The sequence below is a fragment of the Luteibacter sp. SG786 genome (assembly GCF_011759605.1).
GTDB lineage: Bacteria > Pseudomonadota > Gammaproteobacteria > Xanthomonadales > Rhodanobacteraceae > Luteibacter.
The window spans coordinates 1-115,343 of sequence record NZ_JAAOYX010000001.1; the positions used below are offsets into that span (position 1 = coordinate 1).

At 65.6% G+C, this 115,343-nt stretch carries 97 protein-coding genes, 1 rRNA gene and 1 pseudogene (1 of these 99 running past the window's edge); 69 read left to right on the plus strand and 30 right to left on the minus strand.

Annotated elements, in window-relative coordinates; genetic code table 11:
* Positions 1-182 precede the first annotated feature (182 nt).
* The 5 genes from rrf to glpK all read left to right on the plus strand — a co-directional run bounded on the left by rrf (position 183) and on the right by glpK (position 5,498).
* Positions 183-297: ribosomal RNA gene (gene rrf, locus FHS47_RS00010) — 5S ribosomal RNA — on the plus strand.
* A gap of 412 nt (positions 298-709) precedes the next feature.
* Positions 710-1,480, plus strand: coding sequence for a DeoR family transcriptional regulator (locus tag FHS47_RS00015; RefSeq protein ID WP_208381705.1), 771 nt, complete (start codon positions 710-712; stop codon positions 1,478-1,480).
* A 228-nt stretch (positions 1,481-1,708) separates the two neighbouring features.
* Positions 1,709-3,196: a glycerol-3-phosphate dehydrogenase gene (gene glpD, locus FHS47_RS00020; RefSeq protein WP_167021752.1), complete on the plus strand. Its 1,488-nt coding sequence runs from the start codon at positions 1,709-1,711 to the stop codon at positions 3,194-3,196.
* 69 nt (positions 3,197-3,265) lie between these two features.
* Positions 3,266-3,970 (plus strand): MIP/aquaporin family protein, encoded by a 705-nt coding sequence (locus FHS47_RS00025; RefSeq protein WP_167021753.1) that lies wholly within the window; start codon positions 3,266-3,268, stop codon positions 3,968-3,970.
* Between the two features lie 16 nt (positions 3,971-3,986).
* Positions 3,987-5,498 carry a glycerol kinase GlpK gene (glpK, locus tag FHS47_RS00030; protein WP_343203508.1) on the plus strand — a complete coding sequence of 504 codons (1,512 nt, stop codon included), beginning with the start codon at positions 3,987-3,989 and terminating at the stop codon, positions 5,496-5,498.
* A 161-nt stretch (positions 5,499-5,659) separates the two neighbouring features.
* On the opposite strand, the gene FHS47_RS00035 is transcribed toward glpK, so the two are convergent.
* Positions 5,660-6,595, minus strand: coding sequence for a carbohydrate kinase family protein (locus FHS47_RS00035; protein WP_167021755.1), 936 nt, complete (start codon positions 6,593-6,595; stop codon positions 5,660-5,662).
* Between the two features lie 268 nt (positions 6,596-6,863).
* On the opposite strand from FHS47_RS00035, the gene FHS47_RS00040 reads away from it, so the two are divergent.
* From FHS47_RS00040 to FHS47_RS00125, 19 genes and pseudogenes are all read left to right on the plus strand, one after another.
* Positions 6,864-7,910 (plus strand): rod shape-determining protein, encoded by a 1,047-nt coding sequence (locus FHS47_RS00040; RefSeq protein WP_072322142.1) that lies wholly within the window; start codon positions 6,864-6,866, stop codon positions 7,908-7,910.
* A 50-nt stretch (positions 7,911-7,960) separates the two neighbouring features.
* A complete protein-coding gene (gene mreC, locus FHS47_RS00045) occupies positions 7,961-8,947 on the plus strand; it encodes a rod shape-determining protein MreC (RefSeq protein ID WP_167021756.1) in 987 nt (328 codons plus the stop codon).
* The gene (mreD, locus tag FHS47_RS00050; RefSeq protein WP_167021757.1) at positions 8,944-9,435 is read left to right on the plus strand and encodes a rod shape-determining protein MreD; all 492 of its coding nucleotides are present in this window, start codon (positions 8,944-8,946) and stop codon (positions 9,433-9,435) included. Before mreC ends, mreD begins: the two co-directional genes overlap by 4 nt.
* Positions 9,432-11,432, plus strand: a complete 2,001-nt coding sequence (gene mrdA / locus FHS47_RS00055) for a penicillin-binding protein 2 (RefSeq protein WP_167021758.1) — start codon at positions 9,432-9,434, stop codon at positions 11,430-11,432. Before mreD ends, mrdA begins: the two co-directional genes overlap by 4 nt.
* The gene (gene rodA, locus FHS47_RS00060) at positions 11,429-12,544 is read left to right on the plus strand and encodes a rod shape-determining protein RodA (RefSeq protein WP_167021759.1); all 1,116 of its coding nucleotides are present in this window, start codon (positions 11,429-11,431) and stop codon (positions 12,542-12,544) included. Before mrdA ends, rodA begins: the two co-directional genes overlap by 4 nt.
* 179 nt (positions 12,545-12,723) lie before the next feature.
* Positions 12,724-13,755 (plus strand): lytic murein transglycosylase B, encoded by a 1,032-nt coding sequence (mltB, locus tag FHS47_RS00065; protein WP_167021760.1) that lies wholly within the window; start codon positions 12,724-12,726, stop codon positions 13,753-13,755.
* Positions 13,756-13,877: 122 nt separating this feature from the next.
* Positions 13,878-14,630: pseudogene (locus tag FHS47_RS19640) on the plus strand (septal ring lytic transglycosylase RlpA family protein); the annotation flags it as partial.
* A 171-nt stretch (positions 14,631-14,801) separates the two neighbouring features.
* Complete coding sequence (locus FHS47_RS19645) at positions 14,802-15,203, plus strand: SPOR domain-containing protein (RefSeq protein WP_247741284.1); 402 nt, start codon at positions 14,802-14,804, stop codon at positions 15,201-15,203.
* A gap of 38 nt (positions 15,204-15,241) precedes the next feature.
* Positions 15,242-16,465: a D-alanyl-D-alanine carboxypeptidase family protein gene (locus FHS47_RS00075; RefSeq protein ID WP_167021761.1), complete on the plus strand. Its 1,224-nt coding sequence runs from the start codon at positions 15,242-15,244 to the stop codon at positions 16,463-16,465.
* Between the two features lie 13 nt (positions 16,466-16,478).
* The gene (locus FHS47_RS00080; RefSeq protein WP_167021762.1) at positions 16,479-16,769 is read left to right on the plus strand and encodes a DUF493 family protein; all 291 of its coding nucleotides are present in this window, start codon (positions 16,479-16,481) and stop codon (positions 16,767-16,769) included.
* A 232-nt stretch (positions 16,770-17,001) separates the two neighbouring features.
* Positions 17,002-17,670: a lipoyl(octanoyl) transferase LipB gene (lipB, locus tag FHS47_RS00085; RefSeq protein ID WP_167021763.1), complete on the plus strand. Its 669-nt coding sequence runs from the start codon at positions 17,002-17,004 to the stop codon at positions 17,668-17,670.
* A gap of 12 nt (positions 17,671-17,682) precedes the next feature.
* Positions 17,683-18,681 (plus strand): lipoyl synthase, encoded by a 999-nt coding sequence (gene lipA, locus FHS47_RS00090; protein WP_167021764.1) that lies wholly within the window; start codon positions 17,683-17,685, stop codon positions 18,679-18,681.
* A gap of 28 nt (positions 18,682-18,709) precedes the next feature.
* Positions 18,710-21,034, plus strand: coding sequence for a carboxy terminal-processing peptidase (locus tag FHS47_RS00095; RefSeq protein WP_167021765.1), 2,325 nt, complete (start codon positions 18,710-18,712; stop codon positions 21,032-21,034).
* A 243-nt stretch (positions 21,035-21,277) separates the two neighbouring features.
* Positions 21,278-22,156 carry a mechanosensitive ion channel domain-containing protein gene (locus tag FHS47_RS00100; RefSeq protein WP_167021766.1) on the plus strand — a complete coding sequence of 293 codons (879 nt, stop codon included), beginning with the start codon at positions 21,278-21,280 and terminating at the stop codon, positions 22,154-22,156.
* A 441-nt stretch (positions 22,157-22,597) separates the two neighbouring features.
* Positions 22,598-24,295, plus strand: a complete 1,698-nt coding sequence (aceF, locus tag FHS47_RS00105) for a dihydrolipoyllysine-residue acetyltransferase (protein WP_167021767.1) — start codon at positions 22,598-22,600, stop codon at positions 24,293-24,295.
* Between the two features lie 15 nt (positions 24,296-24,310).
* On the plus strand, positions 24,311-26,122 hold the full coding sequence (lpdA, locus tag FHS47_RS00110; RefSeq protein WP_167021768.1) for a dihydrolipoyl dehydrogenase: 1,812 nt from the start codon (positions 24,311-24,313) through the stop codon (positions 26,120-26,122).
* A 65-nt stretch (positions 26,123-26,187) separates the two neighbouring features.
* Positions 26,188-26,646, plus strand: a complete 459-nt coding sequence (locus FHS47_RS00115) for a transposase (protein WP_167021769.1) — start codon at positions 26,188-26,190, stop codon at positions 26,644-26,646.
* Between the two features lie 149 nt (positions 26,647-26,795).
* Complete coding sequence (locus FHS47_RS00120) at positions 26,796-28,127, plus strand: amino acid permease (RefSeq protein WP_167021770.1); 1,332 nt, start codon at positions 26,796-26,798, stop codon at positions 28,125-28,127.
* Between the two features lie 166 nt (positions 28,128-28,293).
* Positions 28,294-30,483 carry a beta-agarase gene (locus FHS47_RS00125; protein ID WP_167021771.1) on the plus strand — a complete coding sequence of 730 codons (2,190 nt, stop codon included), beginning with the start codon at positions 28,294-28,296 and terminating at the stop codon, positions 30,481-30,483.
* Here FHS47_RS00125 and FHS47_RS00130 read toward each other — a convergent pair.
* The 4 genes from FHS47_RS00130 to FHS47_RS00145 all read right to left on the minus strand — a co-directional run bounded on the left by FHS47_RS00130 (position 30,466) and on the right by FHS47_RS00145 (position 32,557).
* Positions 30,466-30,648, minus strand: a complete 183-nt coding sequence (locus FHS47_RS00130; protein ID WP_167021772.1) for a DUF2061 domain-containing protein — start codon at positions 30,646-30,648, stop codon at positions 30,466-30,468. The genes FHS47_RS00125 and FHS47_RS00130 overlap by 18 nt on opposite strands.
* An 88-nt stretch (positions 30,649-30,736) precedes the next feature.
* Positions 30,737-31,147, minus strand: a complete 411-nt coding sequence (locus FHS47_RS00135) for a hypothetical protein (RefSeq protein ID WP_167021773.1) — start codon at positions 31,145-31,147, stop codon at positions 30,737-30,739.
* A 10-nt stretch (positions 31,148-31,157) separates the two neighbouring features.
* Positions 31,158-31,625, minus strand: a complete 468-nt coding sequence (locus FHS47_RS00140) for an Mpo1-like protein (protein WP_167021774.1) — start codon at positions 31,623-31,625, stop codon at positions 31,158-31,160.
* A 35-nt stretch (positions 31,626-31,660) separates the two neighbouring features.
* On the minus strand, positions 31,661-32,557 hold the full coding sequence (locus FHS47_RS00145) for a phosphoribosylaminoimidazolesuccinocarboxamide synthase (RefSeq protein WP_167021775.1): 897 nt from the start codon (positions 32,555-32,557) through the stop codon (positions 31,661-31,663).
* Positions 32,558-32,751: 194 nt separating this feature from the next.
* On the opposite strand from FHS47_RS00145, the gene FHS47_RS00150 reads away from it, so the two are divergent.
* The 10 genes from FHS47_RS00150 to FHS47_RS00195 all read left to right on the plus strand — a co-directional run bounded on the left by FHS47_RS00150 (position 32,752) and on the right by FHS47_RS00195 (position 42,971).
* The gene (locus tag FHS47_RS00150; RefSeq protein WP_167021776.1) at positions 32,752-33,063 is read left to right on the plus strand and encodes a c-type cytochrome; all 312 of its coding nucleotides are present in this window, start codon (positions 32,752-32,754) and stop codon (positions 33,061-33,063) included.
* On the plus strand, positions 33,060-33,866 hold the full coding sequence (gene djlA / locus FHS47_RS00155) for a co-chaperone DjlA (protein WP_167021777.1): 807 nt from the start codon (positions 33,060-33,062) through the stop codon (positions 33,864-33,866). The genes FHS47_RS00150 and djlA overlap by 4 nt, the downstream gene beginning before the upstream one ends.
* A 224-nt stretch (positions 33,867-34,090) precedes the next feature.
* On the plus strand, positions 34,091-34,762 hold the full coding sequence (gene rpe, locus FHS47_RS00160; RefSeq protein ID WP_167021778.1) for a ribulose-phosphate 3-epimerase: 672 nt from the start codon (positions 34,091-34,093) through the stop codon (positions 34,760-34,762).
* Between the two features lie 196 nt (positions 34,763-34,958).
* Complete coding sequence (locus FHS47_RS00165; RefSeq protein WP_167021779.1) at positions 34,959-35,705, plus strand: SEL1-like repeat protein; 747 nt, start codon at positions 34,959-34,961, stop codon at positions 35,703-35,705.
* A gap of 96 nt (positions 35,706-35,801) precedes the next feature.
* Positions 35,802-36,569 (plus strand): sel1 repeat family protein, encoded by a 768-nt coding sequence (locus FHS47_RS00170; protein WP_167021780.1) that lies wholly within the window; start codon positions 35,802-35,804, stop codon positions 36,567-36,569.
* Positions 36,570-37,157: 588 nt separating this feature from the next.
* Entirely contained in the window at positions 37,158-37,847 is a 690-nt protein-coding gene (gene pdsR / locus FHS47_RS00175; protein ID WP_167021781.1) for a proteobacterial dedicated sortase system response regulator, read from the plus strand.
* A gap of 84 nt (positions 37,848-37,931) precedes the next feature.
* A complete protein-coding gene (locus tag FHS47_RS00180; protein WP_167021782.1) occupies positions 37,932-39,929 on the plus strand; it encodes an ATP-binding protein in 1,998 nt (665 codons plus the stop codon).
* 145 nt (positions 39,930-40,074) lie between these two features.
* Positions 40,075-41,550: an anthranilate synthase component I gene (trpE, locus tag FHS47_RS00185; protein WP_167021783.1), complete on the plus strand. Its 1,476-nt coding sequence runs from the start codon at positions 40,075-40,077 to the stop codon at positions 41,548-41,550.
* A 180-nt stretch (positions 41,551-41,730) separates the two neighbouring features.
* Complete coding sequence (locus FHS47_RS00190; RefSeq protein WP_167021784.1) at positions 41,731-42,390, plus strand: hypothetical protein; 660 nt, start codon at positions 41,731-41,733, stop codon at positions 42,388-42,390.
* 86 nt (positions 42,391-42,476) lie between these two features.
* Positions 42,477-42,971: a DUF4019 domain-containing protein gene (locus FHS47_RS00195; protein WP_167021785.1), complete on the plus strand. Its 495-nt coding sequence runs from the start codon at positions 42,477-42,479 to the stop codon at positions 42,969-42,971.
* 20 nt (positions 42,972-42,991) lie between these two features.
* Here the strand turns inward: FHS47_RS00195 and FHS47_RS00200 are convergent, their stop codons facing one another.
* From FHS47_RS00200 to FHS47_RS00220, 5 genes are all read right to left on the minus strand, one after another.
* Positions 42,992-44,023 carry an alpha/beta hydrolase gene (locus tag FHS47_RS00200; RefSeq protein WP_167021786.1) on the minus strand — a complete coding sequence of 344 codons (1,032 nt, stop codon included), beginning with the start codon at positions 44,021-44,023 and terminating at the stop codon, positions 42,992-42,994.
* A gap of 19 nt (positions 44,024-44,042) precedes the next feature.
* The gene (locus FHS47_RS00205) at positions 44,043-45,416 is read right to left on the minus strand and encodes a leucyl aminopeptidase family protein (RefSeq protein WP_167021787.1); all 1,374 of its coding nucleotides are present in this window, start codon (positions 45,414-45,416) and stop codon (positions 44,043-44,045) included.
* Positions 45,417-45,485: 69 nt separating this feature from the next.
* Complete coding sequence (locus FHS47_RS00210) at positions 45,486-46,184, minus strand: HAD family hydrolase (RefSeq protein ID WP_167021788.1); 699 nt, start codon at positions 46,182-46,184, stop codon at positions 45,486-45,488.
* A gap of 3 nt (positions 46,185-46,187) precedes the next feature.
* The gene (locus FHS47_RS00215) at positions 46,188-47,672 is read right to left on the minus strand and encodes a substrate-binding domain-containing protein (RefSeq protein ID WP_167021789.1); all 1,485 of its coding nucleotides are present in this window, start codon (positions 47,670-47,672) and stop codon (positions 46,188-46,190) included.
* A 317-nt stretch (positions 47,673-47,989) separates the two neighbouring features.
* Positions 47,990-49,246, minus strand: a complete 1,257-nt coding sequence (locus FHS47_RS00220; RefSeq protein ID WP_247741288.1) for a Do family serine endopeptidase — start codon at positions 49,244-49,246, stop codon at positions 47,990-47,992.
* A 489-nt stretch (positions 49,247-49,735) separates the two neighbouring features.
* On the opposite strand from FHS47_RS00220, the gene FHS47_RS00225 reads away from it, so the two are divergent.
* The 5 genes from FHS47_RS00225 to FHS47_RS00245 all read left to right on the plus strand — a co-directional run bounded on the left by FHS47_RS00225 (position 49,736) and on the right by FHS47_RS00245 (position 56,167).
* Positions 49,736-51,883 carry an adenosylcobalamin-dependent ribonucleoside-diphosphate reductase gene (locus tag FHS47_RS00225; protein ID WP_167021791.1) on the plus strand — a complete coding sequence of 716 codons (2,148 nt, stop codon included), beginning with the start codon at positions 49,736-49,738 and terminating at the stop codon, positions 51,881-51,883.
* A 22-nt stretch (positions 51,884-51,905) separates the two neighbouring features.
* On the plus strand, positions 51,906-52,826 hold the full coding sequence (locus FHS47_RS00230) for a histone H1-like repetitive region-containing protein (RefSeq protein ID WP_208381707.1): 921 nt from the start codon (positions 51,906-51,908) through the stop codon (positions 52,824-52,826).
* A 57-nt stretch (positions 52,827-52,883) separates the two neighbouring features.
* Positions 52,884-53,654 (plus strand): NrdJb, encoded by a 771-nt coding sequence (locus tag FHS47_RS00235; RefSeq protein WP_167021792.1) that lies wholly within the window; start codon positions 52,884-52,886, stop codon positions 53,652-53,654.
* Positions 53,655-54,175: 521 nt separating this feature from the next.
* Entirely contained in the window at positions 54,176-55,015 is an 840-nt protein-coding gene (locus tag FHS47_RS00240) for a serine/threonine-protein kinase (protein ID WP_167021793.1), read from the plus strand.
* Positions 55,016-55,036: 21 nt separating this feature from the next.
* Positions 55,037-56,167, plus strand: a complete 1,131-nt coding sequence (locus FHS47_RS00245; RefSeq protein ID WP_167021794.1) for a hypothetical protein — start codon at positions 55,037-55,039, stop codon at positions 56,165-56,167.
* Positions 56,168-56,696: 529 nt separating this feature from the next.
* Here the strand turns inward: FHS47_RS00245 and FHS47_RS00250 are convergent.
* The 3 genes from FHS47_RS00250 to FHS47_RS19975 all read right to left on the minus strand — a co-directional run bounded on the left by FHS47_RS00250 (position 56,697) and on the right by FHS47_RS19975 (position 60,030).
* The gene (locus tag FHS47_RS00250; protein ID WP_208381708.1) at positions 56,697-57,848 is read right to left on the minus strand and encodes a hypothetical protein; all 1,152 of its coding nucleotides are present in this window, start codon (positions 57,846-57,848) and stop codon (positions 56,697-56,699) included.
* A 73-nt stretch (positions 57,849-57,921) separates the two neighbouring features.
* A complete protein-coding gene (locus FHS47_RS00255) occupies positions 57,922-58,866 on the minus strand; it encodes a DUF2971 domain-containing protein (RefSeq protein ID WP_167021795.1) in 945 nt (314 codons plus the stop codon).
* A 240-nt stretch (positions 58,867-59,106) separates the two neighbouring features.
* Positions 59,107-60,030 carry an HNH endonuclease gene (locus FHS47_RS19975; protein WP_167021796.1) on the minus strand — a complete coding sequence of 308 codons (924 nt, stop codon included), beginning with the start codon at positions 60,028-60,030 and terminating at the stop codon, positions 59,107-59,109.
* A gap of 177 nt (positions 60,031-60,207) precedes the next feature.
* Between FHS47_RS19975 and FHS47_RS19520 the strand changes: the two genes are divergently transcribed.
* Together FHS47_RS19520 and FHS47_RS00265 are read left to right on the plus strand one after the other, a co-directional pair.
* Positions 60,208-60,435, plus strand: a complete 228-nt coding sequence (locus tag FHS47_RS19520) for a hypothetical protein (RefSeq protein ID WP_208381709.1) — start codon at positions 60,208-60,210, stop codon at positions 60,433-60,435.
* A complete protein-coding gene (locus FHS47_RS00265; protein ID WP_208381710.1) occupies positions 60,411-60,821 on the plus strand; it encodes an SOS response-associated peptidase family protein in 411 nt (136 codons plus the stop codon). Before FHS47_RS19520 ends, FHS47_RS00265 begins: the two co-directional genes overlap by 25 nt.
* 20 nt (positions 60,822-60,841) lie before the next feature.
* Here FHS47_RS00265 and FHS47_RS00270 read toward each other — a convergent pair whose 3' ends face one another.
* Positions 60,842-61,495 carry a hypothetical protein gene (locus tag FHS47_RS00270; RefSeq protein WP_167021797.1) on the minus strand — a complete coding sequence of 218 codons (654 nt, stop codon included), beginning with the start codon at positions 61,493-61,495 and terminating at the stop codon, positions 60,842-60,844.
* Between the two features lie 112 nt (positions 61,496-61,607).
* Complete coding sequence (gene bamE, locus FHS47_RS00275) at positions 61,608-61,916, minus strand: outer membrane protein assembly factor BamE (protein ID WP_167021798.1); 309 nt, start codon at positions 61,914-61,916, stop codon at positions 61,608-61,610.
* Between the two features lie 356 nt (positions 61,917-62,272).
* Between bamE and yjjJ the strand changes: the two genes are divergently transcribed.
* The 4 genes from yjjJ (at position 62,273) to FHS47_RS00290 (ending at position 69,756) form a co-directional block, all read left to right on the plus strand.
* Positions 62,273-63,643 carry a type II toxin-antitoxin system HipA family toxin YjjJ gene (gene yjjJ, locus FHS47_RS00280; RefSeq protein WP_167021799.1) on the plus strand — a complete coding sequence of 457 codons (1,371 nt, stop codon included), beginning with the start codon at positions 62,273-62,275 and terminating at the stop codon, positions 63,641-63,643.
* Between the two features lie 133 nt (positions 63,644-63,776).
* Positions 63,777-63,911 (plus strand): hypothetical protein, encoded by a 135-nt coding sequence (locus FHS47_RS19865; RefSeq protein ID WP_282097514.1) that lies wholly within the window; start codon positions 63,777-63,779, stop codon positions 63,909-63,911.
* Positions 63,908-64,180 (plus strand): hypothetical protein, encoded by a 273-nt coding sequence (locus tag FHS47_RS00285; protein ID WP_167021800.1) that lies wholly within the window; start codon positions 63,908-63,910, stop codon positions 64,178-64,180. The genes FHS47_RS19865 and FHS47_RS00285 overlap by 4 nt, the downstream gene beginning before the upstream one ends.
* Before the next feature lie 143 nt (positions 64,181-64,323).
* Positions 64,324-69,756 (plus strand): autotransporter domain-containing protein, encoded by a 5,433-nt coding sequence (locus tag FHS47_RS00290; RefSeq protein ID WP_167021801.1) that lies wholly within the window; start codon positions 64,324-64,326, stop codon positions 69,754-69,756.
* 149 nt (positions 69,757-69,905) lie between these two features.
* Here FHS47_RS00290 and FHS47_RS00295 read toward each other — a convergent pair whose 3' ends face one another.
* Positions 69,906-70,721 carry a restriction endonuclease gene (locus FHS47_RS00295; protein WP_167021802.1) on the minus strand — a complete coding sequence of 272 codons (816 nt, stop codon included), beginning with the start codon at positions 70,719-70,721 and terminating at the stop codon, positions 69,906-69,908.
* A gap of 348 nt (positions 70,722-71,069) precedes the next feature.
* On the opposite strand from FHS47_RS00295, the gene FHS47_RS00300 reads away from it, so the two are divergent.
* The 3 genes from FHS47_RS00300 (at position 71,070) to FHS47_RS00310 (ending at position 78,579) form a co-directional block, all read left to right on the plus strand.
* Positions 71,070-72,269, plus strand: a complete 1,200-nt coding sequence (locus tag FHS47_RS00300) for a hypothetical protein (RefSeq protein ID WP_167021803.1) — start codon at positions 71,070-71,072, stop codon at positions 72,267-72,269.
* A gap of 6 nt (positions 72,270-72,275) precedes the next feature.
* Positions 72,276-73,130, plus strand: a complete 855-nt coding sequence (locus FHS47_RS00305) for a PhzF family phenazine biosynthesis protein (protein ID WP_167021804.1) — start codon at positions 72,276-72,278, stop codon at positions 73,128-73,130.
* A 259-nt stretch (positions 73,131-73,389) separates the two neighbouring features.
* Positions 73,390-78,579: an autotransporter-associated beta strand repeat-containing protein gene (locus FHS47_RS00310; protein ID WP_167021805.1), complete on the plus strand. Its 5,190-nt coding sequence runs from the start codon at positions 73,390-73,392 to the stop codon at positions 78,577-78,579.
* 815 nt (positions 78,580-79,394) lie between these two features.
* Here FHS47_RS00310 and cycA read toward each other — a convergent pair.
* Together cycA and FHS47_RS00320 are read right to left on the minus strand one after the other, a co-directional pair.
* Positions 79,395-80,768: a D-serine/D-alanine/glycine transporter gene (gene cycA / locus FHS47_RS00315; protein WP_167021806.1), complete on the minus strand. Its 1,374-nt coding sequence runs from the start codon at positions 80,766-80,768 to the stop codon at positions 79,395-79,397.
* An 85-nt stretch (positions 80,769-80,853) separates the two neighbouring features.
* A complete protein-coding gene (locus FHS47_RS00320) occupies positions 80,854-82,236 on the minus strand; it encodes a hypothetical protein (protein WP_167021807.1) in 1,383 nt (460 codons plus the stop codon).
* 181 nt (positions 82,237-82,417) lie between these two features.
* On the opposite strand from FHS47_RS00320, the gene FHS47_RS00325 reads away from it, so the two are divergent.
* Positions 82,418-82,801: a nuclear transport factor 2 family protein gene (locus FHS47_RS00325; protein WP_167021808.1), complete on the plus strand. Its 384-nt coding sequence runs from the start codon at positions 82,418-82,420 to the stop codon at positions 82,799-82,801.
* Positions 82,802-82,810: 9 nt separating this feature from the next.
* On the opposite strand, the gene FHS47_RS00330 is transcribed toward FHS47_RS00325, so the two are convergent.
* A complete protein-coding gene (locus tag FHS47_RS00330; protein ID WP_167021809.1) occupies positions 82,811-83,164 on the minus strand; it encodes a response regulator in 354 nt (117 codons plus the stop codon).
* A 137-nt stretch (positions 83,165-83,301) separates the two neighbouring features.
* Between FHS47_RS00330 and FHS47_RS00335 the strand changes: the two genes are divergently transcribed.
* Genes FHS47_RS00335 through FHS47_RS00360 form a run of 6 tightly spaced genes read left to right on the plus strand, consistent with a single transcriptional unit; the run spans position 83,302 to position 88,697 of the window.
* Positions 83,302-84,156 carry an STAS domain-containing protein gene (locus FHS47_RS00335; protein WP_167021810.1) on the plus strand — a complete coding sequence of 285 codons (855 nt, stop codon included), beginning with the start codon at positions 83,302-83,304 and terminating at the stop codon, positions 84,154-84,156.
* Between the two features lie 4 nt (positions 84,157-84,160).
* Positions 84,161-84,523, plus strand: coding sequence for an STAS domain-containing protein (locus FHS47_RS00340; RefSeq protein WP_167021811.1), 363 nt, complete (start codon positions 84,161-84,163; stop codon positions 84,521-84,523).
* The gene (locus FHS47_RS00345; RefSeq protein WP_167021812.1) at positions 84,520-84,924 is read left to right on the plus strand and encodes an anti-sigma regulatory factor; all 405 of its coding nucleotides are present in this window, start codon (positions 84,520-84,522) and stop codon (positions 84,922-84,924) included. The genes FHS47_RS00340 and FHS47_RS00345 overlap by 4 nt, the downstream gene beginning before the upstream one ends.
* Positions 84,915-85,928 carry an ATP-binding protein gene (locus tag FHS47_RS00350; protein WP_167021813.1) on the plus strand — a complete coding sequence of 338 codons (1,014 nt, stop codon included), beginning with the start codon at positions 84,915-84,917 and terminating at the stop codon, positions 85,926-85,928. The genes FHS47_RS00345 and FHS47_RS00350 overlap by 10 nt, the downstream gene beginning before the upstream one ends.
* Positions 85,925-86,776, plus strand: a complete 852-nt coding sequence (locus FHS47_RS00355; protein WP_167021814.1) for an ATP-binding protein — start codon at positions 85,925-85,927, stop codon at positions 86,774-86,776. Before FHS47_RS00350 ends, FHS47_RS00355 begins: the two co-directional genes overlap by 4 nt.
* The gene (locus FHS47_RS00360) at positions 86,763-88,697 is read left to right on the plus strand and encodes a response regulator (RefSeq protein WP_167021815.1); all 1,935 of its coding nucleotides are present in this window, start codon (positions 86,763-86,765) and stop codon (positions 88,695-88,697) included. Before FHS47_RS00355 ends, FHS47_RS00360 begins: the two co-directional genes overlap by 14 nt.
* A gap of 21 nt (positions 88,698-88,718) precedes the next feature.
* Here the strand turns inward: FHS47_RS00360 and FHS47_RS00365 are convergent, their stop codons facing one another.
* Positions 88,719-89,729 (minus strand): zinc-binding alcohol dehydrogenase family protein, encoded by a 1,011-nt coding sequence (locus tag FHS47_RS00365; RefSeq protein ID WP_167021816.1) that lies wholly within the window; start codon positions 89,727-89,729, stop codon positions 88,719-88,721.
* Positions 89,730-89,969: 240 nt separating this feature from the next.
* Between FHS47_RS00365 and FHS47_RS00370 the strand changes: the two genes are divergently transcribed.
* From FHS47_RS00370 to FHS47_RS00380, 3 genes are all read left to right on the plus strand, one after another.
* Entirely contained in the window at positions 89,970-91,208 is a 1,239-nt protein-coding gene (locus FHS47_RS00370; protein WP_167021817.1) for a tetratricopeptide repeat protein, read from the plus strand.
* Positions 91,209-91,437: 229 nt separating this feature from the next.
* The gene (locus tag FHS47_RS00375) at positions 91,438-94,071 is read left to right on the plus strand and encodes a M1 family metallopeptidase (protein ID WP_167021818.1); all 2,634 of its coding nucleotides are present in this window, start codon (positions 91,438-91,440) and stop codon (positions 94,069-94,071) included.
* Entirely contained in the window at positions 94,071-94,793 is a 723-nt protein-coding gene (locus tag FHS47_RS00380) for a glutaminyl-peptide cyclotransferase (protein WP_208381711.1), read from the plus strand. Before FHS47_RS00375 ends, FHS47_RS00380 begins: the two co-directional genes overlap by 1 nt.
* A gap of 180 nt (positions 94,794-94,973) precedes the next feature.
* Here the strand turns inward: FHS47_RS00380 and FHS47_RS00385 are convergent, their stop codons facing one another.
* Positions 94,974-95,828 carry a PfkB family carbohydrate kinase gene (locus tag FHS47_RS00385; protein WP_167021819.1) on the minus strand — a complete coding sequence of 285 codons (855 nt, stop codon included), beginning with the start codon at positions 95,826-95,828 and terminating at the stop codon, positions 94,974-94,976.
* 3 nt (positions 95,829-95,831) lie between these two features.
* Complete coding sequence (locus FHS47_RS00390) at positions 95,832-97,136, minus strand: nucleoside transporter C-terminal domain-containing protein (RefSeq protein WP_167021820.1); 1,305 nt, start codon at positions 97,134-97,136, stop codon at positions 95,832-95,834.
* A 264-nt stretch (positions 97,137-97,400) separates the two neighbouring features.
* Here FHS47_RS00390 and FHS47_RS00395 point away from each other — a divergent pair, with 264 nt between their 5' ends.
* A complete protein-coding gene (locus FHS47_RS00395; RefSeq protein ID WP_167021821.1) occupies positions 97,401-98,030 on the plus strand; it encodes a homoserine/threonine efflux transporter in 630 nt (209 codons plus the stop codon).
* A 7-nt stretch (positions 98,031-98,037) separates the two neighbouring features.
* On the opposite strand, the gene FHS47_RS00400 is transcribed toward FHS47_RS00395, so the two are convergent.
* The 3 genes from FHS47_RS00400 to FHS47_RS00410 form a co-directional block, all read right to left on the minus strand.
* Positions 98,038-98,499 carry a MarR family winged helix-turn-helix transcriptional regulator gene (locus tag FHS47_RS00400; protein ID WP_167021822.1) on the minus strand — a complete coding sequence of 154 codons (462 nt, stop codon included), beginning with the start codon at positions 98,497-98,499 and terminating at the stop codon, positions 98,038-98,040.
* A gap of 2 nt (positions 98,500-98,501) precedes the next feature.
* Complete coding sequence (locus tag FHS47_RS00405) at positions 98,502-99,260, minus strand: AraC family transcriptional regulator (protein WP_167021823.1); 759 nt, start codon at positions 99,258-99,260, stop codon at positions 98,502-98,504.
* 109 nt (positions 99,261-99,369) lie between these two features.
* Entirely contained in the window at positions 99,370-101,025 is a 1,656-nt protein-coding gene (locus FHS47_RS00410) for an alpha-amylase family protein (RefSeq protein WP_167021824.1), read from the minus strand.
* Between the two features lie 111 nt (positions 101,026-101,136).
* Between FHS47_RS00410 and FHS47_RS00415 the strand changes: the two genes are divergently transcribed.
* On the plus strand, positions 101,137-102,708 hold the full coding sequence (locus tag FHS47_RS00415) for an alpha-amylase family glycosyl hydrolase (protein WP_167021825.1): 1,572 nt from the start codon (positions 101,137-101,139) through the stop codon (positions 102,706-102,708).
* 8 nt (positions 102,709-102,716) lie between these two features.
* Here FHS47_RS00415 and FHS47_RS00420 read toward each other — a convergent pair whose 3' ends face one another.
* The 3 genes from FHS47_RS00420 to FHS47_RS00430 all read right to left on the minus strand — a co-directional run bounded on the left by FHS47_RS00420 (position 102,717) and on the right by FHS47_RS00430 (position 104,204).
* Positions 102,717-102,911, minus strand: a complete 195-nt coding sequence (locus FHS47_RS00420) for a hypothetical protein (RefSeq protein ID WP_167021826.1) — start codon at positions 102,909-102,911, stop codon at positions 102,717-102,719.
* 65 nt (positions 102,912-102,976) lie between these two features.
* On the minus strand, positions 102,977-103,891 hold the full coding sequence (locus FHS47_RS00425) for a hypothetical protein (RefSeq protein WP_167021827.1): 915 nt from the start codon (positions 103,889-103,891) through the stop codon (positions 102,977-102,979).
* Between the two features lie 43 nt (positions 103,892-103,934).
* Positions 103,935-104,204, minus strand: coding sequence for a hypothetical protein (locus tag FHS47_RS00430; protein ID WP_167021828.1), 270 nt, complete (start codon positions 104,202-104,204; stop codon positions 103,935-103,937).
* Between the two features lie 104 nt (positions 104,205-104,308).
* Between FHS47_RS00430 and wrbA the strand changes: the two genes are divergently transcribed.
* A complete protein-coding gene (wrbA, locus tag FHS47_RS00435; RefSeq protein WP_167021829.1) occupies positions 104,309-104,908 on the plus strand; it encodes an NAD(P)H:quinone oxidoreductase in 600 nt (199 codons plus the stop codon).
* Here the strand turns inward: wrbA and FHS47_RS00440 are convergent.
* A complete protein-coding gene (locus FHS47_RS00440) occupies positions 104,905-105,468 on the minus strand; it encodes an AraC family transcriptional regulator (RefSeq protein ID WP_167021830.1) in 564 nt (187 codons plus the stop codon). The genes wrbA and FHS47_RS00440 overlap by 4 nt on opposite strands.
* Positions 105,469-105,720: 252 nt before the next feature.
* Between FHS47_RS00440 and FHS47_RS00445 the strand changes: the two genes are divergently transcribed.
* The 6 genes from FHS47_RS00445 to FHS47_RS00470 all read left to right on the plus strand — a co-directional run bounded on the left by FHS47_RS00445 (position 105,721) and on the right by FHS47_RS00470 (position 111,142).
* Positions 105,721-107,661: an ATP-binding protein gene (locus FHS47_RS00445; protein WP_167021831.1), complete on the plus strand. Its 1,941-nt coding sequence runs from the start codon at positions 105,721-105,723 to the stop codon at positions 107,659-107,661.
* Positions 107,658-108,296 carry a response regulator transcription factor gene (locus FHS47_RS00450; RefSeq protein WP_167021832.1) on the plus strand — a complete coding sequence of 213 codons (639 nt, stop codon included), beginning with the start codon at positions 107,658-107,660 and terminating at the stop codon, positions 108,294-108,296. The genes FHS47_RS00445 and FHS47_RS00450 overlap by 4 nt, the downstream gene beginning before the upstream one ends.
* A 109-nt stretch (positions 108,297-108,405) precedes the next feature.
* Positions 108,406-108,777 carry a response regulator gene (locus tag FHS47_RS00455; protein WP_167021833.1) on the plus strand — a complete coding sequence of 124 codons (372 nt, stop codon included), beginning with the start codon at positions 108,406-108,408 and terminating at the stop codon, positions 108,775-108,777.
* Between the two features lie 47 nt (positions 108,778-108,824).
* Positions 108,825-109,598: a YdcF family protein gene (locus tag FHS47_RS00460; RefSeq protein WP_167021834.1), complete on the plus strand. Its 774-nt coding sequence runs from the start codon at positions 108,825-108,827 to the stop codon at positions 109,596-109,598.
* Between the two features lie 60 nt (positions 109,599-109,658).
* Positions 109,659-110,165 (plus strand): hypothetical protein, encoded by a 507-nt coding sequence (locus FHS47_RS00465; RefSeq protein ID WP_167021835.1) that lies wholly within the window; start codon positions 109,659-109,661, stop codon positions 110,163-110,165.
* A 98-nt stretch (positions 110,166-110,263) separates the two neighbouring features.
* On the plus strand, positions 110,264-111,142 hold the full coding sequence (locus FHS47_RS00470; protein WP_167021836.1) for an EamA family transporter: 879 nt from the start codon (positions 110,264-110,266) through the stop codon (positions 111,140-111,142).
* Between the two features lie 60 nt (positions 111,143-111,202).
* Here the strand turns inward: FHS47_RS00470 and FHS47_RS00475 are convergent, their stop codons facing one another.
* Positions 111,203-114,106, minus strand: coding sequence for an autotransporter outer membrane beta-barrel domain-containing protein (locus tag FHS47_RS00475; protein ID WP_167021837.1), 2,904 nt, complete (start codon positions 114,104-114,106; stop codon positions 111,203-111,205).
* A 247-nt stretch (positions 114,107-114,353) separates the two neighbouring features.
* Between FHS47_RS00475 and FHS47_RS00480 the strand changes: the two genes are divergently transcribed.
* Both FHS47_RS00480 and FHS47_RS00485 read left to right on the plus strand, forming a co-directional pair.
* A complete protein-coding gene (locus FHS47_RS00480) occupies positions 114,354-114,596 on the plus strand; it encodes a hypothetical protein (RefSeq protein ID WP_167021838.1) in 243 nt (80 codons plus the stop codon).
* 181 nt (positions 114,597-114,777) lie between these two features.
* Positions 114,778-115,343 carry the 5' portion of a CocE/NonD family hydrolase gene (locus FHS47_RS00485; RefSeq protein WP_167021839.1) on the plus strand. Its footprint extends 1,342 nt past the window's final position, so 566 of the gene's 1,908 nt are visible here — the first part of the coding sequence; it begins with the start codon at positions 114,778-114,780; its stop codon lies off the right edge, out of view.

Here is a 115,343-nt window from a genome sequence, read left to right on the forward strand (position 1 = left end):
AGGCGCGGTGTGGAAGTGCAGCAATGCATTGAGCTTACGCGTACTAATGAGCCGTGAGGCTTGACCATATAACCCCAAGACGCTTCACCGTCTTAATCCTTGTCTTCCGGTTACCCCCGGACGCTTGTCACTCGTTTACACCCTCTGTGGAGCCGGCGCACCTGCGCTGCTCCCACCCCTTCCCTGGCGGCTATAGCGGCGTGGTCCCACCTGATCCCATCCCGAACTCAGAAGTGAAACGCGCATGCGCCGATGGTAGTGTGGCTCAAGCCATGCAAGAGTAGGTCACCGCCAGGGGCTTTATCCTAAAAACCCGGTCTCTCAGAGGCCGGGTTTTTTCTTTGCTGTCGTGCCCACAGGGCACGCACAGCAACAGGTCACCGCCAGGGGCTTTATCCTAGAAGGCCTTCCCTCACCGGGAAGGCCTTCGTCTTTTACGGCGTTGCTGTCGTGCCCACAGGGCACGCACTGCAACAGGTCACCGCCAGGGGCTTTATCCTAAAAACCCGGGCTCTCACGAGGCCGGGTTTTTCTTTGCCTGTGGGAGCCGGCTTTGCCGGCGATCCCGCGGCAGCGGGCAACCTCGCCGCGAGCACCCATCGCCGCTGAAGCGGCTCCCACACAAAGCGCGCTACACATGGCGCGACTGCGGCATGACACTCTTGCGGCAACAGGTCATCATGTCCGCGTACGGCGAAACGGGAAACCCATGGATCCACGACTCAACCGACGGCAGGAAGAACTGATTGCCATCGTTCAGCGCGAGGGCTTCGCCGGCGTGGACGAGCTGGCCAGCCATTTCGATGTGGCGCCGCAGACGATCCGCCGCGATCTGAACCTGCTGGCCGACGCCGGACTGATCCGGCGCTACCACGGCGGCGTCAGCGCGCAGTCCAGCGTGGAAAACGTCGCCTATGCCGCAAGGCAGTCCCTGCAGGCCGCGGAAAAAAATCGCATCGCGGCATCCATCGCCAGGGAGATTCCCGATGGCTCCTCGCTCTTCATCAACCTCGGCACCACCAACGAAGGTGTCGGCCGTGCGCTGCTGGACCATCGCGACCTCAGGGTCATCACCAACAACCTCAACATCGCCATCCTGCTGAGCGACAACCCCACCTTCGAGGTGATTGTTGCCGGTGGCCTCGTGCGCGGCCGGGATCACGGGGTGACGGGTGAGGCCACGATCGAGCTGATCCGTCAGTTCAAGGTGGACTTCGGCATCATCGGCATCTCGGGCATCGAGCTCGACGGCACCTTGCTCGATTTCGACTTCCACGAGGTGCGCGTCGCGCAGGCGATCATCGAGCACTCGCGGCAGGTTTTCCTCGGTGCCGATCACAGCAAGATCGGCAGGAATGCGATGGTGCGACTTGGTGATTTCTCCCATGTCGACGCCTGGTTCACCGATCGGCCGCCTCCCGATGCGCTCCTTCCCATCCTCGAGGCGGCGGGAACGCAGGTGCACGTGGCCGGGAGCTGACCGGCGACACGGTGCGCCCGGCGATAGCCCCAGCCGTTTTACGCTGCACTGCGGCGTGCGATGTTCGGTAATGTTCGAATATGCTCGATTAGGCTCGATAGTGGCTGATCGACGTCGTAAGAATGTTCGTTTTCGTTGGAAACGCGTTCTTAACGACTGAAAACGAACATGGCGGGCGTGCGGGTCACTTGGTGGTCGCGCCTCGCCTCCTGCAGAACGGAGCACTCGATGGTCGAGCAGGTCGATGTACTGGTGGTCGGCGGCGGCGTGAACGGCGTCGGCATCGCTCGCGATGCCGTGGGCCGCGGGCTGAGCGTCTGGCTGTGCGAGCGTGACGACCTCGCCTCCCATACGTCCAGCGCCGCCACCAAGCTGATCCATGGCGGCCTGCGTTACCTGGAGCAGTTCGAATTCGCACTGGTCGGCAAGGCGCTCGCAGAGCGCGAAGTGCTGCTGCGCGCGGCCCCGCACATCATCTGGCCGCTACGCTTCGTGCTGCCGCATCAGCCCCACCTGCGCCCGGCATGGATGATCCGCATCGGCCTGTTCCTGTACGACCACCTGGGTCGCGGTCGCCGTACGCTTCCCGGTTCGCGCAGGGTCCGTTTCGGTAAACACGTGACTGGGGCGCCGTTGCGCGACGAGTTCGCCGTCGGTTTCGTCTACTCGGACGCCTGGGTGCAGGATGCGCGCCTCGTGGTGCTGAATGCGATGGATGCCGCGCGCCGCGGTGCGCGCATCGAAACCCATACCACCTGCGTCAGCGCCCGTCGCGACGGTGACGGCTGGACTGCGGAACTGGCTGCACGTGACGGAACACGGCACTTCGTGCGGGCACGCGCGCTGGTGAATGCGGCGGGTCCATGGGCCGCGAGCTTCCTGGATGAGGTAGTGCATCTCAAGCACAAGCACACCCTGCGCCTCATCAAGGGCAGCCACATCGTGGTTCCGAAGATCTTCGAGCACCGCTACGCGTACATCTTCCAGCAACCCGATCGCCGCATCGTTTTCGCCATTCCCTACGAACGCGACTTCACGCTGATCGGCACCACGGACATCGAGTATCACGACGACCCTTCGCATCCCCGCATCGACGCAGACGAAAGCAGCTATCTGTGCGACGCCGTCAATCGTTACTTCAAGAAGCAGCTGACCCCGTCCGACGTCGTATGGAGCTACAGCGGTGTGCGTCCGCTGTTGCAGGACGAAGCCGGAAGCGCCTCGGAAGTGACGCGCGACTACCTGCTCGACATCGACCAAGACGGTGCGCCGTTGCTCAACGTCTTCGGCGGCAAGCTCACCACCTACCGCAAGCTTTCGGAAGAAGCGCTCGACCGACTTGCCCCCCTGCTCGGAAACGACAAGCCGGCCTGGACCGCAGATGCACCGCCGCTGCCTGGCGGTGGCGAACGCGACACGGACGAACTGCTGGCCGACATACGGTCGACCCGTCCGTGGCTGCCGGAGAAACTCGCCTGGCGTCTCGTGCACAGCTACGGCACCCGCGCGCGCGACCTGCTCGGCGAGGCCCGCGGGCTGGACGCCTTGGGCGAGAACTTCGGTTCCGATCTCTACCAGGCCGAAGTCGACTACCTCGTGCGTCACGAGTGGGCCACGGAGGCCGAGGACATCCTCTGGCGCCGCACCAAGGTCGGTTTGCGCGTCACGCCGCCGGACGTGGAGCGCCTGTCCGCTTATCTCGCGGGAAAGCGCTGACGCGCGAGCCTGCTTGTCCACCAAGCGCGGTCGCACTCCTGACCTGCCGCGCGATGAAGGAGTATTGGCATGTCGGTGTACCTGAGTGAATTTCTCGGAACGATGGTGATGATCCTCCTGGGCGACGGCGTGGTAGCCGGCGTCCTGCTGAAGGGTTCCAAGGCGGAGAATGCGGGTTGGGGCGTGATCACGTGGGCCTGGGGGCTTGCGGTGCTCATGGGCATCTTCGTTGCCGCGAAGAGCGGCGCGCACATGAATCCCGCGATCACGCTGGCCATGGCTTCCATCGGCAAGCTCTCCTGGTCGCTCGTTCCCGGTTACATCGCGGCGCAGATGGCCGGTGCCTTCACCGGCGCCGTGCTGGTGTACCTGGCCTACCTGGCGCACTGGCGCGGCACCGACGATCCGGCCAAGAAGCTCGGCATCTTTTGCACCATTCCCGCCATTCGGTCGATTCCGGCCAACCTGATCACCGAGGTGATAGGCACGTTCGTTCTGGTGTATTGCGTACTCGCCATCGGCAGCAACGATCTTTCCAAGGGACTCGCACCCATCGCTGTCGCACTGCTCGTGGTGGTGATTGGCATGTGCCTCGGCGGCCCGACGGGTTATGCCATCAACCCGGCGCGCGACTTCGCACCGCGTGTCGCGCACGCACTGCTTCCCATTCCTGGCAAGGGCGGTTCCGACTTCGCCTATGCGCCCGTGCCCATCGTCGGTTCGATCATCGGCGCCTTGCTCGCCGCCTTCGCCTACACCGCTCTCGCGGCCTGATTCGAGAGGACCTATCGTGACCAAGAAGACCTACATCCTTGCCATCGACCAGGGCACGACCAGCTCGCGCACGATGCTGTTCGACCATGACGGCAACATCGCCGGCACCGCGCAGCGCGAGTTTCCCCAGATCTTTCCGCAGCCCGGCTGGGTGGAACACAACCCGCGCGAGATCATGACCAGCGTGCTGTCGACCATGACGGAAGTGATCAGCAGTTCGCAGATCGATCCGGCCTGCATCGAAGGCATCGGCATCACCAACCAGCGCGAAACTGCCGTGGTCTGGGACCGGCATACGGGCCAGCCTATCTACAACGCCATCGTGTGGCAGTCGCGGCAAACCGCCGACATCTGCGAGCGGCTGAAGGCGGAAGGCCATGAAGCCATGGTTCGGGAAAAGACGGGCCTGCTCATCGACGCCTATTTCGCAGGCACGAAGGTGCGCTGGATTCTCGACCATGTGGACGGCGCGCAAGCCCGGGCCGAAGCGGGCGACCTGTTGTTCGGCACCGTCGACACATGGCTGATCTGGAATCTCACCGGCGGCAGGGTGCATGTGACGGACTACACCAATGCCTCCCGCACGCTTATGTACGACATCCACAAGCGCGAGTGGGACGACGAACTGCTGAAAATGTTGAACGTGCCGCGCGCCATGCTGCCGGAGGTGAAGTCCTCGAGCGAGGTGTACGGCACCACGCTGGCGAAGCATTTCTTTGGCCGGGAAGTTCCCATCGCGGGCATCGCCGGCGATCAGCAGGCCGCACTGTTCGGCCAGGCCTGTTTCGAGGAAGGGCTGGCCAAGAACACGTACGGCACTGGTTGCTTCATGCTGATGAACACGGGCGAAAAGGCCGTGCGTTCGAAGAACGGGCTGCTGACCACCATCGCCTGGGGCGTCGACGGCAAGGTGGAATACGCACTGGAAGGCAGCATCTTCGTGGCGGGTTCGGTGATCCAGTGGTTGCGCGACGGTCTGCGCATGCTCGGCAAGGCATCCGATTCGCAGGAGTACGCGGAGCGGGCGAAGGACAACGACGGTGTGTATTTCGTACCTGCCTTCGTCGGCCTCGGTGCGCCGTACTGGCAAAGCGACGTGCGCGGTGCCGTGTTCGGCCTGTCGCGAGGCACCACGAAAGAGCAGTTCATCCGCGCGGCGCTGGAATCGATGGCCTACCAGACACGCGACGTCCTAGAAGCAATGCAAGTCGATTCGGGCATTCAGCTGAAAGAGCTGCGCGCAGACGGCGGCGCCATCGCCAACGACTTCATGGCGCAGTTCCAGGCCGACATCCTCGACGTGACGCTGCTGCGACCAAAGGTGCAGGAAACCACGGCGCAGGGCGCGGCGTATCTCGCCGGCCTTGCCGTCGGGTTCTGGAAGGACAAGCAGGACATCGCAAGCCGCTGGGCCATCGACCGCGAGTTCAAGCCGGCAATGACGAAAGAGCGTCGCGACGAACTCTACGACGGCTGGAAGCGGGCGGTGAACGCCACGATGGCCTTCAAACCTGCCAAGTCAGGGTAACGGACTGACTGTGGGAGCCGCTTCAGCGGCGATCCCGCGGCAGCGGGCAAGCTCGCCGCGAGCATCCTTCGCCACTGAAGCGCTCCCACACAAAGCGCACAACAAAAGAGGGGCGGCGCATCGCTGCGCCGCCCCTTCTTTCAAGCGCAACGGTGGTGTGATCAGCCCAGCGCGTAACCGAACTGATCCTGGAACTCCGCGGCGAACTGATCGTACGTGAAGTACTGGTTCTGCGTGCCCGGATGCTCGACCTTCAATGCGCCCATCAGCGAGGCCATGCGACCGATGGTGGGCCAGTCGTAGCCTTTCATGATGCCGAAGATGAGACCGGCACGGTATGCGTCGCCGCAGCCGGTGGGGTCCACCACCTGGCGTTCGCGTGCAGGCGGAATCTCCGTCGTCTGGCCGTCCACATGGATGAGCGAACCGCGCGGGCCCTGCGTGACGATGTAGGCAGTGACCTTCGAAGCGATCTCTGAGGCACTCCATCCCGTGCGCTGCTGCAACAGCTGCGACTCGTAGTCGTTGACGATGACGTAGGTTGCCTTCGTGATCATCGAGCGGAATTCCTCGCCGTTGAACAACGGCATGGCCTGGCCCGGATCGAAGATGAAGGGCACGCCGCGCGCGGCGAACTCGTCCACGTGCTGGAGCATGGCCTCGCGGCCGTCCGGCGCCACGATGCCGAACGTGCAATGCGCGATGTCACGCACGTGATTTTCCTGGGCGCTGGACATCGCACCGGGATGGAAAGCAGTGATCTGGTTGTTGTCCAGGTCGGTGGTGATGAAGCACTGCGGGGTGAACTGGTCGTCGAACTGGCGGACGCCGTCGAGGCGGATGCCGTACTTCTCCAGGTGCGCGCGGTACGGCGCGAAATCCTGGCCCACCGTGGCCACCGGCATGGGCTCGCCACCCAGCAACTTGAGGTTGTACGCAATATTCCCCGCGCAGCCGCCGAACTCGCGACGCATGGCCGGCACCAAGAACGACACGTTCAGGATATGCACCTGGTCCGGAATGATGTGGTTCTTGAACTGGTCCTGGAACACCATGATGGTGTCATAGGCGAGCGATCCGCAGATTACGGCAGTCATGCGTTGGGTGGCCCTGGAGTGGATTGGCACGACCGGCGAGGTCGCGAGAAACGCCGCCCGCATGGGGGCCGGCAAACCTGACGATCCTACCGAAAAATGGCCCTGAAGGCGACCTCCCCGGGGTACCCGATCCCGCCCCGCAAGGGCGGATTCCGCTCGCATCATCCGGACTTACAAGGCTTTCTTAACGACTGCGCCCTTGCGTGGGGAAGGGCGCCAATCTAGACTCGCACGCTTACTTTTTCCCGCTATGGGCGCCCGCCGCATCATGTTTAAGAAGTTCCGCGGACTCTTTTCGAACGACATCTCCATCGATCTCGGCACGGCGAATACGCTCATTTATGTGCGGGGGCAGGGCATTGTCCTGAACGAACCCTCGGTGGTGGCGATCCGCCAGGACCGCGGTCCGGGCGGCCCCCGTGCCGTGGCGGCGGTGGGCGGCGACGCCAAGCGCATGCTGGGCCGTACCCCGGGCAACATCGCCACCGTGCGTCCCATGAAGGACGGCGTCATCGCCGACTTCACCATGACCGAAGCGATGCTGCAGCACTTCATCAAGCAGGTGCACCGGTCGCGCATGCTGCGCCCGAGCCCGCGCGTGCTCGTTTGCGTGCCGTGCGGCTCCACCCAGGTGGAACGCCGCGCCATCAAGGAATCGGCCGAAGGCGCCGGTGCCCGCGACGTCTTCCTCATCGAAGAGCCCATGGCCGCCGCGATCGGCGCCGGTATCCCGGTGCACGAGGCCCGCGGCTCCATGGTGCTGGACATCGGTGGCGGCACCTCCGAGGTGGCGGTCATCTCGCTCAACGGCATCGTCTACTCGCAGTCCGTGCGCGTGGGCGGCGACCGCTTCGACGAGGCCATCATCAACTACGTGCGCCGCAACCACGGCACGCTGATCGGCGAGTCCACCGCCGAGCGGATCAAGCTCGAAATCGGGTGCGCCTTCCCGCAGAGCGAGGTGCGCGAAATCGAGATTTCCGGCCGCAACCTCGCCGAGGGCGTGCCGCGCATGTTCACCATCAACTCCAACGAGGTGCTGGAAGCCCTGCACGAGCCGCTCTCCGGCATCGTGGCGGCGGTGAAGGCCGCGCTGGAGCAGACGCCTCCGGAGCTCTGCTCCGACGTGGCCGAGCGCGGCATCGTGCTCACCGGCGGCGGCGCGTTGCTGCGCGACCTGGATCGTCTCATCTCCGAGGAAACCGGCCTGCACGTGCAGGTGGCCGACGACCCGCTCACCTGCGTGGCGCGCGGCGGCGGCAAGGCCCTGGAGATGATCGACCAGCACGGCAGCGACTTCTTCGCGTTCGAATGATGAGGGCGCGCACGGGCTGGATGTCCGAGCGCACGGGGACCTCCTGACCCATGGCCCTCAATCGCGACGACCAGTCGCCCCTGTTCGCGGCCGGTGTGGTGGGCACGCTCCGCCTCATCGTCTACCTCGCGCTCGCCTGCGTGCTGATGGTGCTCGACCATCGCGGCGGCTGGCTGCCCGGCGTGCGCTATGGCTTGTCCCTCGTGGTCGAGCCGGTCTATCGCATCGCGGGGCTCCCGTCGCAGGGCTTCCATGCGGCGACGGTGGCCTTCGCCGATCGCCAGCGCCTCACCGACCAGAACCAGCGCCTGCGCGAAGACCTGCTGCTGGCTAACGCCAAGCTCAATCGCATGGCGTCGGTCGCGGAACAGAACCAGCGCCTGAAGGAACTGCTCGACACCCAGCACAGCCTGTCGCTCAACGTGCAGCTCGCGCGTCTCATCGGCGTGGACCTCGGCAGCTTCCGCCACCGCATCGTCCTGAACGTGGGCGCGCGCGACAAGGTGCATCCCGGGCAGGTAGTGATCGATGCGCGGGGCGTCATGGGCCAGATCGTGGAGGTACTGCCTACCACGTCGGTGGCCATGCTCATCACCGACCCGAACCATGCCATCCCCGTGACGATCGAACGAACCGGCCTGCGCACCATCGCCTACGGCTCGCGCGCGGGCGACATGCTCACGCTGCCCAACATCCCCGTCTCGGCCGACGTGCAGGTGGGCGACAAGCTGGTCACGTCCGGTCTGGGCGGACGCTTCCCACCCGGTTTCCCGGTCGGCGAGATACGCGACGTGGCACAGACGCCGTCCGGCACCTTCCTCTCGGCACAGGCGCGGCCCGCGGCGGACCTCGATCGCAGTGAGGATGTGCTCCTGCTGCACGACCTGGCCGAAAATGCCGGCCCGCCGGAGCCGGCACAGGAAGCGGGCCCGCCCGCCAGCCTGGCGCCGGACCCCAACGCGCCGCCTGCGGCTGCGCCAGCACCGGCACCGGCGCGCGCGTCCACCGCCGCGGCACCGGCGGGAGGGGCGCCATGAACAAGACCCGCGTTCGCCAGTTGTGGTTTGCCGCCACGCTGCTCATCTCGCTGTTCCTCATGCTCATTCCGCTGCCGGCGCCGCTCACCCCGCTGAAGCCGTACTGGCCCGCGCTGGTGCTGCTTTACTGGTGCCTGCAGTCGGGCGATCGGGTCACGCTGGGGCTGGCCTTCTGCCTCGGCGTGGCCGCGGATCTCTTCGACGGTGTGCTACTCGGCGAACAGGCGCTGCGCCTCACCGCCATGGTGTTCATCGCGCTGCGGTTCCGGTCGCGCCTGCGCTTCTTCCCCATGTGGCAGCAGTCGCTGGCGGTGCTGGGCCTGCTCGTGAACGACCGCATCCTGCTCATGCTGGTGCGCGTGTTCAGCGGCGATCCCTTGCCGCCGCCCGAGTACTGGATCTCGCCGCTGGTGGGCGCTGCGCTATGGCCGTTCCTGTTCCTCATCCTTGACGACCTGCGCGCGCGCCTGCGCATCCACGAGGCATGAGCCGGCGGCGCGCCTCGATCAAGGAGGTCCGCGGCGAGGTGGCGCTGTTCCGCCGCCGCGCCATGACGGGCTTCGCGCTGATCCTGCTGGGACTGGCAGGCGTATGCGTGCGCTATGTGTATCTCCAGGTACTGCATCACGACGAGTTCGTGGTGCGCTCCGACCAGAATCGCGTGAAGCCGCGGGCGATCCCGCCGGCGCGCGGGCTCATCTACGATCGCAACGGCGTGCTGCTCGCCGACAACGTGCCGGCGTTCCGGCTCGAAGTGACGCCCGAGCAGGTGGCCGACATGGACCGCATGCTGGCAGAGCTCGGCGAGGTGGTGCCGCTCTCCGACGAGGACATTGCCAGCTTCCGGAAACAGGTGAAGCAGAGCCGCCGCTTCGAAGGTGTGCCGCTGAAGCTGAAACTCAACGAGGACGAGATCGGCCGCTTCGCGGTGAACCGCTGGCGGTTCCCCGGCGTGGACGTGGTGCCTTACCTCACCCGCCGCTATCCCATGGGCGCGCAGATGGCCCACGTTATCGGTTACGTCAGCCGTATCGACGCCGAAGACCTCGAGGGCATGGACGAGGAGGAAGAGGCCAGCTACAAGGGCACCACGCACATCGGCCGCATCGGTATCGAGCGCTACTACGAGAAACTGCTGCACGGCGAGCCCGGTTACGAGCTGGTCGAAGTGAACGCCGACGGCCGCACGCAGGCCGTGCTCGACACGACACCCCCCACGCCCGGCAAGAACATCTACCTCAGCATCGACGTGCGTCTGCAGAAGGCGGCGGAGGAAGCGATGAACGGCCGCGCCGGCGCCGCCATCGCCATCGATCCGCGCAACGGCCAGGTGCTGGCCTTTGCCAGCGAGCCGAGCTTCGATCCGAACCTCTTCGTCAACGGCATCAGTTCGGCCGATTACAAGGCGCTGACCACAGCGCCGGACAAGCCGCTGTACAACCGCGCACTGCGCGGCGTCTATCCGCCCGGTTCCACGGTGAAACCGTTCCTTGCCCTCGGCGGGCTTGCGCTGGGTATTCGTCGGCCCAGCGACACCGTGCTTTCCACGGGCGAATTCTGCATTCCTGGGCAATCGCGCTGCTACCGCGACGACAAGCGCGGGGGCGACGGCACGGTGAACCTCCAGCGCGCCATCGAGAAATCGACCAATACGTATTTCTACCGCCTCGCGCTCGACATGGGCATCGACCGCCTTTCCGCCTGGATGTCCCGTTTCGGCTTCGGCCAGAAGACCGGCATCGACCTGGTCGGCGAAGTGGAAGGTATCCTGCCGTCGCGGGAATGGAAGGCGACCCGCAGCAAGAACGGCTGGTACCCCGGAGAAACGATCATCGCCGGCATCGGGCAGGGCTATTGGGCCGTGACCCCGCTGCAACTCGCGCATGCCACCGCCACCTTCGCCGGCCGCGGCATCCCGTACAAGCCGCATTTCCTCCTGGACACGCAAGACGGCGTGGACAGCCCGCGTGTGCGGCAGTCCTTCCCCCCGACCGGCCCCTCGCTCGTCAAGAAGGCGGCGGACTGGGAAGCGGTGGACCAAGGCATGATCGCGGTGATCAACGGCGAGGGCACGGGCAAGGGGCTGGGCAAGGGCTTCCCTTATGTCATCGCTGGCAAGAGCGGCACCGCGGAACGTTTCTCCCGCACCACCAACGCGTACAACGAGAACAAGAACACCGCCTATCTCGCTTCCCGTCACCGCGCGCTCTTCATCGCCTACACGCCCGCCGAAGACCCGCGCATCGCGGTGGCGGTGGTGCTCGAAGCCGGTGCATGGGGCGCGAAGGATTCCGGCCCCATCGCCCGCAAGATCCTCGACCAGTGGGTGGTGGACGAAGGCGGAGCGAGGCCGGAAGACCCGTCGCCCGCCGATATCGTGACCTCGGACGCGCTGCCGGAGGCGGCACCCTCGGGCGAGAACCCGGCGCAGGGCGCGCAACCGGCATCGCCGGACGACGACAGCGGCGAGGAGCAGGCCCAATGATCCAGAACCTCACCGCGCGGATGCGCCGCTTCGGCCTGCGGCTCCTCAGCCGGCCGCGTCTCGACCTGCCGCTGCTGCTGGCGCTGGTTATCCTCGCCTGCGCGGGCCTGGCCACGCTCTACAGCGCAGGCGGCGGCAATTACTCGCTGGTGGGCGGGCAGGCCGCGCGCTTCGCGCTCGGCGGCGTGCTGTTGCTGGTCATCTCACGCATCCCGCCGCCGGTACTGCGGTCGTGGACGCCGTGGCTCTACATGGGCAGCACGGCGCTGCTGGTGGTGGTGGCGGTGCTGGGCGAGGGCAGGGGCGCCTACCGCTGGCTCGACCTCGGCGTCATGCGTTTCCAGCCGTCCGAGCTGCTCAAACTGACCATGCCGATGATGGTGGCCTGGTACCTGCACCCCCGCCAGTTGCCGCCCAGCTGGAAAGACATCGTGGTGGTGGGGCTTCTGATCGCGGTGCCGGCGGGCCTCATCGCCGAACAGCCCGACCTGGGCACGGCCCTGCTCGTGGCGGGCGCCGGTGCGTTCGCGCTGTTCCTCTCCGGCATGGCCTGGTGGCGCATCGGCCTCCTCGTCGGCGGCGCGGCGGCGGCCGTTCCCGTGGCCTGGCAGTTCCTCCACGAATACCAGCGCAACCGCGTGCGCACCATGCTCGACCCGGAATCCGACCCGCTGGGCAATGGCTGGCACATCATCCAGTCGAAGATCGCGGTGGGTTCGGGCGGCGTGTTCGGCAAGGGATGGCAGCACGGCACGCAGTCGCGCCTCGACTTCCTGCCCGAGCACACCACCGACTTCATTTTCGCGGTGTTTTCGGAAGAATTCGGCCTGGTGGGCGTCATCGCCATCATGCTGCTCTATGCCTTCATCATCGGCCGCTGCCTGTGGATCGCGATGAATGCGCGCGACACCTATTCGCGCCTGTTGGCCGGCGCCATCGGCATGAGCTTCTTCGTCTACGTGGCCGTGAACGGCGGCATGGTGGCCGGCATCCTGCCCGTGGTGGGCGTGCCCATGCCGCTGGTGAGCTACGGCGGCACCTCCGCCGTATCGCTGCTCACCGGCTTCGGCGTGCTGATGTCGATCCACGCGAACCGCAAACTGCACGACTAGATGTGCAGTGGCTTTCTGTGGGAGCCGCTTCAGCGGCGATGGGTGCTTGCGACATGCTGGCCCGCTGCCGCGGGTTCGCCGGCATAGCCGGCTCCCACAGGTCTTTCCGAGTTTCCGCGGCCTGAACGTGTTGCAACGTCGCCCGAGACACGCCAGAAACGCGTGTTACGCTTCGGCCCATGGATGAAGTTCTCTCCGCGCGCCGCGCACGACCCGCACGCCGTTTTCCGCGCCTCACAGGCGCGTTGATCGCCTTCCCCCTCCTGTTCGCCTCCGCCGCTCAAGCCGGTACCCATCCGGGCCAGGAGCAACTGGTGCGCGAAGTGGCGAAGGACACGGGCAAGAGCAAGGCCTCGCTGAATGCGCTGCTCGACGGCGCGAAGAAGCAGCAGGCGATCCTCGACGCGATCAGCCGGCCTGCCGAGGGCAAGCCGTGGCGCGATTACCGGCCCATCTTCCTCACCGAGCAGCGGATCGCCGCCGGCGCCGATTTCTACCGCCAGCACCGCGCGCTTCTCGACGACATCGGCCGCAAGTACGGCGTGCCGCCCGAGTACATCGTGGCCATCGTGGGCGTGGAAACCTTCTACGGCCGCAATACGGGCAAATGGAAGGTGCTGGACGCGCTGACCACGCTGGCTTTCTACTACCCGAAGCGCGCGCCGTTTTTCCGCGAGCAGCTGAAGGTGCTGCTGGAGCTTCCCTCGAACCACCTCGGCGGCCCGCTCGATACGCTCACGGGTTCGTACGCGGGCGCACAGGGCTGGGGCCAGTTCATGCCCTCGTCCATCCGTGATTGGGGCGTGGATTACGACCACGACGGCCGCATCGACATGAAGGGCTCGATGGGCGACATCTTCGCGAGCGTGGCGAATTATTTTGCGCAGCACGGTTGGGAAACCGGCGGCCCCGTCGCCGCGCGTGCCCAGCCCGATGCGCGCGCCGTGGCACCGAACGTGCCCAAGGACTGGCGCCCGGTCGCCCCGGTGGAATCCTTCGTGGCCCAGGGCTTCGCCCCCTTGCAGCACCTGAATCCGGGACGCGACGCGCAGCTGGTGCGGCTCGACGGCCCTGCCGGCGACGAATACTGGTTCGTGTTCCAGAACTTCTACGTCATCACCACCTATAACCGCAGCCCGATGTACGCCATGGCGGTGGACCAGCTCGCGCAGGAAATCCGCGCACGCGTGAAGGGGCCGGGCGCGCGATGAAGCAGGGCACCGTGGGGGCGGTGACGACGACAAATGCCCTGTGGGAGCCGGCTGTGCCGGCGACCCCGCGGCAGCGGGCCAGCATGTCGCAAGTACCCATCGCCGCTGAAGCGGCTCCCACAATGGGGCGCGTCGCGCAAATCCTCCTCATGGTTCTGGTCGCCATGACCCTCACGGCCTGCGGCGGCTCGAAGAACTCCCGCCCTTCGTCGCGGGGCGGCGGCTCGGTGTCCTCGCCGCGCGGGGGCTACGACGACATCCGCAAAGGGCAGTCCAGCCGCTACCGCAGCCGCAGCGACAGCGTGCCCACCAACATTCCCGACGTCAGCAAGTTGCCCGAGCCGGTGCCGAAGGTGGAGCCGCGCTCGCTCTACGGCAACAAGTCGCCGTATTCGGTGCTGGGGCAGACCTATCGGGTGCTGCCCAGCCCGCACGGCTATGTCGAGCGCGGCATCGCGTCGTTCTACGGCAACAAGTTCCATGGCTACAAGACCTCCAGCCTGGAGGACTACGACATGTACCAGTTCTCCGCGGCGCACAAGACCTTGCCGCTGCCGAGCTACGCACGCGTCACCAACCTGGAAAACGGCAAGAGCGTCATCGTCCGTATCAACGACCGCGGGCCGTTCCACGAAAACCGCATCATCGATCTCTCCTTCGCCGCCGCGGTGAAGATCGGCGTCTGGCCGAAGGGCACGGGCCTCGTGGAAGTGCGCGCCATCGATCCCGGCGATCCCGGCAGCGAACGCAGTGCGCCCTACGTGAACACGGCGCCGAAGCCCGCCCCTGTGACCGCGCCCCGGCCTCCTGCGGCCTCGGCTGTGGGAGCCGCTTCAGCGGCTATGGGTAGTCGCGACAACATTGCCCGCTGCCGCGGGACCACCGCTGAAGCGGCTCCCACAGGAAGCGACTGCGGCACATCGGTCAGTGCCTCCGTGAGGCCCCGTTCGGTGGCGACGCCCGCGGCTGCCGTGGGCGCCATGGGCGCGGCGGCCGTGCCCGCGGGCGATGCTGCCGACGACTACGGCGACGGCAGCGTGGCAGGCATGACCGATGCCACCCCGGCCGAGGCCCTGCCGCCTGCGGCAGGCAGCACGGCGCGGGCCGCGGGCGCGACCACGCGGATTGTCGCCGCGACGCCCCCGGGCACCGGCGCGGCACCCGCGGCCGCGGCGGTGCCTGCGGGTAGCATCACGCCCCCGGTGCCCGGCAAACCCAGCATCTACCTTCAGGTGGGCGCCTTCTCCGACGTGGCGAATGCCCAGCGGGTGGCCGACCAATTGAACCGCGCGGGCCTTGGGCCTGTCAGTGTCGTCGAGACCCAGATCGGCGGCCGCAACGTGCGCCGCGTGCGCGTGGGGCCCCTCTCCGACGTGGACACCGCCGACCGCGTTACCGACCAGATCGCAGGCATGGGCCTGCCCAGGCCGCAGGTCGCGGTAGACTGACCTCCTTTTTTTCTTGCTTTGACTGGACCGCTGACACGATGAAGCTCTTGCCCCGCTCCCTGTTCGCTTTCGCCGCCGCCGCGCTTGTCGCCGGCGTGACCGTGGCGCAGCAGACGCCGCCCCGTCCCTCTGTGCCGCGCCCCGTGGTCCCCGAGGCGCCGGTGCCGCCGCCGCCGGACGTGGAGGGCAAGAGCTGGGTCCTTATGGACTACAACACCGGGCAGATCATCGCCTCGAAAGACCCGGACATGCAGGTGGAGCCGGCCTCCATCACGAAAGTGATGACCGACTACGTGGTGTCCGCCGAGATCGGCAACGGCAAGATCCACATGACCGATCCGGTCACCATCAGCGAGAACGCGTGGCGCGGCGGCGGTGCGGGCACCGACGGTTCCACCAGCTTCCTGAAGCTCAACAGCCAGGTGCCGCTGAAGGATCTGCTGTACGGCATGATCATCCAGTCGGGTAACGACGCCGCCATCGCGCTGGCCGAGCACACCGCCGGTTCCGAGCCCGCGTTCGCCAACCTGATGAACGCGTACGCGAAGCAGCTGGGCATGACCCACTCGAACTTCCAGAACGCGTCCGGGTACCCCATCGCCAACCACTACACCACGGCTCGCGACATCGCGATCCTCTCGCGTGCGCTCATCCACGACTTCCCCGAGGATTACGCCATCTCCGCGGTGAAGGAGTTCGAGTGGAACGGCATCAAGCAGCACAACCGCAATCTGCTGCTGTGGCGCGACAACACGGTGGACGGTATCAAGACCGGCCATACCGCCGCTGCCGGCTACTGCCTGGCTGCCTCGGCGAAGCAGGGCGACGCGCGCATGATCGCCATCGTGATGGGCGCGAGCAGCGAGAAGGGCCGCGCCGATGCCGCGCTGGCGCTGCTCAACTACGGCTTCCGTTTCTACGAGTCGCACAAGCTGTACGAGGCCAACAAGCCTCTGGCCACGCCGAAGCTCTGGAAGGGCGCCGAGAACACCATTCCGCTGGGTCTCACCGAAGACGCCATGGTGTCGGTCAAGCGCGGCGACTACGACAAGCTCAAGGCCAACCTCGACATTCCCGCCACCCTGATCGCCCCCTTCAAGAAGGGCCAGCAGGTGGGCACGCTGCGCGTCACGCTCGACGGACAGCCGGTGCTGACGAAGCCGCTGGTGGCACTGGCCGATGCGCCCGAGGGCGGGTTCTTCTCGCGCCTGTGGGACACCATCATGCTGTGGTTCCACAGCGACGACGGCGACAAGAAGTAAGAGGGCATTCGTTATGCGCGAGATAGATTTCAGCCAGGCGCAGAAGGAAGGGAAGGGATTCCAGTTCCCAGGCGAGTTCGAGATCACCGCGATCGGCAACGCCAACGCGGGCCTGGACAAGCAGGTGCCCGCGCTGCTCCTGGCCATCGGCGTTGAGGTTCTCCACGAAACGCTGTCGACCAAGCTCACGCCCGCCGGCAACTACCAGTCCGTGACCGTCACCTTCGTGGCGGTTACCCGCGAGAAGTACCTGGAAGCCCACAGCACGCTGCGGGCGGACGAGAACATTCGGTTCACTATGTGAGTGAGTCGGCCGCGCAGCGGCCTGTAAGGCGGCCGCGAAGCGACCTGTGAACCGTAAGAAGAGTGCTCTTACGCACTGGCCGCGCAGCGGCCGCTGACGGTTCACAGGCCGCTTCGCGGCCGACTCGCAGGCGCGATGCGCCGACTCACACAACCGAACCCTTGCATCCCCGGGCCCCCACCCGCAAATTGCCAGAATCCGCCCGCTCAGGCCCTACCCCTTATCCCCGCCCATGACCCTCCCCCTCAACGTCCGCCGGCTGGGGCGCGTCCCCTACGAATCCACCTGGAAGGCCATGAGCGCCTTCACCGACAACCGCACCGACGACACCGTCGACGAGTTGTGGCTGCTGGAGCACGATCCGGTGTTCACGCTGGGCCAGGCGGGCCTGGAGGAACACGTGCTGTTCGCGGGCGACATTCCGGTGGTGCGGGTGGATCGCGGTGGTCAGGTGACCTATCACGGCCCCGGCCAGATCGTGGCCTACCCGATGATCGACCTGCGCCGCACCGGTGTCGGCGTGCGCGAGCTGGTCCACCGCATCGAGCAGGCCATCATCGACACCCTGGGCGAATGGAACATCGGGGCCGACCGCCGTGAGGGCGCCCCCGGCGTCTACGTGGCGGAGGCCAAGGTTGCCGCGCTGGGCCTGCGCATCCGCCGCGGCTGCAGCTTCCACGGCCTGGCCTTCAACGTCGACATGGACCTGGAGCCCTACCACCGCATCAATCCCTGCGGGTACAAGGGTTTGGAAGTCACCCAGGTGGTAGACTTAGGCGGTCCGTCGCGGTTGGCGGACGTGGAAGACGTCCTGGTACAGGAATTCTGCAAGCAGTTCGGCTTCCACGCCGTGCCCGCCGATCCCATCCTCCCCGAACTCCCCGCGCGCCTTGCGGTCTGAGGCTGTAGCCCCATGAGCCAGACTTCCGCTTCCCCCTCCCGCAGCATCCCCATCGCCGTGGTCGACAAGCCCGGCGAGAAGATGCTCGGCAACGACAAGATCGGCCTCAATCGCGCCGGTTTCGACGCATCGCAGCCCGCGCTGCGCAAGCCGGGCTGGATCCGCGTGCGCCTGCCGCAGGGCAACGCCGTGCAGCAGCTGAAGGCGCGCCTGCGCGAGAACTCGCTGGTCACGGTGTGCGAGGAAGCCTCCTGCCCGAACATCCACGAGTGCTTCTCCAAGGGCACGGCCACCTTCATGATCCTCGGCGAGGTCTGCACCCGCCGCTGCTCCTTCTGCGATGTGGCCCACGGCCGCCCGCTGCCGCCCGATCCGCTTGAACCGGCCCGTCTGGCCGAGACCATCCGCGACATGCGCCTGCGCTATGTGGTGATCACCTCGGTCGACCGCGACGACCTTCGCGACGGCGGTGCCGAGCATTTCGCCTCGTGCATCCGCGCGGTGCGCCACGCCAGCCCCGACATCCGCATCGAGATCCTCACGCCGGATTTCCGCGGCAAGGGCCGCATGGAGCGTGCGCTGGACGTCCTGAAGGACTTCCCGCCCGACGTCTTCAACCACAACCTGGAAACGGTGCCGCACCTCTACCGCGAGGTTCGTCCCGGTGCCGACTACCAGTGGTCGCTCGACCTCCTGAAGAACTTCAAGGCCCAGCACCCCACCGTGCCCACCAAGTCCGGCATCATGCTGGGCCTGGGGGAAACGATGGAGCAGGTCCTGGAAACCATGCGCGATCTACGCGCCCATGACGTCGACATGATCACCATCGGCCAGTACCTGCAGCCGACGGCGCACCACCACCCGGTGGTCCGTTACTGGACGCCGGACGAGTTCGAAGCCCTGCGTGTCGCCGGCGAAGAGATGGGTTTCTCCCATGTCGCCTCCGGTCCGCTGGTGCGATCCTCCTACCATGCCGACCTGATGGCTCACGCCGCCGGTGTCGTCGAATAAACGCCAAGCACACCGAGGCCCCGACTACATGACTCTCCGCCCCGCGATCGCCCTCCTGCTGGCCTTGTCGGCCGCGGGCGTCCAGGCACAGGCCGCTGCTCCGCAGAAGCCCGACACGACCGCGCCGGCGACGCAGTCCGCCCCGCAGCCGAAGGACGCCTCCGAGGCCGCCACCTCGCCGCAGCCGCAGCGGAAGGAGTCCAGCCTGCCGTTGAAGCCCACGGCGGCGGAGACGCAGGCGGCGCAGTTGTCGGCCCGCTTCCTCACGCGGTTCCACTACCAGGCCCAGCCGCTCGACGACGCCATGTCGGCCAAGATCTACAAGGCCTATATCGAGTCGCTCGACAGTGAGAAAGTCTTCTTCACCCAGGAAGACCTCGCGAAGTTCGAACCCCTGAAAACGCAGTTCGACGACGCCATCTGGAACCAGGACCTCTCCGGTCCGTTCTCGGTGTTCAACCTTTACATCACGCGCGCCGTCGAACGCATGGAGTACGCGCGCAGCCTGCTGAAGAAGGGCTTCGACTTCAGCGGCAACGAGAGCTTCAACTTCGATCGCAAGAAGGCCGCGGCGCCGAAGAACCAGGCCGAGTTGGACGACGTGTGGCGCAAGCGCACGATGAACGACTGGCTGCGCCTCAAGCTGGCCGGCAAGAACGACGACGACATTCGCAAGACGCTCGACAAGCGCTACGCCACGTATATCTCGCGCGTGCGCCAGCTCGACGACGAGGACGCCACGCAGGCCTTCATGACCGCGTACGCGAACTCCACCGATCCGCACACCGACTACCTCGGCCCCCGCGCTGCCGATGCGTTCGACATCGCCATGCGGCTGTCGCTGGAAGGCATTGGCGCGGTGCTGCAGGCGCGCGACGACTACACCACCATCCGCGAACTCGTCCCCGGCGGTCCGGCCATCAAGTCCGGCAAGATGAAGCCGGGCGATCGCATCGTGGCCATCGGTCAGGGCGAAACCGGCCCCATGGTCGACGTGGTCGGCTGGCGCCAGGACGACGTGGTGAAGCTGATCCGCGGCAAGAAAGACACCACCGTTCGCATCGAGATCCTCCCGGCCGATGCCGGCGTGGACGGCAAGCATGAAATCGTCACCCTTGTCCGCAAGAAGGTCACGATGGAAGAGCAGGCCGCGAAGTCGAAAGTCATCGACGTGAAGGACGGTGACATCACCCGCAAGATCGGTGTGATCGAACTGCCCACCTTCTACCAGGACTTCGGCGCGCGCCGTAACGGCGACGCCAACTTCAAGAGCGCCACGCGCGACGTGTCCAAGCTTCTCACCGAGCTGAAGGCGCAGAAGGTGGAAGGCGTGATCATGGACCTGCGCAACAACGGCGGCGGTTCGCTCAACGAAGCCACCGAACTTACCGGCCTCTTCATCGACACCGGCCCGGTGGTGCAGGTGCGCGACGCGCGCGGCCAGGTCGAGGCACAGGGCGACGACGCGCCGGGCATGGCCTGGGACGGCCCCATGGCCGTGCTGGTGAACCGCGGTTCGGCGTCCGCGTCGGAGATCTTCGCGGCGGCCATCCAGGATTACGGCCGCGGCATCATCATCGGCGAGCCCACGTTCGGAAAAGGCACCGTGCAGAACCTGGTCGACCTCGACCGCTTCGGCAAGGCCACCACCGGCGAAGACGCCAAGTACGGCGAGCTCAAGATGACCATCGCCGAGTTCATCCGCATCAACGGCGACAGCACGCAGCTGCGTGGCGTCACGCCCGACGTGCAGTTCCCGCAGAACGGCGACGCGAAGGAATTCGGCGAATCCACGTACGACAACGCGCTGCCGTGGCGGCACATCGATCCGGCCGATTACAAGCCGGTGGCCGACCTCAAGCCGATCGTCGGGCCGCTCAACCAGAAGCACCAGGCGCGCGTCGCGAATTCGCCGGCGTGGAAGCTGATGCTCGACGAACTGGCCCAGTACCAGAAGCTGCGCGACAAGACTGACATCTCGCTCAACTTCGCGGCCCGCCAGGCCGAGCGCAAACAGTACGAAGCCATGCAGGCCGACTTCCGCAACCGCCGCAAGGCGATCTTCGGTGGCGACGGCAGCCCCGCGGAGTTGGGCGATACCGGAGACACCGCCGACGACGGCCTGAACCCGAACGAGCGCAGCATCAAGTCGGAAATCAAGCAGGAAGCCGAGGCGAAGAAGGCCAAGGACACGCCGTTGGACGAAGCCGCGCACATCGTGGGCGACGAGGTCGCGATGATCAAGGCGGATCCGAAGCTGGCTGCGGAAGTGCTCCCCTACGGCGGCCGCAAGATCGACGCCCCGCAGACGGCACAAGTGCCCGCGAAGCCGACAGGCGACAGCACGCCGTAAGCCGATTCCCAGTGGGAGCTGGCTGGCGTGAGTTCTGTGGGAGCCGGCTATGCCGGCGATCCCGCGGCAGCGGGCAACCTTGTCGCCAGCACCCATCGCCGCTGAAGCGGCTCCCACACAGAGCGCGACCCCTGTGGGAGCCGGCTTCGCCGGCGATCCCGCGGCAGCGGGCATAGACAGCGGTTTTGCGCGACTCCTGCTAGCCTCGATGCGTTTTTCACAGCGCAACAAAGGCAGGGACACATGATCGACTTCCTCGACCGCCTCGGCATCGACCACGCCATGCGCGCGCTGGTCTTCACCTACGCCATCCGCATCGGCCTGGCGATCCTCCTGCTGGTGATCGGGTTCTGGATCGCGGCCCGGCTCGCCAACTTCGGTCGCCGCGCCCTGGAGCGCGCTCGTGTCGACGTCACCCTCGCGCTGTTCCTGCGCAACCTCATCTATGGTGTTCTGCTGGCGCTGCTCTTCATCCAGGTGCTGGGCACCATGGGCGTGCCCACGGCGTCCTTCATCGCCGCCATCGGTGCCGCCGGACTGGCCATCGGTCTTGCGCTGAACAGCTCGCTGTCCAACCTTGCGTGGGGCGTGCTGCTGATCCTGTTCCGTCCGTTCCGCGTGGGCGACTTCGTGACGGTGGGCGGTATCGACGGCACGGTGGAGAGCGTGAACCTCATGCACACGTACCTCATCACGCCCGACAACCGCCAGGCCGTGGTGCCGAATGCCAAGGTGGGCGGCGATGCCATCATCAACTACAACGTGCGCGGCACGCGCCGGTTCGAACTGAAGGTGGGCATCGGCTACGGCGACGACATCGGCAAGGCGATGCAGGTGGTGCAGGAGTTGTTCGCCGAGGATGCGCGCATCCTCAAGGACCCCGCGCCGGGCGTTTGGACCGAAGGCCTGGGCGATTCCAGCGTGAACCTGGTGATCCGCGGCTGGACCTCCGTGCCGGACCTGTGGGAAGCACAGACGACGCTGCTCCGCCGGATCAAGGAACGCTTCGCCGAGGAAGGGATCACCATCCCGTATCCGCAGAGCGAGATCCGTCTGGTGGGGCCTGCGTCCGGCCAGGAAGGAAAGACGTCGTCGCCGCAGGCGTCGTCGAACGACGCCTAGATCCGGCGCCTCCTCTGAAGCATTTCCTTTTCGCAAGCGGGCTCTGTGTGGGAGCCGCTTCAGCGGCGATTGGGTGCTCGTGGCAAGCGTGCCCGCTGCCGCGGGATCGCCGGCACAGCCGGCTCCCACAGAGAGCAGCCCGGCTCTCTGTGACTCCTACGCAGAGCGGCCTGGCTTTCTGTGGGAGCCGCTTCAGCGGCGATGGGTGCTCGCGACAAGGCTGCCCGCTGCCGCGGGATCGCCGGGCACAGCCGGCTCCCACAGGCTCACGACCTCCACGCAGACGGGAAATCCGCCCCAAACGACCGTTTTAATCGTGGAAAACGGGTCCGGGCGCGCTCCTGAGGGATTACAATCGTCCGGTTGCGCCGCAGCACGGGCGCCCATCTTCCCCCGCCAGCGGGTTCGTCCGCCCGCAAGCGCCTGTTTCTAGGAGGTTCCATGGCCGACGTCAAAGAAGCCCGCATTCCCGATATCGGTGGCAAACCGGTGCCGATCATCGAAATCATGGTCAAGGCAGGTGACCGCGTCGAGAAGGACCAGAGCCTCCTCACGCTCGAATCCGACAAGGCCACGATGGAAGTGCCGGCGCCTTTCGCTGGCGTCATCAAGGAATTGAAGGTGAAGGTCGGCGACGAAGTCGACGAGGGCGCGGTCATCGCGCTGATCGAGGCCGAGGGCGATGCCCCCGCTGCCGCGCCGAAGGCTGAAGCTACCGCCGCCGCGGCTCCCGCGCCGGCTCCTGCACCCGCACCGGCCCCCGCGGCCGCCAAGGCGCCGTCCGCGTCGAAGTCGTCCGGGCCGGTGGACGTGAAGGTGCCGGACATCGGCGGCAAGCCGGTGCCGATCATCGAGATCATGGTGAAGGCCGGCGATCGCGTCGAGAAGGACCAGAGCCTGATGACGCTCGAGTCCGACAAGGCCACCATGGACATTCCCGCGCCCGCCGCGGGCACGATCAAGGAACTCAAGGTCAAGGTGGGCGACGAGGTCAACGACGGCCACGTCATCGCCATCCTGGATAGCGAGGGCGGCGAATCCGCCGCAGCTGCCGCAGCCGATGCGCAGCCCGCGCCGTCCACCAACAAACCCGGCATTGCCGAGGCCCCCGCGCCGGCCCCGCAGCGCGAAGCGGCAGCGGCTCCCGTCGCCGACGCCCCCGTGGGCGGCGCGCCGCGCACGCCGCCGGTGTCTTTCGACGCCAGTGTCATCATGCCGGCCAATGCACCGTACGCCAGCCCGGCCGTGCGCGCCTTCGCGCGCGAGCTCGGCGTCGACGTGGCGCAGGTGAAAGGCAGCGGCCGTGGCGGCCGCATCCAGCGCGAAGACGTCAGCAACTACGTGAAGCAGGTGATGACCTCGGGCGTGGCACCGTCTGCCGGTGGCGCAGTGGCCGCGGGCGGCGGGCTCAGCCTGCTGCCATGGCCGAAGGTGGACTTCTCCAAGTTCGGCGAGGTGGAAGAGAAACCGCTCGGACGCATTCCGAAGATTTCCGCGGCCAACCTTGCGCGCAACTGGGCGATGATTCCCCACGTCACGCAGTTCGAGGACGCCGACATCACCGAGCTGGAAGCCTTCCGCAAGAAGCTCGGCGAAGAGAACAAGGACCTCAAGATCACCCCGCTGGTATTCCAGATCAAGGCGGTGGTCGCGGCGCTCAAGAAGTTCCCCACCTTCAACGCGTCGCTCGACGCGTCGGGTGAGAAGCTCACGCTGAAGAAGTATTTCCACATCGGCATCGCCGTGGACACGCCGGACGGCCTTGTCGTGCCGGTCATTCGCGACGCCGACAAGAAGGGCCTGCTCGAACTCGCGGCCGAACTGGGCGAGATCTCGAAGAAGGCGCGCGACAAGAAGCTCACCGCCAACGACATGCAGGGCGGCTGCTTCTCCATTTCCTCGCTCGGCGGCATCGGCGGTACGGCGTTCACGCCGATCATCAACGCACCGGAAGTGGCCATCCTCGGCGTGTCGAAGGCGCAGATGAAGCCCGTCTGGAACGGCAAGGAATTCGCGCCGCGCCTCATGCTGCCGCTGTCCCTGTCGTACGACCACCGCGTGATCGACGGTGCCCTGGCCGCGCGCTTCGCCGTGTACCTCGCCACCCAGCTCGGCGACATCCGTCGCCTCTTGCTCTGACGGAGGCCGGCACGCATGGCTAACACGATCGAACTCAAGGTTCCCGATCTCGGCGGTTCGCACGACGTGCCCGTCATCGAGATCCTGGTGAAGGTCGGCGACACCGTCGCCAAGGACCAGAGCCTCATCACGCTGGAATCCGACAAGGCCACCATGGACGTGCCCGCCTCGCAGGGCGGCAAGATCGTCGAACTGAAGGTCAAGGTCGGCGATGAGGTCAACGACGGTACCGTCATCGCCCTCGTCGAAGCCGAGGGTGGCGCGGAAGCGCCGGCCGCGGAGAAAGTGGTCGGGCAGTCCGTAACGAAGGACGCGCCCCCGCCGGCACCGCCCTCGCCCGCGCCCGCACCGCCGAAGCAGGCGGCCGCCGCTTCGGCTCCCGCGCCCACGGCGGCCGGCGACTCCGGCCGCAAGGCCGACATCGAATGCGAGCTGGTCGTCCTAGGCTCCGGCCCGGGCGGCTATACCGCGGCGTTCCGCGGCGCGGACATCGGGCTGGACACCGTGCTGGTCGAGCGTTTCGAATCGCTCGGCGGCGTGTGCCTCAACGTGGGCTGCATTCCGTCGAAGGCGCTGCTGCACGCGGCCGCCGTCATCGACGAAGCGGCCGCCATGGAAGCCCACGGCATCGCGTTCGGCAAGCCGAAGATCGACCTCGACAAGCTCCGCACCTTCAAGGAGAAGGTGGTCGGCAAGCTCACCGGTGGCCTCGCGCAGATGGCGAAGGCACGCAAGGTGCGTACCGTCACCGGCGTCGGCAGCTTCATTTCGCCGAACGAAATGGAAGTCCAGACGGCCGAGGGCACCAAGCTCATCCGTTTCCGCAATGCGATTATCGCGGCGGGCTCGCAGCCGGTGAAGTTGCCTTCGTTCCCGTGGGACGACGAGCGCATCATCACGTCCACCGGCGCGCTCGAACTGCGCGACGTGCCGAAGAAGCTGCTCGTCGTGGGCGGTGGCATCATCGGCCTGGAAATGGCCACGGTGTATGCCGGCCTGGGTTCCGAGGTGACGGTGGTCGAACTCGCCGATCAGCTCATCCCGGGTGCCGATGCCGACCTCATCAAGCCGCTGCAGGCACGCATCGCCAAGCGCTACAAGGGTATCCACCTGAAGACGAAGGTGGTGGAAGCCAAGGCCACGAAGAAGGGCATCGAAGTCACCTTCGACGGCGAGAGCATTCCCGAAACGACCGTGTACGACCGCGTGCTGGTATCCGTTGGCCGCGTGCCGAACGGTGGCAAGGTCGGTGCCGAGAAGGCAGGCGTCGAGGTCAGCGATCGCGGGTTCATTCCGGTCGACCGCCAGATGCGCACGAACGTGAAGCACATCTTCGCCATCGGCGACCTCGTCGGCCAGCCGATGCTGGCGCACAAGGCCACGCACGAAGCCAAGGTGGCGGCGGAAGCCGCGGCGGGGCAGAAGAGCTTCTTCGACGCGCGCGTGATTCCGTCGGTGGCGTACACCGACCCGGAAATCGCCTGGGTGGGCGTGACCGAGCGCGAGGCGAAGGAAAAGGGCCTGAAGATCGGCGTGGGCAAGTTCCCTTGGGCGGCCTCCGGCCGCGCCATCGGCATCGACCGCACGGAAGGCTTCACCAAGCTCCTGTTCGACGAGGAAACCCACCGCATCGTGGGCGCCGGCATCGTCGGCCCGCACGCGGGCGACCTCATCTCCGAACTGGCCCTGGCCATCGAGATGGGCGCAGAAGCCGGCGACATCGGCCGCACCGTCCACCCCCACCCGACGCTGGGCGAATCCGTGGGCATGGCCGCCGAGGTGTACGAAGGCACCATCACGGATCTTTACATTCCGAAGAAGAAATAAGCACCTACGCGGACGCTGCCGTATGACTGGCAGCGTCCGCGGCTCCGTCGTCTCATCCTTACTGGATGGCCTCGCCGGAACACTCCAACCGATTACGCGCCGGTCGCGTCTCCGAAGCGGGACGCATCTACTTCGTGACAACGGTTACGTGGAACCGGACACCGCTTTTTCGCGACGTGCGCCATGCGCGCACCGCATCGCGCTTATGCCATCGGACCGCCACCTGGCGAGACGCCCGATGTTTGGCATGGGTTCTTATGCCGGACCATTGGCACGGCCTCATCGAACTCGGCGACGAGGACCTCCACCGTGCGGTCGGCCGATTCAAGGCGGCCGTATCGCGTGCCATCAAGCGTGAAACGCGGCGCGAGTCTCCCGTCTGGCAGCGCACGTTTCACGACAGGGCGCTTCGCTACGACGACGACATCAAGGCAGCAGCTCGCTATCTCGTCGCGAACCCCCTCCGGGCGGGTCTCGTGAGCCAGATTGGCCAATACCCATACTGGAACGCGGTCTGGCTGTAGCGAGTGCGTTAACTGTAGGAGCCGCTATAGCGGCGAGGGCATCTTGCAGCAGTGTCGCGAGGTTCCCTCGCCGCTATAGCGGCTCCTACAGGCGAGAGGTCGCTCTGGTCCTTCTCGCCCTATGGCCCCGCTTATGGCATCGTCGCCGGATGCCAGCCCCTCAGCCAGCCCACTACTTCCGTCGCCTTGGCGTCTGGGATGCCGCGATGATCGTCATCGGCGGTGTCATCGGCGCGGGTATCTTCCGCACGCCTGCCACCGTTGCGCAGCTCACCAGTTCCGGCACCGAGGTCATCGTGCTCTGGACGCTCGGCGGCCTGCTCACACTCGCCGGGGTGCTCTGTTACGCCGAACTCGGCGCGCGGAGACCTCAGGCTGGCGGCACCTATGTCTACCTGCGGGAAGCCTTCGGGCAACTGCCGGCGTTCCTTTTCGGCTGGACCATGGCGCTCATCAATTACCCCGGCAGCGTCGCCGCGGTCGCCACCACGTTCGCCGACTATGCGTGTCGTGCCGCCGGCCTGTCGGCCGAATGGGTGAAGCCCGTTGCGGTAGGGGCGATCAGCTTCATCGTCACCGTGAACCTCTTCGGCATCCGCGCCGGTGCCTGGGTACAGAACACCTTCACCGTTCTGAAGCTCGGCGCCGTCGCGCTGCTGATCGTGGTGGGCCTGTTCCTGGCGCGCGGCCATCTCGGCCTTGCGTTTGCCGCCGATCCGACGCACGACGTGCCGGTGGGCACGATCGTCGGGGCGCTGCTTCCCGCGCTGTTCGCCTACGGCGGGTTCCACTACCTCAACGATCTGGCCGGCGAAGTGCGCGAACCGCAGCGCACGCTGCCCCGTGCACTGGGCCTCGGCATGGTCAGCGTCGTGATCTGCTACGTGCTGGTGAACGTCGCCTACATGGCGGGCCTCGGCCATGCCGGGCTCGCGGCCAGCACAGCCCCTGCAGCCGACCTCATGCGCCGCGTCTTCGGGGAATCCGGCGCCACGATCATCGCCGTGGGCATCGCGTGTTCCACCTTCGGCTATTGCAGCATCGCCATTGCAGGCGGTGCGCGTGTGCTGCAGGTGATGAGCGCGGACGGCATGTTCTTCCGGCCCATCGCGCGCATCGAACCGCGCACGGGCGCACCGCAGTTCGCGCTGGTGGCGCTGGGCGGGTGGGCGATCGTGCTGATCCTGTCGGGCAGCTTCAATGCGCTGCTGAACTACACGACGGTGGGCGAGTGGTTGTCGCATGCCTTCGGCATCGCCACGATCTTCTGGTATCGCAAGAAGCTCACGTCGGAACCTTCGCCCTACCTTGTGCCCGGTTACCCCTGGCTTCCGCTGGTCTTCACCACGACGGTGCTGTGCGTGATCGCGGCCACGGCCATCGACACGCCTGGTGATGCAGGCATGAGCTTGGTCATCATCGCGCTCGGTGTGCCGGTTTATTATCTGTGGCGACGGCGTTCCGCCGTCACGAGGCGCTGAAGATATCGGCTGGAGCCGCCTCCTGTGGGAGCCGCTTCAGCGGCGATAGGGTGCTTGCGGCAAGCGTGCCCGCTGCCGCGGGATCGCCGGCATAGCCGGCTCCCACAACTCGCCTGCATGGGAAGCTCCCACAACTCATTCATCTCCACCGTGGCAGATTTGTGCAATGCGCGTATTGATTGCCATCGCTCTTGGCGGCCTCGCCCTCACCGCTCACTGCGCCACGGTGTCGCCCGTCCATCCCGGGGAAGCGGTGCGCATCGCTGCCACCGATGCCACGTTCGATCCCACCGTGCGCAAAGGCGCCGATGGCGAGGAACTGGTGGCGGTGACCTTCAAGCCGGCACCAAGGCCCTCGCTCTTGCTGGCGCCGAAGCAAGGGGCGTGGAGCTGGCCGGCCAGTGGAACGATGCGCCTGCGCGTGCAGAACGGCATGCCCTGGCCCGTGACGCTGGTCGTCGACGTGGCCTCCGGAGCGAAGCACCTCACCGCCACGGTCGGCCTTCCTCCCGGCCCGCCGATGACGCTTTCGCTACCGCTGCACGCGACATCGCCCCGCGCATTCGGGATGCAAGTGGGTCCGCCGATGCCTTTTGCCGGGCCTGACGGAAGCAAAGCGGGGGGCGGTGCTGCGCTCGCCGCTATAGCGGCTCCTACAGGGGAGGCGGGGCTTCGGCTCGTGGCGACCACTGTGGATGGCACCATCGATGCGGGAGCGGTCACGGCCGTGACGTTGTCCATGCCTGGACCCGGCGCGCCGCAGACGATCCTGCTCGGCCGGCTCGACGATGTGGGCGGCGACGGCGACCTGCGTGCCGCCTATACCGGCATTGTCGATCGCTATGGCCAGTACACGCGGGCTACCTGGCCGGAGAAGATCGCCGACGATGCTTCGCTGAAGGCTCGGGCCAACGAGGCGCCGGCGGCGACGAAGCCGACGAATTTCGACCGCTTCGGCGGCCGTACCGATCTTCCCGCCATGCAGGCCACCGGCTGGTTCCACACGCAGAAGCAGGGCGACCGGTGGTGGCTCGTGTCGCCGGAGGGGCACGCGTTTTTCTCGCTCGGCGTGAACGCAGTGAACTTTACCGACGGACGTACCTACGTGCAGGGGCGGGAATTCATGTTTGCCGACCCGGCTGCTGCGAACGGGAGGTTCGGCGGTGTGGGCGACAGCCGCAGCGACCAGGGGTCGCAGCGCGACAACGGGATGAACCACGGTCGCTGGTGGGACGTCTACGCGAACAACGTCGCGCGCTCGCTCGGCGACGGCGACGTGCGCGCCGCGTGGCGCAAGCGCACCATCGACCGCCTGAAGGCCTGGCGCTTCAACACGCTCGGCAACTGGAGCGATCCCGCTTTCTCTGGGGGAGCTTCCGACGAATCCCGCATCGCCTATACCGTCCCGATCCTGATCGCAGGCGACTTCAACTCGGTGAGCACCGGCTTCGACTATTGGGGCCGCATGCCCGATCCCTTCGATCCACGCTTCGCCGCCGCCACGCAGGCAGCCGTCGCGAAGGCGACCGCAGGCGTACGCGACGACCCGTGGCTCCTCGGCTACTTCGCCGACAACGAACTCGCCTGGGCGGGCCAGGGACCGCAGGGACGCTGGGCGCTCGCTACCGGAACCCTCGCGCAAGGACCCGCCAGCCCCGCCAAGCGAGCTTTCCTGGCATACCTTAAGAAAACCCATGGCGACATCGCGGCGTTCGCCAAGGCATGGGGCGTGCCCGTAACACGCTGGGACGCGGTGGCGGCAGAAGGCTTCAGGGCGCCCCCGCCCGACGAAGCCCATCCCGCGATCGCCGCCGACTACATCGCTTTCCTGAAGCTATACGCGGCGCAGTACTTCCGCACGGTGGCCGAAACGCTGAAGAAGGCCGATCCCCACCACCTGTTCCTCGGCGGCCGTCTGGCCGTCCGAACGCCCGAGGTGGAAGAAGCGAGCGCAACCTATGCGGACGTCACCAGCATCAACACGTATACCGACGTGCCCGAGCATGGCTTCGATGTGGCTGCTTTCCGCAAACTCGACAAACCCGTGCTGATCACGGAATTCCACTTCGGTTCGGCGGACAGGGGGCCGTTCGGCAGCGGTGTCGCGGCCGTCGCCAACGAGGAAGAACGCGGCAAGGCTTACGCCCGTTTCGTCGACGCTGCGGCGGCCTCGGGTGTGGTCGTGGGCACGCACTGGTTCCAGTACGTGGACCAGCCGGTCACGGGGCGCGTCCTCGACGGCGAAAACGCGCACATCGGGCTGGTCGGCATCACCGACATCCCGTTCAAAGGCTTCACGCGCGCGGTGACCGAAACCAACGCACGCATCGGCGGTGGATCAGGCGGCGGGCGTTAGCGGAATGCCGCGATGCCCGCCCCGCGTGAGATCGCGGCCAAAGGCGAAGGCGATGGGCTCGGCGATGCCGAAGAACGTACTGAGTGCCACGTTCTGGTTCACCGCGTAGCTCATGGAAAACGCGATGCTGAAATGCGTGGCCGCGAATTTGATCTGTCGAGCCATGGCTGACTCCCAATAAGAATGAATCTCATTATGGGGACGGGCGGGCCCAAGTCCAACTGATGTTGCGAATGGCGCCGATAGGGCGCCCCTATCGCCGGATGGCGGTTCCCACCACCATGGCCACCACCATCACGAGCGCCACCGCCATGCAGGCGCTGGTCGGCTTCACCCGGCGGGCGTCCACGCGCGGCACCATCCACCAGACCAGCCATGCGCCCAACAGCATGTCCACCACCAGCGACGCGCGCATCCAGGGCAGGGTGAAGATGGATGCGCCCGGCGCGCGGCCATGCTGCGCGGCGATGACCAGACCGCCTGTGAGCACGGCCGCCAGTGCCCAGAGCAGGCTGGCCAGGTAGGCCCGGTTGAACACCACCGGGGTTTTCTCCAGCCAGCGCAGCGACAGCCAGACGATCAGGGCGGGAACGACCGCGATGGCGCTGGAGTAGATCACCCACCAGATGCCGGCGGAGAACAGGGTCAGGAGGGACTGGGTCACGGTGTGTCCGTCAGTACGACACGCCGAAGCGGCCGAGTGCCTTGCTCATCAGCCACGCCGGACCGATCAGCAGGTACTGGAGATCGGTGAAGAAGGATGGACGCCGGCCTTCGATCTTGTGGCCCACGAACTGGCCGATCCAGGCCAGCACGAACACGCCGATCGCCAGCTTCGTGAGGCCGGTGATGCCGATGCCGCGGTAGAGCATGTCGGTGAACAGCGCCAGCGCGACGAAGGCGCCGGCCATGGCCAGTCCGATCACGCGGGAAAGCCGGAAGTAGTAGAAGCAGAAGGCCAGGAACATGGCGAACACGGCCCAGAAACCTGGTTTGCCGAGCCATTGCGGTACGGGGAGCAGCCAGACGAAGGCCACCACCGTCCAGGTGATCGCCGGCACACAGATCCAGTGGATCAGCTGGTTGGTCGGGTTCTGGTGGTCGCGGCTGTAGTTGCCGAACCACGTTGCTGCGTCACGCATGGCTGTCCCCTCCGTGCTGCCTCGATGCGACTAGCTTAGTCCAGGCGGATGCCGGCGAGCTTGTCGAGGGCCTCGGCGTATTTCGCGGCGGTACCGTCGATGACTTCCTTCGGAACCTTCGGTGCCGGCGGCGTCTTGTTCCAGCCGACGCGTTCCAGGTAGTCGCGCACGAACTGCTTGTCATAGCTGGGCGGGCTGATGCCCACGGCGTATTCGTCGGCCGGCCAGAAGCGCGAGGAGTCGGGGGTGAGCATCTCGTCCATGATGTGCAGCACGCCGTTCTCGTCGGTGCCGAACTCGAACTTGGTGTCCGCCACGATGATGCCCCGCTCGGCGGCATAGGCCGCGGCGAAGGTGTAGATATCCAGCGTGGCCTTCCGCACGGCCCCGGCCAGCTCTTCGCCCACCGCCGCCACGACGGCGTCGAAGCTCACATTCTCGTCGTGGTCGCCCACGGCGGCCTTCGTCGACGGTGTGAAGATGGGTTCGGGCAGTTTCTCCGCCTGGCGCAGGCCCGGCGGGAGCGTGATGCCGCAGAGCGCTCCCGTGGCCTGGTAATCCTTCCAGCCGGACCCGATGAGGTAGCCGCGCGCGATGGCCTCCACCGGCACGGGCTTCAGGCGCTTCGTCACCACGGCACGCTTCGCGTACAGCGCGGGATCCACGCCCTTCGGGAGCACCGAGGCCACGTCGTCGCCGGTGAGGTGGTTGGGGATGATGTGCGCCGTCTTCGCGAACCAGAAGTTCGAGATCTGGGTGAGCATCTCGCCCTTGCCCGGAATCGGGTCCGGCAACACCACGTCGAAGGCCGAGAGCCGGTCGGTCGCCACCATCAGGAGGCGGTTGCCGGGCAGGGCGTAGACGTCGCGCACCTTGCCGCGATGGATGAGTTCCAGGCCGGGCAGGTCGGATTGCGAGAGGGTGGTGGGCACAGTGGGCTCCGATGAGGACGGCGATCCTGTCATTGTAACTGTGGGAGCCGGCTGTGCCGGCGATCCCGCGGCAGCGGGCCAGCTTGGCCCATGCACCCATCGCCACTGAAGCGGCTCCCACAGTGAAGCTCGCATAGATAGTCCGTGCCACCGGGCCTGCTAGAATCCCGGGTTACCGCCCCCATAGCCTTGCCATGCGAACCTTTTCGACCGCGGCGCTAGCCCTGGCCCTGTCCGCCCCTGTCCTCGCCGCGCCGCCCGACAAGCCGGCACGCCTCGGCCTGTGCGCCGCCTGTCACGGCGAAGACGGCGTCGGCAGAATTCCCGGCGCCCCCAACCTGGCGGGGCAAAAGCTCGACTACTTGCGCGAGGCCCTGCGCCAGTACCGCGACGGCCGCCGCGACATTCCCGTGATGCGCGCCGCGACCGGCCCCCTCACCGATGCGGAACTCGACCGGCTCGCCGAGTGGTATTCCGCCCTCCCGCCTTCCAAGGCCGCTCAATGAATTTCACCGGCACGCTCATCGGCGCCGTCCTCGGCATGTGGATTACCCACAACCTCCTCGGCGCCATCGTCGGCGGCGCGCTCGGCTTCATGTTCGACGCCAGTCGTCAGCAGCAGCGGCGGCGCACCCCGGCCCAGGGTGGCTATATCGCCCCGCTGTTTGCCCTGATCGGCGCAGTCGCGAAGGCCGACGGCCGCGTCTCCGAGGCCGAGATCGCCATCGCCGAGCGGCTGATGGCGCGCATGGGGCTCGACCAGGACGACCGCCGCACCGCTATCGACGCCTTCAACGAGGGCAAGCAGCCCGAATTCAATGCCACCGCGGTGATCGACGAGCTGCGCCATTGGGTCGGCCACCGCCGCGACCACGCGTTCCCGGTGATCGACGTGGTGATCGAAACGGTGCTGGCGGAAGGCAATCCCTCGCCGGAAAAGATGGCCCTGCTCCGTCAGCTGGCCTTCGCCCTGCGCGTCAGCGACATGGAACTCATGGCGCTCATGGCGATGAAGGGCTACGCCTGGAACGCGAGCGCCGGCGGGCGCGCCTACGGCGGACGGGCCAACGGCGGCGGTTATGTGCCCCCGCAACGGAGCACTCAGGGCCCCGACCCCTACGCAGTCCTCGGCATCCAGCGCGACGCCGACGACCGCGCCATCAAGCGGGCCTACCGCAAGCTCATTTCCGAACACCACCCGGACCGCCTGGGCGACCTGCCGGAAGACATGCGTCGCCGCGCCGAAGCCCGCGCCAGCGAGATCAACGCGGCTTACGAACGCATCAAGGCGGAGCGGGGGTTCAAGTAATTCGGCGGCAGCCGGCTATGATTCCCGAAGCTGGCAAAGGTCCTGTGAGAACCACCGTTTCTGTGGGAGCCGGCTATGCCGGCGATCCCGCGGCAGCGGGCCATCCTGTCGCAAGCACCCATCGCCGCTGAAGCGGCTCCCACATAAAGCCCCAAGACAAAGCGCTCGCCGTAAGCTTCACCTCGAGCTCCCGACACGGCTCCCAACGAAAACGGTACCCCGCCATGGCCAAGCAATCCCCCGTCATCGCCCCGTCCATCCTTTCCGCCGATTTCGCCCGTCTGGGCGAAGACACGCGCAAGGTGCTCGATGCCGGCGCGCAATGGGTGCATTTCGACGTGATGGACAACCACTACGTGCCCAACCTCACCATCGGGCCCATGGTGCTGAAAGCACTGCGCAACTACGGCATTGCCGAGCACATCGACGTGCACCTGATGGTCAAGCCGGTGGATCGCATCGTGCCGGACTTTGCCAAGGCCGGCGCGCGCAGCATCAGCTTCCATCCGGAAGCCACCGAGCACGTGGATCGCACCATCCAGCTCATCAAGGACGAAGGCTGCGAGGCAGGCCTGGTGTTCAATCCGGCCACGCCGCTCTCCTGGCTGGACTATGTGATGGACAAGATCGACATGGTGCTGATCATGTCGGTGAACCCGGGCTTCGGCGGGCAGAAGTTCATTCCCACCGCGCTGGACAAGATCCGCCACGTGCGCGAGCGCATCGACGCGAGTGGCCGCGCCATCCGCCTGGAAGTGGACGGCGGCGTCACGCCCGACAACATCGGCCAGATCGCCGCCGCGGGCGCCGATACCTTCGTGGCCGGTTCGGCCATCTTCAACGCGCCGGACTATGCCGATGTCATCCGCCGCATGCACGCGGCGATCGGCGGCTGATCCCGGGTCGGCGCCGCAATTCACATGTCGATAGCAATTCCACTGCTAAGGTGAAGCGGCCCGCCGGGAAGTGATGTCCCCGGCGGGTTGGGACGCCGCTCCGGACCGTGACGGCGCCTCAGGGGAGGACTCCACAGCGCGGTCCGAAGCTGCTCCGTGTACCGGGGGTACCGTGAGACAACCGTCGGAGTCGATCATGAAACGCATCGCATCGTTCGTTCTCTCCTTCGCGGCACTTGTCGCCGCGCCTCTCGCCGTTGCGGGCGAGAAACCTCAGCCCCTGCCCGATCAGAAGGACGCCGTTTCGCGTTCCCTCATGCCGTGTCCCGGTGGCCTCGAGCGCTTCCTCCCCGGCGATTACTACTTCTGCTCCGCGGCCCGCAGCTACTGGAGCGGGCATGACGGTCTTGCCCGGCAGAGCCTGCTCAACGCCGCCGCGTGGGGCAGCAAGCCTGCGCAGTACGCGCTCGGCGTCATGTACTTCAATGGCGATCATGCGGAGAAGAACCGCCCGCTTGGCCTCGCGTGGCTGGCGTTGGCCTCGGAACGGCACGACCCCGCTTACGAGCCCACCTTCGTCTCGGCTTACCAACAGGTGACGCCGGATGAGCTTTCCCAGGCGAATGCCTATTGGAAAGACATGAAGGGCACTTACGCCGACGCCGTGGCGGCGCCGCGCGCGGAACGCCGTTTCGACCGCGAATACCGGCAGATCGCCTGGGCGGTGAATTTCGGCGGCAGCATCTTCATCGATGGCGTGACGCTGCCTTACGGATATGCCGGCGTTCCGGGCGGCCAGCCGCTGCAGAGCGGCTTCTCGCTCGGCCGCATATTGCAGAACCAGAAGGCCATGTACTTCTACGGGTACAACAGCCACGTGTTCGTGGGCGATGCCGAACTGGTGCCGATCAGCCAGGTGACCACGGCGGCCCGACACGACTAGCCGGATCGGAGTAGCCTGCGGAAAGCCGTCCGTCGATCGACGGGCGGCCCGCGGGGGCGGGGGTTCAAAAATCCAACGTACATGGAGGCAGTGATCATGCCAGTGGTAAGGATTGTCGCGTTCGTACTGTTCTGCATTTCGACCGCCGCCGTTGCTGGTGAAGCGGCGCCCGACAACCCGAGGGAGGCCATCAAGGCGTCCGTCAGGTCATGCGCCACCGGACTCGAACGGCTGCTTCCTGGGGAGTACTACTTTTGCGCCGGTGTGCGCGATTACGGCCAGAGTCACGACGGCCGTGCGGAGGAGCGTTTCCGCGACGCGGCCTATTGGGCGAGCAAGCCGGCGCAATACGTGCTGGGTCTCATGTATTTCAACGGCGACAGGGGCAAGGTGAACCGCCCCCTGGGCGTGGCGTGGCTGGCGCTTGCGGCCGAGCGTCACGATCCGCTGTATGAAAAGGCCTTCACGCGTGCGTACCTTGGAAGCTCTCCGGAGGAACGCGCGCAGGCCGATGCCTACTGGCGCGACTTGCGCGGTCAGTACGCCGATCCCGTGGCGGGCCGGCGCGCGCATCGGCGTTACGTTGCCGAGATGCGGATGATCGAAGCCGCGACCGCTGTCGGCGGGTCCATCTTCATCACGGGGCTGTCGCCGCCGAATGGCGACTCCAGCGGGCAATTCGGCGCCGACGGCGATCCGAACCGCGTCGGAGGAGGCTCCAGTTTCAGCATGAACAAGTTGCTGTCGCACGCGGGCGAGGATTATTTCCGCGGCATGGCCGGCACGGTCACGGTCGGCGAGGTACAGCCGACGGAGCTTGTGCCGATCGGGCAGGTGGCCTCTCGGGTTCGTGCGCCCCAATAACGGCACGCAAAAAGCTCCCCCGTCCATGCGGATGGGGGAGTGAAGGAGGCTCCCGGGGGGAGGAGCTCAGGGGAAAGGGTTAAACGGGCTGCCAGTTGGGGTCGGGTTCCACCGGCCCTGCGACCGGCGCACTTCCGTGCGCGCCGGCCGCGCCAAGGCCTTCCATGGCCGGTTCCACGAAGTCGTCGAAAAGATCCATGGTCATGCCTCCGTCAATGCACGCCGAAAAGCAGGCCCAGCAGCAGCGCGCCCAGGGCAAGGGCAACGCGCAGGGGTTCGAAGTCGCGTTCGAGTTCGGTGTTGTCGGCGTCGGGCTTGGTTTTCATGGGTTCTCCTCCGGCGCCGGATGTCACGCCGTCATGCACAGTTGAAAGCCGCACGCGGCGGGCGGGGCGTCCTGTCCAGGGCAATCCGCGGATCGTTTATGGCAAAAGAGGGGCAAAGACTTCGTGCACGGCCGAAGGTGCCGGAATCGTGCTTGCGGGCGGCGTTCAGGGAGGCGAAACGCGGGCAATGCGGGTACGGGTCTTGCAGCGCGGGCGGGCACATAGCACGCTGCGCACGCCGAACCCATCCACGGAATGCCCCATGGCCCGCAGTATCGCCATCGTCGAAGACGAACCCCTCATCCGCGCCAACTACGTGGAGGCCCTGAATCGCTTCGGTTACGAAACGCGCGGTTACGGCTCGCGGGGCGAGGCGTCGAACGCCTTCGCCATGCGCCTGCCTGAACTCGTGATCATCGACATCGGCCTGGGCGACGAGCCCGAAGGCGGTTTCGACCTCTGCCGCGAGCTTCGCGCGAAGTCCGCCACGCTCCCGATCATCTTCCTCACGGCGCGCGATTCGGATTTCGACGTGATCTCGGGCCTTCGCCTCGGCGCGGACGACTACCTTTCCAAAGACACCAGCCTGCACCAACTGGCCGCCCGCATCGCCGCGCTGTTCCGCCGCATCGAATCGCTGAAGACGCCCACGGCCAGCGAGACCGTGATCGAGCACGGCCCGCTGAAGCTGGAATCGGAGCGCATGCGTGTGCTGTGGAACGGCATCGAGATTCCGCTGACCGTGACCGAATTCTGGATGGTGCACACGCTGGTGCGCTTCCCCGGCCACGTGAAGAATCGCGACCAGCTCATGCGCGAGGCGGAACTGGTGGTGGACGATGCCACCATCACCTCGCACATCAAGCGCATCCGCAAGAAGTTCGTGGCCCTGGCGCCGGACTTCGATGCCATCGAGACCGTGCACGGGGTGGGCTATCGCTGGACGCCGTGAAGAGCCTCGCCGCTATAGCGGCTCCTACAGCGACACACATGTAGGAGCCGCTATAGCGGCGAGCACGCGCCCAGGCATCCCTTCATGACCCTCCGCCAAAAACTCCTCCTGGTCGCACTGTGCACGCTGGCGCTTCCCGTTGCCGGCTGGCTTTACGTGCGGCAGATGGAAACGCTGCTGCGCGAAGGGCAGGCCCAGGCCCTGCTGGCGTCGGCGCGCGCGATGGCGCGCAGCCTCGTGGTGGTGGACGCGCCGCTGCCGCCCGCCGGCCCAGCGTGGTACCTGCAGCGCACGCCGGTGCCGATCACGATCGACGGTTACGGCGACGACTGGGCGTCCCTCAGCCCTTGGGCACAGACCTTCGGCAGCAACGCGAAGGTGATGTTGGCCGAAGACGATCACTGGCTGTATTTCAGCGTGGAGGTGCGTGCGCCGCAGCGGCGGCGTGCGGACGCCGGCGACCGGCTGGCGCTCAGCGCCGACCATCTCATCGTCTCCATCGCCAGCGGCGAGGACGCGCAGCGCTACCTGCTGGCCAGCGCGGCGCCGGGCCCGACGACCGCCATCGCGCTCGACGCCGAAGCCGGCGTGCTGCCCGACCGCATCAACGCGCAGTGGCAGGAAGACGGCAGCGGCTTCCGTGTGGAGTTCCGGTTGCCGCGCGGCCTCAGGCTCGATCGTTTCGGACTTGGCGTGCACGTGGCCGCCGCCGGCGACAACGAACCGCTGAGCGCCGAGAGCCGCCCGCTCGTCGACTTCTCCCCCGCGCTGTCGCAGGAACTGGCCCGTCTGGCACCGGACGGCGTGCGGGTGCGCTTGCTGTCCGCCGACGCCTGGCTGGTAGCGCAAAGCGGAAGGCTGGACCTGCCGGATCTCCCCGCGTCCGAGCGCCCCGGCTGGTTCGCGTCGCTGGTGTACCGCTCGTTGCTGGCCACCCGCTTCGACGCGGAAAGCGCCTGGGCGGAAGACGCGCCCCGCATCGATCTTCCCGAAGTGCGCGAAGCCATCGCAGGAAAGCCGGCCACCGCATGGCGTGCCGGCGAGGCGCGGAGCAGCGTTGTGCTGGCCGTGGCGATGCCTGTGGAGGCGCGCGGCAAGTTGCACGGCGTGGTGCTTCTGGAACAGCCGAGCCGCGCCGTGCCGCTGCTGGCGAACCGGGCCCTGTTCGGCCTGCTGATCACCAGCTTCGCGGTGCTGCTTGTGGCAGGCGGCGTGCTCTTGCTGTTCGCCACGCGGCTCACGTTTCGCCTGCGCCGGCTGCGCAACGCGGCCGAGCGCGCGCAGGCGAACGACGGGCGATTCGACGGGCCTTTCCCGCTGACCGACGCCAACGACGAACTGGGCGATCTCGCGCGCAGCTTCGAGCGCCTGTTCGACGTGGTGGGCAGTTATACCGATTACCTGCGCACGCTGGCCTCGAAGCTCTCGCACGAGTTGAACACTCCGTTGGCGATCGTGAAATCGTCGCTGGACAACCTCGATCACGCCGGCCTGCCCGCCGAGGCGGAGCCTTACCTGGCACGCGCACGCGACGGCGTGGCGCGCCTGGGGGCGCTGGTGCGCGCCATGAGCGAGGCCAGCCGCATGGAGCGGGCCATTGCCGCCGCGGAAGCCGAGGATGTCGACCTGGCCGATATCGTGCGCGGCTGCGCCGAAGGCTATCGGGTGCTCGCGGGCGATCGCCGGCTGGAGGTGGAACTGCCCGGAACGCCGGTATTCATGCACGTGTCGCCCGAACTCGTGGCCCAGGCGCTGGACAAGCTGTTCGACAACGCACTGTCTTTCACCCCCGGGGATGGATGGATATGCATCGCCCTGCGCCCGACGACCGACGGCGCGGACATCGAACTTGCCAACCAGGGCCCGCCGCTGCCGGCGGCGATGCAGGGGCGGCTGTTCGACTCGCTGGTGAGCCTGCGCGACAAGGCCACGCCCGGCGACGCGCCGCACCTGGGGCTCGGCCTGTACGTGGTGCGCCTCGTGGCCGAACGTCATCAGGGCAGCGCCAGCGCCCGCAACCTCGACGGCGGCGTGGCGTTCACCCTCCACCTGAAAGGCCTGCCGCGCCAGCGTCTGGCCTGACGCACATCGCCGGGGCCCCGATGCACTGTGGGAGCCGGCTATGCCGGCGATCCCGCGGCAGCGGGCAACCTTGCCGCGAGCACCCATCGCCGCTGAAGCGGCTCCCACACTACAATCGAGAATTACCCCCATAGTCCCGCCCCCGATGATCTCCCGCGAACAATTCGACGCCTACGCCGCGCAGGGCCACACGCGCATTCCGCTGGTGCGCGAGGTGTTTTCCGACCTCGACACCCCGCTGTCGGTGTACCTGAAGCTGGCCGATGGCCCGTACACCTTCCTGTTCGAATCGGTGGAAGGCGGCGCCACCTGGGGGCGCCATTCCATCATCGGCCTGCCGGCGCGCCGGGTGTATCGCCTGCGCGGACACGAGCTGGAAGTGGAGGAAAGCGGGGAGGTCGTCGAACGTCGGCACCTCGACGATCCGCTCGGCGAGATCGAAATCCTCCGCAAGCAGTACGACGTGCCGAAGCTTCCGGGCCTGCCCGACTTCACCGGCGGCCTCGTCGGCTACTTCGGTTTCGAGACCATCGGCTACATCGAAAAGCGCCTGGCGCAGTGGGACAAGAAGGACGAGCTCGGCACGCCCGACGTGCTGCTGATGCTTGCCGACGAAGTGGCGGTGTTCGATAACCTCAAGGGCCGCCTCTACCTCATCGTGCATGCCGATCCGTCGCGGCCGCAGGCGTACGCGGAAGCCTCGCGCCGGCTCGACGCGCTGGCCTTCCGCCTGCGCCAGGGCGGTGTGTCGTATCCGCAACTGCTGCAGCCGGAAGCGCTTGACGAGTCCGACTTCAAATCCACATTCACCCGCGACGAATACGAGACGATGGTGCGCACCGCGCAGGAATACATCCGCGCCGGCGACATCTTCCAGGTGGTGCCTTCGCAGCGCCTCAGCATCGGTTTCAACGCGCGCCCGGTGGATGTATACCGCGCCCTGCGCGCGATGAATCCGTCGCCGTACATGTTCTTCATCGACATCGGCCCCACGCAGATCGTCGGCTCGTCGCCGGAGATCCTGGTGCGCCTGAAGAACGGCCGCGTGGTGCTGCGCCCCATCGCCGGCACGCGTCGCCGCGGAAAGGACGAAGCGGAAGACGTGGCACTGGAAACGGAACTGCTCGCCGATCCGAAGGAGCGCGCCGAGCACCTCATGCTCATCGACCTCGGCCGCAACGACGTGGGCCGCGTAAGCAAGACGGGTACGGTGGAGCTTGCCGAATCCTTCGTGGTGGAGCGCTATTCGCACGTGATGCACATCGTGTCGCAGGTGGAAGGCGAGATTGGCGACAACCTGTCGTACATGGACGTGATCAAGGCCACGTTCCCCGCGGGCACCGTGAGCGGCGCGCCGAAGATCCGCGCGCTGGAAATCATCCAGGAACTGGAGCCATTCAAGCGCAACATCTACGCCGGGGCCATCGGCTGGCTCGGCTGGTGGGGCGATGCGGATACGGCCATCGCCATTCGCACGGCAGTGATCCAGGACGGCCGCCTGCACGTACAGGCCGGCGGCGGCGTCGTCTTCGACTCCGATCCGGCGGCCGAGTGGGAAGAAACCATGAACAAGGGCCGCGCACTGTTCCGTGCAGTGGCACAGGCGGCGAAGGGGCTCTGACGTCGCCATGTGGGCATGGCTGTCACAGGTCCACGGCTCCTTGTGGGAGCCGGCTTTGCCGGCGATCCCGCGGCAGCGGGCACGTTCGCGGCGAGCACCCATCGCCGCTGAAGCGGCTCCCACAAAATGCAACGAAGCGCCGCGGTCACCGGGCCATACGAACACCGTGAAGGATTACAAATGAACAGCCGTACCATTCTTGCCGCCACCTCGTTTGCCGTCATGGCGGCGGCCGCGCAGGCGCGCGAGCCCTGGAGCGACGACGTGGCCTCGCGTACGCAGGCGCTGGCGCTGCTGCAGACGCTCAATGCCGACCTGCTCAGCCACCCCAGCGCCACGCTCACGCTGGAACGCTGGTGCGGCGGCCACGGCCTGGCGCCGGAAGCGAAGATCCTGGCCCGCCGCGTGAAGGGGCAGGACAAGCCGTTGCCCGACGCCGAGCGCGCCACCCTCGGCATCGGCCCGGATGAGCCGGTGCGCTATCGCCGCGTGCAGCTGGCATGCGGCGAGCACGTGCTGTCCGAGGCCGACAACTGGTACGTGCCTTCGCGCCTTACCCCGGAGATGAACCGGATCCTCGACAGCACTGACCAGCCCTTCGGCAAGGTGGTGCAGGCGTTGCACTTCCGCCGCCAGACGCTCAACGCTGACCTGCTGTGGTCCCCGCTGCCCGCAGGCTGGGAGATGGACGCGCCGCTGCCCCCGCCGCACAAGGGGCCGCTGGCCATCCCGCACGAGGTGCTGCGTCACCGTGCGGTCCTCTACACCGAGGCCAACCAGCCCTTCAGCCTGGTAGTGGAAACCTATACCTCCGAGGTGCTGGCCTTCGGCCGCCGGTAGGACAACACGCGTATCCCATCCGGCCGACTTGGCAGCGGGCGGCGGGCACCGGAAGCTGGGCATGTCCCCATAACGGAGGAGGGACCATGTCCACTGTGCCCATCCCAGCACGAAAGTCTGCCCCGACCGGCGTTCCCGGAACGAACGCGTTCGGTTCCCTTTTGAGCATCAGCAATGCACCGCGGCTCGGCCCGCAGCCGAACTCGCTGGACAACGCCGTGAGTTGCGCCACCCATTGGGTGCGCATGTCCGACGGCCGCCGTCCCGACGCCATGTGGCTGGAGGCCGGCGCGATGATGCAGAAGATGGTGCCGCGCGCGGAATGGGTGCGCTACCTGCGCAAGATCCGTCTCGACCGCGGTCAGCTTGTCGGTCGCGAATGGTTCGAAGTGACGCGCGTGCGCGACCCGGTGGGACTTCCCGCGGGCGATTATCTCAACGTGATCTTCGTATCGCACTACACGCGCGCGGTGCTGTTCGAAACCGTGTCGCTCGCGCCCGGCGGCCCGGGCGGCGGTAGCTGGCTGCCCGTGGGTTACGTGATTCGTCCCGTGCAGCGCGAGATCGCCTTCGTGTCATAGGCGCCGCCGCGCAGCTTGTTTCAGAGCGCCTCGTCCAACGCCTTGTAGAACCGCTCGGGCGCTTCGATCATGGGCGAATGTGCCAGGCCGTCGAGCGGGATCAGCTTCGCGCCGGGAATACGCGCCGCCGCCTCCCGGCCGAGGGCGGGGTAGTCGCCCAGCTTCGCGAGCACTTCCGGCGGCGCGCCTTCGGCAATGGCCGTGGTGTCGCGCTGGCCGATGATCAACACCGTGGGCACCTTGATCAGCGGGAACTCGTACACCACCGGCTGGGTGAACACCATGTCGTAGGTGAGCGCGCCGGCCCACGCGGAGATTTCCTTGCCGTCGCCTTCGTACTGCCCAGCCTGCATCAGCGCCCAGCGGTCGTACTCCGGCTTCCACCGGCCGTCGTAGTAGTGCGCGAGCTGATAACGCCTGATGCCCGCGTACGAGGTTTTCAGATCGCGTGCGTACCACGCATCCACGCTCTGCCAAGGCACGCCCTTGGCCTTCCAGTCTTCCAGGCCGATGGGATTCACGAGCACCAGCTTCTCCACGCCTTGCGGATACATCAGTGCGTAGCGGGCGCCCACCATGCCGCCCATGGAATGCGCCACCACGGTTACCTTGTCCACGCCCAGGCTGGCGAGCAGCGCATGCGTGTTCGCCGCGAGCTGGTGGAAGCTGTACTGGAACGTGTGCGGTTTGGACGATTTGCAGAAACCGATCTGGTCGGGAATGACCACGCGGTAACCCCGATGGCGCAGGTGCTCCGCCGTGGCGGCCCAGTAGGGCCCGCAGAAGTTCTTTCCGTGCAGCAGCACGGCGGTGCGGCCGTTTGCGTGCGCCGGCTTCAGATCCATGTAGGCCATCTGCAAGGACTGGCCCTGGTTCTGCACCGGGAACATCGTGACGGGGTAGGGATAGTCGAAGTGCTCCAGGCGGGCGCCGAGCGCCTGCACCTTCGGGATGTCGTCGGCGAATGCGGGAGCGGCGAGGGCGAGGAGCAGGGCAGGGATGAGGGGCGCATGGCGAACTCCACGTGGCGAAAGGCCAAGCCTGGCGAGCATGCCGTAACGCCAGGCGCCTTCAGGAATACCGCTCGGACAGAAAGCGGAAGAACGCGCGCAGGCCCTGGGCCTCGCCGCCGCGCGGGTGAGCCGGGCGGTCGCCGTCGTTCCAGGCGTAGGTGTCCAGGTGCATCCAGTTCTGGTTGTCGGGAACAAAACGTTCCAGGTACAGCGCGGCGGTGATCGCACCGGCGTGGCGCGAGGGGCCCGCGTTCGCGAAGTCGGCCACGTAGGACTCCAGCATGCGCCGATACGGACGCCACAGCGGCAAGCGCCACAGCGGGTCGCACGTCAATTCGGCGGCGCCGATCACCTGGTCGGCCAGCTGGTCGCGATTCGTGAACAGAGCCGGCAACTCCGGCCCCAGGGCGACACGCGCCGCACCGGTGAGCGTGGCGAAATCCACGATCAGATCCGGCGCCTGTTCCACCGCGTAGGCCAGCGCATCGCATAGCACCAGGCGGCCTTCGGCGTCGGTATTGTCCACTTCGACGGTATGCCCCGCGCGCGTGCGGATCACCTCGCCCGGACGCACGGCGTTGCCGGCAATGGCGTTTTCCACAGCGGGCACCAGCAGCGTGAGCCGCACGGGCAGCTTCGCCTTCATCACCAGACCGGCGAGGGCGATGGCGTGTGCCGCGCCACCCATGTCCTTCTTCATCCAGCGCATGCCGTCGGCGGGCTTGATGTCGAGGCCGCCGGTGTCGAAGCACACGCCCTTGCCTACGATGGCGAGCTTCGGGTTCGAGGCCTTGCCCCAGGTGAGTTCGATAAGGCGTGGCGCGCGGTGGCTGGCGCGGCCCACGGCATGGATGGTGGGGAAGTTGTCCTTCAGCAGTTCGTCGCCCACCCACTCGCGCACGGTGGCCTTGTGCTGCTCCGCGTGCGCATGGATCGCCTGTGACAGGTGCTCGGGGCCCATGTCCTCAGTGGGTGTGTTCACCATGTCGCGCACTTCGAAGGTGGCGTCGATCAACGGCTGCAGCGCGCGGATCGTGGCCGGCGTGACCAGAAGCTGCGCGGGCTTGCGCTCGTACGAGCGATAGCGGTCGAAGCGGTACGCACCCAGCGCCCATCCCAGCACGACGAGTTCGCGATCCTCGAACACGCCGTCGGCGGACAACTCGTAGATGCCTTCCGGCAGGCGGAAGGGGAGGCCACCCAGCGCAGCCAGGGGATTGTGCCGATCCACACCGACCAGTACCCGCGCTATCTCACCCGCGCCGCCCGGCAGTACCGCCAGGGCGCCCGGCTTCGGCCGGAAGCCGGTGGATGCGAGCCACTGGCGTTGCGCCGCATCCAGTCGCGCTTCGGCGGCCGCCATGTTGCCGGCGTCGACGGTTTCGATGGGGACGGCGCGTTTGCCGGACTTGCGATCGATCAGCGGTGACATCAGGCCTCCCGTGCCTCGCGGTCGCGTGCGGCCGCGTCAAAGAGTTCGTGCTATCAGTGAACCACCATTCTAGCGGTCCGTCGCCACCGACGCGTCAATCCAGTCGGCAAGATGGGTCATGTCTGGAAATTCGTAGTCCGGCGCCGGTCCATGCGACCAGCGCTCGCCGGTGCGGTTGAGCCATACCGTGGTCATGCCGGCTTCGCGCGCGCCCACCACATCGAGCAGGGGATCGTCGCCGACATGCACGATGTCGGCGGGGGCTATGTCCAGGGCTTCCGCCGCGGCCAGGAATATCTGCGGGTGCGGCTTCGCCACGCCCACGCCGCTGGCGTTCAGGCGTGTGTGGAAGAGATGGTGGAGCCCGATCACTTCCAGGTCGGCATTGCCGTTGGAGATGCTTACCAGCGGCACGCGGGCGGCCATGCGCTCGAGCGCGGGCAGGGTGTCGGGGTAGAGTTCCACCGCATTGCGGGCGGCAAAATAGATGCGCCACAGCTCGTCCACCGGTGCATCGTCGATGCCGCAGGCGGCAAAGGCGTGACGGATGGTGAGGCGCCGCTGCTCGCTGAAGTCGTGCGAGAGGTGGGTGTTCTCCTGCGCGATCTTCTCGCGCAGTTCGCGCATGGCCTCGATGGGCCATGCGCTCGCCACATCCGGGTGGTGTTCCCTGAGCCAGCGGTTCACGCAGTGCTCGGCCTCGATCAGGGCCGGGAGCACCGGCCACAGGGTGTCGTCGAGGTCGAGCGAGACGGCGCGAACCGGCACGGCTCAGCGTGCGCCGACTTTGAGCACCTGCCCGAGGCGGACGTTGTTGTCCTTCAGGCCGTTCATGGCGCGCAGCTTGTTCACGTCGATCGCGTTCTTCTTCGCGATGGAGTACAGCGTGTCGCCCGCCGCCACCTTGTAGGTGCGCGAAGCCGACGACTTTTCGGCGGCAGCCTTCGGCGCGGCCTTCGCAGGCTTGGCTTCCGCCACCTTAGGGGTGGCGACGGCGGTGGATTTCTCCGAGGCATCCGGCTTGGCAGCGGCGACGGCCTTCGCCGAGGGCTTGCCGCTCACGGTGACGGCGTCGCCGTGCACCTTGGCGAAGCGGCCGCCGACCTTGGCGTTGTCGGACATCGTGAACGCTTCCGAGCGCACGCCCGCGAAGCCCATGCGAGCCGTGGTGCTGACGCTGGCGACCACGCGCGCGAACTTCGACGGCTCGGCGGTGGTGGCCGCGACGGAACCCTTGGTTTCCTTCGCGGCCTTGGCACCCTTGCCGGCCACCTGCGCCTTGGCGAGCGCGGTTTCCTTCGCGACGCTGGCGGCGCTCGGGGCGGCGGCGACGGCGGTCGGCGTGGTCATCGCCTGGCCGGCGTTGGCGCGCGTGCCCACGGCCGAAGCGATGGCGGCGCGGCGTGCGGCGTCCTTCGAGGCCAGGGCCATACCGTCGGCATACGGCACGAGGCTGTGCGAACGGAGCAGCGAGCTACCCTGGCCGGAGGTGACGAAGGATACGAACTCCTTCACCTCGGCGGCCTTCGGGCCCGTTTCGTTCGTGACCAGGTACAGCTCGGTGTACAGCGGATAGGCGCCGCTGCTCACGGTGGACATGGAAGGCGCCACGCCGTCGATGGAGAGGATCTTCACCTTCTTGTTCGACGATGCGCCCGCGAGCGTGCTGGCGCCGAGGCCCTGCTTGTCGAGGGTGACACCCTCTTCGAGCTTCGCCACGTTCACGTACAGGCGCGGTGCCGCCACGGGCTGGTTGCCGCGGCCGAAGAGCAGACGGCGCAGGCTGTATTCAACGCCGTCGCCCGGGCTTGCCACTGCATAGAGGTTGATGGGTGCGTCGTTGCCGCCCAGTTCCTTCCAGTTGGTGATGTGCCCCATGTAGATCTCGTGGAGCTGCTTCAGCGTGATGTTGCTGACCGGGTTGGACGGGTAGGTGACCATCACCAGGGCGTCCCAGGCCACCGGCGTAAAGGTGAGCGACTGCTCGGCAGCACCCACGGCGGGGCGGGCGGAGCCGGCGAGGTCGGCGCTGCCCTTCACCACGGCGTCGATGCCGGAGGCGGTGTTGAACGGCTGGAGTTCGATCTTGCCCTTGCCGGATTTCTCCCAGGCCTTGGCAACGTCGGTAACCACGCCGCGCGCGGTAGTGATGTCGCCGCGCCAGACAAGCTGCGGGCCTGCGGCGGCAAGGACGGTAGCGGAGGCGCTAAGGCCGATCAGCGTGGCAGTGAACAGTCGCGCGAAACGAAGAGACATGGACGGCTGGGACCTCGGGACGGGGCTAATAGGCTGGCAAGCCGCAATTGTGGGGCATCCCGCCGCCGCGCGCAGCATTGACATCGTTCAGCATCCTGCCGTCGGAAAACGGAACGTAGGCTGTAGGGATTGCCCTTCACATTTGACTCGGGCCTTATGCCGTTGTGGGAGCCGGCTACGCCGGCGATTCCGCGGCAGCGGGCACGCTTGCCGCGAGCACCCATCGCCGCTGAAGCGGCTCCCACACAAAGCTCGCCTGCCTCGGGGCCCTTGCACAAAGCTCGCCTGCCTCGGGGCTCCCACACAAAGCGAGCGCGTCAAAGGACGGCGTAATACACCGCATCGTCTCGCACCACCGTGAGCAGCAGCTGCCGCCCGCCCAGCGAGCCGGTGGTAGGCAGGCCCTTCACGCCGGTGATGCGGCGCTGGCCGATCGCCACCACGATGTCGCCGTCCTGCAGCCCGGCGTCGGCGGCTGCGGAGCCGCGGCGGATGCCGCTCAGCGCCACGCCGTACAGCCCTTGCGACTTCTGGTCGGGCGTCAGGTCGCTCAACGTGACCCCGGTCAGGCGCTTGTCCACCTTGGCGCCATCCAGCGTGGCGATCTTCTCCGCGGCGACGGTGGCTTCCACGTCGCGCGTGGCGCCCTCGCGCTGCACGGTGAGCTGCACCTTCGCGCCCAGCGGCAGCAAGCCTTCCGCGTTGCGCAGATCCTGCGCCGCGCGCACCGGCTTGCCGTTCACCGCGGTGAGCACGTCGCCCGGCTGCAACCCGGCGCTCTCCGCCGGCGAGCCCTCGTTGATGCGCGTGACCACGGCGCCGACGGTGTCCTTCAGCCCGAGCGCCTTCGCGATGCGCGGCGTGATGTCCTGTACCTCCACGCCCAGGTTGCCGCGCCGCACCTTGCCGTAGACCAGCAGTTGCTTCATCACGCCCGTGGCCAGATCGGTCGGGATGGCGAAGCCGATGCCTACGTTGCCTCCCGACGGCGTGAAGATCATGGAGTTGATGCCCACCAGTTCGCCGCGCAGGTTCACCAGCGCGCCGCCGGAATTGCCCGGATTGATGGAGGCATCCGTCTGGATGAAGTTCTGGATGCCCTTGCCCAGCCCCGAGCGGCCCAGCGCGGACACCATGCCCGAAGTGGCCGTCTGCCCCAGGCCGAAAGGGTCGCCCACGGCAACTACGAAATCGCCCACGCGCAGCTGCGAGGAATCGGCGATGGGCAGGGCCTGCAGGCGCTCGGCGGGAATCTGAAGCACCGCCACGTCGGTGTCCGGGTCGCTGCCGAGGAGCTTCGCCTTCAGGTTGCGGCCGTCCTGCAGGGTGACCGTGATGTCGTCCGCGCCGCCCACCACGTGGTTGTTCGTCAGCACATAGCCCTTCGCCGCATCGACCACCACGCCCGACCCCAGGCTCTGTTCCACCCGCTCGCGCGGCATGCCGCTGCCGCCGAAGAGCTGGCGGAACAGCGGATCGTCGAAATACGGATCGCGCACGCGCACGCGGGTTTTCGTGGAGATGTTCACCACCGCCGGCGTGACCTTCGCGAGCATCGGCGCCAGGGAAGGCATCGGCTGGCCGTCGACGGCCGGGGGCAGGGAGGCGAAGACGGGCGATGTCAGGCCAAAAGCCAGGGCAAGGCCGAGAGCGAGAAAGGTGGTTCGCCGGTAACGCGAGGCGGGCATGGGAAATCTCCTTGACTGGTGTGCTCCGGGCACGAGGAACGGCGCCTTCGACAACAACCCGCGCCGCGGGTTTCAGACCTTGAGACGGACGTCGCGGATACTTTACATCGCCCCCTTGCCGGTTTAAGGTTCACTCCGGCCGCAACCACAACATCTTGTGTTCCGTCGTTCGCTACTTACCAAGTGCTGGTGCTGCGGATAGTCAGGTACAAGCTTCAAACCTTCGTCGGCAAAGGCTTTTTTGAAAGGCTGGCGAAGGAAAGACAGGGATGGTCGACAGGTATCTCCGGGGGGGAGGGACCGTCGACGGTAATGCGCCGACGCATGCCAATAAGAAGGCCTTCAAAAGGCCAAGCAATCGAGGACGACACATTCATGAGCACTGCACGTGCGCAAGCCATGGGGCTTGAGACCGCGGCCATCCCGCTTCAGCCCGCCTCGTATGACATCTGGGACAAGAAGTACCGCCTGAAGTCGAAGACCGGCGAGCCCGTCGACGGCTCGGTGGACGAGACCTACAAGCGCGTGGCGCGTGCGCTCTCCGACGTGGAAGCCACCGACGAACTGCGCGCCCACTGGTACGAGCGTTTCCTCTGGGCCCTGCGCCGCGGTGCCATCCCCGCCGGCCGCATCACGTCCAACGCCGGCGCGCTGGAGCACAAGCCCGCCACCTCCACGATCAACTGCACCGTGTCGGGCACCATCCACGACTCGATGGACGACATCCTCGAGAAGGTGCACGAGGCGGGCCTCACGCTGAAGGCCGGCTGCGGCATCGGCTACGAGTTCTCCACGCTGCGCCCGCGCGGCGCCTACGTGTCCGGCGCCGGCGCCCACACCTCGGGCCCGCTGTCGTTCATGGATATCTACGACAAGATGTGCTTCACCGTCTCGTCCGCCGGCGGCCGCCGCGGTGCGCAGATGGGCACGTTCGACGTGAGCCACCCCGACGCCAAGGAATTCATCCGCGCCAAGCGCGAAGACGGGCGCCTGCGCCAGTTCAACCTGTCGCTGCTGATCACCGACGGCTTCATGGACGCCGTGGAGAACGACCAGGACTGGCCCACCGTGTTCCCGGTGCACGTGAAGGAACAGGGCGAGATCGACCTCGCCGACCCCAGCAAGGTCGTGTGGCGCGAATGGCCCACCAGGGAAAACTACGTCACCCGCGACGACGGCCTGGTGGCCTGCAAGATCTACGGCCACATCCGTGCCCGCCATCTGTGGGACATGATCATGGTTTCGACGTATGACTACGCCGAGCCGGGTTTCATCCTCATCGACCGCGTCAACGAGATGAACAACAACTGGTGGTGCGAGCACATCCGCGCCACCAACCCCTGCGGCGAGCAGCCCCTGCCGCCGTACGGCTCGTGCCTGCTGGGCTCGGTGAACCTCACCACCTTCGTGCGCGACCCGTTCGGCCCGAAGGCCCGCTTCGACTGGGACGAATACCGCGAAGTGGTGCGCGTGTTCACCCGCATGCTCGACAATGTGGTGGAGATCAACGGCCTGCCGCTGCCGCAGCAGCGCGAAGAGATCCTCTCCAAGCGCCGCCATGGCATGGGCTTCCTGGGCCTGGGTTCCACCCTCACCATGCTGAAGATGCGCTACGGCGCGGCCGATGCCGTGGCCTTCACCGAGGACGTGTCCCGCGAGATGGCCCTGGCCGGCTGGGAAATGGCCCTGAACCTCGCCAAGGAAAAGGGCCCGGCCCCGGTGCTGGCGCGCGAGTATGAAGTGACCGGCGACATGCTGCGCAAGCGCCCGGAGATGGTGAAGGACGGCTGGAAGGTCGGCCAGACCATCAAGGGCAGCGTGCTGCACGCGAAGTATTCGCGCTACATGCAGCGCGTGGCCGAAGTGGCTCCGGACCTGGTCGAGGCCCTGGCCGAAACCGGTGCGCGCTTCACCCACCACTCGTCCATCGCGCCCACCGGCACGATTTCGCTCAGCCTGGCCAACAATGCCTCCAACGGCATCGAGCCCAGCTTCGCGCACCACTATTCCCGCAATGTCATCCGCGAAGGCAAGAAGTCGAAGGAGAAGGTGGAGGTCTACAGCTACGAGCTGCTGGCCTACCGTGCCCTCATCAACGGCGATGCCCTGCCGTTCTCCGACGACCCGAAAACCCGCCTGCCGGAGTACTTCGTTTCGGCCGACGACATCAGCCCGAAGGAACACGTGGACATCCAGGCGGCCTCGCAGAAGTGGATCGACTCGTCCATTTCCAAGACGGCCAACGTGCCCACCGACTACCCGTACGAAGACTTCAAGGACATCTACTTCTACGCGTACAAGCAGGGTCTGAAGGGGTGCACCACCTTCCGCTTCAACCCGGCCGCGTTCCAGGGTGTGCTGGTGAAGGAAACCGATCTCGAGAACACCCTCTATCGCTTCGAATTGGAAGACGGTAGCGTTGTCGAACTGAAGGGTAACGACGAGGTGGAATACGACGGTGAAATGCACACCGCCGCCAACCTCTTCGATGCCCTGAAGGAAGGTTACTACGGCAAGTTCTGACCCCGCGGAGAGGGAAAAAAGTATGTCGATCGAAAACCAGACCGTCGAGGACGAAACGTCCTCGATCGATACCAGCGATGCCGGCACCACCCCGGACACCGAGGCCGGCACGGCCGACGTGACCCCGGCACCGGTAGTCGCGAAGAAGGTCGTCAAGCGCAAGCCCGTCGCCCGCAAGGTGATCGAGCCCACGCCGGCGCCGGGCGAGAACGCACCGGTGGAAGACGAAACCAGCAAGCCCTCCCTGCGCACCACGCGCGTGGCGAAGGCACCGAAGAAGGCCGCCGCGCAGAGCAACGGCTCCGCCGAATCCACCGAGACCACGGCCATGCCGGCGGCCCCGGCGGCAAAGAAGGCTGCCAAGCGTGCGCCGGCCAAGAAGGCCGCTGCCGCGAAGAAGGGCACCGCCAAGAAGGCTGCGGCGAAGAAGGCCGCTCCCAAGAAGGCTGCCGCGAAGAAGGCGGCGGTGAAGAAGTCGGCTGCCAAGAAGGCCGCGGCGAAGAAGGCGCCGGCCAAGAAGGCGGCCGCCAAGAAGTCTGCCGTGAAGAAGGCTGCTGCAAAGAAGGTCGCCGCCAAGAAGGCAGCTGCCAAGAAGGCACCGGCGAAGAAGTCGGCTGCGAAGAAGGTTGCCCGCAAGGCCACGGTGAAGAAGTCGGCCGGCCGCAAGGCTGCCGCGAAGAAGGTCGCCCGCAAGGGCGCGACGAAGCGTACGGGCGCCCGCAAGGCCGCCGGTCGCGTCGCGAAGAAGTCCGCAGGCCGCACCGCTCGCAAGAGCGCTGGCCGCAGCGCCACGAAGAAGACGGTCCGCAAGGCCGCCGGCAAGACGACCGCCCGCAAGGCTGTCGGTAAGAAAACCGCCTCCAAGGCGGCAAAGAGGTCCACTGCCAGCAAGACCGGCCGTACGTCGGCGCGCAAGTCCGCCGCCCGTGGCCGCCGCAAGTAAGTAGTACCCATCCGGCCCGGCGCATGCGCCGGGCCGGATACCTATAAGAGAAGAGTCATGGCGATCAAGATCGAAAAGAAGATCAAGGGCTACAACGTCGTTAAGCCCGAGGACAAGGCCGCAGCGGCCCCCGCCCCCGCGCCGGTGAAAGACACCACGCCCGTGGCCGAGGTCATCCAGATGCACGAAAGCCTGGAGCGCCCGGAAACCCTCGTCGGCAACACGTACAAGATCAAGTCGCCGCTCTTCGAGCACGCGCTGTACGTGACCATCAACGACATCGTCCTGAACGCCGGCACCCAGCACGAACAGCGCCGCCCCTTCGAGCTCTTCATCAACTCGAAGAACATGGACCACTTCCAGTGGATCGTGGCGCTCACCCGAATTCTCTCCGCCGTCTTCCGCAAGGGTGGCGACGTGACCTTCATCGTCGAAGAACTCAAGGCTGTCTTCGACCCCCGCGGCGGCTACTTCAAGGCCGGCGGCGTCTACATGCCCAGCATCGTCGCCGAGATCGGCGCCGTGATCGAACAGCACATGAAGTCGATCGGCCTGATCCACGACCCCGACATGAGCGAGGCCACCCGCCAGCTCATCGCGGAAAAGCGCGCGGCCTACGAGAAGGCCAACGCGAAGCCGGCCGCCCCGGCGGCTGCTGCCCCTGTGGGAGCCGGCTCCGCCGGCGATAACCAGGCTGCCTCAGATACCACGAATGCCTCCGGCTTCCCGCCCGGCGCCACCCTCTGCGCGAAGTGCAACACGCAGGCACTGGTGCTGATGGATGGGTGCCAGACTTGTTTGAATTGTGGGTATTCGAAGTGCGGGTGAAGTGACCTCGTTAAGCAAGCTATGTCTAAAGTTGAACCTGCTGAAAGACGACTCGCCGCAATGGCGAGCCGACTAATTGATCGTGGCACGGCGGCTGTCGACAGAGAATTTCAGACTGAAGCCGAGCTCGTTTCTCGATTTGTAGAGATTTTGGAGCGAGGGAGCACCTGCTGGGGCCATTTGCAAGTGGTCACTGAGTGGAGTCATCCATCGGGACTGACGGATGTGCTTGTTCGAACACGCACTCAAGGTTTAATTGCGTTTGAGGCCAAATTGACAGACTGGCGGCGAGCATTCCATCAAGCGTATCGAAACGCTTCATTTGCTCAGCGTGTGTACGTCTTGTTTCCGCGTGATCGTATCGCGCGGCCGCTTGATCATCGTTCGGAATTCGAGTTACGCGGAATTGGTCTTTGCTCGATTAAAGCTGGAAAAGTCTGCGTCCACATACGTGCAAAGCCGCAGATCAAAGTTTTGGCTTGGGCTACGGCGGCTGCGAATCGACACTTTGATCAGCTCACATGAACAATCTTTCTCTGAAGGAAGTCAGAGACTTCTGTGATGCAGAAGGGTTCGTGCTTAAGACGCCTCTTGGGGAGGGAAGCTTTAAGTCTGCTCACCTGGCCTCCCGTGGCCATTCTGACTTCGCCTTAAAGCTGATTGAATTCAACGGCGAGCTTGAGCAGAGGATCGTGCGCGAGGTCAATGCACTGAGTCGGTGCGCAGATCGTGCAGTCGCAAAGATCTTCGATTTTAGGCAGGTCGCCGTCGGCGGGAGAAAATTCTGGTTTCTCCTCGAAGAGTATCTCGGAGGAGGGACTCTTGAATGGCATGTGACAAACGCAACATTGTCCGCTCCTCAGCTGAGGAGCGTCGCAACGGAGCTAGTTAGGGTACTAGGTCACTTGCATCAAAATAGAATTGTACATCGTGATATTAAGCCCGCAAACGTTCTATTTCGTGCGGGAACCTACGAACCCGTTCTTACTGATTTCGGAATAGCTAGAGTCCTAGATGCCCCGTCACTAACGAGAGACTTCCTAGCTCAAGGGCCAGGTACTCCTCTCTTCGCCGCGCCAGAACAGCTGAACAACGACAAGCACCTAATTGATTGGCGGACTGATCAATACGATCTGGCCTTGACCCTCGCATTTTGCATTCTCGGGCGCCATCCCTATCAGATGGCCAATGAAGGGGTTCAGGAGGCTATTACCCGGGTCGCTCTCCGCCGGTCGCTTCCAGATGAAACCTCTGCTCAGTTGCAGGAGCTAGGATTTTCGTTCCTTCTAAAGTGTCTCGAGCCGTGGCCGATAAAGCGATATCGGCGCCCCGAGGATTTGGTTGAGGCCGTTGGGGATTGACCGAGTAACAGGGAGTAACGCATGGCAGCATACTTGCAGTTGGGTCACGATTCCTGGAATCTCATTAGCGAACTTCGCGCATTTTCGGGTCTGGTCATAAGCCCCGTAAATGATCCGCCGTCAGCCGTCATCGAAAGGTTGCGCAGGCTCGGCGACTATCGAAACACTCTCGAAGTGGTTTTCGATCCTCAATTCTATAATCCAAGAACTTCACGCGGATGTCTGCGTGAGTGGGATTATCTGCCTTCCGCGTATGAGTCAGTAAACGTAGATACTAGTGCGGACTGGCGGGTTCTGACATCCGCGATAGTTAGGGCTGCGCGGAATATTGGAAGCGACGCTGTCTGCTCTCCTGCCTTTGTACCAAAGGTCTACTCAGACGAGTATTACAGCTCCGTTGTCGAAGTTGCCGACATCATGGCTGCGGAGTGTAAACAAGGCGACATGGATGTGCTGCTTACCGCGATTATTTCCCTTCAAGAGCTGGCTGTTCCTGGTCGCCCGCATCAAATAGCCTCGATCCTCTCAGCTAGCTCCGTAGATCGCCTCTACGTAATATTCCAGGAACCAAGGCCGCCGCGAGAGCATCTCGCAGACTACGGGGCTCTGGTTGGCGCTATTGAATTGATTAGGCTATTGAGCGACGCCATGCGCGTCCAAGTTGCGTTCTGTCATCACGATGTCGTGCTATGGAAGGCGGCCGGGGCTCACGATGTGACTTCTGGCAAATTCCTCAATCTTCGTCGCTTTTCTATGGCGCGTTGGACGGAGGAGGATCCCGGTGGACGTATGAATTCGTATTGGAACGATGCCTCGCTATTGACGCTTCTGCGCGACGCCGACGTCGCTCGCTTGGATCATGCGGGATTGATCAATGAGCAAATCGTTGAGGAAAACCCATATTCCATGCGGATTCTGAGCATTATTCGACGGGGCACAAAGGAGCCCTGGACTGCCTTGTCTTGGCGACAGTACCTGCACTGGTTTGCCTCGATGGATCGGCAAATGATCAATTCTGAGGCACTGAAAGGACTTCTTTTGGCGGCTGATAAGTCTTGGACTCAGGTCGCCGAACGAAAGATTCTCTTTATCGATAAGTTCAACGACGGATCTTGGATTCGCGTCTGGCTCGGAGCTCTTGCAGATGCCTGATTTTCGTATCCGTGGTTCTTTAGCTCTGCGTTGATTTGTCGAAGCGGTATCTAGAGCCTCTCACGACCGACGGTAGCCTGGGCTGCCAGCGACGAAACTTACCCGAAGCCGGGAATCCGCCTTCTGAAAATCCCATAGACTCTCTTGGAATGGCGTCCTTCGCCACAATCGAAGCTTATTCGGAGTAGACGGGAGCTATCGGCCAAGATTGTTCCGTGGCGTCGCTATATTCTTTTGGCGGCCTCGATCTGCCAACTTGATTAAATTTGTGACGAAACCCTCTAATGGCGAAGTGGGTTGCCAATAGCGGCTGCCCGTAACGCGCCTCAAACGTTAGGTTGGAGGGCTTAGTCGAGCCCGAGGGAGCGCTGGGCATGCAAACGCTAGTTCTCGGCGACCGATCGAGCGAAGGGCGTTACATAAGGAATCATTGATCTTATTGCGGAGGTAGTGTGTCGTCCTCCGATGCTGTCAACGTAACTTAGCGACGCGGCGCGGCACGGATCCGAGATGCGTGAATGTTCGGCGCTTAAAAACTACTTTCTACGCTGCGGTACACGGTCAGGGGGTATAGTAGGACCCGCGGATAACGACAAGTTCGCACCATTTGCTCGAGGCCGTCAAAGCCACGAAAAAGCCCCCGGAATGCATTTTCTACCGACTCATAGTCGGCCAAAGCATCCTTCGAGAACTCGTGCAAGGGATCGAAGTTTGATCGATCGGCGTCGGGTACGGAGGTGATGATGCCGAGCATAGTTAGTTCCTCTGTTGGCATCGATCCGTAGGTGAAGTGCAGAGTATTGCGGTCAACGTCTTCAAAGCAGTCCCGCTTCAAATGGCCGAAAACGTGTTCATCATCTTGGTCGAGATGTGGGTAGATTCTTAGGTTGACAATGCCGGATAGAAAGGCATCGATCCAGGTTCGCATACCGTCGAGAATCCACTGCTCAACGTGAGGAGTGTCCAAAGCCGCTTTTATGATGTCAGATAGCTGGGCTCTCAACGCCTCCATACGTGCTTTGCGTCGAGCTCGCTCGTTCCTATCCTTAATATCATTGAGCGTGGTTTCTTCCGACTGAAGAAGTGCGAGTATCTGCTGGTATTCCGGTGAATCAATTACCGCTGATTCTTGGCTCCGACTTACAAGCTTTACGACGTCCGGAAACGCTTCTCCTTGGAGCTTGAGTCGCTCGTAGTCTTCGATGACCGCCTTACCCTTAACTTTTACGCAGAACGTATTCTTGAGTCTGGTTCGAACCTCCATATCCTTCAAGGTTCCCGTGTGCGCCTGGCTGCTTAGATCCAGAAGATACCCTTCATCCTCTAGCTTCTTCTCCAATTCGGTTAGTAGCGCATGGTGTGGCTTTATAGAGTACTTCGATGATCCATGTGAAGATGTAGTCCCACCGGCATCGTGTTTGAAGACTTTAAAGTCATATCGCCTCTTGTTGTCGTCGGTGCTGATTCGTTCAGATTGGTGTTCTACTACTTCGACGATGCCCCCGGTGATCTGGCTATAGACTGAGATGACCTTTTTGAGGTCGACATAAATGTAGTCATAAAGTGCCATCTGTTCGCAGCTCACTCCGTGATTGTTGGTAGACTCTTCGGACGCCAGAGCGGTGCATTCCATCCCGACACGACGTCCTGTTTTCATCACTTGTGCCCAGGCCTGATACATTACTTCGGCCCCCAATGCAGCGGATATAGTCGGCGCAACGAAAAGGGCATCCTGCGCTGTGCTGCGCGGAGTCTTAGCGGTCCCTCCGGGATCTAGCGATTTCCTCGGTGATTTTGTCCATAGATGCGATGTAGGACTCCAGACGGCCGATGCGATCAAGCATACGGTAGGGATTGCGCGCGGCGGCTGAGTAGCGTTGGTCGTCAGTGATCTGGCACCAGGAACACACCTCATGGCCTGATTTCAGCGGCTCGCTGCATGACCGGCAAGAAGCGGAAGCCGGTGACATCCTCGAGCCATCAAATATATAGGCCCTGCCGCCGCGGTCTAGAAAGTAGGGCGAGATGGACGTGCGGCCGATGCGTTGGCGATAAAAACTACAGCCGTAAGAGTTGGCGGTCTCTGAAAGCATCTGGAGTAAATCAGTTGACGCTTTGGCCCCAGCTATCACGGCTGTTATGCAGTCGGCGGGTACATCGAGGATCTGTAGCCCTCCTGCTTTGCGCACCTCACTATCGCTTGCGACCATGCGCCGCTCGGCCTCATAAGACCAACACGTAGTTTTCGTGAAGTAGGCGGCTTGAAACACTCCGCCTCGGAGAAAGTACGTGTAGCGAGGTTTACCGATTACGTGCGCGCGATAAAGCATTTCCGTTAGGTCAGGAGAGGCGTCATCCTGATATTGGACGTCATCAATTTTGCTGTTAGGGAAGGCCTCTAAAAGCATTGATTCCTCAAATTCCAACACAAATCCCGAGGCGTTGGCGCCATAGTGTGCCCACATTGGAACGACTGCAGGTGACTTAGAAAAGCACGTCGTGGGCAGCTGGGGTAACGTCCCAATTAGTTCTTGGTAGGCGGCGAGCGCGTCCGGACGCGACGAGTAATCTACCGTTAGGAAGAGCTCGTAGGGATCGTTGAAGTCTCGCGGCAACGAGCACTTTAGCGCCGCCTGATTATTGGAGATTACCAGGGCTGCCACTTGAGGGGCGAAGTATTTGTAGATCTTTTGCGACACCGTGTTCCTCCCGGAGCGGCTCACTCCTTAATATATGCCTCCATCAGGCCGGCTATTCAGTTGATGGGTATCAGGGTGCTTGTCATACGCAAGAGATCAGGTTCTGATCAGAAGGGGAATGTATATGAATCCATGAAGCCGAAACGAGCCCTTAGCCAGTCTTGAGCGCGCTTGAACTTTGGCGCATTGGTGGCAATTAGGGGTTCGCATACGCGTCCGTACTGGCTGATCCACCGGTGGCTAACCGGTCGGCAAATTGATTCGACCGAGAGTAAGGTTGCGATGAATCTGCAAATATTTTTCCTGGTTGATGGCGAATGGTCTGGGTCTATATGCCTCCGTGATCGACCACTGAGAAAGTACTATGGAGTCAAGCTTCGGCGAAGTTAGGAGGGAGCCATCTTCCCCGAATGAAATTAGGTGTTGGTCGAACAGCAGATCGATGTGGGGCGAGAGCATAAGGCCGTTAGAGCCGTCCAATCTTTCCTCATTCGTAGACAATCTCCAGGGTTTGATGTGACTCGCGCGGAGCAAGGATAAATCCGTGACTCCCGTTACGCGGCAACATGGCTCCCTGGCCGCAACTTTCTTCCTAAAAATTCCTTGCCCCACGCGCGCCTTCAGTAGCTGTCGTTTTTCTGTTTCTGAAACCGTGGAGTCGTCAGCGATCTCTTGGAGTTCTGCATCAAGCCCGGTTGAATAATATCGGCTTGCAATGTCTATAGGACCGCCGATAGCCAGTAAGCTTTCCCCAAGCTCATCAGAGATCGCGCTTAGGTAATTCATTGTGCCGCGCCCGTCCTTGAGCAATGGAGTGACTCCAACTCTAGGTAAGAGTGGCCCAATCACGTCTATGTAGTCGCGGGGTCGAAAGGCGCGTGAGAGCGGCTCGAACGCCACCGGCACAAGCCATCCCATTGCACCCCAATTCGAATCTTTGGCGTACAGTGGCTTAGGGTGGGGGATGGCAGAACCTTCGGCGACTCCCACGTGCCCGATGATCGTATTTGCGAAAGAGAAGACGATGTCACCTGGCTCGACAAGCCTCATGTTGTCGTAAGGCTCATGGCGCCCCCCGTCGCTGCGCGTAATCGGGGACCACAAGGCTCCTTGGCCGGTCTCATCCTTCCAGGACTGGCCGTGATTTACCCACCAGTAGGCCACTTTTGATATCCCGTCGGCATTGCGTCTGGCCGAAGCCCCCTTTGCGAGAATAATCTCAAACACCTAAAGAGGGGGCAATGGGGTGATCAAGAAGACCGGTGCTTGACACGATATCGAGCACATTTGGGCAAATGAGCTTTCGCAGTTTCGCCATCAACTGCGCAGGTACCTGGCGTTATGTGCTACTCCGCCAAAATCCTAGCCGACTTCCGCGCCTACCAACGCTTCGGCGGCACCCTCGACATGCGCGCCTTCGCCGAATTCGCTGGCTGGGCTGCCGAAGCCGGCACGTGGATGAGTGCCGTGCCCAAGGCCATGCGCAATGCCTTCCTGGCCTCGGCCCTTCCGGAAGACGAGGAGGCCAGGAATGCCGCCGGAAGTTGTGGGGCTACAACCATGCGGTGATCGTGGCGAGCCGCTTTTTCGAATCGGTGAAGCTGCACGATCTTCAGCATCGTTCGCTCGCACCCGGCGAACGCGAGTCGTCGGTGGAACTGGAGTTTCGTCCCGAGCCGGTGCAGGAGATGTTCCTGGCCTGTCTGTGGCGTTACAGCGAACCCACGGAAACCGAGGCCGGCTTCTATTCCTTCGCCGCCATCAGCCGGCCGCCGCCGGAAGTCCGGGCGGCGGGACACGACCGCTGCATCATCGCCATCAAGCCGGAATACCTCGACACCTGGCTGAATCCCGATCCGCATCGTCTCGCCGAGCAGGACGCCATCCTCGACGATCCTATCGATGTCTATTACGAGCATCGGCTCAGTGAGCGTGATGACGGGGCTGCGGACTAGTCCTGCCTCTCGCCGCCATATCAGTCTCCTCGCTTCGCCTCGAGGGCCGTCTGCAAGTACATCTCCATGCCTTCCAGACGAGACTTCATCAATGCTGAGACCCAGCTGATGAAATACAGCAGGACGATGATGAATCCGGCCACGAAATCCACAATGCCTGGATGCCGCCCGGCGGCGAGTTCGCGAATCTGGAAGTAAAGCGCCACCGCGACGGGCACCAGGCCCAACGTGGGAATGCTGCCGGCGATCAGTGGGAGCTTCTGAGCGAAGCGCTCCTTGCGAAAGCGGGCCATGGACGCGTGACGCTTCAATGTATGCAGCGGTTGGCTCTGCAACCAGGCAATAAGTTCGAAGTGATGCGGCAGATCGTGGTCGAGTTGCTTCGCAAAGTTCACGACGGGCCTGTTCACGCCGCGGAATTCCGAGCGGGAGTACCAGACGATCATGGAGACGCCAATAATTTCCACCGCGACCACGGCGCATAAGGCCGTCACCTCAGCCTCAGCCGACAGCGGGAGGTGCTGGATAAGAAAGCTGCAGCAGTAAGCAAACAAACTGATCGCGAACCCGTAAAGGGTTCTCTTGGTCGAGCCCGGCGCCGAAGCGTCAAACTCCGGCATCTCGTTTAGCCGGCGATTCAATTCAAAGAAGCTCAGCGAGCCTTCCTGCTCCATGGCGGTGATCTCTGTCCGGGTGGTTGCCCCTTGCAACCAAAACCGGACAGAAATATATCGCAGCCGTTCGTCCTTTTCAGGCTGCGTGCAGCGGTGGCCTCGATGGAGGCCGCTACATCCCCGCCGCGTCGAGCATGGGATTCCCGCTCTTCCCTGGCGTGCCGCCAGTCTTGTACGCCTTGAGCAGTACCCCCTTCTTGTCGAACTCGAAGACCGTACTCTCACTGACGTTCGGCGACGTGGGCATCGCCGTGATGCGAGTAAATGGATAAGTCCAGACCTCGTTGCCGAGCACCTCCGATTTCTGTGGTGGGTGTCCGAGAGCCGCGATGACCTCCTGGCGAGTTGTTTTCCCCTTCTGGAAGCTCTTCAACTTCTCCTGGGTCACCTCGGTGCCCGATACCGTGTCCAGTTTCGACATCAGGCTGCAGCCGCTTAGTGCGGTCGCTGCGGCAGCTGCGGCGGAGCAAAGGGTCCATCGATTCATTCTTCAGTATCTCCATGGAAATCGCAGGGCTAACGAGGAGTCAACGCAACTTGCGGTGGAAGTTTGTAGTGGTGAGGAAGACGCCACAATGGAAGAACTGCCCAACGTTGCGTCGTCTACAGCCGGCAATCGCACCGCATGTGTTCCGGCCGTTCGGGCGAGGAGGTCCGAGGTAGGTTCGACTCTTGAAATAGATAATTGAATCTATTCAATTTTCCTGTCAGTGAAACTGTAAGAGATTAATAATCAATAAGTTGACGTGAGTAATCTATTCAAGTATCTATTCAGGCATGGCTGCCTCCGCTGAAAAGCTCGTCGATATCCTCCGCCAGCGGGGCCCTTCGAGCGCCCGCGATCTGGGTGCCGCCCTGGGCGTCAGCCAGCCGGGGATCTCGCGAATACTGGCGGAGGCAGGCGACCGCGTCGCTCGCATCGGACGAGCGCGCCGCACCCGCTATGCCGCGGTACGCGATGTGCGTGGCTTGGGCACGGAATGGCCGCTCTTTCGAATCGACGCTCAGGGGCGTCCGCAGGATTTCGGGCGGCTCACCGCGTTGTACGACCGCGGGAGCCTGGTGACGACCACTCGCCAAACCGATTGGCTCCGCGATGAGTTTGTCGACGGCCTTTTTCCCGGCGTGCCCTGGTTCCTCGACGATCAGCGGCCCCAAGGCTTCCTGGGGCGCCAGTTCGCGCTTCGCTGGTCGCGCGATCTCGGTCTGCCTGACGACATCCTTCGTTGGAATGACGATGCGGTTCTCGCCGCGCTTCTCCTGTACGGAGAAGATGGCCCAGGTAATTTTGTACTCGGCGAGCGCGCACTTGAGCGCGCTTTGCAAGAAGCGCCGGAGGTCGTTCCCCGGCGTAACCGCGACCACCGCTATGACGAACTCGCCAGGGCCGCGCTTGCCGGCGAACCAGTCGGATCGTCCGCTGCCGGCGAGCAGCCGAAATTCACCGCCATTGTCGAAGACGACGATGGCGCGCCACGTCACGTCATCGTCAAGTTCAGTGAACCGGTGGAAGGGAATCCCTCGGGGCGCCGGTGGGCCGATCTGCTCATCTGTGAACATCTCGCCGGTCGGGTTCTGGCCGAACAGGGTGTCGACAGCGCGGCAACCGAACTTGTCTGGTCGCAGGGCAGGGTATGTCTGGAGGTCATGCGGTTCGATCGCGTCGGCGCGCACGGCCGTCTTGGCTGCGTCACCCTTGCAGCATGGAGCGATGCGCACGATGGCGAGCGTGACGATTGGCCCTCTGCCACATCGCGCATGGCGCGTGCCGGCTGGTTGGATGACGGCGTACAGGAGCAGGTACGACGTCGATGGTGGTTCGGCCGCATGATCGGTAATACCGACATGCACTTCGGGAATCTCTGCTTTTTCCTCGGTGCCACGCTGCCGTTACGTCTTGCGCCGAACTACGACATGTTGCCGATGCTTTATCGGCCGTCCGCCAACGGAGCCGTGGTGCCGCGCGAATATCGGCCACCTCCGCCGGTGCCTTCCGATATGCACCACTGGCAGAAAGCGGCGGAATGGGCTGAGCTGTTCTGGCGTCGCGTTGCCCGGCATGCCGACATCAGTGCGGAATTTCGCGACATCGCGAGGGCAAACGCAGAGACCGTGTCGCGGTACCATCAGCGGTTCGAGCCTAAGTAGGGCCCCTGGCTTGCCGCCCGCCCGGCGGAGCTAAGATGCACGCCGTAGCGCCGGTTCGCGAGAGGCGCTTTTGCCAGGGGGTTCTGATGAATCGCGTTCGCGTCGTCGGCAGACTTCGTCGCCGGAAATCAGCATGATCGTGAAGCTCACCCAATTGCAGCTCAAAGTGCTGAGCGAGAGCCCGGAAACGGCTCATTTGCCACTACGATATGAGTCGAACGCGATCGGCATGGCCATGGAAGACTTGATCGACAAGTTGTTCCAATGATGAAGAAGACATCCGGGCCGTGGCTCGACAAGGTGATCTACGCTTTTCTTCTTTCACCCATGATCGTGCTGGGTGTGATCGTTGCCTCGATGCTGTCCGGGAATTCCTCACTCGGTTACGTCGCTGTGCTGTGCGTCTGGTGGCCCGCCAATGCGTACCTGATTCACAAGGTCTGCTCGGTCAAAGGTGGTGTATTGCTCCTGCGCATGGTCACTTTTTTCTTTGCGCACGCCGCGGCATTGGCAGTTGTACTCCTTTGCTTCGGATGAGGCGGCAGCGTAGATAGGGACATCGGGATGAGCGGGCCTGCGATGGGCACCGGGTTACCCCTGACTTCCCGCTCCCGACAACGCTAAGATGCGCGCTGTTGCGCCGGCCCCGGCAGGGGGGCGCCTACGCCCAGGGGAATCTGATGAATCGCGTTTACCATCTCGTGTGGAACGGAGCGCTGCGCGTTGTGCAGGTGGCTTCGGAGCTGGCGTCGTCGCAGGCAGGGGGCCATGCCCGGGTTGAGGCATCTCCGCCCCGTCGTCGATCGTTGTGGAGCGCGATGGCCGCCATCGGCCTTTGCATCGCTGTGTCGCCGGCCTTTGCTCAGACCTGCACCCTGGCGAACGTCACCCTTTGCAGCGCGCAAGGGGGTGTCGGTTTCGGCGATCGCCCGGGTGTAGGCGGTGCGGGTAACGGGCAGGGCGGTGGCAGCAACATGCTCAACGGCACGGTCCTGACAGCGCAGCCGGGCGCGCAGCCGGTCAACGGCGCGGGCGGCCAGGGTGCGTCGGGAAGCCGCGACGGAAGCCCCGGCGGCATCGGCGGTACGGGCGGCGATGTCGGCACGCAGGTGGGCAACGCGGTGACCGGTGGCCAGGGCGGCGACGGTAGCGAGGATACCGCCACAGCCGGTGGCGGTGGTGGCGGTGGCACGGGAATCGTCATCACCCAGTCCAATCTCGGCTTCCCAGCGAATATGACGTTTACCGGCGGCAAGGGTGGCGCCGGTGGCGCCGCCTCGGTTAACAGCGGCGCCGGCGGTGGCGGTGGTGGCGGTGGCGGTGCCGGCATCGCGATCACGGGGCAGGATGCGGAGTTGACGCTGCAGGCCGCGACGCTCCCGAACAATCCAGGTAACGCGGTCACCGGAGGTGCCGGCGGCGCCGGCGGCTCTGGCGATCTGAACTTTCAGGCCTTCGGCGGCGGTGGCGGCGGTGGTGGCGATGGTGTGGTCGTCACTGCCAACAATGTCCAGGTGACCAATCTGGGCACCACGATCACCGGTGGTGTGGGTGGCGCGGGTGGCGCCGCGCTCGTGCCGGGCGGCGCCGGCGATTCGGGTGCGGGCATACGCGGCCTCGGTCTGGGTCTCTCCGTGATCAATGCCGGAACGATCGTTGGCGGCGCGGCAACGGGCAATGGTGCCGCCGGCATCGGTATCGTCACGCAGGGTTTCTCCACCATCCAGAACGGAGGGAAAATCCAGGGCGGCGTGGGTGCCGGCGGAGCACGCGCTTCGGCCATCCTCTTCAATGGGGTGAATAACACGCTGTCGATGCTTCCGGCTTCCACCATCAACGGGGCCGTGGAACTCGCGGACGCCGCGACGGCGCAGGTGATCTCCTCGAACAGCGCGTCGCTCGAACGGGTGAAGCTGGACGGTGCGTCGGCGGCCGTCGAATTCTGGCCGGCTTCGTCCACCGCGGGCACCCTTTCCGTCGATGCCATCGACGGCACCGGTGCCGTTACGAGTCGCTTCGGCGCCGGAACCCTCGCCCTGAAGGGTGTACAGCTCGACGGATCGCTCGACCTCGACCACCCTGGCAGCACCACGTTGTCTGGCACCATCCACACGACCGGCTTGCAGCACTACGGCATGCCCGTGTCGCTCGCCAATGACACCACCATCGTCAGCGACACCGGCGCGGTGACGTTCGCCGGCGCGGTCACCGGGCCGAACATGCTCACGGTGCAAGCCGGGGGCGATATCGACCTTGGCAATGCCGGCAACGTCTTTGGCGGCATGCTCTCGTTGACGGGTAACACCATCGACGTGAGTTCCGCCGGAAGTCTGCCCATCGGGGCGATGCACGCAGGCAGCGATGCCACGGTGAGCAGCGACGACTCGGTCGTGCTTGCCGGTGACGTCAGCACGCCGTTGACGCTGACGCTGAGTGCGCAGTCGTCGGTCCAGCAGGTGGCCGGCAGCGTCACGGCAGGCACGCTTTCGGGCGCGGTAAGCGGAGACCTGGTGCTGAACAGTGCGGGCAATGCGATCGCCACGCTTGGCTCGATCACCGCGACCACGATCTCGATCGCCGACATCCTGCCGCTGACCGTGGCCGGCACGGTGTATGCCTCGCAAAAGATATCTTTCACCGGCAGCCAGGGCGTGACCGTCACCGGCACGCTTCGTTCCGACGGCGCGCTGACCGGCAACAACGGCGTGCAGATCGATACGGGCAGCACGCTCACCGTAGGCAACGGCGGCACCACCGGCACGCTGGATGCCGATACCACCGTCAACGGCACCCTCGCTTTCAATCGCAGCAACGATGCCACCTTCGGCGGTGCCATCAAGGGAACGGGGGCATTCACGAAGTACGGTGCCGGCAAGCTGGTCTACGACGGCGACGGTTCCCTCTTCCAGGGTTCCACCTCGGTGCTGGGCGGCAGCCTCGTGGTCGGCGGAACGGCGGGCTCCACGGCTCGCCTGGGCGGCGGCGTGGCCGTCGCCAGCGGTGCATCGCTTGGCGGCCACGGCAGCATCGGTGGCAGCGTGACCATGGCCACCGGCAGCACGCTGTCCCCCGGCAATTCCGTGGGCACGCTCACGGTGGACGGCGACTTCGCCATGGCGCAGGGCACGGTGTTCGACGCCGAGTTCGGTGCTAGCGGCGCAGGCGACAAGGTGATCGTGGGCGGCAATCTCGCCTTGAACGGCGTCACGCTGAATGTCGCCGATGCGGGTGGCATGGGCCCTGGCGTGTACAACCTCTTTTCCTATGGCGGCACGCTCACCGAGACGAACGGCGGCATCCTCCTCGGAAGCAAACCCGCCGGGCACCTCGTCACCTTGCAGACGCTGACCGGCCAGAAGCAGATCAACCTGATCGACTACTCCAACGCCACGCTGAGTTACTGGAACGCGAACCATCTCGCCAGCCCCACGCAGATGGGTGGCGGCGACGGTACCTGGTCGAACACCTCGCCCACATGGACGGATGCGCAGGGCAGCCTCACGGAGCCCATGGCCCCGCAGCCAGGCTTCGCCATTTTCGGCGGTGCAAAAGGCACGGTCACTGTCGACGGAACCGCAGGTGCGGTAGCGGTCACCGGAATGCAGTTCCTGAGTGACGGCTATCGCGTCACCGGCGATGCCCTCAACCTTGTTGCGTCCGGTGGGCCGGTCATCGTGCGCGTGGGTGACGGCACCGCCGCTAGCCAGGCTTACGTCGCCACCATCGATTCGGTGCTAGCGGGCACGCAGGGCTTCACAAAAGCGGATGCGGGCACGCTGGTGCTCAACGGTGCCAACACCTTCTCCGGTGGCCTCGCCATCGACGGTGGCATGGTGTCCGTCAGCGACGATGCCAATCTCGGCGATGCCGCAAACGCCTTGACGATGGGTGGCGGCGGGCTGCGCATCACCGGCATGTCCTATACGTCGACCGGCCGCGCCCTGTCGCTGCTCTCGGCTGGCGGCATTGATGTCGACGCCGCCGCCAATGTCTTTACGTGGAACGGCGCCATCACCGGGTCCGGCTCGTTGCAGAAGTCGGGCGCGGGCACGCTTGTGCTGAATCACGCGAACAACTACAGCGGCACCACCTGGCTGAGCGATGGCACCCTGCGCCTTGGCGACAACGGCGCCATCGGGACCGGCGATCTGGTGATGAGCGGCGGCACGCTGGCGTTCGGAGCGAACGACATGTCGCTCGCGAACACCGTGAGGCTCGCGGGCGAAGCCGGCATCGACGTGGCGGCGGGGCAGACGGCCACCTTGTCGGGCGGTATCGTCGACAGCGCGCCACAGGGATTCAGCGTGGCGTCGATTTCAGGCGCACTCACAAAGACCGGCCAAGGCACGCTTGTCCTGACCGGTACCGCCGCGAATACGGGCCTGACCACCATCGCCGACGGCACGCTGCACGTGGGCGACGGTGGCACGCGCGGAACCTTGCCGCTGAACATCGCGAACCACGGTGCGCTGGTGCTCGACCGCTCGGACGATGTCGCCTATGCGGGCACGATGTCCGGCGACGGCACGTTCCGCAAGCTTGGCAGCAATGGGCTGCAGCTGACCGGCAACAGCAGTGCGTTCACAGGCACGACCACGATCGACGGGGGCACGCTGCGGCTCGATGGTTCGCTCGGCGGCAGCCTCGCCATGGCCGGTGGCACGACCCTCGCCGGCAGCGGCACGGCGGGCAGCGCCGCGCTGGCGTCGGGTAGCGAGCTCTCGCCCGGCGGCGCGGGCGCGATCGGCACGCTCACGTTCAACGGCAATCTCGATCTGGCGGCTGGCTCGCGTTATGCCGTGGATGTGTCGGATGCGGGGCAGGGCGACGCCGTGGCTGTAGCAGGGATGGCGACCCTGCACGGCGGCCCCGTCGTCAGCCTCGGCACCGGCGGTCACTGGAACGTCGCCACCACGTACACCATCCTTTCCGCGGCGGGGGGTGTCGACGGTACCTTCGGTGACGTGTCGTCGAACCTGGCGTTCCTCGTGCCGACGCTTTCATACACGGCGAACGCTGTGAAACTCACACTTCGTCGCAACGACGTGTCCTTCCTCGACGTGGCGGGCACGCGCAACCAGCGCGCCACCGCGGGTGCGTTGCAAGCGCTCGATCAGGGCTCGCCGCTTTACAGTGCGGTGCTGCGCCTCGACGCCGCAGCGGCGCGTACGGCGTTCGACACACTCTCCGGCGAGATCCACGCCAACCTGCGCGGGGCGATCACGGACGACGATCGTTACCAGCGCGATGCGATCAACCAGCATCTGCTCACGCAATACGCCGACGGCACCGGCGACGCGACGGCCGCCTGGGCGTCCGCATGGGGCCATTGGGGTAGCCACGACGGCGACGGCAATGCCGCGCGCCTGCGGGCGAATGGCGGTGGCATGCTGGTCGGTGCGGATACCGGCGTGGGCTCCGATACGCGCATCGGCTTCGCGCTCGGCACGGGGCATGTGTCGGCCTCCGCTCGCGGCGATTCCGCCACCGGCGACACGCGTACGGCGGGCCTCTACGGCAGCGGCCATTACGGCAACCTCATGCTTCAGGCCGGCGCGCTGTACAGCCATCGCGACATCGACACGCATCGCACGGCCGAAGCCGACGATCTGAACGAACGGCTGAATGGCGACACGCGCGCGCGCTCGGCGCAGGTGTTCGTGGAGGGCGCCTATGCATTCCGCTTCGACCACGCGTCGCTGGCGCCGTACCTCAACGTGGCCCGGCAGGAGCTGCGCACGGACGCCTTGCACGAGCATGGCGGCGATGCCGCGCTCGACGTGCGAGGGGACAAGAGCGCGCAGACCTTCGCCACGCTGGGCCTGCGCGGTAGCCATGAACTCTCGGCCGATGGCGGCATCGGCGTGTTCGCGAGCGTGGGTTGGCAGCACGCCTGGGGCGACACAGATACGTTGAGCCGGCAGCGCTTCGCGACAGGCGGCGATGCGTTCCAAGTGGGAGGTACGCCCATTGCCGACAACGCTGGCGTGGCGACGCTGGGCCTGCGCTTCAAGCCGGCGCCGGCGGTCACCATCGATGCGTCGTATGTCGGCCAGTTCGCAAGCGATGCCAAAGACCAGTCGGCGCGGTTGAGCCTGAACTGGGTTTTCTGAGGAGGAAAAGCACCGAGGCTCCACCCGGAGCAGCGGGGCTTTCTGTGGGAGCCGCTTCAGCGGCGATGGGTGCTTGCGGCATGCCGGCCCGCTGCCGCGGGATCGCCGGCACAGCCGGCTCCCACAGAAAGACTCGCTCGCGGCGTCGCTCAAGGCAAAGAGGGCGTCGTCTTCTCGAGGATGCGCATCGACTCGGCGTTCTTCTTCTCCCACTCCGCGATATCGGTCTTGGTCATCGGGGCGTCATGCACGATGGCCGGGTGTCCGTTGAGGCTGCTCATCGGCTTGGCCGATGTCAGTATCGGTAACAGGGCTGGCGCGTGGGCCGGCTGTCTCGTTTGCGCGACGCGGATGAGGGCTCGTTGGCTGGCGAGTTGCGCACGCTGAATGTCGCGAACGTAGTAGCCGTAGAGCACGGCTACCGCGATGGCCATCGTGACGAAGGCCCCGGCTGCCGCAACGATGGGGCCGCGCGTTGTGCGGGTTCGTTGCGGTCTCCGCGTGTGCCTTGCCCATGACGGCATGGCATCGAAAGTCGCGTGCGGCATGGTGGGCTCCTCCACGGGGCCGAGCATCGCGCGGAGCATCTTGCCGTCGATCAATCGAATGTGCGGGAACTTCTCCGCGGCTTGGATCGCGGCCCGGGTGAACTCGCCCGAGGTGATCACGATGGCGCGCGTCGCTCCCGCCGTATGCATCACGCCGATGAGTTGGTGCACGTCGTTATGCGGCACCTTCCAGCAGTTCCAGTGCTTGCATTGGACCACCACCGTTTCCTGGTCGCCCAGCAGCTTCAGGTCGATACCGCCGTCGGTGCGGTTCGACCCGCCGCCCGTGCCCAGGTGCACCACCTCGTAGCCTAGGCTGCGGTAATGCTCCGCCACGAGGCGTTCGAAGGCGTCCCAGGACACGCGGCTGAGCGCGTCGTCGTAGCGATGATCCACGGGCTTGAATCCGGTCCTCATCGCACCGGCTCCCGCATGCACTTCTGCTTGCGCCGCTGGTCGGCGCCGTCGATCGCTTCCATGATTTCCCCCTTCCGCACGGAAGACGAGCCCCCCGCTCGCCGTTCGGCGGGCCGAATATAGCGCAGCCTCGCCGCGCAGGTGTGCTTCAGCCTCATTCCTTAAAATGTGCCGCACCGCCGGAAGGCCGGCTTTGATGGAGGAATGCCCGTGAGGATGACGATACAGGGAGTGCTGGGAATCCCTTTGGTGCTTGCCGCGGGTGTATGCTCCGCCGCCGGTTTCGATTGCGGCAAGGCCTCGACTCTTGCCGAAAAAGCCATATGCGCCTCGCCGAAGGTGTCCGCATTGGACGGGAAGCTCGGCGAGGTGTTCCGCGCGGCGCTGAAGAACCATCCGGAAAAGGGCGATGCGCTGAAGCTCGACCAGCTCCATTGGCTTGCCGGCCGCGACGCCGCCATGGCGGATTTCCTCGGCGACAACCCTGGCAAGCCTCTGCCTGCCGATATCGGGCAATACCAGGCGCGTATCGACTTCCTGCAGGGACTCGATGCGAAGGCGCCGAAACCGGTCGACAGCTTGCAGGGTGCGTTGTCGCGCCTGCCCGCGGGTTCGTACGACGTGCTGGCCGACCTCGCCAAGGCGGGGGCGCCCATCACTCTCGCCTCCGATGTTCCCATCCAGGACGCCAAAGGCTTTCCGTACGAACCGGACGCGCGCATGCGCGAGGCACTGGGCCAACTGGATGCCTCGTCGGGATACCGGAAGCTGGCGGGGAGCCCGGTGAGTTCCCTGTATTCCGTGGGCGGCACGGCCCATTGCTGGACGGAGGCGCCCTTTCGCATTGAAGGCAAGAAAGCGATCGCGGTCGATGTGCCCGCGGCGTGGGACGGCGATTGCATGACCCGGCATGGCGTGGCGAAGGTGGGCGACGACGTGCTTGCTACCGTGCTCGTCAATCCCTCGCCGGACGAGATGAGTCTCGACGTCAGCCCTTGGGACGGGAAGCGTTTCGGCCCCGGCAACCGCCTGGTCCTCCGGTTCGACCACTCGCTGTCGCCGCTCGGCAGCGCATGCGCGCCGAAGCAATCGCCCTGCGACGATTTCGCCACGGCCGCGATGGCCGCCGCGACGCGCTACGACCGAAGCCCCGTGCCCGGCACACTCGATCGCCGGCTGGCGGGCGATGCGAAGCGTGCCTACGACGCCATGGTCGCGGCGGCCAGGGCGCCGAAGGGCATTGCGCCAAAGGGCGATACCAGCGCTTATCCCGAGTTGCCCGTGTTCGGCGCGAATGTCGCCGACGACCAGATGAAAGGCTACGGGCCGGAAGCCCGTTTCTTTCCCATCGACTTCCGCGGCGAGACGCTGCTCGGATTCATCGGGCACGGACACGTGGGCTGGCGGATCAACGACGACTGGCTGGTATCGGCCTGGCGGTTGAAGGATGGGAAGCTCGAGCCCGTGGCGTCCGCCTATGTGAAAGTGAACCGTGGGGCGTTGCTGCTCTCCTCGGTGATGGCAAGCCCGCCGCCCGCATCGCATTGATTGCCCATGACCCAGTACGCCTTTCGCCAGTTCGATGTCTTCTCCGACCGCCCGCTGGGCGGCAATCCCCTCGCGGTCGTTTTCGATGCGGACGGTCTCGACGACGCGACCATGGCCGCGCTGGCGCGCTGGACCCAGCTGAGCGAAACGGTCTTCCTGCAGTCGCCGTCCGATCCCCGGGCGGACTACCGGGTGCGTATCTTTTCGCCGCGCGGCGAGATGCCCTTCGCCGGACATCCGACCCTCGGTGCCTGTCATGCCTGGCTTGCGGCCGGTGGCCGACCGAAGGCGACGGAGGTCGTGCAAGAGTGCGGCATAGGGCTGGTGCCGGTACGGCGCGAGGGCGGCGTGTTGTCGTTTCGCGCTCCGCCCTTGCGTTCGGACGCGCAGCTCGAAGCGCCGCTGCGCGAGCGCATCGCCTCGGGACTCGGGCTGGCCGTGACCGATCTTGTCGACGCGCGCTGGGTCGACAACGGCGCGGGCTGGTGCGCGGTGCTCTTGCGGGAGCCGGGGTGGCTGCACCGCCTGAGTCCCGATCCGGTCGCACTGGATGGGTTGAAGATCGGCGTGGTGGCGAACGGCGGGCCGGCGCCGGATATCGCCTTTGAGGTGCGGGCGCTGGTGTTCTCCGGGGGCCTGCTGGAGGACCCCGCCACGGGAAGCCTCAATGCCGGCATCGCGGTGTGGTTTGCACAAGCCGGCATCGCCCCCGATCACTACCGGATCGCACAAGGCCGCGCCATGGGGCGCGATGCACGTATCCACGTCACGCGCGAGGGCGATGCGCTCTGGATAGGCGGCGCCATCGCCGAGTGCATCGAAGGGCGCATCAGTCTGCCGGACGCGGTACCCGGGTCCTGACATTCCCTGGGCGACCCTGTCAAGGCAACAGCCGCTTTTGGTCTTCACTTAGGTGAAATTTGTGACTACGGTCACAAATTGCCGCTGTGCGTCAGGCCGGTCCATCGCGTAGAGGGCCTGCAAAGCGCTGTAACAAGCGCTTCACATTCCTTGGCACGGCCTTTGCTGATGGGTCACTGCTCTCGATCGCACCTGTCATCCACGGCAGGGGGGATGAAGGGGGAGAGCACTCAACTCAGCGACAGGACCGACACCTCCAATGAACAGAATTTTCCGCATCGTCTGGAACAAGGCGATCAGTCAGCTCGTCGTGACTTCCGAACTCGGCCGTCGTTCTTCCGGCGGCAACGCGTCGAAGCGGGCGCCGCGCGATGCGCGAACCACCGTCCTGCCGCTGGCGGCACTGGCCGTGGCGCTTTCATTTGCGACACCGGCGTCCGCCGCTTCCTATCTGGCCATGCCGAGTGGCTCCCTGCTGGACATCAATAACGGTACGGGTGGCAACAGCGCGACGAACGTTGCGGACCAGTTCCAGAACTACTCCGTCACGTTCACAGCCACCGACACCGGCAACAACTACATCCTGTTCGCTTTCCGCCAGGATCCGGCGTACTGGACGTTCGGAAACGTTGGCCTGTACGCGGCAGGCGACACCACGACGAACCTCTTCACCAACCCCCTCTTCACCCAGGGCGGACAGATCGGCGACAGCGGCGTCCAGGCGCCAGCGAACTGGGGCGTGGTCTACCAGACGGGCACCGTCCCGACGGCGGCCGGTACGTGGCACGCACCGGGCGATGGCGACAAGACCACCACGAACGTCAATACCTCCACCGCCGGTTCCTGGTATGACGGTGCCGTCGGCAGCTTCGACGGCATCTATCAGGGTGTGGATCTCGTTGCGGGAACCGTCTACACGATCAGCTTCACCGCGCTGTCGAACAATGCGGCGAACGTGGCCGGCTCGGGCAATGGCGGCGTCGAAATGGGTGTGTACGCCGGCAAGTGCGTGAGCCTCACCGGCCCGGTGGCCAACTGCACGCCGGACAATCCGGACTTCCAGGTGCTCGCCACGCCCGACGACGCCGCCAACGCCGGCGGCCCGTCCGTCGTGACGGTGGACCCGGCGAATCCGGAAACCACTACTGGCGCCGGCAGCACCGACATCGCGTTCGACGGCGGCACGCTCACGGTCGACCAGACCAATCCGACCCTCGGTCAGGACATCACGATCTCCCATAACGGCGGCACGATCGACCAGGACGGGCACGATGCCACGTTCACGGGCACGATCTCCGACGGGACCAACGGCGTGCCGGGCGACCTCAACATCGTCAACAGCGGCAACGGCGGCACAGTCACGCTGACCGGTACCAACACCTATACCGGCGAAACCACCATCGACGACGGTGCGACCCTCGCCCTTTCGGGCAATGGCAGCATCGCGCAGTCCAGCGGCGTGACCAACAACGGCACGCTCGACATCGGCCAGGCCAACGGCAACGAGAACATCGCTTCGCTCGGTGGTAACGGCACAGTGACGCTCGGCACCAACGATCTCACCATCACGAACGGGCACGACACCTACACCGGCACCATCGGCGGCACGGGTGGCGTGAACGTCACCGGCGGGACGCAGGGCTTCACCGGCACCAACACGTACACCGGCGGCACGACCGTGTCCGGTGGCGCTACCGTGTCGATCGACAACGGCGCTGCGCTCGGCACCGGTACGATCATCCTGAACAACGGCACGCTCGACACCACGCAGGGCACGACCCTGGGCAACATCATCGATGTGACCGGCACCGGCACGGTCGACACCGCCACGGGCACCACGCTGACGCACTCCGGCGCGGTGACGGGCAGCGGCGACTTCGTCAAGGACGGTGAGGGCACCCTGGCGCAGACCGGCGCCCTCACGCAGAACGGCGCCACCATCGTCAACGACGGCACGCTGGTGCTGTCGAGCACCAACACGTACGGCGGCGGCACCGTGGTCAACACTGGCGGCACGCTGGAGGTCTCCAGTGACGCGAACCTCGGTGGCGCATCGAGCAACCTCGCGCTCAACGGCGGCACGCTGCACAGCACTGGCGATGTGGACTCGGCGCGCAATTTGTCGCTCAATGGCAGCGGCACGATCGACACCGACGCCGACACGGCCATGACCACGTCCGGTACGGTGTCCGGTAACGGCGCTCTGGTGAAGAACGGCGAAGGCGTTCTCGAAATCGACGGCGTGGCTTCCCACACGGGCGGCACCATCGTGAACGACGGTACGCTCGTGCTCACGGGCAACAACACCTACACCGGCGGCACCACGGTCAACGGCGGTGGTACGCTGGAAGTGTCGAGCGACGCGAACCTCGGCAATGCCTCGAACGGCCTCGCCCTCAACGGCGGCACGCTGCACACCACCGACACGATCAACTCCGACCGCAACGTGGTCCTGAACGGCGAAGGCCACTTCGACGTCGACGGCAACACGACCATGGCGACGGGCGGCACGGCGTCGGGTACGGGCACGCTCGTGAAGGACGGCGAAGGTCGTCTGGTCATCGGCGGCGTGGCTTCCCATACCGGCGGCACGGTGGTGAATGACGGCATCCTGGTGCTGACCAACCACAATACCTACACGGGCGGCAACACGATCAACGGCGGCACCCTGCAAGTGCAGAATGATTCGAACCTCGGCGCTGCTTCCAATGGAATCGCGTTCAACGGAGGATCGCTGCACACCACGGGTAGCTTCACGACGGCGCGTAACCTGTCGCTAAATACGAGCGGCACGATCGACACCAACGTGTACTCGACGCTCGTAGCGACGGGCAATGTGTCGGGCGCCGCGGGCTTGGTAAAGAATGGCCTGGGAACGCTCGATATCGAGGGCGTCGCCTCGCACACCGGCGGTACGACCGTGAACGCCGGCACGCTGATCCTGGGCGGTGACAACACGTACACCGGTGGCAACACCATCAATGGCGGCACGCTGCAGGTCTCCTCGGACGCCAACCTTGGTGCTGCTTCCAACGGCATCGCGTTCAATGGTGGCTCGCTGCACACCACGGGCAGCTTCACCACGGCACGTGATCTGTCGCTCAATACGAGCGGCACGATCGCCACCGACGTGGGTACCACGCTCACCGCCACCGGCAACGTCTCGGGCGCGAATGGTCTGGTGAAGAACGGCGAAGGCACGCTCGACATCTCCGGCGTGGCGTCGCACATCGGCGGTACGACCGTGAACGCCGGTACGCTGATCCTGGGCGGCAACAACACCTACAAGGGCGGCACCACGATCAACGGCGGCACGCTGCAGGTGTCGTCGGATGCCAATCTGGGCGACGCGTCCAGCAACATTGCCATCAATGGCGGCAACCTCGCCGTGACCAGCACGATGAGCACGGATCGCGACATCCTGATCGGCAGCCACGGCGCGCAGATCACCACGCTGGACGGCGTGACCCTGAACCAGCGCGGCGACATCAGCGGCACCGGCGGTCTGGTGAAGCTCGGTGGCGGTACCCTGGTGGTGTACGGCAACAACACCTTCACCGGCGGCACCCTGATCCAGGGCGGCGTGATCCGCATCAACACCGGTTCCTCGTTGGGCACGGGCCAGATCCTGCTCCAGGGTGGCACGCTGCAGTCCGACGCCTCGCTCGGCACCGGCCAGGAAGTGGTCATCAGCGGCAACTCGGGCGTGAACGTCGCGACCGGCACCACCACCGTGCTCTCGGGCAACCTGGTGGCAGGCGCGGGTAACGGTTGCTTCGTGAAGTCGGGCAAGGGCTACCTCAGCCTCACCGGTCGTTCCAGCCTCGCCAGCGGCACGTGCGTGGAAGACGGTGTGCTGAGCGCGAACGGCCAGCTGGCCAGCAGCTTCGTGCAGGTGGACAAGGGCGGCATGCTGCGCGGTACGGGCGTGGTCAGCGGACCGGTCAACGTGGAAGGCCGTCTGGCGGCCGGCAATTCGCCGGGCACGCTGACGGTGGCCGGCACGGTGACGATGCAGGCCGGCAGCTCGCTGCAGGTCGACATCGACGGTCTCGGCACGGGTAACGGTGCGGGCAACTATTCGCGCGTGCTGGTCGTGGGTGAGGGCAATCGCTTCATCGCCGACGGTACCCTGGTGCCCACCCTGCGCGGCATCACGGGCAACGCGTCGAACACGTATACCCCGGCGCTGGGCAGCACCTATCGCATCGTGACCGCCGACGGCGGCGTGGAAGGTCGTTTCGACGGCATCCAGCAGCCGACCGACGGCCTGCCGGCGAATGCTCGCTTCCTCGCGTTCTACGGCGCGAACGCTGGTCACAGCATCGATCTGCGTGTGGCGCCGGTGTCTTACGCCACCCTGCTCGGCGCGGGTGCCAAGCGTAACAGCCTGGCAGTCGCGGGCTCGCTCGACGGCGCGGTGCAGGCGATGGACGCCGGCACGGCCACGGCGGCACAGAACGAGCTGCTTTACGCCGTGTCGGCGGCCAGTGCCGATCGCGCTGCGTCGCTAGTGGGCAGCCTCTCCGGCGAAGTGCATGCCGACCAGGCCGCCGCTGCGCGCAGCGCGGGCCTTGGTATGCAGCGCGACGTGAGCGATCACCTCGCCACGGACCGTTCGCCCGATATGGCGCACAACGTCTGGGCGAACGTGACCCGCGACGGCAACCGCTCCATCGCCGACGGCCAGGGTAGCGGCTTCGAGACCGGCACCGACCGCACCACGGGCGGTATCGACCTCTACGCCGAGGGCGGCACCGTGCTCGGTGTGGCAGCCACGCACCACGACACGAACGTGATCTCGCATGGCGGCTCGGGTTCCATCCGCGGCACGTCGGGCATGGTGTACGCGCAGCAGGCGCTCGGCAGCAGCTTCGTGCTCGACGGCGTGGCGGCGTATGGCACCACGGACTGGACGACCCGTCGCGCCGATCCGCTGGGCGGTTCGCAGCTGGAAACCCGTACCTCGGGTAAGGACAGCATGGCCAGCGCCACGTTGCGCATGCCGATGCAGACGGCGAACGGTTCGCGTATCGAACCGTATGTCAGCGTCGTGTGGCAGAAGGTGGAACGCGATGCCGTGAATGAGCGTGGTTCCGCTGCTGCCCTGTCGCTGGACGAACTGTCGGAGAAGGGCACCCGCGTGCTCGCCGGCGTGAGCATGGGTTCGAAGGCCGCCGATCCGCTGGCGTCCACGCTCACCTGGCACGCAGGCGTCGCGGTGGGTGCCGATACCGGCGACCTGCTCGATCCGACGGTGCACAACACGCTGGCCGGCCAGCGCTTCGACACCGCCGCTCCGGGTGTCGGTCGCGGCTTCGTCCAGGTGAATGCGAACGGCACGATGCGCCTCGGCAAGAGCACCTACCTCTACGGTGGCCTCACCGCCGAGGAAGGCAAGCGCCGCTCGGCGTACGGCGTCACCGCCGGTGTACGCGTGGCCTTCTAAGGCCGCTCGCTTGCGCGAAAGAGAAGGGCCCGCTCGGAAGAGCGGGCCCTTTTTTTAGGTTCTTCACGCATTACAGGGCGAGTACAGGCTTCGAGTCGACGCCACTGGCTTCGACAGGCTCGTCGTGGGGTTCGCTTGCCCGATCTTGCCAAAGCGCTGTACAGCCGAGCGTTTCGCAGGAGACCTTGATGCCCACCCTCGCTGCTCAGACAGGTCCTCCGCGTTCGGCAAGGAAGGCCGCTGCCGCGGCCCATGTGCTCAATCGGCCTTCGGCCGCTCACTTGTGCGGAACTCGCCTCGAGGGTGGACACCAAGGTCTCTTCCGGGCGGTGGGGTAGCGTGATGGGAGAGCGGCGGGGTTCGATGGGGATACCTGCGCAAGCGATGCCTGGGATGTGAGCTATTTCCCGACAAGCAACGTCCGAAGTCGCGACTGGCTGACCGTGCAGGTGGGCGAGACGAGGCGATACTGCCCCGCCCGCAGCGGCTGCCTTCGGCTGTGCCGGCTCTCCGGACACGACACCTCAGGCATGGGGAGAGTCTTCGGTGTCCATCCTCGAGGCGAGTTCCGCACAAGAGAGCGGCCGAAGGCCAGATAGATAAACGGGCCGCGCCAGCGGCCCCTCCTTGCCGAACGCGGAGGACCTGTCTGAGCAGCGAGGGTGGACACCGAAGGCTCTGGCCTCACCGTCAAAGCTGACGGCGGCGCCAGCCGCTAGGCCACATGCATTCGCCTTGGCGAATGAACCTTTGCATGCGGCATGCGTCCCCGGACTTCCGTGAAGCACCTTTTTTATGGTTCTTCCCCTTCCGGTTCAAGCCTTCTTGCGACGCAACGCGTACCCGATGCCGAGGATGGCGAACCAGACGGGGCTGGCGATCAGGGCCTGCCGCGTGTCGCTTTCCAGCGCCAGGAGTACCAGCACGAAGGCGAAGAAGACGAGGCATGCCCAGCACATCGCGACGCCGCCGGGCATCTTGTAGCTCGACACGGCGTGCAACTCCGGACGGTTCTTGCGGTATGCCATGTACGCCACCAGGATCAGCGACCACACGAACATGAAGAGGATGGCGGCGAGCGTCGTCACCAGCGTGAACGCGGTAACGAGGTTGGGGATCACATAGACCAGCATGGCCCCGCCCAGGAGGCACAGGCACGAGAAGAAGAGACCGCGCGAGGGCACCGCGGCTTTCGAAAGCTGGTGGAACGCCTTCGGCGCGTGGTTCTCTTCGGCCAGGCCGAACAGCATGCGGCTGGTGGAGAAGATGCCGCTGTTGGCGGACGAGGTGGCCGAGGTGAGCACCACGAAGTTGATCAGGCTGGCGGCGGCGGGAATGCCGGCGAGCACGAACAGTTCCACGAACGGACTCTTGCCCGGCAGCACCTGCCGCCACGGCGTTACCGCCATGATCACCACGAGCGACAGCACGTAGAAAAGGATGATGCGCACGGGGATCGAGTTGATCGCCTTGGGCAGGTTACGTTCGGGGTCGGCAGTTTCAGCCGCCGTGGTGCCGACCAGTTCGATGCCTACGAAGGCGAACACCGCGATCTGGAAGCCGGCGAAGAAGCCGCCCACGCCCATGGGGAACATGCCGCCATCGTTCCAGAGGTTCGCAAGCGATGCCACGTGGCCGTCCGGCGAGCGGAAGGCCCAGGCCACCATGCCGAAACCCGTGACGATGAGGGCGCAGATGGCCACGATCTTGATGAGGGCGAACCAGAACTCCAACTCGCCGAAGAGGCGCACGGTGGTGAGGTTCAACGTCAGCAGCAGGAGCACGCACAGCAGCGCCGGTATCCATGGCGCAAGCCCCGGGAACCAGAACTGTGCGTACGAGGCGATGGCGATGACATCGGCGATCGCGGTGATGATCCAGCAGAACCAGTAGGTCCAGCCGCAGAAGAATCCGGCCCACGGACCCAGCAGGTCGGTGGAGAAGTCGATGAAGGACTTGTAGTTGAGGTTGGAGAGCAGCAGCTCGCCCATGGCCCGCATCACGAAGAACAGCATCACGCCGATGATCAGGTACACCAGCAGGATGGATGGCCCCGCGAGGCTGATCGTCTTGCCCGAGCCCATGAAGAGGCCGGTTCCGATGGCGCCGCCGATGGCGATCAGCTGCAGGTGGCGGTTCGACAGGCTGCGCCTGAGATGCTCGGGGGACTGCGCCTGCGGATGCGGCATCGGAGTACTCGGGTCGTGACGGAAGCCGGAACCATACGGCGCGCGCGGGATGGCGGCAAGGCGCGGGCGCGCCGCATGCCGCCACCTAGGGCGAGGCCACCGCGGCGCCCCGTAACTCGCAGGACCGCTTCGCGAATACATGCTGCACCTGCCAGCCGGACCAGTCGGCTACCGTGCCGACGGTGAAGCAGGGACCAAGCGTGTCGCGTGGGAGTTGCAGCAGCTGCCCCTCCACGATGTAGCGGCGGTAGAGCGGCGCGATATCGCCCGCACCGATGGCCGCCACCGCATCGATGAGCGCGGGCCCCGGGGCCGCCGGGCTGCCCATGCGCGCCAACGCGTCGAGCAGGGTCTTCCTACCCCCCGTGGCGGCACGGATACGCGCGTCCAGGAGCGCGGCGAAGAGCAGGCCGCGGTTCGCAGGCAGCTCGCGCATGTCGCGCGAACGGGCGAAGGAGTCTTCGACCTGGCCCTGTGGTGCGCGGCGAAACGGCGAGTTGCCGTAGCCCGTCGCGGCCTGGTCGATCATACGGGCGAACGCGACGGGTGGCAGGTAGCCTTTGGCGAAGAGCTCGCTCACGGTCCGGTACGTGGCGAACCCCTCGGCGTACCACGCCGTGGCCGGATCGCCCGGCGTCTGCCCGGGCAACGTGGCCGCCGCCAGGAGCCAGGGAAGCCACGCATCGTCGGGTACGCCGGGGGTCAGGTAAACGGTGCCCCCGAAGGGGGATGTGGTCATCGATAGCCCGGGCGATTTCCCGTCGAAGTCGATGATATTGAATGTGTAATCGTGGCGCGTCGGGGGCGGCACGACATCGGCCACGGCGTGGGCCAGGGCATCCGCGATGCGTTCCACGTCGCGCGCGCCGTCCAGCGCGGTGATCGTCACGGTGGCGGTACCGACACGGCGCGTCGATGTTCGCGCCTCGCGTGCGGCGAGGAATGTGCCGCCCCCGAGCCGGGCGACCTTTTGTATCCCCTGGGAAATTGAGGTGGAGACCATCCATCCGTCCGGAGCCGACCAATGCACGTCCACGGGGCGGTCCTCCGGCCCGTCCGGAAGAGCGAAAAGCACGTTTGTCGAGGCGGCGATGGCGTCGGGCCGCACGAGCACCGACTGCGATACATCCCACGGGAGGATTCGCGTAAGAGCCGCCGGCTGGCTCCGCCAGGCAAACGCGACCTCGCTGCCGGGCTGGCCGCGCAATCGCCAGCGCCCGGGTGTGGATGTGTCGAGCGAACCCGCCAGTGCATGGACGTCCGTCACTTGCCACGACGGCACGGCGAAGTCGATGACACCGTCCCGGTTCAAGCGCGCGGTCGCCCGCACCTCGACGGTTTCCAGGGCCGCACCCTGCCTGCGGAAGGCGAGATCGTAGCGAACCGGCTCGATGTCGCCGGCCCTCGCAAGCGTGGTGGTAACGAGGATCGCCGCAAATGCGACGAAGCGAATCGGAAGCTCTGCCATGCCTGCTCCTGGTGGACGCGGGATCGGTAGCAAGTCGCGCGCCACGCAGCACACCCGCGCCACGCCTCGCGCCACTGCCTCGCGACAACCGTCCACGGACAATGGGGCGGACACGGCGGACACCCTTGCCTCTATGTACTATCGGCCTGGGTTCTTTTCTTCGCCCTCAAGGGAGCACCGCATGATCGATCCAGCCCGCCAGGCGCTTGTCGAGGCCTATATCGACGCCTACAACCGCTTCGACATCGACGGCATGCTCGCCACGCTCTCGGACGACGTGCGCTTCGAGCACCATGGCGGCGGCGAGTTGGCCGTGGCGACGGACGGCAAGGCGGAGTTCGAGAAGCTGGCGCGGGTGGGCGCCGCGATGTTCGCCTCGCGTACGCAGAGGGTCGTGGCCATGGAGGTCAGAGGCGAAACCCTGGTCGTCACGATCGATTTCCACGGCGAGATAGCCGAGGACATACCCGAAGGGCCGCGCGCAGGCACGGTCATCGACATGACCGGCAGCTCGGAATTCGGATTCGCTGGCGGCAAGATCTGCCGGGTGATAGACAAGGCCTGACGGGGCCCCTCAGGCCGCCACCTGCTCGAGGGCGGCCAGCAGCGCCCGGCGGTCGTAGGGCTTGGGCAGATAGCCCATGCCTTCCTTCAGCCATCCATGCTGCTCGCGGGCTTCGCCGGAGGTCACCAGCACGGGCATGTCGGCATGCCGTTGGGCCAGGGCCTCGCCCGTGACGCGGCCCGGCATTCGCACGTCGGTGAAGAGCACGTCGGCCTTGCCGGTTTCCAGCCATTTTTCGGCGGCATCGCCATTGGGCACGGCGTGGACTTCATGGCCCGCGCCTTCGAGGATCATCGAGGTGATCTCGCGAATCGCAGCATCGTCCTCGACAAGGAGGACGACGAGGGGACGGTCGGTGGCCATGGAATCGACTCTGAAAAAGTATGGGCGACGCAGATACAAATTCCTGCGTGAAGGATTCGTCAACACCGATGGATGCGGCAGTGGTATTCCATTGTGAAGACGGTGCACGCATCATAACGATTTCCCGGGGGATGCCCATGACTGTACTCACGCAGCGAACGATCGACGTCATTCGGAAGAACGAGGGCGGTCTGCTCGTCAATTGGACGGCCAACCTCGACGCCACCGGCGTCTCGCGCGATGCCCGCGTTTCCCCCGCCGAGATCGAGGGCCAGACCCGTGAATTCATCCGGCTGCTGGCGAGCAATGCGCGGGCGGGCGACGTCTCCATCGCCGGCAACGACTGGAGCGAAGCGCGCGCGTTCCTCGAACGCCTGTCACGGAGCCGTGCCCTCCAGGGTCTCGATTCGCAGAGCACCGCCAGCTTCATCTTTTCGCTGAAGCGGCCCCTGTTCGACATCCTCCAGGAGGAATACGCCAGCGATCCGGCCGAACTGGCCGCCCAGGTGTGGGCGATATCGGAACTGCTCGACGCGCTGGGTCTGCACACCATTCGCACCTTCCAGAAATCACGCGAGGAAGTCATCGCGCGCCAGCAGGAAGAACTGCTGGAGCTGTCCACCCCCGTGGTGAAGCTGTGGGACGGTGTGCTGGCGCTGCCGATGATCGGTACCCTCGATTCGCAGCGCACCCAGGTGGTCATGGAGTCGCTGCTGCAACGTATCGTCGAGACCGGTGCCGAGATCGCCATTATCGACATCACCGGCGTGCCCACCGTGGATACCCTCGTGGCCCAGCACCTGCTGAAGACGGTCACGGCCATCCGCCTCATGGGTGCCGACGCCATCATCAGCGGCGTGCGCCCGCAGATCGCCCAGACCATCGTCCACCTCGGCATCGACCTCCAGGGCATCGTCACGAAGGCCAACCTCGCCGGCGCGCTGGCTCTGGCGCTCCAACGCACAGGCTTCACGGTCCACAGGGACCGATGACCCCATGGACCGCATCCCTATCCTGCGCATGGGCGAGTTTCTGCTCGTCACCATCCAGGTCGACATGCACGATCAGCTCGCGCTGACCTTGCAGGACGATCTGGCCGAAAATATCAACCAGCACGGATCCAAGGGCGTTCTCATCGACATCTCGGCGCTCGATATCGTCGATTCCTTCATTGGCCGCATGATCGGCACCATCTCGGGCCTGTCCAAGGTCATGGATGCCGAAACGGTGCTGGTGGGCATGCAGCCCGCCGTGGCCATCACACTGGTGGAACTGGGCCTGACCCTGCCGGGCGTGAGCACCGCGTTGAATGTGGAGCGCGGCATGCGCCTGCTGCGCGAACGCGTGCACGCACAATGAACACCGTCATGGACGGCTCGCAACCGATAAGCATCGAGCAAGACGTGGTGCTGGCCCGCCAGACGGTGCGCAGGCTCGCCATCGAATGCGGCCTGCGGCTGGTCGACCAGACCAAGCTGATCACGGCCGCCAGCGAGCTTGCCCGCAACACCGTGATCTATGGCGGCGGTGGCCACATGGACTGGGAGTTCGTCGAGGAAGGTACCCGCCGCGGGCTGCGCCTCGTCTTCCGCGACGAGGGTCCCGGCATCGCGGACATGAAGCTGGCGATGACCGACGGCTGGACCTCGGGCGGCGGTCTGGGTCTTGGCCTTACCGGCGCGAAGCGGCTGGTCGACGAGTTCTCTCTTGAAAGCACTCCCGGTGTCGGCACTCGCGTCACCATCTGCAAATGGAACTGACCTTCGTCGGGCCGACCACACGTATCGTCGCCGTCGAGGAGCCCTCCCAGGTGGGGCAGGCGCGCCGAGTGGCGCAGCAGGCCGCCGTCGACGCGGGTTTCGATGACACCGATAGCGGGCGCGTCGCGCTGATCGCCACCGAACTCGCCACGAACGTGCTGAAGCACGCGACGTCCGGCGAGGTGCATGTGGCGGTCGTGCCGGGCGATGGTGCCCGGGGTGTCGACGTGGTGGCCGTCGATCGGGGTCCCGGTTTCAACATGGCCGAATGCCTCGCGGACGGATTTTCCACCGGCGGCACGCGGGGCGAGGGTCTGGGTGCCGTATCGCGCCAGACCGACGTCATGGACATGTACGCCGACGCTCGCGGGTCGGTGGTCATGGCGCGCACGTATCCGAAGGGCTTCGGCCGGGCCGACCTCCTTTTCGGGGCCACCCAGCAGAGCATGGAAGGCGAGCCGGTCTGCGGCGACGCGTGGGCGATGGCGGTGCGCGGAGCGAAGCGCTCGTTCCTGGTGGTCGATGGCCTCGGCCACGGCCTGCCCGCCCATGAGGCGGCACACGCGGGCATCGCGGCCTTCACCGGGCAGGCCTTCGACGAGCCGGTGGACCTCATGAACACATTGCACGGGGGGATGGCCGGTACCCGCGGCGGCGCGGTAGCCATCGCTCAGTACGACGCGGAGGCGGGGAGCCTGCGCTATGCGGGCATCGGCAACATCGCGGGAAGCCTGGCGACACTGGACGGGTCCCGCGGCCTCGCGTCCCATCCCGGTATCGTCGGTGTGCAGACCCGCCGTGCGCAGCCTTTCGATTTTCCCGGCGCCCGGGGCAAACTGATGCTGATGTGGAGCGACGGCTTGATGTCGCGCTGGAATCTCCGGGATTATCCCGGGCTGGCGTCGCGTCATCCCGCGGTGGTCACCGCCCTGCTGTATCGGGACTTCAACCGGGGCCGCGACGACATCACCATCCTGGCCGCGCGCCTTGGAGCGGATCGATGAGCGAAAACAACGAATTGGAGCGGTTGCAGGCCGAGAACGCCGGGCTGCGCGCGGAGTTGGAGGAAACGAACCAGGGCGTGCTCGCGCTGTATGCGGAACTGGACAAGCAGGCCGAGCAGCTTCGGCAGGCCTCGGAACTGAAGAGCCGTTTCCTTTCCTACATGAGCCACGAGTTCCGCACGCCGCTGGGGTCGATCCTCAGCATCGCGCGCCTGCTCGCCGACGAGCTCGATGGCGCGCTCGGGGTGGAGCAACACAAGCAGGTCGCCTTCGTGGCAAGCGCCGCGCGCGAACTCAGCGACATGGTGGACGACCTGCTCGACCTGGCCAAGGTGGAGGCGGGGCGGATAACGATATCGCCCGCCTGGTTCGAACTGATGGATCTGTTCTCGGCGTTGCGGGGCATGTTCCGTCCCATCATGGACGCCACCGAGGCCGACCTCATCTTCGAAGATCCGGAGAACATGCCCCGGCTGTACACGGACGACAAGAAGCTGGCCCAGATCCTGCGCAACTTCATTTCCAACGCATTGAAATTCACCCCTCGCGGCGAGGTTCGCGTGTCCGCGCACATGGAGGACGACGGCCACGTGCGTTTCGCCGTGAGCGACACGGGCATCGGCATTCCGCCGGAGTTGCAGGATTCCTTGTTCGAGGACTTCACCCAGGTGGACTCGCCCCTGCAGAAGCGGTTGCGCGGCACCGGACTCGGGCTTTCGCTGTGCCGTCAGTTCGCCCACCTCCTCGGCGGCGAAGTGGGCGTCACCAGTACACCGGGCGAGGGGTCCGTCTTTCATGTGGTGCTGCCCTTGAAACTGCCTATGGATGAAACCGATGCCAAGGAATAGCCGCCTCCTGATCGTCGACGACAATGCCGCCACGCGCTATGCGATGCGTCGCACCGTGGAGCGGCACGGTTACGATGCCGTGGAAGCGGGCACGGGTGCCGATGGCCTGCACGAACTTGCCACGCGTGAATTCGCCGCCCTGATCCTCGATGTGAACCTGCCGGACATGAGCGGGTTCGACGTCGTGCGGCGGTTGCGGGAAGTCCCCGAAACCATGTTGCTGCCGGTGGTGCACGTATCCGCGGCGTCCATCGACACGGGCGATCTGATTACCGGTCTGGACAACGGCGCCGACGCTTACCTGATCCACCCGGTAGACCCGGACGTGCTGCTGGCGACGCTGCGCACCCTCATCCGCGTGCGCGATGCGGAAGACGCCCTACGTGCCGCGGAAGCACGATTCCGCGAGATTTTCACGAACATCGCCGCCCCCATCGCGGTGCTGGACGGCGATCTGCGCATCCTCGACAGCAACCCGGCCTTCGGACGGCTGCTGGAAGATGCGGATTGCGATGGCTCGCTCGTCCAGTGCTTCGAATCGGGGCAGGACGGCGCGCTTGAGCAGATGCGGCACAATCTCGCCACCAAGCAGCGATGGCACGGCATCCTGTGCATGCGCTCGCGCTCGGGCATGCGAGAAACGGAATGGCGCGTCACGCCTTACCGCGACGAAGCCGGCATGGTGTTCGTGGAGGACGTGACCGAACAACGCCGTCGCGAGCGCGACCAGCTCCAGAAGATCGACAGCGCCCATAGCCAACTAGCCATCGAAATCGCCGAGCGCGAGCGCACGGAGTCGCAGTTGCTCCAGGCGCAGAAGATGGATGCGCTGGGCAAGCTTACCGGCGGTATCGCCCACGACTTCAACAATCTGCTCACCAGCATCATCACGGGCATCGACCTCATCAATCGTCAGCTGGAAAGCGGGAAGACGGAGAAACTTCAGCGATTCGCCGACGCGGCGCTGGGTTCCGCCCGCCGCGCAGCATCGCTGACCCACCGCCTGTTGGCCTTCGCGCGCCAGCAGCCGCTGGACGCGAAGGCGACGGATGTGAACCAGAGTGTGCTCTCGCTCGACGACATGTTGCGACGCACGCTTGGCGAACGCATCGTGCTGGAGTTCGACCTGGCGCCGACGCCGGTCGTGGCCGACGTCGATGCGAACCAGCTGGAAAACGCGGTGATCAACCTCGTGATCAATGCGCGCGACGCCATGCCGGATGGCGGGGTCATTCGCGTGCGCACGCGGCGGCAGCACATCGAGCGCGATCCTTCGCTGGCCGATGGCGACTATGTGAAACTGACCGTGTCCGACAACGGTTCGGGTATCGACGCGGGATTCCTTGAGAAAGTGTTCGAACCTTTCTTCACCACCAAGCCGCTGGGTCAGGGCACGGGCCTTGGGCTTTCGATGATCTACGGTTTCGCCCGCCAGTCCGGTGGCGAGGCGCGCATACGGAGCACGGCGGGGCGTGGCACCGACGTGTCCATCCTGTTGCCTGCCAGCGAGCGCGAGGTCGAATCCGAAGTTGCCCCGCATGTGCCGATATCGGGCGGGCAGGGGGAGCGCATCCTGCTGGTCGAAGACACCGACTCCCTGCGCCAGCTCGCTGCCGAGGTACTCACAGAGGCCGGCTATGTCTGCACGGCCACCGGCGATACGCAGCACGCGTTGCGCATCCTGCGAGGCGATGAGGCGGTGCACCTTTTGCTGACCGACATCGGCATGCCCGGCATGGATGGGCGTGAACTGGCGGAGGCCGCGCGCGCATGGCGCCCCACGCTGCCGGTGCTTTTCATGACCGGCTATGCGGAAAACGCGATGGAACGATCGCGGTTCCTCAGCCGGGGCACGGACATGATCTCCAAGCCCTTTGAAATCGACATGCTGCTGAGCCGGATCCGCGCGATGCTCGACTAGGGCGCGCTCCTGCTACGCCCCTTACGCGAAGCCTTCCAGCACGATCTTGCCCCGGGCCTTGTGGCTCTCGATCAGTTCATGCGCCTTCCGCAGGTTTTCCGCGGTGATGCTGCCGAAGTGCTCGCCCAGCGTGGTACGCAGCGTGCCGTCGTCGATCAGCGCCGCCACCCGGTCGAGGATCCTGTGCTGCTCCACCATGTCCGGTGTCTGGTAGGTCGAGCGCGTGAACATCGACTCCCAATGCAAGGAGATCGACTTGCGCTTCAGCTTGGTGACGTCGAGCGACTTCGGATCGTCGATGAGGCCGAACCGGCCCTGCGGCTTCACGAGCTCCACGATCTGGTCGAAATAGTCATCGCTGTGGGTGAGGCCGATCACGTGGTCCACTTGCCCGATACCCAAGGCTTCGAGCTGCGGGCCCAGCGGCTTGCCGTGATCGATGACCTCGTGCGCGCCCAGCTCGCGAACCCAGTCGGCCGTTTCCTTGCGCGATGCCGTGCCGACGACCGTCAGTTTCGTCAACTGGCGGACCAGCTGCACCAGGATGGAACCGACACCGCCACCGGCGCCGATCACAAGGAGCGTTTCACCGCCGTTGCCGCCCTCGGCGATCTTCAGTCGATCGAACAGCATTTCCCACGCCGTCAGTGAGGTAAGCGGAAGCGCGGCGGCGTGCGCATTGTCGAGCGTGCGCGGCTTGTGGCCGACGATGCGTTCGTCCACGAGCTGGAATTGCGCGTTGCTGCCCGGGCGGATGAGCGAGCCGGCGTAGTACACCTCGTCGCCCTCCTTGAAGAGCGTGACCTCGGGGCCCACCGCGGCCACGGTACCCACCGCATCGAAGCCGAGGACACGCGGTTCCGCCGTGGTCATGCCGTTGCGCACCTTGGTATCCACCGGGTTGACCGACACGGCCTTCACGGCAACGAGCAGGTCGCGGCCGGTCGCCACGGGTTTGGGAAGGTCCATCTCGACGAGTGACCGGGGGTCCTGGATGGGCAGGCCGTGCTGGGTGTAGACGATGGCTTTCATGGATGGATCTCCGATGGCGATGGGCGCATCGTGCGCGTCTGGGCCGCGCTGGGAAACCGGCCGCTGGCGGGATCAGTTTCCGTGTTTCGTTGAATATCGCGGCGGCTCAAGCCCTGGAGGGTCCTCGCGGCACCCCGGGAGGGGGTGGGCGCGGCACCTGTCCAAAAAGCCGATATCTTCCGCGCCCGCTTACCCCTATGATCCGGCCCCACGAACGGCAGGCCTTCGCAGGGGAATGGGATGTCGCAGGGGAGATCGGGCGCGCTCGGTGACCATCGTTATGTCGCCGAGATGGACGCATTGCAGAAGTTCGGCCGCCTGGAAAAGGCCGCCCAGCTGGGGGACGCGCGGGCGCAGTTTCAGGTGGCGCACATGTACGCCGAGGGCGAACACGTGCCCCAGGATCGTGCGCGCGCCGCCCAATGGTTCCGTCGGGCGGCGGAGCAGGGTCATCTGGAAAGCCAGTGCCGCCTTGCCGCGATCCATGCGGAAGGGCTTGGCGTGCCGCGCGATCCCTTCGAGGCGGCCGGGTGGTACCGCCGTGCCGCGGAAGCGGGCTCGGCCGAGGCGCAATGCGCCCTGGGCACGCTCCACGCCAGGGGCCAGGGCGTGACTGCCGACCGCGCCGAAGCACTGCGCTGGTGGACCCTCGCCGCCGACCAGGGCCACGTGCAGGCCTGCGTCAACCTCGGCGTGTCGCACTATTTCGGACGCGGCGTGTCGCGCGATGCCGAGCTTGCCTTCGCTTACTACAGCCGCGCCGTGGAGCGCGGCCAGCCCGACGCTCCCGGTTATGCCGATGCGCTGTGCAGCGTTGCGCACATGTACTGCGACGGCATTGGCGTGCCCCGCGACACGGTGGCGGGGGAACACCATTACCGGCGCGCGGCGGAACTTGGGAACAGTTCCGCGCAGTTCGCCCTCGGCAAGCTGCACCTCGAAGCCAGCGCCTTGCCGGAAGACCGCGAGCAGGCACGCTATTGGTTCGGCCTGGCAGCCGAGCAGGGCGACAGCGAAGCACGCCGGCACCTGGCGGATCTGGCGCCCTCTAGTGGAGGGACCGACGCGGCGCAGAACAAGCCGGCCCGGCTCGGGCCGCAGGACGCGGCAGGGCAGTTCCTGCTCGGCCAGCGCCTGGCATCCGGCGACGGGTTGGCCCGCAACGACCGCGAGGCCGTGCGCTGGCTCGCCCTGGCCGCGGAGCGCGCGCACGCGCCCGCGCAATACGCCCTGGCAAAGATGCTGGACGAAGGCCGCGGCCTGCCCCGCGACGTGTCCGAGGTGGTGCGGCTCCTCCGCCACGCCGCGAGCGCCGGTCATGCCGACGCACAGTTCGAGCTGGGCCTGTTCCATGAACGCGGGGAAGGCGTGCCGCGTAACGCGTCGATCGCCCGGGCCTGGTTTCGCAAGGCGGCCGGCCGCGGGCACCTGAAGGCGCTGCGCAAGCTCGAAAAGCGCCGCTGGTGGAAGGTCTGGTAGAACGGTTTTTGTGGGAGCCGGCTTTGCCGGCGATCCCGCGGCAGCGGGCCAGCTTGCCGCGAGCACCCATCGCCGCTGAAGCGGCTCCCACAAAAGCCGGCTCCCACAGGGGTGCCGCGAAAACTTGCGGCCGTGACTTCCGGCGCTTCCCCTGCGCGGCCGCGGCCACGACCATCGGCGGATGTACCGCCGCCGGATGTCCGGCGGGGTGCGAACCAAGGGCCTTTCCATGCGTACACCTCTCGTCAGCGCGATCGCCTTCGCGCTCGCCGGTCTCTCCGCCGCCGCCGTTGCCGCGCCCGCCGCCGACACCAGCCAGCTCGCCACCACCCAGTTGCCGCGCTCGGTGCGTCCGACGCACTACGACGTGTCCGTGGTGCCCCATGCCGACAAGCTCACGTTCGACGGCAAGGTGTCCATCGCCGTGGACGTGCTGGAACCCACCGCGTCCATCACGCTCAACGCCATCGACATGAGCTTCGCCGACGTGACCCTGGTTCCGGCGAAGGGCAAGGCGAAGTTTGCCGCGCCGAAGGTCGCCATCGACGAGAAAACGCAGACCGCCACCTTCACGTTCGACCACGCGGTTCCCGTGGGCTCGTACACCTTGTCGATGAAGTACACCGGCAAGATCGGCACGCAAGCGAACGGCCTGTTCGCCATCGACTACGACACGAAGGCGGACGGCAAGAAGCGCGCGCTGTACACGCAGTTCGAGAACTCCGACGCGCGCCGCTTCATTCCGTCTTGGGACGAACCGGCCTACAAGGCCACTTTCACTCTGCAGGCAACCGTGCCCAGCAACGAGATGGCCGTGAGCAACATGCCGGCCGCCTCGAAGAAGGATCTGGGTAACGGCCTCACCCAGGTGACGTTCCAGCCGTCGCCCAAGATGTCCACCTACCTCCTCTTCTTCGGTCTGGGCGAATTCGATCGCGCCACGACGAAGAGCGACGGCGTGGAGATCGGCGTGATCACGCAGAAGGGCCTTACCTCGCAGGCGCAGTTCACGCTCGACTCCGGCAAGGCGGTGCTGCAGGAATACAACGCATACTTCGGCGTGCCGTACCCGCTGCCGAAGCTGGACAACATCGCCTCGCCTGGCCAGAGCCAGTTCTTCTCGGCGATGGAAAACTGGGGCGCGATCTACACCTTCGAATACGCGTTGCTGCTCGATCCTTCCATCTCCACGCAGTCCGACAAGCAGGAAGTGTTCAATACCGCTGCGCACGAGATGGCGCACCAGTGGTTCGGCGACCTGGTGACCATGCGCTGGTGGGACGACCTGTGGTTGAACGAGGGCTTCGCGTCGTGGCTGGCCTCGCGCACCACGGAGCGGTTGCATCCCGAATGGCATACCAACCTGGAGGCCGTGTCGATCCGCGAGAGCGCCATGGCGCGCGACGCCGTCGCCACCACGCATCCGGTGGTCCAGCACGTTGAAACGGTGGAGCAGGCCAGCCAGGCGTTCGACTCCATTACCTACTCCAAGGGCGAGTCGGTCATCCGCATGCTCGAGGCCTACGTCGGTGCCGACACCTGGCAGAAGGGCGTGCAGGCCTACATCAAGGCGCACCAGTATTCCAACACGGTGTCCGACGACCTCTGGAAGGAAATCGACAAGGCCGCCGGCAAGCCGGTGAGTACCGTGGCCCACGACTTCACGTTGCAGCCGGGCATTCCGCTCGTGCGCGTGGAATCGGTGTCCTGCGCCAACGGTTCCACCACCCTGCAACTGTCCCAGGGCGAATTCACCCGTGACCGTCCCGAGAAGAAGCCGCTGGCGTGGCACGTGCCGGTGCTCGCGAAGACGGTGGGCGGCAAGCCGTCGTCCACGCTGCTGACGGACGGCTCGGGCACGTTGACGGTCGAGGGTTGCGCGCCGTTGGTGGTGAACGCCGGGCAGACGGGTTATTACCGCACGCTGTACAAGCCGGCGCAGATGAAGGCGTTGGAAGGTGCCTTCGCAAAGCTGGAGCCGATCGACCAGCTCGGGCTTGCCTCGGACGTGTGGGCGCTGGGCATGGCCGGCCTTCAGCCGGCCTCCGACGTGCTCGACCTGATCAAGGCGGTGCCGCTGGACGCTTCGCCGGTGCTGTGGGAAGAGGTGGCGGGCGACCTCGCGTCGCTGGACCGCTATTACGACGGCGACGCGAAGCGCCAGGCCGCGCTGCGCAAGTACGCCATTGCGCGGCTCGAACCGAAGTTCGCGCAGGTGGGCTGGGAGGCGAAGGCAGGGGAGGAGGCACCCGTTGCGATCCTGCGTTCCGACCTCATCGCCACGCTCTCGCACCTTGGCGACGCCAAGGTGATCGCCGAGGCCCGTCGCCGTTACGCCGCCAACGCCATGCCGGCCGAACTGCGCAAGACGATCCTGTCGGTGGTCGCCGCGAACGCCGACGCCGCCACCTGGGACAAGCTGCACGCAGAAGCCAAGGCGGAGAAGACCCCGCTGGTGAAGGACCGCCTGTACGCGCTGCTGGCAACGCCGGAAGACGAAGCCCTCGCGAAGCGCGCGCTCGAACTCGCGCTCACCGACGAGCCGGGCGCGACGAACAGCGCGGCCATGATCTCGGCAGCCTCGCGCGAGCATCCGGCGCTGGCCTTCGACTTCGCCGTGGCGAACAAGGAGAAGGTGGATCACTTCGTGGATTCGACCTCGACCTCGCGCTACTACCCGAGGCTGGCCAGCGGTTCGATGGATATCGCCATGGTGGACAAGATCAAGGCGTTCGCCGACAAGTACATCGAGCCCACGTCGCGTCGCGACGCGGAAACCAGCATGGCCAACATCAAGTACCGCGTCATGGTGCGCAACGAGCGTCTGCCGGCGGTGGACGCCTGGTTGAAGAAGAACGGTTGATGATCATGGTATCGGCGCCGGTGGACGTTCCCACGTCCACCGTGCGCATCGTGCACACCTATCCGCATGACCGCCAGGCCTTCACCGAAGGCCTGTACTACGACGACGGATATCTCTTCGAGAGTACGGGCGGTTATGCGGATGCCGGCCTGCGCAAGGTGCGCCTGGATACGGGCGAGGTGGTGCAGCGGCGCGACGTGCCGCGGCAGGTGTTCGGCGAAGGCATCGTCGCCAGCGGTTCGAGGATCCTGCAGCTTTCATGGCGTGAAGGCGTGGGGTTCATCTACGATCGCAAGACCTTCGCGCTGCTGGGCGAGATCCACTATCCCGGCGAAGGCTGGGCCATGACGCGAAACGCTGCGCACATCTTCATGAGCGACGGCACGCCGCGCATTCGTATCCTCGATCCGCAGACCTTCGCGCAGACGGGTTCGATCGATGTGACCGTCAATGGCAAGCCGCTGGAGCAGATCAACGAGCTGGAATGGGTGAAGGGCGAGATCTACGCCAACGTGTGGCAGACCTCGCGCATCGCCCGGATCGATCCGGCCACGGGACACGTGGTGGGATGGATCGACCTGAGGAATCTGGCGGCGATGCAGCATGTCCAGGACCCCGCCGACGACGTACTCAACGGCATCGCGTACGACGCCGCGCACGATCGGTTGTTCGTCACCGGCAAGCGTTGGGATGCGGTGTACGAGATCAAGCTCAATCCTTGAAGTGCCCGTGGGAAGTCCTGGTTGGGGCTTGCCTCGTGGGTTGTGGGAAGGCTTTGTGTGGGAGCCGGCTATGCCGGCGATCCCGCGGCAGCGGGCGAGCCCGGGGCGAGCACCCATCGCCGCTGAAGCGGCTCCCACACAGAGCTCCGCTTGCCTCGGAAGGGGCCCACAAAGCGCAGGTCAGCCAGAGGCCGAGCAGGCCGCCAGCAGCGCGTCGCGGAAGCACGGTGCGTCGAGCAGCCTTGCCGCGAGCGTGCCCTTGAACACGTCGCCCGCGCCACAGGTGGGCACGCGATAGAGGTCGGTATGGTCGCCATGGCGATCGCTGCCGTGCGATACGAGGCAGCTGCGGTCGAGGGAGACCACCACCGTGCCGGCGCATAGGCGTCGCGCGAGCGCATTGATCGTGGTGTCGTCCATGCCTGTCACCGCGTTCGCGGTGATATCGATGGAAAGGAACCGCCCGCAGACGCGGGCGAACTCGTGCACGTCGAGCAGCAGCACGTCGGTGCTGGCGAACTCGCGCACGGAAAGCCCCGGCGGCAGCGGGCCGGGATCGAGTACGCGCAGCAGGCGCTTCGTGCCGGCAAGTTCCAGCGTGGCGGCCACGGCGTCGATGTTCGCCTCGGTCGAGACGAGCAGCACCTTCGCACTGTCGAACAGATCGGACTGGTGCGCTATGAACGCCGCATCGAGGTGGGCGTTGGCGCCGGCAGAGAGCACGGAGAGCATCTGCCCCTTCGTGTCCGTGACGATGGCCGTGCGTCCCGTGCGCACCCCGGACACCACCTGCCAGCGGGCCACGACGTTGGCCGGCAGGCCGGACGGGTCGATGGTGTCGTCGCCGATCGCTGCAACGAGCCCGGTCGGCACGCCTGCGCGGGCGGCGGCCACCGCCTGGTGGAACGCCTTCCCACCCGGCAACCGGTCGAACTCGTCGGCGTAGGCGGGCTCGCCGGCCTTGGGAATGCGCGGCGTACGCCAGCGCTCTTCCTCGCTATAGCCGCCGACGACCAGCAGGCGGACGCCGGCCACGCGTCAGAACTGCTCGAGCACGCCGGCGATGGTCGCCGTCATGAAGGTGGCGATGGAGCCGCCCAGCACGGCACGCAGGCCGAGGCGGGCAAGGTCGCCGCGGCGGTTTGGCGCGAGGCCGCCGATGCCGCCGATCTGGATGGCGATCGAGGAGAAGTTGGCGAAGCCGCACAGCGCGTACGTGGCGATGAGACGGCTCTGCGGCAGCAGCTCATCGAGGTGGCGCGCGAGGTCGGCGTACGCCACGAATTCGTTGATGACCACCTTCTGGCCGATGAAGCTGCCGACGAGGGTGGCATCCTGCCAGGGCACGCCGATCAGCCACGCCACCGGGGCGAGGATCCACCCGAAGATCGTTTCCAGGCTGAGCGCAACCGGATGACCCGTGGTGGCAGTGAGCCATGCGTTGAGGCTGTGGTCGCCGCCGATCGTGCCCACCCACTGCACCGGACCGTTGATGAGGGCGATGAGCGCGATGAAGGCCAGCAGCATCGCGCCGACGTTCATGGCCAGCTTCAGGCCGTCGCCCGCGCCGGTCGCGGCGGCGTCGATCACGTTGGCGGTGGTTTTCTCGACCTCGATCTTCACCGTGCCGCGGGTGAGCGGTTCCTGCGTTTCGGGCACGAGGATCTTGGCCAGCACCATGGTGGCCGGCGCGGCCATCACGCTCGCGGTGAGCAGGTGCTTCGCGTAGAACATGCGCTGCACCGGGTCGTCGCCGCCGAGCATCGCCACATAGGCGGCCATCACCGAGCCGGCGATGTGCGCCATGCCGCCGATCATGACGGTCATCAGCTCGGCTTGGGTCATCCGCTCGATATAGGGCTTGATGGTGAGTGGCGCTTCGGTCTGGCCGATGAACACGCTGGCGCAGACGCTGGTGGTCTCGGCGCCCGACACGCGCATCACCTTGGTGATCACCCAGGCCATGCCCTTCACGATCTGCTGCATCACGCCGAGGTGATAGAGCACGCCGGTGAGCGCCGCGAAGAAGACGATGGTGGGCAGCACCTTCACGGCAAAGATCACGCCGAACTTGTCGCTGTCCAGCAGGCTGCCGAAGATGAAGCGCGAACCGACGTCCACGTAGTCGAGGAGGCGTACGAAGCCGGTGGCGATGGCGTCGAACACATCGCGGCCCAGCGGCACCTTCAGCACGATGGCGGCGAAGACGATCTGCAACAGCACGCCGGTGGCGACGAGCTTCCAGTCGACCACGCGCTTGTTGTTGGAGAAACAGAATGCGATGGCGACGAGCACCACCAAACCGAACAGGCCAAAGAGAACGTGGCCCAACAGACCCAGCATCGCGACTTACCCCTTGGAAGGACGGGGGCAGCCCCGTGACCACTTTAAAAAACGCGAGGTTACGGGAGGAGTGCCCCGCGGGCAAGGCGCATCGCGGAATGGATGTGGCGGATTCCCCGCGGAAAGTCGCCAAGCCCCTGCCTGCGCACGGGCGACGATGCCCCGCGCGCCACCGCAAGAGCCCGGTGCCGCCTCGCCGTCGCCCCTGCGCAGGCAGGGGCCCAGCGACTTCCGCCGCCCCGTTCCGAGTACTACGCTCGCACCATGAACCTCTTCCTCACCATCGCCATCGTCCAGATCGTCGCCCTGATCACCCCGGGACCCGATTTCTTCTTCGTGTCCCAGCTCGCGGCCAGCCGGTCGCCGCGCGAAGCGTTCGCGGGGGTGGTGGGCATCGCGCTGGGGGTGGCGGTATGGGCGGCCCTGGCGCTGCTGGGCCTGCACATCCTCCTGCATCGGCTGGCGTGGCTGGAACGGGGCATCGCCGTTGCCGGCGGGGCCTACCTCTGCTGGATGGGATTCCAGATGCTGCGCGCCTCCTGGAAAGCGAAGGCGGACGCCGCCGTGCCCGTCGTGGACGTGCGCGGTTCCAGCCCGTGGCGCGCCCTGCTGAAGGGCCTGGCGACCAATCTGGCGAACCCGAAGGCGGCGGTGTACTTCGCCTCGATCTTCTCCGCCTTCGTGGGTGACGGCATGTCGGGTGCCGCGCGCTGGGGCCTGTGGGCCATGGTCACGCTCGAGACGGTGGCGTGGTTCTCGGTGGTGGCCGGCATTTTCGCGATGCCCGCCATGCGGCGGGCCTACGTGCGCGCCAGCCGTTGGATCGACGGCGGTGCTGGCGCGGTGTTCGCCCTGTTCGGGCTCCATCTGATCTTCGGGCGCCGAACCGCCTAGAGGCTCCCTAGGGGGTGTCCTTGGGGACCTTGGCCTCTTCCAGGTTGCGGGTGACCTGGGCCAGGCTCTCGGCCAGCAGCCCGGGCTGGTCCACTCCCTCCAATGCGGTGCGGGCCAGGTCGGCCACCAGCGCCCGGACCCTCTCGGCCATGCGCTTGCCGGCCGGCGTCAGGACGATGTCGACCAGGCGGCGGTCATCCTCGTTGCGTTCGCGCAGCATCAGGCCCCGGTCGATTCCGGCGTCCACGGCGTGCGTGACAGTGCTGGCGTTCACGCCGCACGCGGCCGCGAGCTCGGTGGAGATCATGCTGCCGCGCGCGGTGAGCAGGAGCAGCAACTCGCCTTGCAGTGCCGTGAGCCCGAATTCCCGCTGGGCGCGGCGGCCCACGGCGTCGCGCAGCCGCGACCCCGCCAGCATGAGGTCGCGCCCCAGGCACAGGGTCGAAACCGTGTTGTCGTCGTTGGTCATGCTTAGTCCGCCGCGCGTCGCCATGCTCCCGGCGGCATGCCGACGGTACGGGTAAAGACACGCGTGAAGTGGCTTTGTTCGGCAAACCCGCAGGCGAGGGCGATGTCGGCCAGGGCGAGGTTGGTTTCGCGAAGGAGCTCGCGCGCACGCCCGATGCGACGGTCCAGCAGCCAGCGGTGGGGCGGTTTGCCCATGCTGCGACGGAAAGCACGGGAGAAATGATTGACGGACAGGCCGCAGACCTCCGCCACGGCCGAGACCGGAAAGGACTGGTCCAACCGTTCGTCCATGAAGGCGACGGCCCGGCGTTCTTGCCAGGTGGCCAGCCCGCCGCGCGGCGTGGCGCCCTCGTCGCGGGACGAGGCGCCCCCGAGCAAGGCCCGGAGGGCCAGGGCCACATGGGCGAGCAACGGGGTATTCGGTGCCTCGGCGCGAAGGCTGTCGAACAAGACCTGGGCCAGCGAGCGAACCGCGGGCGGGTGGCTGCTTTCGGCCTCACCCTCGGCCTGTCTGCGGAACAGGATGGCGCCCGCCCCGTCGGCGTCGGCGGCGCACGCGGCGCGGTAGACCAGGAGCAGGTCGTCGGCGGCACCGTCGAGCGGAATTTCCGTGAGTTGTGCCCGTCCTCGCAGGTCTTCCACGAGGCTGGTGCTTCCCCGGCGGTCGCCGCGTTCGATGGCGGCGGAGCGTTGGGCGAGATCGACGATGACCGTGGGCAACGCGGCCAGACGAATGCTGCAAGCGGGTTCGGCGCGATACATGGTGGCCGATCCTTTCGAGATACCGAAGGAGGAGCCAAGCATTGCGCATGCAAGGATCGGCACCTACCCCCATAAGGGGTACCGTGAGGGAATCCGCCGCTAAATTCCGTCAAACTCCGTCGACTTCGTCACGATCCAGGATGTAACCGAGGCCACCCTCGCGGAACCAGCGGTAGCCATAGGGCTCCAGCATGACCTGGTGGTGGCCCTGCTCGTCCGGCCGGCTGTGGTCTTCCGACAACACATTGGTGAGCTGGGCCGGGCCCGCGAAATCGACCTCCACCGGCGCGTCGGACAGGTTGTGCAGGAACAGCACGGCATTGCCGCGCCACGTGTAACGCAGCATCAGCACGGCGTTGTCGTCCAGGGGCAGCACTTCGAAATCGCCCCAGGACACCTCCGGAATCTCCTTCCGCATGCGGATCACGCGCTCCATCCAGTTCAGCAGGGAGCCCGGATCGCGCCGCTGCTGGGCCACGTTGACGTGTGCGAACCCGAAAGGGCCATCGGAGATCACCGATTTCCCTCCGCTGCGTATCCGGGTGAACCCGCCATAGGGCTCCGTGGACCATTGCATGGGGGTGCGCGCGCATTCGCGTTCGGGCAGCGACAGGTCGTCGCCCATGCCGATCTCGTCGCCGTACCGCAGCACCGGCGTGCCGGGTAGCGTGAAAAGGAGGCTGTACGCCAGTTCGAGTCGTCGGCGGTCGTTGCGCAGCATGGGCGCAAGGCGGCGACGGATGCCCCGGTCGTAGAGCTGCATGGCCTTGTCGGGGCCGAACTCCGCGAAGACGCGTTCGCGCTGCGAAGGCGTGAGGCGGCCAAGGTCGAGTTCGTCGTGGTTGCGCAGGAACTGCGCCCATTGCGCGGTTGCCGGACGCGGCCGCGTTTTCTTCAACGCGCCGGCCAGCGATCGCACGTCGCCGGAAGCCAGCGCGTGGAAGAGGTGCTGGTTCACCTGGAAGTTGAACATCATCTGCAGCCGGTCGCCGTCCGAACCGAAATACTCCATGTCGTCGCGCGGCAACACGTTCGCTTCGGCAAGGATCACGGCGTCGCCCCGGCGCCACTGCAACAGTTCGCGAAAGCCGCGCAGCATGTCGAACTGTTCCTTAGGCTTTTTGACGTCGGCACCCTTGGTCGCGATCACGAAGGGCACGGCGTCCATGCGGAAGCCGGATACGCCGAGCTGCGTCCAGAACCCCATGATCTTCAGGATTTCCGCCTGCACATAGGGATTGGAGGTGTTGAGGTCGGGCTGGAACTGGAAGAAGCGATGGAAGTACCACGCCTTGGCGGTTTTCTCGTATGTCCAGGTGCTCTTCTGCACGCCGGGGAACACCATGCCCTCGTCGGCGTTTTCCGGACGCGTCTTCGACCACACGTACCAGTCGCGGTACTTCGACTTCGGATTGCGACACGCATCACGAAACCAGGGGTGGCGATCCGAGGTGTGGTTCACCACCAGGTCTATCATCACGCGCATGCCGCGCTGGTGGGCGGCGTGCGTGAATTCCACGAAGTCGCCCAGGGTGCCGTACCGCGGGTCCACGTTGTAATAGTCGGCGATGTCGTAGCCGCCGTCCTTGCCGGGCGAGGTCTGGAAGGGCATGAGCCAGAGAGCCGTGACGCCGAGGCCCTGCAGATAGTCCATGCGCCGGCCCAGTCCCTGGAAATCGCCCACGCCGTCGTCGTTGGAGTCCTGGAAGGTGCCCACGGAGAGGCAATAGACGATCGCGTTCTTGTACCAGAGGTCGTTGATCATGACGGTTCCCGGCGCGGCCTGAGCGTCGGAGGCTAAGCGAAAGGTTGTGAAGGCATTCCCTACACGTGCCACCGGCGAGGCTCTGGGCTCCCACAATGCAATGGAGGATGTGTGTCGGAAGGTTCATGGTGGCGCGATGGCGTCGTTTATCAGGTGTACCCCCGCTCGTTCGCCGACGCGAACGGCGACGGTATCGGCGATCTGGCGGGCATCCGTTCCAAGCTCGGCTACCTTGCCGACCTCGGCGTGAGCGCGCTCTGGATCTCGCCGATCTACCCCTCGCCGATGGCAGACTTCGGCTATGACGTAAGCGACTATCGCGGCATCGATCCTTTGTTCGGTGACATCGCCGGCATGGACGCGCTGATCGCCGACGCGCATGCGCTTGGGCTCAAGGTGATCCTCGACTTCGTGCCCAATCACAGTTCCGACGAACATCCGTGGTTCCGCGAGAGCCGCCGTTCGCGGGACAGTGTCTTCCGCGACTGGTACATCTGGCGCGACCCGGCGCCGGACGGCGGTCCGCCCAACAACTGGCTGTCGAACTTCGGCGGCAGTGCCTGGACCTTCGATCCGGCCACCGCGCAGTATTACCTGCATCTGTTCCTCGACAGGCAGCCGGACCTCAACTGGCGCAATCCCGTGCTGCGCGAGGCGATGTACGAGTCGATGCGTTTCTGGATGCGTCGCGGCGTGGACGGGTTCCGCGTGGACGTGATCTACCACGTGATGAAGGACGCGGCCTTTCGCGACAATCCGCCCAATCCCGCGTTCCGCGAAGGCATCGACGCCGACGCACATCGCTTCCTGCCGGTGCATACCGCCGACCTGCCCGAGACCCAGGGTATCGTGGCCGCCATGCGCGAGGTGGTGGACGAATTCCCCGACCGCGTGCTGATCGGCGAGATCTACCTGCCGCTGGAGCGCATCATTGCCTATTACGGCGAGAACCTCACCGGGGCGCACCTGCCGTTCAATTTCCTGCTGATCGGCACCGACTGGCACGCGCCGACCATCGCCGGCCTCATCCGCCGCTACGAAGCCGCGCTGCCCCCGGGCGGCTGGCCGAACTGGGTGCTGGGGAATCACGACAAGCCGCGCATCGCTTCGCGGGTGGGCGCCGCGCAGGCCCGTGTGGCGGCGGTGCTGCTGCTCACCCTTCGCGGCACGCCCACGATGTACTACGGCGACGAGATCGGCATGCACGACGTGTCCATTCCGTTCGCCGAAGTGCGCGACCCGTTCGAACTCAACGAGCCGCATAAAGGACTGGGCCGCGACCCGCAGCGCACGCCGATGCGCTGGTTCCCGCGCGAAGGCGCGGGGTTCACGCGGGGCACGCCGTGGCTGCGCATCGGCGACGATGTCCAGACATGCAACGTGGCGACGCAGGCGGACGATCCCGGGTCGATGCTGTCGTTGTACAAGGCACTGCTGCGCTTGCGGCGCGAGATGCCGTCGCTGAGCCGCGGCGATATCCGTGTACTGGAAGCGAGCGACGCCGTGCTGGCGTACGAGCGTTCGCACGAGGGCGAGCGCGTCGCGGTGCTGCTGAACTTCACCGACCAGCCGGCGGAGCTGCCGATACCGGAGCCGGCGGGACGCGTGCTGGCTTCCACCCACGCGGGCGCCGCGGAAGGTGCGTTGCGTGCCGCGGAAGCGAGGATCTACAAGGTCGCCTGAGCAGGCTCTTACAGCCAGCCCGGCGCAAGCCAGTGCAGGGCGGCGACGACGATGGCGAGCACGATCGCCACGATGACGATGTGACGCAGATAGGCGCCCCCGGTGGCGCCACCGTCGTAGCTGGCGTCGTCATAATCGTGCGATGCGTCGCGCGGGTGGCGCACGAAGGGAAGGCGCAGGCGTTTTCGGCGTTTGGGTGTCATGGTTCGATGCTGGTGCAGGGGGTGTGTGCGAAAGGCAAAGGGGTGGGACCTACGGAGTCACCGTCTCACGTGCCGACACGGGAGGTGTTCTTCAGCTCTTCCAGGATTTCCGGCCCGCGCACGTCGATGTGGTCCAGGTTGTTCACGTAGAAACGCACGAAGGGCTTTTCCGCGTCCTTGGGCATCCACGGCTTCGCCCACACGAATGCCACGCAGTAGCCGTCCGATTCCGCGATGAGCTTGTCCAGCCGGGCACGCAGCAGCTTGCGAACAGGATACGCCTCGATGTCCCGGGCGGTGATCGTGATGGTCGGTCGCAGTTCGGCCTCGTCATGGCGAAAGGGGCGCGAGAAGCGCAGGTAGTAGCCGCCTTCCCGGGTGGCACGGAGCGAGGCCGTGCCCCACCACACGGCTCGGGTGCCGAGCAGGTCGGCCACCTTCTGCCGGTAGATGTTGCGGAACAGGGCTTCGTACGTGGTGGTTTCCCCGCCGATGTCGACCGTGGCCTCGGCGAGGTCCCGGTCGCGGCGATGCTCCAGGAACTTCTGCACGAGGGACGAAAGGCGGTAGTAATGGCTGGCGCGTGGCGACAGCCCGGTCGTCTGCGAGGCGGACACGCGGCGTGGCGATCTGTCGCTGGCCGGCGCGGCTGCCGGCGCCGGCTCGCTGCGGAAGTGGCCGGCCGGCCGTTCGGCCTCGAAGACGTCCGGCCGTTTTTCCATCCGCGTTTCGCCGCGGCCGTGCGCGACCTCGCAGGTTGCTGCGTGGTCTTCCAGTCGGTACGAACGGAAATAGGGGCGGATCCTGAGATTCTGCTCGGGCTTGTCCAGGCAGGCGCAGATCAGCGGTGCCGAACAGCCGGTGCCGACACATGCGAAGCGGGCATCTCGGGGAAGCAGGTCGGCCCAGTAGAGTTCGTAGGCGCGCTCGGCGGTCAGCCGTTCGTCGCGGTCGGGCAGGGTGGCTTCTTCGATCGTCACGTGCTGGCCCGCGGCTTTACGTTCCGCCGACTTTACCGCGACTTCAGAACGCCGCGAATGCCCGGACGGGCTTCAGGCCAAGGTCTCGCGCCGCCGCGCGGAGGAAACCCAGTACATCTTCGTGCCGGCCGCAGGCCACGAGGGATTCGGCCGTCTGCTGGCCCAGTGTCGCGATCGGGTCGCCGCGGTACCACGCCATGCGGGCTGCCTCGTCCGGCTCGATCCGGGCGGCCTCGTGCAGGATCAGCGCGGCCCAGGGGTGCGGGACGCCGATCCGGCCGGCGGGACGAATGTGTACGACGCTGGCAAACATGCGGCTACCTCGATGCGTTGGCGATGCTGCGTCTAGACGCGGCCTGCATGGCCGTGCCGGTATCGTCTCCTCCTGCCTAGACCTTTCCCTGCGGAGTGCGTTCCATGGCCAAGATCCTCGTTCTCTACTATTCGGCTTACGGTCACATCGAGAAGATGGCGGAAGCCGTGGCGGCGGGTGCCCGGGAAACCGGCGCCACCGTCGACATAAAACGCGTGCCCGAACTGGTTCCCGAGGACGTCGCGAGGAAATCGAACTTCAAGCTCGACCAGGCCGCGCCCGTGGCGAAGGTTGACGACCTGCCGGGCTACGACGCCATCATCATCGGCACCGGCACGCGTTACGGACGGATGACGTCCCAGATGTCCAACTTCCTCGACCAGACGGGCTCGCTCTGGGCGAGCGGCGCGCTGAACGGCAAGGTGGGCGGCGCCTTCGCCTCCACGGCCACGCAGCACGGTGGCCAGGAAACGACGCTGTTCTCGATCATCACCAACCTCCTGCACCTGGGGCTCATCCCCGTGGGGCTGCCCTATGCGTTCCAGGGCCAGATGAAACTGGACGAGGTCACGGGCGGCAGCCCCTATGGCGCCACCACCATCGCTGCCTCGGACGGCTCGCGGCAGCCCAGCGAGAATGAACTTGCCGGCGCCCGCTACCAGGGCCGTCACATCGCAGAAATCGCCACGAAGCTGTTCGGCTAGGCCTCCTGCCAGCGGGAGCGCCGCCACTGGCTGGGGCTCTGACCCACGAGCCGGCGGAAAAGGTTGCACAGGTGCGCCTGGTCGGAGAGGCCGCAGGCGAGCGCGATCTGGCTTAGCGGCTCGCGCGTCTGCAGCATCAGCGTCTGCGCCCGTTCCACCCGGCGGCGCATGATGTAGGCGTGCGGCGGGTCGCCGAAGCTGTCCTTGAAGGCGCGGCAGAAGTAGCTGCTGGACAGGCCAGCGATGGCGGCCAGCTGGTCGATGGTGATCGAGTAGCCCAGGTTCTCGTCCACGTGCGCGGCCACACGCCGCGCCTGCCACGGTGCCAGCCCCGCGCCGACGCGCCGGCGCGGCGGTGCCGCCGGACGGGCGACGGAAGACTCGCGCTCCAGCAAGGCGGCCACGCGGGCCACGCAGGCACGCGTGGTGGCAATATCGGTCTCGGCGGACGTCAGGGCCTGCTCCAGCAGGCGGGTGACGTTGGATTCTTCTTCCTCGGTGGGAAGGGCAAACGGGGGAAGACCATGCCCGGCGTTCGGGACGTTCAGTTGGAAGCGCATCTGCGTCTGCTCCACGGCGGCGGCTATGGGCGGGAATGCCCGTGGGGAAGAGCCTATGCGCGGGAGGACGCGGGCAGAATTCTACATTCGGTCGGACGCTCCATACCAAAGGGTTAGTCGGGGTGGCGTGCATTTCTTGTAGGGTTCGCTCCGTAATGGTCAAAAACCATCACCGCCGTGCAAGACGGGCGCCACGCGATATCGGGACACTCCACGCTCAATCCATACAAGACACCACGTCTGGCGCGATCCATGACCCGATTCCGGCCCCTGCAAAGCCAGGCCTACGCTCCCGCCACGCGCCCTCGGGGGTATGTGGCCGCGCTGCTGATGGGGACGGGTGCCGTGCTGGCCACAGGCGTGTTCGTGGTGGATACCTTTACCCCGTTGCAGAGCGCCGTGGCGGTGCTTTATGTGGTGGTGGTGCTGCTCGTGGCGGCCAGCGGTAGCCGCCGGGCGATCGTCGGCGCCACCGTGGGCTGCATGGGGCTCACGGCCATGGCGTATGCGAGGGGGCACGGCGCGCCGGCCATGGATGCCTCGTTCCTGCGCTGCGCGGTGAGCCTGGGTGCCATCGCCATCACCGGCGTGCTGGCGCTGCGCAACCGTGAGCGCATGATCACCATCGCCGGGCAGGCACGGCTGATCGAACTCACCCACGACTCCATCTTCGTTCGCGACATGGACGACGTGATCGTGCTCTGGAACGGCGGCGCCGAACAGCTCTACGGCTGGACGGCCCAGGAGGCCCTGGGGCGCCGGGCGAGCGATCTGCTGGGTACGGCCTTCCCAGGCGACCACGCCGAGGCGGAGGCCGAACTTTTCGGCGCCGGGCGGTGGGAGGGCGAAGTGTTCCAGCGCCGTCGCGACGATCGCATCGTGATCGTGGAGGCGCGCTGTGCCCTCCTGCGGGACGAGTACGGCAAGCCGCGGGTCATCCTGGAAGCGGGCACCGACGTCACCGGCCGCCGTGCGGCCGCGGCCGCCCTGACGGAAAGCGAGCGCCGCTACCGCAGCATGTTCGAAAACGCGCGCTTCTGTTTCTGGGAGCAGGACTATTCGTTGGTGATGGACCGCGTGCGCACCCTGCGGGACGAGGGCGTGACCGACTTCGCGGCGTATATCGATGCACATCCGGAGTTCGTTTCGGAAGCGATGCTCCTCACCCAGATCGTCGACGTGAACCAGGCAACGGTGCGGATGCTGGGCGCGTCGCGCCGTGAAGAGTTGCTGGGACCGCTCGCGCGGGTGCTCGCGCCGTCGCATGATGTCTTCGCACGTGTGCTCGCGACCATCGAAGGCGGCGGCGTGGCGGAGGGCGAGACGACACTCACGAACCTCTACGGCGAACGCCTGACCGTGCTTTTCGCGTTGAACATGCCGTTGGGGCCGACACGTTACGACCGCGTGCTGGTCAGCGTGGTCGACATCACCGACCGCAAGCGGGCGGAGCGCGCCCTCATCGCCGTGCAGGCCGAGCTGGCCCAGGCGGCGCGCATCACTGCCTTGGGAGAAATGAGCGCATCCATCGCCCACGAGGTGAACCAGCCGCTGGCGGCCATCGTCACCCATGGCGAGGCCAGCCTCCGTTGGCTGCGCCGTGCCGAACCCAATCTGGCGGAAGCGTGCCAGGGGCTGGAACGCGTGGTTCGCGATGCCCGACGGGCAAGCGAGGTGGTGCACCGTGTGCGCAGCCTGGCCAGCAAGGAGCCGCGCCAGCACGTGCATTTCGACCTCGGCATGCTGGTCGAGGAATGCGCGCAACTGCTTGACGGCGAACTGGCGCAGCATCGCATCTCGTTATGCATCGATATCGATCGCGGCGCGCCGCTACCGCGCGGCGACCGCGTGCAACTGCAACAGGTGGTGGTGAACCTCATGGCCAACGCGATACGTGCCATGTCCGAGACCGCGGGCGCGCGGCGCCTGCACATAAGCGCCCGTGCCGATCCCGCGGACGGCCTTCTCGTGGAGGTGGAAGACAGCGGAACCGGCATTCCGGAACATATCGCGCCGCACCTGTTCGATGCCTTCGTCACCACGCGTTGCGACGGCATGGGCATGGGCCTTGCCATCTGCCGTTCCACGATCGAATCGCATGGCGGCCGCCTCTGGGCCACCAACCGTCCCGGTGGTGGGGCCACGTTCCATTTCACCCTGCCCATTGCCACCGTGGAGCGAACGCCGGCATGACACGCACTAGCCTTGCCGATTCCGATCCGTTGCCCGTCGTCTGCGTGGTGGACGACGACGCATCGGTGCGCGAGGCGCTGGCCTCGCTGTTCCGTTCGGTGGGACTGGAGGTGGCGACCTTTGCCAACGCCGCCGATTTCCTCGCGCGCGAAAACGCCGACGCGCCCGGCTGTCTGGTGCTCGACGTACGCCTTCCGGGCGTGAGCGGGCTGGATTTCCAGGCGCAACTGGCCGCCATGGACAACCGCCTGCCAATCATTTTCATGACGGGGCATGGGGACATCCCTATGTCGGTGCGCGCCATGAAGGCCGGCGCGCTGGACTTCCTGTCGAAGCCCTTCCGGGACCAGGACATGCTGGACGCGGTGACCGCCGCCATCGAGCGCGACGCGGCCGACCGGCGCAACGCGATGGCGCTGGACACGCTGCGCGAAGCCTACGCGTCCCTGACGCCACGCGAGCGCGAGGTCATGGCGCACGTGACGGCGGGGCTGATGAACAAGCAGGTTGGGGCGCTGCTTGGCTTGTCGGAAATCACCGTGAAGATTCACCGCGGCAATGTCATGCGCAAGATGCGGGCGAAGTCGCTCGCGGAACTGGTGAAACAGGCGGAAGCCCTTGCCGGGCGGGCCTGAGCAGGCCCTGCAGCCGCGACCGCACACCTCCGTATGATTCCCAATCGCCGTGACGCGGCGCACTGTAGCCGGCGGCAGGGTCAGGCAGGTGCCGGGCGAGGATGTGACATTGGCCGCTAACAGGATCGTGGCGATCGTGGACGACGACGAGGCCGTGCGAACGGCGACCGTCAGTCTCGTCCGGTCGCTCGGGCACGACGTACGGAGTTTCGCCTCCGCCGAAGAGTTCCTCCGCGAGGGCGGCGACGAGGGCATCGACTGCCTCGTGACCGACGTGCACATGCCGGGCATCGATGGCACGGACCTGCATCGCCTCCTCGTCGAAAAAGGCCGCACGTATCCGGTGGTGTTCGTCACCGGCTACCCGGACGACGCCATGCGCGCCAGTGTCATGGCCGCCGGCGCATTCTGCTACCTCGGCAAGCCTTACAGTGGCGACGAACTGATCGAGTGCCTCGAGCGGGCATTGCACCCCGGGTAGCGATCGCAAACAAACACGGGCCGCATCGGTTTGCTAGGCTCCGGCCCATGACCCTCGTTATCTTCCTCATCGTCCTGGCCATCGGCCTTATCCTGTTCGCCCTGCGTCGTCCGCGCGGTGGCTGGTGCTTCTCGCTCGTGGCGCTGGCGTGGCTGTTCTTCGCCGGTTGCGGCCCCTTGACCGCTCTGTTGCTGGATCGCCTGCAGGCGGGTTATTCAGCCGACGTGACGCAGTGGGGCCGGCGCAACGCGATCATCCTGCTGGGTGCCGGCACGGTCCGTGGCAACGCCGGCGCCATCGAGCCCAGCCTTTACGCGAACGGGCGCATTCTCCGGGCGGCACAGCTGTACCACGCATGCAAGGCCAGTGGTGCGGATTGCAAACTCGAGGTCAGCGGCGGCGACGCCATGCGGCTCAAGCAATCCGAGGCCGACGTCTATGCGCTGTCTCTGGATCAGCTGGGCATACCTCGCGCAGACCTGATGCTCGAAGGCCGCAGCATGAACACGTTCCAGAATGCGCAGTTCAGCAGGCCCCTGCTGGCGGGTTATGGAGCGGACAAAGTGGTGCTCGTGTCGTCGGCCGTGCACTTGCGTCGTGCGAGTCTGTACTTTGCGCACTTCGGCATCCGCGCCGAGGCGGTGCGCGGCGATTACGTGCGGGCCCGGTACGGGTGGCTGCCCACTTCGGAGAACCTTTCCTTCGCCGACTTCGCGATTCACGAATACATCGGCGTGGCGCGTTATCACTTCTATAACGCCATGGGCTGGAACGTGCCGCGCGTTCCTGAAGAAAGCGTGACCGCGCAGACACATGCGTAACAATTCGACGATTATCCTGTGCCACCGTCCAGCACGGACATGACACCGAAGGAGTTGCCCGTGAAGTTTCGCTACGTACTTGCCGCCCTGCTGGCCACTGCATCCCTCGTGCCCGTTGCCGCCAGCGCACAGCAGGCAGCCAATCCCGCCTCGCAGATTCCGGCTTCGGACAAGAAAGCGATCCAGGATTACAGCCTCAACGACGACGTGTTCAACCGTATCGTGAAGGTGTCGCAAGAGGCCAAGGCCCAGGGCATCAAACCGAAGAACGCGGACACCGATTTCTCGAAGGTGCACTCCCTCGACGACCTCGCGAACCAGGTTACCAACGCGGATCCGCGCATCGCTCCCCTGCTCAAGAAGTATGGATTCACCCCGCGCGAGTTCCTGCTGGCGAACCTGGCGGTGACCAATGCGGCCATGGCGTCGCAGGCCAAATCGAATCCCCAGCTGGCGGCTTACATCGACCAGTCGAAGGTGAACCAGAAGAACGTGGCGTTCTACGAGGCGCACAAGGGCCAGATCAACGCGTTGATGGCCGAAGGCGACAGCGACGACGACCGCTGAGCAAGCACGCCCCCGGCGGAAGCTGGGGGCGAGGCCATGGTTTGCTGTTGGCGTGTGTACTATGAGCGCCTCCACGCCGCTTGGCCCTGAGTCTGTCGATGACATCCCTGCGCTCCACCCCCTGGTTACCGGCGCTGGCCGTACTTGGCTCCGTGACCTCGCTTTGCATCGGCACGTCGTTCGCTAAAAAGCTTTTCCCTCTCGTAGGGGCCGAAGGCACATCGGCGTTGCGCGTCGGGTTTTCGGCCATCGTGCTGTTGCTGCTATGGCGCCCGTGGCGTTGGCCCTTGAGCCGCCGGGACGCCGGTTCCGTGCTTCGCTACGGACTCACGCTGGGCACGATGAACCTGCTGTTCTATCTCGCCCTGCGCACCATTCCGTTCGGTATCGCCGTGGCCATCGAGTTCAGCGGCCCGCTGGCTGTGGCGATGTGGGCGTTGCGTCGTCCGGTGGATTTTCTGTGGCTGGCTTCGGCGGTGACGGGGTTGGCGATGATCCTCCCGCTTGGACACGGGAGCACCCTGGATCCGACGGGTGTGTTCTTCGCATTGGGTGCCGCCGTCTGCTGGGCCCTGTACATCGTGTTCGGCAAGCGTGCGGGCCACCTCCACGCGGGACACTCGGTATCGCTCGGGCTGGTGGCCGCGAGTCTGGTGGTGGTGCCCTATGGCGTCGCCCACGCAGGCGCGGCGCTGCTCGATCCCGCCATACTCGCGGCGGGCCTTGGCGTGGCCATCGTGTCGAGCGCCATTCCCATGTCGCTGGAAATGATGGCGATGAAGCGACTTCCGAGCGAAACCTTCGGCATCATGGTGAGCCTGGAGCCCGCGGTAGCGTCGTTGCTGGCGATGCTGCTGCTCGGGGAGCACCTCACGTCGTTTCAGTGGCTTGCCATTGGTTTCATCGTGCTCGCTTCCATCGGCAGCACGGTGACTGCGCGGCGCGCGCGACCGGAGGCTGCGGAGCTGGCGGGGTAGGTGGTGGTGGCTGACCGGAGCCTTGCGCGAACGCGGCAGGCCCCGGTGCCCTGAGCGTGGTTACCAGGTTGTCCGGACGCCGACGGTGCCCGCCATGCGGCGATACCGTCGGACGCCGAAGCGCGATTCCACGTCGCTCCAGAGTCTCCACCCGTCATTGCGCACGATGCTGAGGCCGAGCTTCAGCGCATAGGCGTTACGCGGCACGCCGCCGGCGAGCGAGGTTTCGTCGAACTGAGTGGCGTCGAGCCTGCCCAGCCGCCGCAACCAGCTTCCTGTGACATAAGGCGACGCCACATGCCCCCCGGGCGTCTGCCATCGCGCGGCGGCACGCAGGCCAAGGCGCGAGGTGCTTCCGCTGGCATGCCGGGGAGCGACGCGGGTGCCGTTGGCCTCGATATGCGTACCACCGCGCAGGCGGGTGGCCACGAGCTGTGCCTGCGGCTCGAGGTAGGCGTCGGTATCGCGATTGAGCGCGCGGCGCCAGCGGTGTCCTGCCTCCACACTGGTGGTGAGTGCACCGGTGCCATAGCGCTCATGGGCGAGCGCCTGACCCTCCACGCGCTGGTTGAAGTGCGCGTACTGCGACCACCCGCGCAAGTAGGTACCGGCGGCGGTGCGGAAGCCGCCATACATGCCTGCCGCCGCGCCCCTGACACGACCGCGTGCCGAATAGCGGGTGACGATGGAGGTACCGCGGGTGTCCGACTGGCCAACGGCGGCCATGACGCCGACGTGGCCCTCGGCGGAACCGCTGGACCGGAGGATGTCGCTGCCCAGGGTCAGTTCGTTGCTGGATGTGGTGGTCGTCACCTGCCGGCCGAGGTCGAAGGCGGTGTGACGCCGTTGGAAGCGTGCCCATGCACTGCCGCGCGAGCTCTCCGGCTCGTCGTCCCAGCCCCCGCCCGGCCCACTCTGGAACATGTCGAGCGCGGCGGTCTGGTTCGCGCGGTAGGTGCCCGTTTCAGGGCGAAGTACCGGTACCGGCGTCATGACGGGGTCATCGATGTCCTCGCCTTCCTCGGGCGCGAGGATGGGGTTGGATAGCGACGAACGCAGGTACCAGCCGCCGTCCCCGGGCTGGCTGATCGACCCCTGGTGCAGGAAGTATTCGTGGGCACCGGCGACGGCGCGGCCCGACAGTTCGAACTGGCCTTCGGAGCGGCCGTCCACGCGGACAAGCTGGATGCCGTCGGCGGTGTTGTCACCCGCGCCATCGAGGGCGTCCACGGAAATGAAGCTGGTGCCCGAGGTATTCCCCATGACGTGGATGCGATCCGTGGCCGAGGTGTCGTCACCCAATCGGCTGCGCATGCGGAAGAGCCCTTGCTCACCTGCGTAGTCGCCCGTGATCGTCAGTGTGCCGAACGCGCCGGGCGCGGCCGGTGAGAAAGCTATCACGCCATGGTCGTTGCGCAGGCCGGCGACATGGCTATCCGCCGTGACGATCCACATGCCGCCATCTTCGATCGAGAGGGCACGCACGATGGACGACGCACCGGACCACACTGCGCTCCCCTTGATCGCGAGCGAGAGCTTCGTGTCGTCGGATGCGGGTGCTTTGGAAGACGGCAAAAGCCGGATGTCGCCCACGGCTTGAGACTTGCCATCCAGCACGATAGCGAACGCGTCGGCGGAATCGGGATCGACTTCCGCAAAGGCGCCGTTGCCTCCGCTCAGCACTGCGCCGCCAGTGATGTGGATGCTGCCCGGGTCGTGCAGCCGCAACGCCGCGGCGTGCGCGCTGCTCACGCTGCCGCCGTCGACGATCAGGCTGCCGCGGTTCTGGACGAGGGCACCATAGGCGGCCTCGCCCTCGGTGGAGATCGCGGTGTCTCTGCTGGTGAGTTCGGCCTGGGTGACGTACAAGCCGTGGCCCGCCTCGCCCGTGGTGCGAATCGTGGTGTCGACCAGCGAAACCCGGGCGCCGGTGGATGCCACGGCGCCATAGCCAGACATGCCATGGGTGACGATGCGCGAATTGCGCACGTCGATGAAGGGCACCCTGCCTGCATACTGCCCCCCTCTGGCGAAGACCCCGTGAGCGTTATGGCCGCGGGTAACCACGTCCGCATTCTCCAGGCCCACGAACGATCCGTGGTTGAACACGGCGTGGGAGTGCCTGCCGAGGGTTTCGAGGAACGAATCGCGAACGGCAACTGGGGCGCCGTCATGGGCGATGACGGCGATGGACTCGAGGCCTTCGGTGCGCACTTTGCTATTGGCGGTGACCGTCACGAGCCCGCTGCCTTGGTTCGCGTGGATGGCGTTCGCATAAGGGCCGCTGGTGGTTACCTCCGTGCGGACGAGGGTGGCGGTGGCATTGCCCTGTCCGATCAGGACGCCGTGGCTGCCGCGCCCGTTCGTGTGGATAGTGGCTCCGTCGGATTCCATCGACGATGCTTGGTCCACGCGTACTCCCTGGGCTTCGTCCCCGCGCGTGATCACCGAGGTGCCTTCAAGGGAGACCGAGCCTGTTGTCTTGACTTCGACGCCCACGGCGTTGTGACCGGAGGTTTCGACGGAGCCGGCACGGAGCTTGCCGCTGGCGCGATCGAGCTGGATGCCCCTGGCGCCGGCCCCTTCGGTGACGACGCTGACGTTTTGCAGGAGCAGGCCCGCCATGCCGGTGTTGGTTGCTCGTACGGCATGTGCGCTGTCTCCCTTCGTGCTCAGGGTGCCGCCGATCAGCTCGACAAAGCTGTTGGACCCGGAGATATCGACGGCGTTGCCCAAGCCACCCGAGGTCACGATGTCGATGTCCCGGCCGAATGCTCGTCCGCCGCCCAGGACAGTGAGGCCCACGACGGCGTCGGCAGTGTAGGTATAAGTGCCCGAGGGAATGGTTCGGATATCGCCGTTCACGACGATGGGTACGGAGTCTGCCGCGGCGGCAAGAGGCGAAAGGGTGGCTGTGACGAAAGCCGCGAGGTACTGTCGGGAGAGGGGGAAGAACGGTTTCAATCGAGTCACTCCTTGTCTGGATGCCGGCCGGGGATGCCGACAGCAATTTCCGGGTGACAGGTTAGGGACTGGCTTATGGCGGGGGAACGCGATTATTCTGAAAATGTCTACGAACGCTTCTGCGCTGCGCCGTCGGACACCTACGCTTCATAATTGTGGTTGCACCCTAGACGTGCCCGTCTTCGGGGGGAAACGTCGAAGATGCAAGCATCCACGTCATACATAACGAAATGAGGAGCCCAGCATCATGAAGGTTATTTCAGTTACCGCCCTGGCTTTTGTCGCCGCCGCCATGCTCGCCGGCTGCAACAAGTCCGATGACAACGCCACCCCGGCCTCGCCGTCGTCGGCTTCCACTGCACCTGCTGCCCCCGCCGCTGCGCCGCAGACCACCCCGCCGGCCGCCAGCACCGCACCGGCGATGACGCCCCCGGCCACCACCGGCACGGCTGCCACTCCGGCCCCGGCTTCGACCGCCGCCGGCCACTAAGCGTCCTGCGCCAACCGGCGGTTGCCGGTTCGGCTAAAACGCCGCTGCTCCCGCAGCGGCGTTTTTTTTGCCGGTAAGCATGGGCCGTGCCATGTGGACCATGACTGTTGGCATGCGTGGCCCTTCCGTTCAGGATCGGGCACGCTTGGAGGGTTCCGTCCCACTGCCGCAGGAAAAACTCATGCCACGTCTCTCCGTGTCGCTTCCGATGCTCGCCCTGTCCCTGGTCGTCGCCTCCACGTTCGCCGCCGCGCAGACGGCACCGATGACGCCGGACATTCCCTCCCGGTTCGAGTTGCCGACAACGGCCAACGACTACGTGAAGCGGGTGGTCGAGATCCCGATGCGCGACGGCGTGAAGCTGCATACCGTCATCGTCATTCCGAAGAACGCGAAGCACGCGCCCATCCTTCTCACCCGTACCCCTTACAACGCCGACGGCCGTGCCGAGCGGACAGTGTCTTCGACCATGCGCAACCTGTTGCCGATGGGCGACGAGGTGTTCGTGGATGCCGGTTACATTCGTGTGTTCCAGGACGTGCGTGGCAAGTACGGATCGGAAGGCGACTATGTGATGACCCGCCCGCTGCGGGGGCCGCTCAACGACACGCCGGTCGACCACTCGACCGATGCCTACGACACCATCGACTGGCTGACGAAGAACCTTCCGGAGTCGAACGGCAAGGTGGGCATGCTCGGCTCGTCGTACGAAGGGTTCACCGTGGTCATGGCCCTGGTGAATCCGCA

Coding starts and splice junctions, on each gene's coding strand:
- FHS47_RS00015 (WP_208381705.1), top strand. CDS start 710: ATGGATCCACGACTCAACCGACGGCAGGAAGAACTGATTGCCATCGTT.
- glpD (WP_167021752.1), top strand. CDS start 1,709: ATGGTCGAGCAGGTCGATGTACTGGTGGTCGGCGGCGGCGTGAACGGC.
- FHS47_RS00025 (WP_167021753.1), top strand. CDS start 3,266: ATGTCGGTGTACCTGAGTGAATTTCTCGGAACGATGGTGATGATCCTC.
- FHS47_RS00035 (WP_167021755.1), bottom strand. CDS start 6,595: ATGACTGCCGTAATCTGCGGATCGCTCGCCTATGACACCATCATGGTG.
- FHS47_RS00040 (WP_072322142.1), top strand. CDS start 6,864: ATGTTTAAGAAGTTCCGCGGACTCTTTTCGAACGACATCTCCATCGAT.
- mreC (WP_167021756.1), top strand. CDS start 7,961: ATGGCCCTCAATCGCGACGACCAGTCGCCCCTGTTCGCGGCCGGTGTG.
- mreD (WP_167021757.1), top strand. CDS start 8,944: ATGAACAAGACCCGCGTTCGCCAGTTGTGGTTTGCCGCCACGCTGCTC.
- mrdA (WP_167021758.1), top strand. CDS start 9,432: ATGAGCCGGCGGCGCGCCTCGATCAAGGAGGTCCGCGGCGAGGTGGCG.
- rodA (WP_167021759.1), top strand. CDS start 11,429: ATGATCCAGAACCTCACCGCGCGGATGCGCCGCTTCGGCCTGCGGCTC.
- mltB (WP_167021760.1), top strand. CDS start 12,724: ATGGATGAAGTTCTCTCCGCGCGCCGCGCACGACCCGCACGCCGTTTT.
- FHS47_RS19645 (WP_247741284.1), top strand. CDS start 14,802: ATGACCGATGCCACCCCGGCCGAGGCCCTGCCGCCTGCGGCAGGCAGC.
- FHS47_RS00075 (WP_167021761.1), top strand. CDS start 15,242: ATGAAGCTCTTGCCCCGCTCCCTGTTCGCTTTCGCCGCCGCCGCGCTT.
- FHS47_RS00080 (WP_167021762.1), top strand. CDS start 16,479: ATGCGCGAGATAGATTTCAGCCAGGCGCAGAAGGAAGGGAAGGGATTC.
- lipB (WP_167021763.1), top strand. CDS start 17,002: ATGACCCTCCCCCTCAACGTCCGCCGGCTGGGGCGCGTCCCCTACGAA.
- lipA (WP_167021764.1), top strand. CDS start 17,683: ATGAGCCAGACTTCCGCTTCCCCCTCCCGCAGCATCCCCATCGCCGTG.
- FHS47_RS00095 (WP_167021765.1), top strand. CDS start 18,710: ATGACTCTCCGCCCCGCGATCGCCCTCCTGCTGGCCTTGTCGGCCGCG.
- FHS47_RS00100 (WP_167021766.1), top strand. CDS start 21,278: ATGATCGACTTCCTCGACCGCCTCGGCATCGACCACGCCATGCGCGCG.
- aceF (WP_167021767.1), top strand. CDS start 22,598: ATGGCCGACGTCAAAGAAGCCCGCATTCCCGATATCGGTGGCAAACCG.
- lpdA (WP_167021768.1), top strand. CDS start 24,311: ATGGCTAACACGATCGAACTCAAGGTTCCCGATCTCGGCGGTTCGCAC.
- FHS47_RS00115 (WP_167021769.1), top strand. CDS start 26,188: ATGGCCTCGCCGGAACACTCCAACCGATTACGCGCCGGTCGCGTCTCC.
- FHS47_RS00120 (WP_167021770.1), top strand. CDS start 26,796: ATGCCAGCCCCTCAGCCAGCCCACTACTTCCGTCGCCTTGGCGTCTGG.
- FHS47_RS00125 (WP_167021771.1), top strand. CDS start 28,294: ATGCGCGTATTGATTGCCATCGCTCTTGGCGGCCTCGCCCTCACCGCT.
- FHS47_RS00130 (WP_167021772.1), bottom strand. CDS start 30,648: ATGGCTCGACAGATCAAATTCGCGGCCACGCATTTCAGCATCGCGTTT.
- FHS47_RS00140 (WP_167021774.1), bottom strand. CDS start 31,625: ATGCGTGACGCAGCAACGTGGTTCGGCAACTACAGCCGCGACCACCAG.
- FHS47_RS00150 (WP_167021776.1), top strand. CDS start 32,752: ATGCGAACCTTTTCGACCGCGGCGCTAGCCCTGGCCCTGTCCGCCCCT.
- djlA (WP_167021777.1), top strand. CDS start 33,060: ATGAATTTCACCGGCACGCTCATCGGCGCCGTCCTCGGCATGTGGATT.
- rpe (WP_167021778.1), top strand. CDS start 34,091: ATGGCCAAGCAATCCCCCGTCATCGCCCCGTCCATCCTTTCCGCCGAT.
- FHS47_RS00165 (WP_167021779.1), top strand. CDS start 34,959: ATGAAACGCATCGCATCGTTCGTTCTCTCCTTCGCGGCACTTGTCGCC.
- FHS47_RS00170 (WP_167021780.1), top strand. CDS start 35,802: ATGCCAGTGGTAAGGATTGTCGCGTTCGTACTGTTCTGCATTTCGACC.
- pdsR (WP_167021781.1), top strand. CDS start 37,158: ATGGCCCGCAGTATCGCCATCGTCGAAGACGAACCCCTCATCCGCGCC.
- FHS47_RS00180 (WP_167021782.1), top strand. CDS start 37,932: ATGACCCTCCGCCAAAAACTCCTCCTGGTCGCACTGTGCACGCTGGCG.
- trpE (WP_167021783.1), top strand. CDS start 40,075: ATGATCTCCCGCGAACAATTCGACGCCTACGCCGCGCAGGGCCACACG.
- FHS47_RS00190 (WP_167021784.1), top strand. CDS start 41,731: ATGAACAGCCGTACCATTCTTGCCGCCACCTCGTTTGCCGTCATGGCG.
- FHS47_RS00195 (WP_167021785.1), top strand. CDS start 42,477: ATGTCCACTGTGCCCATCCCAGCACGAAAGTCTGCCCCGACCGGCGTT.
- FHS47_RS00200 (WP_167021786.1), bottom strand. CDS start 44,023: ATGCTCGCCAGGCTTGGCCTTTCGCCACGTGGAGTTCGCCATGCGCCC.
- FHS47_RS00205 (WP_167021787.1), bottom strand. CDS start 45,416: ATGTCACCGCTGATCGATCGCAAGTCCGGCAAACGCGCCGTCCCCATC.
- FHS47_RS00215 (WP_167021789.1), bottom strand. CDS start 47,672: ATGTCTCTTCGTTTCGCGCGACTGTTCACTGCCACGCTGATCGGCCTT.
- FHS47_RS00220 (WP_247741288.1), bottom strand. CDS start 49,246: ATGCCTTCCCTGGCGCCGATGCTCGCGAAGGTCACGCCGGCGGTGGTG.
- FHS47_RS00225 (WP_167021791.1), top strand. CDS start 49,736: ATGAGCACTGCACGTGCGCAAGCCATGGGGCTTGAGACCGCGGCCATC.
- FHS47_RS00230 (WP_208381707.1), top strand. CDS start 51,906: ATGTCGATCGAAAACCAGACCGTCGAGGACGAAACGTCCTCGATCGAT.
- FHS47_RS00235 (WP_167021792.1), top strand. CDS start 52,884: ATGGCGATCAAGATCGAAAAGAAGATCAAGGGCTACAACGTCGTTAAG.
- FHS47_RS00240 (WP_167021793.1), top strand. CDS start 54,176: ATGAACAATCTTTCTCTGAAGGAAGTCAGAGACTTCTGTGATGCAGAA.
- FHS47_RS00245 (WP_167021794.1), top strand. CDS start 55,037: ATGGCAGCATACTTGCAGTTGGGTCACGATTCCTGGAATCTCATTAGC.
- FHS47_RS00250 (WP_208381708.1), bottom strand. CDS start 57,848: ATGTATCAGGCCTGGGCACAAGTGATGAAAACAGGACGTCGTGTCGGG.
- FHS47_RS19520 (WP_208381709.1), top strand. CDS start 60,208: ATGTGCTACTCCGCCAAAATCCTAGCCGACTTCCGCGCCTACCAACGC.
- FHS47_RS00270 (WP_167021797.1), bottom strand. CDS start 61,495: ATGGAGCAGGAAGGCTCGCTGAGCTTCTTTGAATTGAATCGCCGGCTA.
- bamE (WP_167021798.1), bottom strand. CDS start 61,916: ATGTCGAAACTGGACACGGTATCGGGCACCGAGGTGACCCAGGAGAAG.
- yjjJ (WP_167021799.1), top strand. CDS start 62,273: ATGGCTGCCTCCGCTGAAAAGCTCGTCGATATCCTCCGCCAGCGGGGC.
- FHS47_RS19865 (WP_282097514.1), top strand. CDS start 63,777: ATGATCGTGAAGCTCACCCAATTGCAGCTCAAAGTGCTGAGCGAGAGC.
- FHS47_RS00285 (WP_167021800.1), top strand. CDS start 63,908: ATGATGAAGAAGACATCCGGGCCGTGGCTCGACAAGGTGATCTACGCT.
- FHS47_RS00290 (WP_167021801.1), top strand. CDS start 64,324: ATGAATCGCGTTTACCATCTCGTGTGGAACGGAGCGCTGCGCGTTGTG.
- FHS47_RS00295 (WP_167021802.1), bottom strand. CDS start 70,721: ATGAGGACCGGATTCAAGCCCGTGGATCATCGCTACGACGACGCGCTC.
- FHS47_RS00305 (WP_167021804.1), top strand. CDS start 72,276: ATGACCCAGTACGCCTTTCGCCAGTTCGATGTCTTCTCCGACCGCCCG.
- FHS47_RS00310 (WP_167021805.1), top strand. CDS start 73,390: ATGAACAGAATTTTCCGCATCGTCTGGAACAAGGCGATCAGTCAGCTC.
- cycA (WP_167021806.1), bottom strand. CDS start 80,768: ATGCCGCATCCGCAGGCGCAGTCCCCCGAGCATCTCAGGCGCAGCCTG.
- FHS47_RS00320 (WP_167021807.1), bottom strand. CDS start 82,236: ATGGCAGAGCTTCCGATTCGCTTCGTCGCATTTGCGGCGATCCTCGTT.
- FHS47_RS00325 (WP_167021808.1), top strand. CDS start 82,418: ATGATCGATCCAGCCCGCCAGGCGCTTGTCGAGGCCTATATCGACGCC.
- FHS47_RS00330 (WP_167021809.1), bottom strand. CDS start 83,164: ATGGCCACCGACCGTCCCCTCGTCGTCCTCCTTGTCGAGGACGATGCT.
- FHS47_RS00335 (WP_167021810.1), top strand. CDS start 83,302: ATGACTGTACTCACGCAGCGAACGATCGACGTCATTCGGAAGAACGAG.
- FHS47_RS00340 (WP_167021811.1), top strand. CDS start 84,161: ATGGACCGCATCCCTATCCTGCGCATGGGCGAGTTTCTGCTCGTCACC.
- FHS47_RS00345 (WP_167021812.1), top strand. CDS start 84,520: ATGAACACCGTCATGGACGGCTCGCAACCGATAAGCATCGAGCAAGAC.
- FHS47_RS00350 (WP_167021813.1), top strand. CDS start 84,915: ATGGAACTGACCTTCGTCGGGCCGACCACACGTATCGTCGCCGTCGAG.
- FHS47_RS00355 (WP_167021814.1), top strand. CDS start 85,925: ATGAGCGAAAACAACGAATTGGAGCGGTTGCAGGCCGAGAACGCCGGG.
- FHS47_RS00360 (WP_167021815.1), top strand. CDS start 86,763: ATGCCAAGGAATAGCCGCCTCCTGATCGTCGACGACAATGCCGCCACG.
- FHS47_RS00365 (WP_167021816.1), bottom strand. CDS start 89,729: ATGAAAGCCATCGTCTACACCCAGCACGGCCTGCCCATCCAGGACCCC.
- FHS47_RS00370 (WP_167021817.1), top strand. CDS start 89,970: ATGTCGCAGGGGAGATCGGGCGCGCTCGGTGACCATCGTTATGTCGCC.
- FHS47_RS00375 (WP_167021818.1), top strand. CDS start 91,438: ATGCGTACACCTCTCGTCAGCGCGATCGCCTTCGCGCTCGCCGGTCTC.
- FHS47_RS00380 (WP_208381711.1), top strand. CDS start 94,071: ATGATCATGGTATCGGCGCCGGTGGACGTTCCCACGTCCACCGTGCGC.
- FHS47_RS00390 (WP_167021820.1), bottom strand. CDS start 97,136: ATGCTGGGTCTGTTGGGCCACGTTCTCTTTGGCCTGTTCGGTTTGGTG.
- FHS47_RS00395 (WP_167021821.1), top strand. CDS start 97,401: ATGAACCTCTTCCTCACCATCGCCATCGTCCAGATCGTCGCCCTGATC.
- FHS47_RS00400 (WP_167021822.1), bottom strand. CDS start 98,499: ATGACCAACGACGACAACACGGTTTCGACCCTGTGCCTGGGGCGCGAC.
- FHS47_RS00405 (WP_167021823.1), bottom strand. CDS start 99,260: ATGTATCGCGCCGAACCCGCTTGCAGCATTCGTCTGGCCGCGTTGCCC.
- FHS47_RS00410 (WP_167021824.1), bottom strand. CDS start 101,025: ATGATCAACGACCTCTGGTACAAGAACGCGATCGTCTATTGCCTCTCC.
- FHS47_RS00420 (WP_167021826.1), bottom strand. CDS start 102,911: ATGACACCCAAACGCCGAAAACGCCTGCGCCTTCCCTTCGTGCGCCAC.
- FHS47_RS00430 (WP_167021828.1), bottom strand. CDS start 104,204: ATGTTTGCCAGCGTCGTACACATTCGTCCCGCCGGCCGGATCGGCGTC.
- wrbA (WP_167021829.1), top strand. CDS start 104,309: ATGGCCAAGATCCTCGTTCTCTACTATTCGGCTTACGGTCACATCGAG.
- FHS47_RS00440 (WP_167021830.1), bottom strand. CDS start 105,468: ATGCGCTTCCAACTGAACGTCCCGAACGCCGGGCATGGTCTTCCCCCG.
- FHS47_RS00445 (WP_167021831.1), top strand. CDS start 105,721: ATGACCCGATTCCGGCCCCTGCAAAGCCAGGCCTACGCTCCCGCCACG.
- FHS47_RS00450 (WP_167021832.1), top strand. CDS start 107,658: ATGACACGCACTAGCCTTGCCGATTCCGATCCGTTGCCCGTCGTCTGC.
- FHS47_RS00460 (WP_167021834.1), top strand. CDS start 108,825: ATGACCCTCGTTATCTTCCTCATCGTCCTGGCCATCGGCCTTATCCTG.
- FHS47_RS00470 (WP_167021836.1), top strand. CDS start 110,264: ATGACATCCCTGCGCTCCACCCCCTGGTTACCGGCGCTGGCCGTACTT.
- FHS47_RS00480 (WP_167021838.1), top strand. CDS start 114,354: ATGAAGGTTATTTCAGTTACCGCCCTGGCTTTTGTCGCCGCCGCCATG.